General features: G+C 68.8%; 113 protein-coding genes, 1 tRNA gene and 3 pseudogenes (2 of these 117 running past the window's edge). 72 read left to right on the plus strand and 45 right to left on the minus strand.

Going from position 1 to position 112,670, the window contains the following annotated elements; translation table 11 throughout:
- From U0R18_RS00555 to U0R18_RS00570, 4 genes are all read right to left on the minus strand, one after another.
- Positions 1-229 carry the beginning of a phosphoribosyltransferase gene (locus U0R18_RS00555; protein WP_526367329.1) on the minus strand. It extends 410 nt beyond the left edge of the window, so the window shows 229 of its 639 coding nt (coding positions 1-229); the start codon lies at positions 227-229; the stop codon falls past the left edge of the window.
- A gap of 47 nt (positions 230-276) precedes the next feature.
- Entirely contained in the window at positions 277-978 is a 702-nt protein-coding gene (locus tag U0R18_RS00560) for a type 1 glutamine amidotransferase (RefSeq protein WP_526364892.1), read from the minus strand.
- 23 nt (positions 979-1,001) lie between these two features.
- Positions 1,002-2,207 (minus strand): cytochrome P450, encoded by a 1,206-nt coding sequence (locus U0R18_RS00565; protein WP_526364894.1) that lies wholly within the window; start codon positions 2,205-2,207, stop codon positions 1,002-1,004.
- A gap of 67 nt (positions 2,208-2,274) precedes the next feature.
- The gene (locus tag U0R18_RS00570; protein ID WP_526367331.1) at positions 2,275-2,619 is read right to left on the minus strand and encodes a hypothetical protein; all 345 of its coding nucleotides are present in this window, start codon (positions 2,617-2,619) and stop codon (positions 2,275-2,277) included.
- A gap of 15 nt (positions 2,620-2,634) precedes the next feature.
- On the opposite strand from U0R18_RS00570, the pseudogene U0R18_RS00575 reads away from it, so the two are divergent.
- A pseudogene (locus tag U0R18_RS00575) lies at positions 2,635-2,935 on the plus strand (putative universal stress family protein).
- 8 nt (positions 2,936-2,943) lie between these two features.
- Here the strand turns inward: U0R18_RS00575 and U0R18_RS00580 are convergent.
- From U0R18_RS00580 to U0R18_RS00590, 3 genes are all read right to left on the minus strand, one after another.
- Positions 2,944-3,237, minus strand: coding sequence for a CDGP domain-containing protein (locus tag U0R18_RS00580; RefSeq protein WP_526364896.1), 294 nt, complete (start codon positions 3,235-3,237; stop codon positions 2,944-2,946).
- Between the two features lie 108 nt (positions 3,238-3,345).
- On the minus strand, positions 3,346-4,494 hold the full coding sequence (locus U0R18_RS00585) for a hypothetical protein (protein WP_526364898.1): 1,149 nt from the start codon (positions 4,492-4,494) through the stop codon (positions 3,346-3,348).
- Entirely contained in the window at positions 4,487-5,413 is a 927-nt protein-coding gene (locus tag U0R18_RS00590) for a metal-dependent hydrolase (RefSeq protein WP_526364900.1), read from the minus strand. Before U0R18_RS00590 ends, U0R18_RS00585 begins: the two co-directional genes overlap by 8 nt.
- Before the next feature lie 104 nt (positions 5,414-5,517).
- On the opposite strand from U0R18_RS00590, the gene U0R18_RS00595 reads away from it, so the two are divergent.
- Positions 5,518-6,123 carry a TetR/AcrR family transcriptional regulator gene (locus U0R18_RS00595; protein ID WP_526364902.1) on the plus strand — a complete coding sequence of 202 codons (606 nt, stop codon included), beginning with the start codon at positions 5,518-5,520 and terminating at the stop codon, positions 6,121-6,123.
- 35 nt (positions 6,124-6,158) lie between these two features.
- Positions 6,159-6,311 (plus strand): 3-keto-5-aminohexanoate cleavage protein, encoded by a 153-nt coding sequence (locus U0R18_RS00600; RefSeq protein ID WP_526364904.1) that lies wholly within the window; start codon positions 6,159-6,161, stop codon positions 6,309-6,311.
- On the opposite strand, the gene U0R18_RS00605 is transcribed toward U0R18_RS00600, so the two are convergent.
- A complete protein-coding gene (locus U0R18_RS00605; RefSeq protein WP_526364906.1) occupies positions 6,308-6,556 on the minus strand; it encodes a helix-turn-helix domain-containing protein in 249 nt (82 codons plus the stop codon). The two genes, U0R18_RS00600 and U0R18_RS00605, sit on opposite strands and share 4 nt — an antisense overlap.
- A 416-nt stretch (positions 6,557-6,972) precedes the next feature.
- Here U0R18_RS00605 and U0R18_RS00610 point away from each other — a divergent pair, with 416 nt between their 5' ends.
- Together U0R18_RS00610 and U0R18_RS00615 are read left to right on the plus strand one after the other, a co-directional pair.
- Positions 6,973-7,662, plus strand: a complete 690-nt coding sequence (locus U0R18_RS00610; protein ID WP_526364908.1) for an excisionase family DNA-binding protein — start codon at positions 6,973-6,975, stop codon at positions 7,660-7,662.
- 41 nt (positions 7,663-7,703) lie between these two features.
- Positions 7,704-8,273 carry a hypothetical protein gene (locus U0R18_RS00615; RefSeq protein ID WP_526364910.1) on the plus strand — a complete coding sequence of 190 codons (570 nt, stop codon included), beginning with the start codon at positions 7,704-7,706 and terminating at the stop codon, positions 8,271-8,273.
- 183 nt (positions 8,274-8,456) lie between these two features.
- On the opposite strand, the gene U0R18_RS00620 is transcribed toward U0R18_RS00615, so the two are convergent.
- Positions 8,457-8,542, minus strand: a tRNA-Leu gene (locus U0R18_RS00620).
- Between the two features lie 91 nt (positions 8,543-8,633).
- On the opposite strand from U0R18_RS00620, the gene U0R18_RS00625 reads away from it, so the two are divergent.
- Together U0R18_RS00625 and U0R18_RS00630 are read left to right on the plus strand one after the other, a co-directional pair.
- On the plus strand, positions 8,634-9,965 hold the full coding sequence (locus tag U0R18_RS00625) for a M20/M25/M40 family metallo-hydrolase (RefSeq protein ID WP_526364912.1): 1,332 nt from the start codon (positions 8,634-8,636) through the stop codon (positions 9,963-9,965).
- Positions 9,966-9,985: 20 nt separating this feature from the next.
- Entirely contained in the window at positions 9,986-10,516 is a 531-nt protein-coding gene (locus U0R18_RS00630; protein WP_526364914.1) for a YbhB/YbcL family Raf kinase inhibitor-like protein, read from the plus strand.
- Between the two features lie 99 nt (positions 10,517-10,615).
- On the opposite strand, the gene modA is transcribed toward U0R18_RS00630, so the two are convergent.
- The 5 genes from modA to U0R18_RS00655 are packed head-to-tail and all read right to left on the minus strand — an operon-like array spanning position 10,616 to position 14,174.
- Positions 10,616-11,398 (minus strand): molybdate ABC transporter substrate-binding protein, encoded by a 783-nt coding sequence (modA, locus tag U0R18_RS00635; RefSeq protein WP_526364916.1) that lies wholly within the window; start codon positions 11,396-11,398, stop codon positions 10,616-10,618.
- Complete coding sequence (locus U0R18_RS00640) at positions 11,395-11,805, minus strand: TOBE domain-containing protein (RefSeq protein ID WP_526364918.1); 411 nt, start codon at positions 11,803-11,805, stop codon at positions 11,395-11,397. Before U0R18_RS00640 ends, modA begins: the two co-directional genes overlap by 4 nt.
- 43 nt (positions 11,806-11,848) lie before the next feature.
- A complete protein-coding gene (locus U0R18_RS00645; RefSeq protein WP_526364920.1) occupies positions 11,849-12,925 on the minus strand; it encodes a quinone-dependent dihydroorotate dehydrogenase in 1,077 nt (358 codons plus the stop codon).
- Positions 12,925-13,161, minus strand: coding sequence for a DUF5703 family protein (locus U0R18_RS00650; RefSeq protein WP_526364922.1), 237 nt, complete (start codon positions 13,159-13,161; stop codon positions 12,925-12,927). Before U0R18_RS00650 ends, U0R18_RS00645 begins: the two co-directional genes overlap by 1 nt.
- Positions 13,158-14,174 carry a YncE family protein gene (locus U0R18_RS00655; protein ID WP_526364924.1) on the minus strand — a complete coding sequence of 339 codons (1,017 nt, stop codon included), beginning with the start codon at positions 14,172-14,174 and terminating at the stop codon, positions 13,158-13,160. Before U0R18_RS00655 ends, U0R18_RS00650 begins: the two co-directional genes overlap by 4 nt.
- A gap of 109 nt (positions 14,175-14,283) precedes the next feature.
- Here U0R18_RS00655 and U0R18_RS00660 point away from each other — a divergent pair, with 109 nt between their 5' ends.
- The 9 genes from U0R18_RS00660 to arcC all read left to right on the plus strand — a co-directional run bounded on the left by U0R18_RS00660 (position 14,284) and on the right by arcC (position 22,688).
- Positions 14,284-14,586, plus strand: coding sequence for a hypothetical protein (locus U0R18_RS00660; protein ID WP_526364926.1), 303 nt, complete (start codon positions 14,284-14,286; stop codon positions 14,584-14,586).
- 120 nt (positions 14,587-14,706) lie between these two features.
- Positions 14,707-15,540: an undecaprenyl-diphosphate phosphatase gene (locus U0R18_RS00665; RefSeq protein WP_526367333.1), complete on the plus strand. Its 834-nt coding sequence runs from the start codon at positions 14,707-14,709 to the stop codon at positions 15,538-15,540.
- A gap of 2 nt (positions 15,541-15,542) precedes the next feature.
- A complete protein-coding gene (locus tag U0R18_RS00670) occupies positions 15,543-16,226 on the plus strand; it encodes a histidine phosphatase family protein (RefSeq protein WP_526364928.1) in 684 nt (227 codons plus the stop codon).
- Between the two features lie 32 nt (positions 16,227-16,258).
- Positions 16,259-16,843 (plus strand): Rv2134c family protein, encoded by a 585-nt coding sequence (locus tag U0R18_RS00675; protein WP_526364930.1) that lies wholly within the window; start codon positions 16,259-16,261, stop codon positions 16,841-16,843.
- Positions 16,840-17,652 carry an Rv2133c family protein gene (locus tag U0R18_RS00680; RefSeq protein ID WP_526364932.1) on the plus strand — a complete coding sequence of 271 codons (813 nt, stop codon included), beginning with the start codon at positions 16,840-16,842 and terminating at the stop codon, positions 17,650-17,652. The genes U0R18_RS00675 and U0R18_RS00680 overlap by 4 nt, the downstream gene beginning before the upstream one ends.
- Positions 17,653-17,873: 221 nt before the next feature.
- Entirely contained in the window at positions 17,874-19,361 is a 1,488-nt protein-coding gene (gene arcD / locus U0R18_RS00685) for an arginine-ornithine antiporter (RefSeq protein WP_526364934.1), read from the plus strand.
- 51 nt (positions 19,362-19,412) lie between these two features.
- Positions 19,413-20,708: an arginine deiminase gene (locus U0R18_RS00690; protein WP_526364936.1), complete on the plus strand. Its 1,296-nt coding sequence runs from the start codon at positions 19,413-19,415 to the stop codon at positions 20,706-20,708.
- 44 nt (positions 20,709-20,752) lie between these two features.
- Positions 20,753-21,763 carry an ornithine carbamoyltransferase gene (locus U0R18_RS00695; protein WP_526364938.1) on the plus strand — a complete coding sequence of 337 codons (1,011 nt, stop codon included), beginning with the start codon at positions 20,753-20,755 and terminating at the stop codon, positions 21,761-21,763.
- Positions 21,764-21,776: 13 nt separating this feature from the next.
- Positions 21,777-22,688 (plus strand): carbamate kinase, encoded by a 912-nt coding sequence (gene arcC, locus U0R18_RS00700; protein ID WP_526364940.1) that lies wholly within the window; start codon positions 21,777-21,779, stop codon positions 22,686-22,688.
- A 96-nt stretch (positions 22,689-22,784) separates the two neighbouring features.
- Here the strand turns inward: arcC and U0R18_RS00705 are convergent, their stop codons facing one another.
- Positions 22,785-23,255 carry an META domain-containing protein gene (locus U0R18_RS00705; protein WP_526367335.1) on the minus strand — a complete coding sequence of 157 codons (471 nt, stop codon included), beginning with the start codon at positions 23,253-23,255 and terminating at the stop codon, positions 22,785-22,787.
- A 66-nt stretch (positions 23,256-23,321) separates the two neighbouring features.
- On the opposite strand from U0R18_RS00705, the gene U0R18_RS00710 reads away from it, so the two are divergent.
- From U0R18_RS00710 to U0R18_RS00720, 3 genes are all read left to right on the plus strand, one after another.
- Positions 23,322-24,137, plus strand: coding sequence for a 3'(2'),5'-bisphosphate nucleotidase CysQ (locus U0R18_RS00710; RefSeq protein WP_526364942.1), 816 nt, complete (start codon positions 23,322-23,324; stop codon positions 24,135-24,137).
- 25 nt (positions 24,138-24,162) lie between these two features.
- The gene (mshC, locus tag U0R18_RS00715; RefSeq protein WP_526364944.1) at positions 24,163-25,401 is read left to right on the plus strand and encodes a cysteine--1-D-myo-inosityl 2-amino-2-deoxy-alpha-D-glucopyranoside ligase; all 1,239 of its coding nucleotides are present in this window, start codon (positions 24,163-24,165) and stop codon (positions 25,399-25,401) included.
- Between the two features lie 101 nt (positions 25,402-25,502).
- A complete protein-coding gene (locus U0R18_RS00720; protein WP_526364946.1) occupies positions 25,503-26,501 on the plus strand; it encodes a patatin-like phospholipase family protein in 999 nt (332 codons plus the stop codon).
- Here the strand turns inward: U0R18_RS00720 and U0R18_RS00725 are convergent.
- Positions 26,498-26,695 carry a DUF8730 family Cys-rich protein gene (locus U0R18_RS00725; RefSeq protein WP_526364948.1) on the minus strand — a complete coding sequence of 66 codons (198 nt, stop codon included), beginning with the start codon at positions 26,693-26,695 and terminating at the stop codon, positions 26,498-26,500. The two genes, U0R18_RS00720 and U0R18_RS00725, sit on opposite strands and share 4 nt — an antisense overlap.
- Before the next feature lie 29 nt (positions 26,696-26,724).
- The gene (locus U0R18_RS00730) at positions 26,725-27,009 is read right to left on the minus strand and encodes a metal-sensitive transcriptional regulator (RefSeq protein WP_526364950.1); all 285 of its coding nucleotides are present in this window, start codon (positions 27,007-27,009) and stop codon (positions 26,725-26,727) included.
- A gap of 61 nt (positions 27,010-27,070) precedes the next feature.
- Between U0R18_RS00730 and U0R18_RS00735 the strand changes: the two genes are divergently transcribed.
- Both U0R18_RS00735 and U0R18_RS00740 read left to right on the plus strand, forming a co-directional pair.
- Positions 27,071-27,517 carry an MmpS family transport accessory protein gene (locus U0R18_RS00735; RefSeq protein ID WP_526364952.1) on the plus strand — a complete coding sequence of 149 codons (447 nt, stop codon included), beginning with the start codon at positions 27,071-27,073 and terminating at the stop codon, positions 27,515-27,517.
- Positions 27,514-30,474 (plus strand): MMPL/RND family transporter, encoded by a 2,961-nt coding sequence (locus U0R18_RS00740; protein WP_526364954.1) that lies wholly within the window; start codon positions 27,514-27,516, stop codon positions 30,472-30,474. Before U0R18_RS00735 ends, U0R18_RS00740 begins: the two co-directional genes overlap by 4 nt.
- Here the strand turns inward: U0R18_RS00740 and U0R18_RS00745 are convergent.
- A complete protein-coding gene (locus U0R18_RS00745; RefSeq protein ID WP_526364956.1) occupies positions 30,399-30,665 on the minus strand; it encodes a hypothetical protein in 267 nt (88 codons plus the stop codon). The genes U0R18_RS00740 and U0R18_RS00745 overlap by 76 nt on opposite strands.
- 2 nt (positions 30,666-30,667) lie before the next feature.
- Positions 30,668-31,540, minus strand: coding sequence for a PAC2 family protein (locus U0R18_RS00750; RefSeq protein WP_526364958.1), 873 nt, complete (start codon positions 31,538-31,540; stop codon positions 30,668-30,670).
- A gap of 326 nt (positions 31,541-31,866) precedes the next feature.
- On the opposite strand from U0R18_RS00750, the gene metH reads away from it, so the two are divergent.
- The 12 genes from metH (at position 31,867) to U0R18_RS00810 (ending at position 47,111) form a co-directional block, all read left to right on the plus strand.
- A complete protein-coding gene (metH, locus tag U0R18_RS00755) occupies positions 31,867-35,616 on the plus strand; it encodes a methionine synthase (RefSeq protein ID WP_526364960.1) in 3,750 nt (1,249 codons plus the stop codon).
- Between the two features lie 133 nt (positions 35,617-35,749).
- Complete coding sequence (locus tag U0R18_RS00760) at positions 35,750-36,433, plus strand: HAD family hydrolase (RefSeq protein WP_526364962.1); 684 nt, start codon at positions 35,750-35,752, stop codon at positions 36,431-36,433.
- A 313-nt stretch (positions 36,434-36,746) separates the two neighbouring features.
- Positions 36,747-37,811 (plus strand): sensor domain-containing diguanylate cyclase, encoded by a 1,065-nt coding sequence (locus U0R18_RS00765; protein ID WP_526364964.1) that lies wholly within the window; start codon positions 36,747-36,749, stop codon positions 37,809-37,811.
- Positions 37,808-39,004 (plus strand): GGDEF domain-containing protein, encoded by a 1,197-nt coding sequence (locus tag U0R18_RS00770; protein ID WP_526364966.1) that lies wholly within the window; start codon positions 37,808-37,810, stop codon positions 39,002-39,004. Before U0R18_RS00765 ends, U0R18_RS00770 begins: the two co-directional genes overlap by 4 nt.
- 76 nt (positions 39,005-39,080) lie before the next feature.
- On the plus strand, positions 39,081-40,550 hold the full coding sequence (locus U0R18_RS00775) for a sugar porter family MFS transporter (protein WP_526364968.1): 1,470 nt from the start codon (positions 39,081-39,083) through the stop codon (positions 40,548-40,550).
- Between the two features lie 10 nt (positions 40,551-40,560).
- Positions 40,561-41,256, plus strand: a complete 696-nt coding sequence (locus tag U0R18_RS00780) for a Crp/Fnr family transcriptional regulator (RefSeq protein WP_526364970.1) — start codon at positions 40,561-40,563, stop codon at positions 41,254-41,256.
- A gap of 68 nt (positions 41,257-41,324) precedes the next feature.
- The gene (gene hcp / locus U0R18_RS00785) at positions 41,325-43,004 is read left to right on the plus strand and encodes a hydroxylamine reductase (RefSeq protein WP_526364972.1); all 1,680 of its coding nucleotides are present in this window, start codon (positions 41,325-41,327) and stop codon (positions 43,002-43,004) included.
- On the plus strand, positions 43,004-44,080 hold the full coding sequence (locus U0R18_RS00790; RefSeq protein ID WP_526364974.1) for a 2Fe-2S iron-sulfur cluster-binding protein: 1,077 nt from the start codon (positions 43,004-43,006) through the stop codon (positions 44,078-44,080). Before hcp ends, U0R18_RS00790 begins: the two co-directional genes overlap by 1 nt.
- Positions 44,081-44,108: 28 nt before the next feature.
- The gene (locus tag U0R18_RS00795; RefSeq protein ID WP_526364976.1) at positions 44,109-44,390 is read left to right on the plus strand and encodes a phosphoribosyl-ATP diphosphatase; all 282 of its coding nucleotides are present in this window, start codon (positions 44,109-44,111) and stop codon (positions 44,388-44,390) included.
- 5 nt (positions 44,391-44,395) lie between these two features.
- Positions 44,396-45,241, plus strand: a complete 846-nt coding sequence (hisG, locus tag U0R18_RS00800) for an ATP phosphoribosyltransferase (protein ID WP_526364978.1) — start codon at positions 44,396-44,398, stop codon at positions 45,239-45,241.
- A 19-nt stretch (positions 45,242-45,260) separates the two neighbouring features.
- Positions 45,261-45,740, plus strand: a complete 480-nt coding sequence (locus U0R18_RS00805) for a glycine zipper 2TM domain-containing protein (protein ID WP_526364980.1) — start codon at positions 45,261-45,263, stop codon at positions 45,738-45,740.
- Positions 45,741-47,111 carry an FAD-containing oxidoreductase gene (locus tag U0R18_RS00810; RefSeq protein WP_526364982.1) on the plus strand — a complete coding sequence of 457 codons (1,371 nt, stop codon included), beginning with the start codon at positions 45,741-45,743 and terminating at the stop codon, positions 47,109-47,111.
- Positions 47,112-47,115: 4 nt separating this feature from the next.
- On the opposite strand, the gene U0R18_RS00815 is transcribed toward U0R18_RS00810, so the two are convergent.
- Both U0R18_RS00815 and U0R18_RS00820 read right to left on the minus strand, forming a co-directional pair.
- Complete coding sequence (locus U0R18_RS00815; RefSeq protein ID WP_526364984.1) at positions 47,116-47,889, minus strand: acyl-CoA thioesterase domain-containing protein; 774 nt, start codon at positions 47,887-47,889, stop codon at positions 47,116-47,118.
- Positions 47,886-48,698 carry a RecB family exonuclease gene (locus U0R18_RS00820; protein ID WP_526364986.1) on the minus strand — a complete coding sequence of 271 codons (813 nt, stop codon included), beginning with the start codon at positions 48,696-48,698 and terminating at the stop codon, positions 47,886-47,888. Before U0R18_RS00820 ends, U0R18_RS00815 begins: the two co-directional genes overlap by 4 nt.
- A 49-nt stretch (positions 48,699-48,747) precedes the next feature.
- Here U0R18_RS00820 and U0R18_RS00825 point away from each other — a divergent pair, with 49 nt between their 5' ends.
- Entirely contained in the window at positions 48,748-49,575 is an 828-nt protein-coding gene (locus tag U0R18_RS00825; RefSeq protein ID WP_526364988.1) for a class I SAM-dependent methyltransferase, read from the plus strand.
- A 92-nt stretch (positions 49,576-49,667) separates the two neighbouring features.
- Here the strand turns inward: U0R18_RS00825 and U0R18_RS00830 are convergent, their stop codons facing one another.
- The 3 genes from U0R18_RS00830 to U0R18_RS00840 are packed head-to-tail and all read right to left on the minus strand — an operon-like array spanning position 49,668 to position 51,082.
- Positions 49,668-49,961, minus strand: coding sequence for a DUF503 domain-containing protein (locus U0R18_RS00830; RefSeq protein ID WP_526364990.1), 294 nt, complete (start codon positions 49,959-49,961; stop codon positions 49,668-49,670).
- 2 nt (positions 49,962-49,963) lie between these two features.
- Positions 49,964-50,560 (minus strand): lipoprotein LppK, encoded by a 597-nt coding sequence (lppK, locus tag U0R18_RS00835; protein ID WP_526364992.1) that lies wholly within the window; start codon positions 50,558-50,560, stop codon positions 49,964-49,966.
- Positions 50,561-50,572: 12 nt separating this feature from the next.
- Positions 50,573-51,082, minus strand: coding sequence for an MTB12 family secreted protein (locus U0R18_RS00840; protein ID WP_526364994.1), 510 nt, complete (start codon positions 51,080-51,082; stop codon positions 50,573-50,575).
- Between the two features lie 146 nt (positions 51,083-51,228).
- Between U0R18_RS00840 and arc the strand changes: the two genes are divergently transcribed.
- Positions 51,229-53,061, plus strand: a complete 1,833-nt coding sequence (gene arc / locus U0R18_RS00845; RefSeq protein ID WP_526364996.1) for a proteasome ATPase — start codon at positions 51,229-51,231, stop codon at positions 53,059-53,061.
- Positions 53,062-53,068: 7 nt separating this feature from the next.
- Here arc and U0R18_RS00850 read toward each other — a convergent pair whose 3' ends face one another.
- The 4 genes from U0R18_RS00850 to U0R18_RS00865 form a co-directional block, all read right to left on the minus strand.
- Positions 53,069-53,359: a DUF732 domain-containing protein gene (locus U0R18_RS00850; RefSeq protein WP_526364998.1), complete on the minus strand. Its 291-nt coding sequence runs from the start codon at positions 53,357-53,359 to the stop codon at positions 53,069-53,071.
- 157 nt (positions 53,360-53,516) lie between these two features.
- Positions 53,517-54,671, minus strand: coding sequence for a hypothetical protein (locus U0R18_RS00855; protein ID WP_526365000.1), 1,155 nt, complete (start codon positions 54,669-54,671; stop codon positions 53,517-53,519).
- A complete protein-coding gene (locus U0R18_RS00860; protein WP_526365002.1) occupies positions 54,668-55,810 on the minus strand; it encodes a hypothetical protein in 1,143 nt (380 codons plus the stop codon). The genes U0R18_RS00855 and U0R18_RS00860 overlap by 4 nt, the downstream gene beginning before the upstream one ends.
- Positions 55,811-55,837: 27 nt before the next feature.
- Positions 55,838-57,067 carry a metal-dependent hydrolase family protein gene (locus U0R18_RS00865; RefSeq protein WP_526365004.1) on the minus strand — a complete coding sequence of 410 codons (1,230 nt, stop codon included), beginning with the start codon at positions 57,065-57,067 and terminating at the stop codon, positions 55,838-55,840.
- Positions 57,068-57,169: 102 nt separating this feature from the next.
- Between U0R18_RS00865 and U0R18_RS00870 the strand changes: the two are divergent.
- The 9 genes and pseudogenes from U0R18_RS00870 to U0R18_RS00910 all read left to right on the plus strand — a co-directional run bounded on the left by U0R18_RS00870 (position 57,170) and on the right by U0R18_RS00910 (position 66,020).
- Positions 57,170-57,735, plus strand: a pseudogene (locus U0R18_RS00870) (hypothetical protein).
- 9 nt (positions 57,736-57,744) lie between these two features.
- Positions 57,745-59,253 (plus strand): depupylase/deamidase Dop, encoded by a 1,509-nt coding sequence (dop, locus tag U0R18_RS00875; RefSeq protein WP_526365006.1) that lies wholly within the window; start codon positions 57,745-57,747, stop codon positions 59,251-59,253.
- A 91-nt stretch (positions 59,254-59,344) separates the two neighbouring features.
- Complete coding sequence (locus tag U0R18_RS00880) at positions 59,345-59,539, plus strand: ubiquitin-like protein Pup (protein WP_526365008.1); 195 nt, start codon at positions 59,345-59,347, stop codon at positions 59,537-59,539.
- Complete coding sequence (gene prcB / locus U0R18_RS00885; RefSeq protein ID WP_526365010.1) at positions 59,536-60,393, plus strand: proteasome subunit beta; 858 nt, start codon at positions 59,536-59,538, stop codon at positions 60,391-60,393. The genes U0R18_RS00880 and prcB overlap by 4 nt, the downstream gene beginning before the upstream one ends.
- Positions 60,390-61,121 (plus strand): proteasome subunit alpha, encoded by a 732-nt coding sequence (prcA, locus tag U0R18_RS00890; protein ID WP_526365012.1) that lies wholly within the window; start codon positions 60,390-60,392, stop codon positions 61,119-61,121. The genes prcB and prcA overlap by 4 nt, the downstream gene beginning before the upstream one ends.
- Positions 61,122-61,243: 122 nt before the next feature.
- On the plus strand, positions 61,244-61,957 hold the full coding sequence (locus U0R18_RS00895) for a succinate dehydrogenase cytochrome b subunit (RefSeq protein ID WP_526367337.1): 714 nt from the start codon (positions 61,244-61,246) through the stop codon (positions 61,955-61,957).
- Positions 61,954-63,870: a fumarate reductase/succinate dehydrogenase flavoprotein subunit gene (locus U0R18_RS00900; protein WP_526365014.1), complete on the plus strand. Its 1,917-nt coding sequence runs from the start codon at positions 61,954-61,956 to the stop codon at positions 63,868-63,870. Before U0R18_RS00895 ends, U0R18_RS00900 begins: the two co-directional genes overlap by 4 nt.
- Positions 63,867-64,616: a succinate dehydrogenase/fumarate reductase iron-sulfur subunit gene (locus tag U0R18_RS00905; protein ID WP_526365016.1), complete on the plus strand. Its 750-nt coding sequence runs from the start codon at positions 63,867-63,869 to the stop codon at positions 64,614-64,616. The genes U0R18_RS00900 and U0R18_RS00905 overlap by 4 nt, the downstream gene beginning before the upstream one ends.
- Positions 64,617-66,020 carry a DASS family sodium-coupled anion symporter gene (locus U0R18_RS00910; RefSeq protein WP_526365018.1) on the plus strand — a complete coding sequence of 468 codons (1,404 nt, stop codon included), beginning with the start codon at positions 64,617-64,619 and terminating at the stop codon, positions 66,018-66,020.
- Between the two features lie 70 nt (positions 66,021-66,090).
- On the opposite strand, the gene U0R18_RS00915 is transcribed toward U0R18_RS00910, so the two are convergent.
- The 3 genes from U0R18_RS00915 to U0R18_RS00925 form a co-directional block, all read right to left on the minus strand.
- Entirely contained in the window at positions 66,091-67,788 is a 1,698-nt protein-coding gene (locus U0R18_RS00915) for an alpha/beta hydrolase (protein ID WP_526365020.1), read from the minus strand.
- On the minus strand, positions 67,770-68,060 hold the full coding sequence (locus U0R18_RS00920) for a DUF7162 family protein (RefSeq protein ID WP_526365022.1): 291 nt from the start codon (positions 68,058-68,060) through the stop codon (positions 67,770-67,772). Before U0R18_RS00920 ends, U0R18_RS00915 begins: the two co-directional genes overlap by 19 nt.
- A 67-nt stretch (positions 68,061-68,127) precedes the next feature.
- The gene (locus U0R18_RS00925; protein ID WP_526365024.1) at positions 68,128-69,339 is read right to left on the minus strand and encodes an acyl-CoA dehydrogenase family protein; all 1,212 of its coding nucleotides are present in this window, start codon (positions 69,337-69,339) and stop codon (positions 68,128-68,130) included.
- Between the two features lie 164 nt (positions 69,340-69,503).
- Between U0R18_RS00925 and pafA the strand changes: the two genes are divergently transcribed.
- The 3 genes from pafA to U0R18_RS00940 are packed head-to-tail and all read left to right on the plus strand — an operon-like array spanning position 69,504 to position 72,816.
- On the plus strand, positions 69,504-70,862 hold the full coding sequence (gene pafA, locus U0R18_RS00930) for a Pup--protein ligase (protein WP_526365026.1): 1,359 nt from the start codon (positions 69,504-69,506) through the stop codon (positions 70,860-70,862).
- 17 nt (positions 70,863-70,879) lie between these two features.
- Entirely contained in the window at positions 70,880-71,857 is a 978-nt protein-coding gene (locus tag U0R18_RS00935) for a helix-turn-helix transcriptional regulator (protein ID WP_526365028.1), read from the plus strand.
- On the plus strand, positions 71,854-72,816 hold the full coding sequence (locus tag U0R18_RS00940) for a helix-turn-helix transcriptional regulator (protein WP_526365030.1): 963 nt from the start codon (positions 71,854-71,856) through the stop codon (positions 72,814-72,816). Before U0R18_RS00935 ends, U0R18_RS00940 begins: the two co-directional genes overlap by 4 nt.
- Here the strand turns inward: U0R18_RS00940 and U0R18_RS00945 are convergent.
- On the minus strand, positions 72,813-73,577 hold the full coding sequence (locus U0R18_RS00945; RefSeq protein WP_526365032.1) for an alpha/beta fold hydrolase: 765 nt from the start codon (positions 73,575-73,577) through the stop codon (positions 72,813-72,815). The genes U0R18_RS00940 and U0R18_RS00945 overlap by 4 nt on opposite strands.
- A 118-nt stretch (positions 73,578-73,695) precedes the next feature.
- On the opposite strand from U0R18_RS00945, the gene tatA reads away from it, so the two are divergent.
- From tatA to U0R18_RS00965, 4 genes are all read left to right on the plus strand, one after another.
- Positions 73,696-73,938 carry a Sec-independent protein translocase subunit TatA gene (gene tatA, locus U0R18_RS00950; RefSeq protein WP_526365034.1) on the plus strand — a complete coding sequence of 81 codons (243 nt, stop codon included), beginning with the start codon at positions 73,696-73,698 and terminating at the stop codon, positions 73,936-73,938.
- 54 nt (positions 73,939-73,992) lie between these two features.
- Positions 73,993-74,913, plus strand: a complete 921-nt coding sequence (gene tatC / locus U0R18_RS00955) for a twin-arginine translocase subunit TatC (RefSeq protein ID WP_526365036.1) — start codon at positions 73,993-73,995, stop codon at positions 74,911-74,913.
- Positions 74,914-75,012: 99 nt separating this feature from the next.
- Positions 75,013-77,742 carry a DEAD/DEAH box helicase gene (locus tag U0R18_RS00960; protein ID WP_526365038.1) on the plus strand — a complete coding sequence of 910 codons (2,730 nt, stop codon included), beginning with the start codon at positions 75,013-75,015 and terminating at the stop codon, positions 77,740-77,742.
- Positions 77,743-77,863: 121 nt separating this feature from the next.
- Complete coding sequence (locus U0R18_RS00965) at positions 77,864-78,724, plus strand: DUF4333 domain-containing protein (RefSeq protein ID WP_526365040.1); 861 nt, start codon at positions 77,864-77,866, stop codon at positions 78,722-78,724.
- 6 nt (positions 78,725-78,730) lie between these two features.
- Here the strand turns inward: U0R18_RS00965 and U0R18_RS00970 are convergent, their stop codons facing one another.
- Both U0R18_RS00970 and U0R18_RS00975 read right to left on the minus strand, forming a co-directional pair.
- The gene (locus tag U0R18_RS00970) at positions 78,731-79,681 is read right to left on the minus strand and encodes a 5'-3' exonuclease (RefSeq protein ID WP_526365042.1); all 951 of its coding nucleotides are present in this window, start codon (positions 79,679-79,681) and stop codon (positions 78,731-78,733) included.
- A 4-nt stretch (positions 79,682-79,685) separates the two neighbouring features.
- Entirely contained in the window at positions 79,686-80,117 is a 432-nt protein-coding gene (locus U0R18_RS00975; RefSeq protein ID WP_526365044.1) for a nuclear transport factor 2 family protein, read from the minus strand.
- 31 nt (positions 80,118-80,148) lie between these two features.
- On the opposite strand from U0R18_RS00975, the gene U0R18_RS00980 reads away from it, so the two are divergent.
- A complete protein-coding gene (locus U0R18_RS00980) occupies positions 80,149-81,276 on the plus strand; it encodes a M24 family metallopeptidase (RefSeq protein WP_526365046.1) in 1,128 nt (375 codons plus the stop codon).
- 79 nt (positions 81,277-81,355) lie between these two features.
- Here U0R18_RS00980 and U0R18_RS00985 read toward each other — a convergent pair whose 3' ends face one another.
- Positions 81,356-81,775, minus strand: a complete 420-nt coding sequence (locus U0R18_RS00985) for a F420-dependent biliverdin reductase (protein ID WP_526365048.1) — start codon at positions 81,773-81,775, stop codon at positions 81,356-81,358.
- A gap of 36 nt (positions 81,776-81,811) precedes the next feature.
- Between U0R18_RS00985 and dprE2 the strand changes: the two genes are divergently transcribed.
- From dprE2 to U0R18_RS01005, 4 genes are read left to right on the plus strand one after another with little or no spacing between them, the layout of a single operon-like run.
- Positions 81,812-82,570, plus strand: coding sequence for a decaprenylphospho-beta-D-erythro-pentofuranosid-2-ulose 2-reductase (gene dprE2, locus U0R18_RS00990; protein ID WP_526365050.1), 759 nt, complete (start codon positions 81,812-81,814; stop codon positions 82,568-82,570).
- Between the two features lie 17 nt (positions 82,571-82,587).
- Positions 82,588-83,763 carry a precorrin-6y C5,15-methyltransferase (decarboxylating) subunit CbiE gene (gene cbiE / locus U0R18_RS00995; RefSeq protein WP_526365052.1) on the plus strand — a complete coding sequence of 392 codons (1,176 nt, stop codon included), beginning with the start codon at positions 82,588-82,590 and terminating at the stop codon, positions 83,761-83,763.
- Positions 83,760-84,515, plus strand: coding sequence for a precorrin-4 C(11)-methyltransferase (gene cobM / locus U0R18_RS01000; RefSeq protein WP_526365054.1), 756 nt, complete (start codon positions 83,760-83,762; stop codon positions 84,513-84,515). Before cbiE ends, cobM begins: the two co-directional genes overlap by 4 nt.
- Entirely contained in the window at positions 84,512-85,249 is a 738-nt protein-coding gene (locus U0R18_RS01005) for a cobalt-precorrin-6A reductase (protein ID WP_526365056.1), read from the plus strand. Before cobM ends, U0R18_RS01005 begins: the two co-directional genes overlap by 4 nt.
- An 85-nt stretch (positions 85,250-85,334) precedes the next feature.
- Here the strand turns inward: U0R18_RS01005 and U0R18_RS01010 are convergent, their stop codons facing one another.
- Genes U0R18_RS01010 through cobG form a run of 3 tightly spaced genes read right to left on the minus strand, consistent with a single transcriptional unit; the run spans position 85,335 to position 88,600 of the window.
- Positions 85,335-86,825 (minus strand): precorrin-2 C(20)-methyltransferase, encoded by a 1,491-nt coding sequence (locus tag U0R18_RS01010; RefSeq protein ID WP_526365058.1) that lies wholly within the window; start codon positions 86,823-86,825, stop codon positions 85,335-85,337.
- Positions 86,822-87,448: a precorrin-8X methylmutase gene (locus tag U0R18_RS01015; protein WP_526365060.1), complete on the minus strand. Its 627-nt coding sequence runs from the start codon at positions 87,446-87,448 to the stop codon at positions 86,822-86,824. The genes U0R18_RS01010 and U0R18_RS01015 overlap by 4 nt, the downstream gene beginning before the upstream one ends.
- 9 nt (positions 87,449-87,457) lie before the next feature.
- Positions 87,458-88,600: a precorrin-3B synthase gene (gene cobG / locus U0R18_RS01020; protein WP_526365062.1), complete on the minus strand. Its 1,143-nt coding sequence runs from the start codon at positions 88,598-88,600 to the stop codon at positions 87,458-87,460.
- Positions 88,601-88,697: 97 nt separating this feature from the next.
- Here cobG and U0R18_RS01025 point away from each other — a divergent pair, with 97 nt between their 5' ends.
- The 8 genes from U0R18_RS01025 (at position 88,698) to U0R18_RS01060 (ending at position 97,881) form a co-directional block, all read left to right on the plus strand.
- The gene (locus U0R18_RS01025) at positions 88,698-88,832 is read left to right on the plus strand and encodes a hypothetical protein (RefSeq protein WP_526365064.1); all 135 of its coding nucleotides are present in this window, start codon (positions 88,698-88,700) and stop codon (positions 88,830-88,832) included.
- A 32-nt stretch (positions 88,833-88,864) separates the two neighbouring features.
- On the plus strand, positions 88,865-92,473 hold the full coding sequence (cobN, locus tag U0R18_RS01030) for a cobaltochelatase subunit CobN (protein WP_526365066.1): 3,609 nt from the start codon (positions 88,865-88,867) through the stop codon (positions 92,471-92,473).
- Between the two features lie 111 nt (positions 92,474-92,584).
- The gene (locus tag U0R18_RS01035; protein WP_526365068.1) at positions 92,585-92,965 is read left to right on the plus strand and encodes a PPOX class F420-dependent oxidoreductase; all 381 of its coding nucleotides are present in this window, start codon (positions 92,585-92,587) and stop codon (positions 92,963-92,965) included.
- Positions 92,962-93,342, plus strand: coding sequence for a PPOX class F420-dependent oxidoreductase (locus tag U0R18_RS01040; protein WP_526365070.1), 381 nt, complete (start codon positions 92,962-92,964; stop codon positions 93,340-93,342). The genes U0R18_RS01035 and U0R18_RS01040 overlap by 4 nt, the downstream gene beginning before the upstream one ends.
- Before the next feature lie 31 nt (positions 93,343-93,373).
- Complete coding sequence (locus U0R18_RS01045; protein ID WP_526365072.1) at positions 93,374-93,847, plus strand: FxsA family protein; 474 nt, start codon at positions 93,374-93,376, stop codon at positions 93,845-93,847.
- Between the two features lie 44 nt (positions 93,848-93,891).
- Complete coding sequence (locus tag U0R18_RS01050) at positions 93,892-95,481, plus strand: amidohydrolase (RefSeq protein ID WP_526365074.1); 1,590 nt, start codon at positions 93,892-93,894, stop codon at positions 95,479-95,481.
- The gene (lnt, locus tag U0R18_RS01055) at positions 95,474-97,129 is read left to right on the plus strand and encodes an apolipoprotein N-acyltransferase (protein ID WP_526365076.1); all 1,656 of its coding nucleotides are present in this window, start codon (positions 95,474-95,476) and stop codon (positions 97,127-97,129) included. The genes U0R18_RS01050 and lnt overlap by 8 nt, the downstream gene beginning before the upstream one ends.
- Positions 97,126-97,881: a polyprenol monophosphomannose synthase gene (locus U0R18_RS01060; protein WP_526365078.1), complete on the plus strand. Its 756-nt coding sequence runs from the start codon at positions 97,126-97,128 to the stop codon at positions 97,879-97,881. The genes lnt and U0R18_RS01060 overlap by 4 nt, the downstream gene beginning before the upstream one ends.
- Before the next feature lie 82 nt (positions 97,882-97,963).
- Here U0R18_RS01060 and U0R18_RS01065 read toward each other — a convergent pair whose 3' ends face one another.
- Complete coding sequence (locus tag U0R18_RS01065; protein ID WP_526365080.1) at positions 97,964-98,302, minus strand: RNA polymerase-binding protein RbpA; 339 nt, start codon at positions 98,300-98,302, stop codon at positions 97,964-97,966.
- A gap of 138 nt (positions 98,303-98,440) precedes the next feature.
- Between U0R18_RS01065 and U0R18_RS01070 the strand changes: the two genes are divergently transcribed.
- Together U0R18_RS01070 and U0R18_RS01075 are read left to right on the plus strand one after the other, a co-directional pair.
- Entirely contained in the window at positions 98,441-98,776 is a 336-nt protein-coding gene (locus tag U0R18_RS01070; RefSeq protein WP_526365082.1) for a hypothetical protein, read from the plus strand.
- Between the two features lie 82 nt (positions 98,777-98,858).
- On the plus strand, positions 98,859-99,956 hold the full coding sequence (locus tag U0R18_RS01075; protein ID WP_526365084.1) for an LLM class flavin-dependent oxidoreductase: 1,098 nt from the start codon (positions 98,859-98,861) through the stop codon (positions 99,954-99,956).
- Here the strand turns inward: U0R18_RS01075 and U0R18_RS01080 are convergent, their stop codons facing one another.
- Entirely contained in the window at positions 99,957-100,667 is a 711-nt protein-coding gene (locus tag U0R18_RS01080; protein WP_526365086.1) for a hypothetical protein, read from the minus strand.
- A 66-nt stretch (positions 100,668-100,733) separates the two neighbouring features.
- Here U0R18_RS01080 and U0R18_RS01085 point away from each other — a divergent pair, with 66 nt between their 5' ends.
- From U0R18_RS01085 to U0R18_RS01095, 3 genes and pseudogenes are all read left to right on the plus strand, one after another.
- Positions 100,734-102,275 carry a carboxylesterase/lipase family protein gene (locus U0R18_RS01085; RefSeq protein WP_526365088.1) on the plus strand — a complete coding sequence of 514 codons (1,542 nt, stop codon included), beginning with the start codon at positions 100,734-100,736 and terminating at the stop codon, positions 102,273-102,275.
- A 46-nt stretch (positions 102,276-102,321) separates the two neighbouring features.
- Positions 102,322-104,259, plus strand: a complete 1,938-nt coding sequence (locus U0R18_RS01090) for a primary-amine oxidase (RefSeq protein ID WP_526365090.1) — start codon at positions 102,322-102,324, stop codon at positions 104,257-104,259.
- 108 nt (positions 104,260-104,367) lie between these two features.
- A pseudogene (locus tag U0R18_RS01095) lies at positions 104,368-106,370 on the plus strand (DUF7064 domain-containing protein).
- A 22-nt stretch (positions 106,371-106,392) separates the two neighbouring features.
- Here the strand turns inward: U0R18_RS01095 and U0R18_RS01100 are convergent.
- Complete coding sequence (locus tag U0R18_RS01100; protein ID WP_526365092.1) at positions 106,393-107,283, minus strand: SCO6745 family protein; 891 nt, start codon at positions 107,281-107,283, stop codon at positions 106,393-106,395.
- Between the two features lie 56 nt (positions 107,284-107,339).
- Here U0R18_RS01100 and U0R18_RS01105 point away from each other — a divergent pair, with 56 nt between their 5' ends.
- A complete protein-coding gene (locus U0R18_RS01105) occupies positions 107,340-107,870 on the plus strand; it encodes a DUF4333 domain-containing protein (protein WP_526365094.1) in 531 nt (176 codons plus the stop codon).
- Positions 107,871-107,872: 2 nt separating this feature from the next.
- On the opposite strand, the gene U0R18_RS01110 is transcribed toward U0R18_RS01105, so the two are convergent.
- Positions 107,873-108,589 carry a FadR/GntR family transcriptional regulator gene (locus tag U0R18_RS01110; RefSeq protein WP_526365096.1) on the minus strand — a complete coding sequence of 239 codons (717 nt, stop codon included), beginning with the start codon at positions 108,587-108,589 and terminating at the stop codon, positions 107,873-107,875.
- 92 nt (positions 108,590-108,681) lie between these two features.
- Between U0R18_RS01110 and U0R18_RS01115 the strand changes: the two genes are divergently transcribed.
- The gene (locus U0R18_RS01115) at positions 108,682-109,179 is read left to right on the plus strand and encodes a gluconokinase (RefSeq protein WP_526365098.1); all 498 of its coding nucleotides are present in this window, start codon (positions 108,682-108,684) and stop codon (positions 109,177-109,179) included.
- Positions 109,179-110,585, plus strand: coding sequence for a GntP family permease (locus U0R18_RS01120; protein WP_526365100.1), 1,407 nt, complete (start codon positions 109,179-109,181; stop codon positions 110,583-110,585). The genes U0R18_RS01115 and U0R18_RS01120 overlap by 1 nt, the downstream gene beginning before the upstream one ends.
- 62 nt (positions 110,586-110,647) lie before the next feature.
- Here U0R18_RS01120 and U0R18_RS01125 read toward each other — a convergent pair whose 3' ends face one another.
- The 3 genes from U0R18_RS01125 to U0R18_RS01135 form a co-directional block, all read right to left on the minus strand.
- Positions 110,648-111,223, minus strand: a complete 576-nt coding sequence (locus U0R18_RS01125; RefSeq protein ID WP_526365102.1) for an RDD family protein — start codon at positions 111,221-111,223, stop codon at positions 110,648-110,650.
- A 70-nt stretch (positions 111,224-111,293) separates the two neighbouring features.
- Positions 111,294-112,067, minus strand: coding sequence for a DoxX family protein (locus U0R18_RS01130; protein WP_526365104.1), 774 nt, complete (start codon positions 112,065-112,067; stop codon positions 111,294-111,296).
- 120 nt (positions 112,068-112,187) lie between these two features.
- Positions 112,188-112,670: the 3' portion of a serine hydrolase gene (locus U0R18_RS01135; RefSeq protein WP_526365106.1), read on the minus strand. 309 nt of this gene lie beyond the right edge of the window; the window shows 483 of its 792 coding nt (coding positions 310-792); its start codon lies off the right edge, out of view — the gene reads right to left on this strand; its stop codon occupies positions 112,188-112,190.

The following is a 112,670-nucleotide window of genomic DNA, read 5'->3' on the forward strand; positions in this document are numbered from 1 at the left end:
CGCCCTGGGAGCGCAGCAATGCGTCATTGACCGTCATGTGCAGGTCGCTGATCGCGCCGAGGGCCAGTTCCTCGTGTCCGGGCACCCCGAGCTTGCGGACGACCGCCACATCCAGTGGCGCGCGCAGCTCGGCGGCGACCTCGGCCGCGACGGGCACTCCGCCGCGCGCCAAGCCGATGACCAACAGCCCCGGGCGACCGCGGTAGCGGTCCAGTGCAGCGGCGAGTATCCGGCCCGCGTCGGACCGGTCGCGATAGCCGTGCCGGCGGGTCCTGGCTACCGTGCGACCCTCCCGGTGGCCAGATCGCCCAGGTGCGTCAGGAACCCGGTCACGAGTGTCGTCAGCCGGGCCGCGGCGGCATCGCGTTCGGTGCCGGTGCGGGTACGCAGGGCATCGACGTCGATGCCCGATCGGGCGACGTCGCCGTCGCTGTCCTCGGCCAGCCACAACTCCAGCAGCGGGGGGTCCAGCTCGGGGTGGAACTGCAGGGCCAGCGCACTGCCGGACAGGAAGGCCTGCGACGCGTTGTCGTTGCGGGCGATCTCGACGGCATCGGCAGGCAGGGTCCAGCGATCCGAGTGCCACTGGAACCATGGGCCGGGATCGAGGAACGGCACCTGGCTGTCCACGGTGTACCAGCCGAGTTCGGGCGACGGGGACGGGCCGACGGTGCCGCCGAGCGCCTGGGCCACCAACTGCCCGCCGAAGCAGACGCCCAGCACCCCGACGCCGGCGTCCACCGCGTGGCGCACCAATGCCATCTGGGGGTCCACCCACGCGCCGTGCGCGGGATCGTGTGCGCCGAACCGGGAACCCAGTGGCACCACCACGTCATAGTCCAGCGGGTCGGGGTAGGCCGGCACCTCGGCCGGACCCGTGCAGATGTCGATGTCGAAGCCCTGGTCGGCGAAGGTCGTTCCCAACATCGCTGCGGGAGCGGTGGGGTCGTTGTAGATGAACAGAACACGCCGGGCCACGCCGGCGACTCTACTGAATGCGGTCAGGCCGCGGCGAACTCGATCGGCAGGCACACCGGCCCGGTGATCCCGGTGAGTGGCTTCCAGGGCACGCTGCCGACCAGTCGCGGCGGTGTGGGAATGCGCTGCGTGATTGTCGAAAGTGCTTCGGCCAGTTCGGTTCTGGCCAGATGCGAGCCCAGGCAGTAGTGCACCCCGCCACCGAAGGTGAGCATCGAGTGCGCGTCGGCGCGGGTGATGTCGAGACGATCGGGGTCGTCGTGCACCGCGGGATCCCGGTTGGCCGCGGCGGTGTTGGCGATCACCAGGGTGCCGGCCGCGATCGGTACACCGGCCAGTTCGACATCCTCGGCGGCGAGCCGGACGGCGCCGAACACGATCGGGTTGTGCCGCATGAGTTCCTCGACCGCGTTCGGGGCCAGCTCGGGGTGCGCCGCCAGCAGCTCCCACTGATCGGGGTGCGCGATGAGGTCCTCGACCGCCGCGGCCAGCTGATTGCGGGTGGTGTCGGTGCCGGCCATCAACAGGCCGCCGGCCAGCATCAGCAACTCGTCGTGTGCCAGCCGATCGCCATCCTCCTCGGCGCGGATCAGGTCGGAGAGCAGATCGTCGGTCAGGGTGTCGCTCCGCTCGGCGACCATGCGGTCGACGTACTGGTCGAGCTCGTCCCACGATCGCAGGATGTCTTCCTCGGTGCCGGCGATGTTCCAGCTGAACAACCGCAGGACGTCGTCCGCCCAGGCCGAGAAGCGCTGCCAGTCCTGCGGCGGTGCGCCCAGCAGGGCGCAGATGATCGGCACCGGGTACGGCCGGGCGATGTCGGCCACCACGTCGCAGGATCCGGTGCCGGCACATGCATCCAGCAGCCCGGAGATCACCTGGACGCAGGCGGCACGCATCCGGGCCGCCGACCGGGGGGTGAACGCCTTGGCGATCAGCCGGCGCAGCCGGTGGTGCTCGCCGCCCTCGAGACACAGCAGGCTGCTGGTCGCCCGGTCCCACAGCGGGCCGGACGTGATGCCCTGCGGAGCCAGGGCGAACCCGGGTGGCACGACGAACCGGTCGTCGCGCAGGAGTGCCCGGACCAGGTCGTGGCTCAGGATTTCCGGGCCGTGCGCACCCATCGCGATGGGCGACGAAGCACGCGCCTCGGCGATACGCCGGTGCGCCTCGCCCGCGTCGTCGAGGTTCTCGTAGTCGAGTGTGGGCAGAGCGGTGAGAGTAGTCATGTGTCTCATGTTTGGCTGCGATCACCGGGAGCGCGCGAGTAGTGGGCTACCCGAGTCGAATCCGGTGTCAGCCGGCGACGCGGTATCGCCGCTCCGGGCGGCCGGTACCGTACTGCAGCCGGATCTCCAGCAAGCCGGTGCCCAGGTAGTGCTCGAGGTAGCGTCGCGCGCTCACGCGTGAGATCCCAACCGTCTCGGCGCATTCGGCGGCCGACACCTCGCCGGCCGAGGCGAGCGTGTCGGAGCGCGCCGCGAATGCCTCGAGTTTCGTTCGCAGCTGGCCGAACTCGAATGGCTTGACCAGACGAAGCTCCCGGGCGGCGGTCAGCGCCTCGGTGCCGCTGCGCGCGACGGCGACCACGCGGAAGCCCGTCACATGAGTGACGACGTCCTGCGCGCGGCCCCGGACGATGCGGGTGGATCTCGGATGATCGTTGTTGGCTACAGCGCGGACCGGTTCGGTGCGGCCGCCGTCGAGCACGGTATCGCCGAGGCCAAGCTGCGGGACAGCAGCCTGCTGGTGATCAACGCCACCGAGGGGGAGTCCTACGTCGACCCCAGGTTCGCCGGATCGGGCCAGATCGTCGACCTCGAGACCCATCTCGCCGATGCTCATCGGTATCCGGAACCGCAACCCCGTCGGAAAGCTGTTGTTGGGCAGAATTTCTCAGAAACTGATCCTTGAATGCCCCAAACCCGTGCTCGCCGTCAAACCGCCCGAGGACTGAGACCGCTCTCAGCCGTCGATATGCGTCAGCGGATCGGCGAAGGTGTCGCCCGGGGGGTACTGCTGGCCGGGCCCCATCTGATTGCATTGCTTGACGGGTTCCAGGTGGGAACTGAACCCGTTGGGCACGTACTTGTACACGCCCACGCAGCGTTGCCAGGTGCCATCGGGCTGAATGGGTCCGTCGCACTTGCTGATCACCGGGCCGCCGTACTGGCAGCCGGCACTTGCGGGCGGTGCCGAGGCGATCACACCTCCCGACATCAGCATGAGCGCCAGTCCTCCGACGACGCAGAGCCTCATGATGTTCTCCCGTCACATCGCCGACCATCGACAGCCCCACGAGCAAGAACGAAGCTACCGCGTCAGCCGCGGGTTTGGGCCGGGTTGTCCCACGACGGGGGCCTCCGGTCAGCGGCTGACGATCTGGTCGGACCGCGCTGGCACCGCCGTGGTGGTGGTCGGCACGGTGAACACCGCCGCCACCGCAACGGCCGAGAGGAGCAGGCAGGCCGCGGCGTACCAGAGACTGCCCACCGGGTCCCCGTTGGCGGTGACGCCGTCGACGGCGCCGAAGTAGGCCGGCAGGGCGGCGGCCCAGAGGACCACCATCACCGCGAGGTACACCGCGCCATAGCCGGGCATCAGGCGGTTGGAGTAACCGGCGGCGGTCTCGCCGGCGCGCAACCGGCGCCACTGGGCCACCAGGACGGTCAGCGCCACCACGGCGACGATCACCAGGATCGCGGCGTAGACGATGCCCCCGACGCCCGTGCTCCCGGACACCGCGGTGGCCACGGTGGCCGGCAGCGGCAGCACGAAGGTGCCGATCGAGGCCAGCACGCCGGCCGCGACAGTGCGCCACAGCACCTGCCCGCCGGAGAAGTCGCGGTCCTTATCGACGTGCCGGCCGACCAGCAGCTGCACGAAGAACGCCAACGAGGTGGGCCACAGCGCGGCGAACACCACGACGCTGGGCAATGGGACCGAGTCGAAGAACGGCTTGTTCATCTCGTTGCCCAGAGTCCATTCCCACCAACGCAATTGCGGCCCCAGGTGGTCGAAGACCTCGTAGAAGCAGTGATGCACGAACCCGACGGCCACCGCGCCGATCGCGGTCCCGTAGCGCCGGAACACACCGAGGTTGCGGACGATCTCGAACGCGATGGTGGCCATCATCGGGTAGATCGCGACGATGTACAGCGGCAGTCGTCCCCAGAGGAACTGCACACTGAACACGTTGTGCGCGAACATGGTGTCCACGTGGGCGCCGATGCCGAACGCGGCGGGGAAGTACAGCGGCGGTTCGATGATCAGCAGGTAGGCGATCGCGCCGAACCACAGCACCAGATTGGTCGGGTCGTTGTGCCGCCGCCAGCGCGAGATCGCGTACACCAGTGCCAGGACCGCTCCGGCGATCACGGTGATCTCGAGGACGGGCAACGTCCAGTTCTCCAGTGCGAGCGGATTGCGGAACTGCACCAGCCCGCCCGCGGTGTCGCACGAGAACCCCAGGCGCTGCGCCAATCCGGCGAACGTGGGGGAGCACAGGTCAGACATTTGCGGCTGCTTTCGTGTACCAGAGGGTGCAGTCCGCACCGTCGTTGTAGCGATCGAACCATTCGCCGGCCAGTTGCGGAAGGTTCTCGTGTGCCGGGTCGTGGCCGGGGATCTGGCTGCGGACAACACCGGACAGTGCGGTCAGCATCTCCCGCTTGGGCAGGTGGCTGAAGGCGTTGCCGAACGGTCCGTCGTCGGGGGTGTTGGCGAACGGAAGTCGTTGCAGCAGAGCCTTTTTCCGGGCCTGCATGCCGAACATCGAGATGGCGTCGATCTTGCGCTCCGCGAGCGGGACGTGGGTGTTGAAGCCAGCGCACGCGGTCTGCAGCACGGCCCAGACATGCTTGAAGATCGAGGGCACCATGCGCATCCGGTACCACGGGTCGTCGACGATCGCGTCGTAGATGATCAGTGCCGAACTGCGGTGTTCGACCTCTTCGACGAAGTGCCAGAGGAAGAGCGACGCCACCCGGTCGTCGCCGGGGGCGAACAGGGTGTCGTCGTGGTCGAGCATCAGCTTGAACACCGGCGTGAAGGTGGCCTCGAGGTCGGCGGTGTAGGCCAGCCGGTACTTCAGCGGGGTGGTGGCGGTCATGTGGTCGAAGGCGCCGATGACCTCATCGAGGGTTTCCTTCAGTCCCGGGTAGCTCTTGATCAGGCCCTTGGCGTGCTGGCGGTGGGCCATCGAGTGCTGGCCCTCCTGGCGGACGAACGCGTCGGCCTCGTCGCGCACGGTGGGATCGGCGATCAACGGCATGGCCTCGGTGATCATGGCGCCGATCATCTTCTCGAAGGCAATTGCCAAGAAGGACACCGCATTTGCCATCGACGAGAACGCCGGGTTGTCCTCGTTCCACAGGAAGGGGACGGGATGGTCGGCGAACGCGAAGCGCATCTTGCGGATCTGCAGATCGGTCACGGTGGGCCACCTCGAAGTAATCATACATTGATGGGTATCGCTGTATGATTACAGGATGGCTGGCGGTCCGTCAACGAAAGGCACGCGTGTTACGGTCTGCGGCAATGGCACGCAAACGCCGTGGCTGGGGCGGTGACCCCCCGGCCGGTGACGACGAGGCCGCCGAGCGGATCGTGGCGGCGGCGGTCGAGTTGATCGCCCGAACCGGCGCCGCGATCACCATCGCCGACGTCGCCGAATCCCTCGGGATCATCCGTCAGACCGTCTACCGCTACTTCGCGACCGCCGATGACCTGATGCGCGCGGCGGGCATCGCTTCGGTGGACGGCTTCCTCGACGAACTGACCGAATGCGTTCATGGCATTCACGATCCGGCCGACGCGATGACCGAGGGCGTGCTGTTCACCCTCGACGCCGTGCAGCGGATCCCGCACCTGGCGGTGCTGTTGGCCCAGCCCAATTCCGGGGCGCACACCGGTGAGGTGGCCGGCGGACTGGCGCAGGACGTCGGAATGAAGATGATCGACCGCTTCGACGTCGATTGGGCCGCGTTCGGCTACGACGACGCGGCGTTGCGGGATCTGGTCGAGTTCACCCTGCGGACCATGTTGTCGTTCTTCGTGGCACCAAACGATCCCGCGCGCAGCCCGGCCGAACTGCGCCGGTTCATCCGGCGCTGGCTGGGCGCGGCGATCCTGTGTCAAGGCTGAGAGCGTTGACACATCGTTGCGAGAGGAAAAGGCCAATGGATCCCGTGATCATCGAATGTGCGATCAACGGTGTGACGTCGAAGGCGGCCAATCCCAATGTCCCCGTTGAGCCATCGGAGATTGCCGCTGACGCGATGGCCTGTATACAGGCCATCGCCTCGTGTGCGACGTCGGCCGAGGTTGTCTAGCCGCCGGTCGGATTCTGCTCGTCGACGAGGTCCGCCAGGACGAGTGCGACGCGTAACTCGAGGGTGCGCTTGTCCACCGATCGGTCCAACAGTTCCTCGGCCTGCCGGAGCCGGTAGCTCACGGTGTTCTCATGGATGCTGAGTCGTTTGGCGGTTCGGCCGCGGCTGCCGTGCTCATCGAGATAGGTCCGGACCGTGGCGGCGAGGCGACGGGTGGTGTCGTCGGGGGCCGCCAGTGCGCCCAACTCGCGCGCGACGAAATCCCGGGCATGGTCGAGGTTCGTGGTGGCCAGGGCGCGCAGCGAGATGTCGTTGTAGCGGGTGATGCTGCCCTCGCGGTGTGCCGCCAGCCGTGCGATGCGCTGCGCTTCGAGTGCCTCGACATGGCTCGGTCCGGTAATACGGACTTACACTGGGGGTGCTTGGAGCGTTGAGCTTCAGGAAGTGAGCCCGAGACCCGGCCGGACGACCGTGGCGCTCGGGCTTCGCGGTCATCCCCAGGACCTCAGCACTGGCGCGACGAGGTGGACTCCGTCCAGGAGCGATCAACAACTCGTGACTAGGACGATGCGCGAAGCCAGCTCGGCTGGGCTGGCCCGACGCAGCAAGCCATAGGCACAACTATATCGATCACGCTATAGTTGTGCCTATGGTTGATGTGGTGACCACCGGACAAGCCGCGCAGCTCCTCGGCGTCCACCCCTCACGGGTGCGTGCACTCGTCGCCTCCGGTGCACTGACGGCGACGCGGTCCGGCACGCGTTGGCTGATCGACGCCGACAGCCTGGACCGCCACGCCGATCTCGTGACGGCCGGGGCGACAGGACGTCCGTTCGCGTCGCACACGGCCTGGGCGGCCGCCGCGCTGTGCGACGGCATGGACGATCAGCTCAGAGCCGATGACCGCTACCGGCTACGGAACCGACTGGTGCACGCCGGCGGTGCTGGCGCCAACACGTGCGCGCAGATGCAGCGCTGGCTCTCCCGCCGCGCCACCTCGGTGCACCGCTACCGGATCGCCGACCGCGACCTAAAGGCCCTGCTGGTCACCGACGGAGTGATGGCCACCGGCATCAGCGCGGCCGACACCTATCGGCTCGGACTGGCCACCGGCGGGTCGGCCGACGCGTACGTCAGCGACGACACCCGGCGCGCGGTAGTCGATGAGTTCGTACTGATCGACTCCGAGCGCGGCAATCTCACCCTGCGCGTCACCGACGCCGACATCCACCAGGCAGCAGTAGCGCCGCGGTTGATCGCCGGCGTCGACCTGGCCGAGGGCACCGATGCCCGCACCCACGCGGTCGGCTGCGCCCTGATCGACCAGGCGCTCAGTAAATTGCGTCGGTGATGGCCACGACACCGGCGGGCGTCGGGGATAGGAACGCTGTCGTGTTGGCGGCGATCGCCGCGATCACCGGACAGACCATCGAAGCTGCGACCGAAATGTTCAGCACCATAACCGAATCCGCACCTAACTCCGGCGCGGCCAGCGCTCAGGACATCAGCGCGACGGTCGACCGGGTGTGCACCCGCATCGGGCTCGCGCCCGCACTCACCCGCGATGAGCGCGACCATCACATCCGCGCGCTGCGCGCCCTGACCTCTGCAGCAGCGGCCACGCTGACTGAGTTGAACGCCTGGAATCAGATCTTGCGCAGCGCCCCGGAAAGCGTTCCCACCCTTGACCGCGATCCGGTCGTGCTCGCACCGATGCCCGACCACCAGGAGGCGATGTGGACCACACTGCTCGACTTCGAGGAGATCGGTCCGCCGCCATGGGTGTTGGTTGGCGGCCAGATGACCGCACTGCACCTGGCTGAACACGGAATCGTCGTGCGCCTCAGCGCGTTAGCCGACATCCCACCAGGCCCAGCGCCAAGCCGGCCACGACAACTGACCGAACTCAGGACAGATCCAGGCTCACTTCAAGGCCCACAGTTTGGTCCTACGACGCCATGAGCATGACAGCCAGATCCGACAGCCGGCAGGCCTGGCGCACTCGCCCGGGCGAGTGCCGACACGGGGCAGCATGCAGTTAGTTGTGGGGGTTCATGTCGGAGTAGCTGAATTTCGGCAAACATAAAAAATCCCCTCCGATGCAGTTCGGAAGGGATTATAGGAGGTATGTGGCTAACCTAATTGTGTCCGAGGGGGGACTTGAACCCCCACGCCCGTTAATAGGGCACTAGCACCTCAAGCTAGCGCGTCTGCCATTCCGCCACTCGGACCTGTCCAGCCACCGGTGCTGGGCAGCTAAGGCTAACGGATCGGGGTCCCCGCACCCAAACCCGGTCGGCGCCCGGATGGTAGGAAAGGGACGTGACTTCCGTGGAGGCCGTCGACGAGGTCGTCGACCTGACCAGCACCCTCATCCGGTTCGATACGTCGAACACCGGAGAGCTGGAAACCACCAAGGGTGAGGCCGACTGCGCGCACTGGGTTTCCCAGCAGCTCGAAGAGGTGGGGTACCAGACCGTCTACGTGGAGTCCGGTGCGCCGGGGCGCGGCAATGTGTTCGCGACCCTGCCCGGCGCCGACAGCTCCCGCGGGAAGCTGTTGGTGCACGGCCACCTCGATGTCGTCCCCGCGGAGGCCGCCGACTGGAGCGTGCACCCGTTCTCCGGCGCGGTCGAGAACGGCTATGTGTGGGGCCGCGGGGCGATCGACATGAAGAACATGGTCGGGATGATGATCGCCGTCGCCCGCCAGTTCAAACGGGACGGTACGGTGCCGCCGCGCGACCTGGTGTTCGCGTTCGTCGCCGACGAGGAGGCCGGCGGCAAGTACGGCTGCAAGTGGCTGGTGGACAACCGGCCCGACCTGTTCGAGGGCGTCACCGAGGCCGTCGGCGAGGTCGGCGGCTTCTCCCTGACCGTGCCGCACAAAGACGGCGGCGACAAACGGCTCTATCTCATCGAGACGGCCGAGAAGGGCATGTTGTGGATGCGGCTGACGGCGCGCCGCCGGCCCGGTCACGGTTCGTTCGTGCACGACGACAACGCGGTCACCGCGGTGGCCGAGGCCGTCGCGAAGCTGGGGCGCCACCAGTTCCCGATCGTGCTGCACGACGCCGTCGCCGAGTTCCTCGGTGTGGTCGCCGAGGAGACGGGCCACAGCTTCGACGCGGATTCGCCCGATCTCGAGGGCAGCGTCGCCAAGCTCGGGTCCATCGGCCGCATCATCGGCGCCACCCTGCGCGACACCGCCAACCCGACGATGCTGCGCGCCGGCTACAAGGCCAATGTCATACCGGCCACCGCCGAGGCGGTGCTGGACTGCCGGGTGCTGCCGGGGCGGCAGGACGCGTTCGAGCGCGAGGTGGACGAGATCATCGGCCCCGACATCGTCCGCGAATGGATCACCGAATTACCCTCGTACGAAACAAGTTTCGATGGCGATCTGGTCGAGGCCATGAACGCCGCCCTGCTGGCCGTCGACCCGGACGCGCGAACCGTGCCCTACATGCTGGCGGCCGGTACCGACGCGAAGCACTTCGCGCGGCTGGGGATCCGGTGTTTCGGATTCATCCCGCTGCGACTGCCGCCTGACCTCGATTTCGCCGCCCTGTTCCACGGCATCGACGAGCGGGTGCCCGTCGATTCGCTGCTCTTCGGAACCCAGGTACTCGACCATTTCCTGAAGCACTGCTAACCCGAAAGGACAACCCGCACATGGCTTTTCCGTATGATCCGTATTCCTTCCTGCCCGAGCTGCCGAGCTTCACCCTGACCTCGAAGTCCTTCGCCGACGGGCAGCCGCTGGACAACGCTCAGGTCAGCGGCATCTTCGGCGCTGGGGGAGAGGACGTTTCGCCCCAGCTGAGCTGGTCGGGTTTCCCGGAGGAGACCCGCAGCTTCGCGGTCACCGTCTACGACCCCGATGCACCCACGGCGTCGGGCTTCTGGCACTGGGCGGTGGCCAACCTGCCCGCCACGGTCACCGATCTGCCCGCCGGCATCGGCGACGGCAGCCTGCTGCCCGGCGAGGCCCTCACGCTGGTGAACGACGCCGGGCTGCGCCGCTTCCTGGGCGCCGCACCGCCGGCCGGCCACGGCCCGCACCGCTACATCGTCGCCGTCCATGCGGTCGGCGTGGAGAAGCTGGAACTCACCGAGGACGCCTCGCCGGCGTTCCTGGGTTTCAACCTGTTCATGAATGCGATCGCCCGCGCCACCATCCACGGCACCTACGAACAGAAGTAGCCCGCCCCTCATCGCCGAGCGTCCGCTCTTGTACAGCTGCAGCGGCGTGTCGCTGTACAGACGCGGACGCTCGGGCGAAAGGGGAAAAGGGAGTGGCGCTCAGGGCTTGGCGAAGCCGGCCTTGCCCAGCACCTTCTGGCCGAATTCACCGGTCACCAGGTCGACGAACTTGTGTGCCAGCTCCGCGTTCTTGCTCTGCTTCAGTACCGCGATCGGATAGGTGTTGACGGCGCCGGCGGATTCCGGGAAGTCGACGGTGGCCACCTTGTCGCCGGCGCCGGCCGCATCGGTGACGTAGACGACACCGGCGTCGGCCTGCCCAGAGGTGACCTTGTTCAGGACGTCGGTCACCGACGTCTCCTCGCTGACCGGGGCCAGCTTTACCTTCGTGGCTTCTTCGACCTTCTGGGTGGCGCCACCGCAGGGCACCGGCGGAGCGCAGACGACGACGTTCAGGCCGGGCTGGGCCAGATCATGAAATGACTTGATGCCCTTGGGATTTCCGGGCGCGGTCACGATGGTCAGCGTGTTGGTCGCGAAGTTCACCGGATCGCCGGCGAGCAGCCCGGCGGTCGCCGCCTTGTCCATGTTGCGGGTGTCGGCCGAGGCGAACACGTCGGCCGGGGCGCCCTGGGTCAGTTGGGTGACCAGATCGGCGGACCCCGCGAAGGAGAAGTCCACCGTGGAGCCCGGGTTATCGGTCTTGAACTGCTCGCCGATCTCGGTGAACGTCGACTTCAGCGACGCCGCCGCGAACACCGTCAGGTGCCCGCCCGCTGCGGTGGAACCGGTGGTGGTCGACGCGGTCTGATCGGACGATCCGCATCCGGCGATCAATACCACCGATGCGGTGGCGGCGACGAGCACGCTCCAGTTCTTCATTGGGTTCCCTTCGGGGTTTCGACGATGACGGTGGTGGCCTTGACGACGGCGACGGCGATGCTGCCCGGTTCGAGCCCGAGTTCCCGGACCGCCTCGGTGCTCATGAGCGAGACGACGGCGAACGGGCCGCACTGCAAGTGGACTTGCGACATCACCGGATCGCTCTTGACCTCGGTCACCAGGCCGACGAACCGGTTGCGGGCCGAACTACCGATGGTCAGCGGATCCCTCGGGCCGGTGCCGCTGTGTACGTCACGGGCGAACCGCGCCAACTGCGCACCGTCGACGACCTTGCGGCCCGCGGCATCCTGCTCGGCGGTCAGCGTTCCGTCGTCGATCCAGCGACGCACCGTGTCGTCGCTGACTCCGAGCAACTCGGCGGCCTGCCGGATCCGGATCTTGGTCACCGGAAGAGAATATCCGCATCTGCGGCGGAATCCATCGGATAGGTCAGCTCTTGCGGGCTGAACCCACCGCCTCGGTCAGGGAGGTGAAGCCGCCGTCGTGCAGTCGCTGCGCGATGCCGTCGTGAATGTGCTTGGCCCACAGGCCGCCGCCGTAGATGAAGCCGGTGTAGCCCTGCAGCAGCGTCGCGCCCGACAGGATGCGCTCCCAGGCGTCGTCGGCGGTCTCGATGCCGCCCACGCTGATCAGTACCTGTCGGTCGCCCACCCGGGCATGCAGCCGGCGCAGGATCTCGAGGGACCGCCGGGCCACCGGAGGGCCGGACACGCCGCCGGATCCCAGCGCGTCGACACCGGGTGTACGCAGTCCGGCCCGCGAGATGGTGGTGTTGGTCGCCACGATGCCCGCGAGGCCCAATTCCATTGCCAGGTCGGCGATCTCGTCGACGTCGGAGTCGCTGAGATCGGGGGCGATCTTCACCAGCACCGGGGTGGAGGTTTCGGCCAGGACGCCGGCCAGGATCGGCCGCAGCGATTCGACCGCCTGAAGATCGCGCAGGCCCGGGGTGTTCGGTGAACTGACGTTGACCACGAGATAGGCGGCCAGCGGTCCGAGTAGCCGGGCGCTGGCGCGGTAGTCGTCCACCGCATCCTCGGGTGCGGTGACCTTGGTCTTGCCGATGTTCACCCCGATCGGGACACCGCCGGTGTGCCGGGTCAGCCGCAGGGCCAGTTCGCCGGCGCCGTGATTGTTGAAGCCCATCCGGTTGAGCAGCGCACGGTCCTCGGCCAGCCGGAACAACCGGGGCTGCGGGTTGCCGGGCTGCGCCTGAGCGGTGACGGTCCCGATCTCGGCGTAGCCGAAACCGAGCGCACCCCAGGTGTCGAGGCCGTGACCGTCCTTGTCGAAACCGGCGGCCAGGCCCAGCGGGCCCGGGAAGCGGACCCCGAACACCGTGGTGGCCAGCGCCGGATCGGGCGCCAGCAGGTGTTCGGCGCGCCGGCGCAGCACCGGCGGGCGGGTGGCGGCGCGCAGTCCGGCGAACACCAGCGTGTGGATGCGTTCCGGTGGCACCAGGAACAGCGCGCGGCGCAGGGCCGCGTACGGGCCGGAGTCAGTCATCACAGCTCCGGAAGGTCGCCCGCGTGCGGGTTCGGGACGCGAATCTTCTTGCGGCGCAGCAATACCCGGCGTGTTCCGTCGGTGTACAGCCGGACCCGGGTGAGTTCCCAGCCGCGGTACTCGGCTTCGATGGAGAGCCGGGTGGACGCTGTGATGCGGGTGACGTCCGGCGGCAGGCGCAACGGCACCCACTCGTATTCGTCGGACAGATCGACATCCCAGCCGCGCACCCTCACCCCGGCCCGCCTGCCTTCTGGATGATCTGGAGGCCGGCACCCGAACCCGACACCACGTACAACGCGCCCGACGTGTCGTCGTAGGCGAGGATGTTCGGCTGCTGCACGGTCGGGTATCGCACCTTCTCGACGGGGATTCCGGTCGACAGATCGTAACCAATGACGGCGTTCGACGCGGTTTGTGACACCCAGGCCAGCCGTGGCGATCCGCTGACCCCGAAGGGCGCCCCGTGGACCGGGTAGCGCTGGCGCAGCATCAGCGGATCGGTGCCGAATACCAGCAGTTCCTCGCCACGGGTGTCGGCCACCAGGACCCGGCCCGCGTCGTCGGCCGCCATGGTGGTGGCGCCCTCGCCGGCCCGCAGTGCCTGCTGGAGCTGGCCCTCGGTGCCGATGGCCGTCACCGACGTCTGGCCACGGTCGAGCACCACGGCCGTATCACCTTGTACGACAATGGAATCCACCCGGGTGAACTTCTTGTCCCGGTGCGCGACGGCGGTCGGTGACGACAGGATATAGACCGAACCGTCGGCGCTGCCGAGGACCAGGTGCCCGTTCGGGAACCGCCCGATCGCGGTGAATTCGGTCTGGCCCGCACCGTCGACGTCGACGCGCTGCGCCGTGCCGGCCACCAGGTCGACCGTGATGTACCCGCCACGCGTCGGTGCCAGCGCCCGTCCGGCGCCGTCGGCAACGAGGGTGGCGGCCGGTGCGGGCAGCGCAATCGTGCGGGCCGCCGCGCGATCACGGCCGAGAACGGTTACGACGGCGCCGGCCAGCACGGCCAGACCGCCGGGCCCGGGATCGGCCACCGCGGCCACCGGTTGCCCGCCGAGTTTGCGCACCTCGCCGGCCGGTGGTGTGTTCGGCGCCGGCGCGACGGCCGCCGAGGCGGGCCCCAGCGGTGCCGACGCGGTTTCGGTTTGTTTCGAGGCGCACCCGGTCAGCGCCAGGACCGCCGCGCATACGACGCCGGCAAGGCGGTGAACTGCGGTGATGCTCACGCGTGGCATGGCTGCACTCCGGATTCGTCGGTGGAACGCCGATTGTAGGGAATCGTCGGATGCGAAAATTCTGCGCGTCCGCCCGCGGACTCACATAACCCGAGGTATGTTTGCTTCCATGTCGCTGACAGCGGACCGCGGGGTAGCCGATTGTGAGTTCATCCTCGAAGACCTGATCGCCGGCATCCACGCCAGTGGATACGGCCAGCTCGACGGCGGCCGGAGCTTCTCCTTCCACGTCGAGCAGGACACGCTGGTCACCGAGATCTACCGACCGCGCCTGACCGGGCCCGTTCCCCATGCCGAGGACGTCGTTGCCGTGGCCCGGCGCAGCGTGCGTGACATCGACGTGAGCGACGAGCGCAGCCTGGCCGCCGCGGTTCGCGACGCGGTCGACTCCGCGGTGCCGGTGTCCCGCTGAGCTCAATTCGCTTCGGCAACCCGCTCTTTCACGGCCCTCGAAGCGAATTCTCAGGCACCCCTCGGTACGTTCTTCGGTGTGGATAGCGCTGCGGAGCTGGCAAACACCATGGTTGCCCCGATGTCCTGGCTGCAGGTGGTCGTACTGTCCCTGATCCAGGGGCTCACGGAGTTCCTGCCGGTGTCGTCGTCCGGACACCTGGCCATCGCGTCCCGGCTGTTCTTCGCCGACGACGCCGGCGCGTCGTTCACCGCCGTCTCGCAGCTGGGCACCGAACTGGCGGTGCTGGTGTACTTCGCCAGGGACATCTGGCGCATCGTGCGGGCCTGGTTCGCCGGGGTGACCGGCAAGAGTAGTCGGGACAACACCGATTACCGAATGGGCTGGCTGGTGATCATCGGCTCGGTCCCGATCATGGTGTTCGGCCTGCTGTTCAAGGACGTCATTCGCACCGGGGTCCGCAACCTGTGGGTGGTGGCCACCGCGCTCGTGGTGTTCTCCCTGGTCATCGCCGCGGCCGAGTATTTCGGCCGGCAGACCCGGCACGCCGAGAACCTGACCTGGCGCGACGGTCTGACCGTCGGCCTGGCCCAGTGCCTGGCCCTGGTGCCGGGGGTGTCGCGGTCGGGCGCGACCATCAGCGCGGGCCTGTTCCTGGGGATGGATCGCGAGCTGGCCGCCCGGTTCGGCTTCCTGCTGGCCATCCCCGCGGTGTTCGCCTCGGGCCTGTTCTCGCTGCCCGACGCGTTCGCCCCGGTCAGCGAGGGGATGAGCGCGACCGGCTGGCAGCTGCTGGTTTCCGTCGTCATCGCGTTCGTGGTCGGATTCGCCGCGATCGCGTGGTTCCTGAAGTTCCTGATCAGCCACAGCATGTACTGGTTCGTGGGATACCGCATCGCGGCGGGCCTGACCGTGCTGGTGCTGCTGGCCACCAGCGTCCTGCCGGCCATCTGACCATGACCGTCATTCTGCTGCGGCACGGGCGCTCGACGGCGAACACGGCGCACACGCTGGCCGGGCGCTCCGAGGGAGTCGACCTGGACGACAAGGGGTTGGCGCAGGCCCGCTCGGTGGTCGACCGTATCGGCGACCTGCCGGTGCGGGCACTGGTCACCTCGCCGCTGCTGCGTTGCCAGCGCACCCTCGAGCCGCTGGCCGACCGGCTGGGGCTGCAGCCCGTGCTGGAGGACCGGCTGGCCGAGGTCGACTACGGCGACTGGACCGGGCGCAAGCTCGCCGAACTGGTGTCCGAACCGCTGTGGCAGGTGGTGCAGCAGCATCCCAGCGCCGCGGTCTTCCCCGGCGGTGAGGGCCTGGCCGACGTCCAGGCCCGCGCCGTTTCAGCCGTGCGAGAACACGATCGCCGGCTGGCGGACGAGAACGGCGGCGGTGATGTGCTCTGGGTGGCGTGCACCCACGGCGACGTCATCAAGTCCGTCGTCGCCGACGCGTTGGGCACTCATCTGGACGCCTTCCAGCGGATCACCGCGGATCCCGCGTCCATGAGCGTCATCCGTTACACGCCCGTGCGGCCCTTCGTGGTCCATGTCAACCACACCGGCGACCGGCTCGCCGGAGCCCTCTCGGCGCCCCCGGCGCAGCCGTCCGGGGACGGCACCGTCGGAGGTTCAACCGGCTGAACGGCGACTCCTACCGGTATTTTGGAAAGGTCATGGCCCGCGCAATCCACGTCTTCCGCACACCCGACCGATTCGTGGCCGGGACCGTCGGGCAACCCGGAGACCGGACCTTCTACCTGCAGGCGGTGCACGACGCCCGGGTGGTTTCGGTGGTTCTGGAGAAGCAACAGGTTGCCGTGCTGGCCGAGCGCATTGGCGCGCTGCTGGTCGAGGTCAACCGCCGGTTCGGGACGCCGCTGCCGCCGGAGACCGACGACGCCGGCGATCTGAGCCCGCTGATCACCCCGGTGGACGCCGAATTCCGGGTCGGCACGATGGGGCTGGGCTGGGACTCCGAGGCGCAGACCGTGGTGGTGGAACTCCTGGCCGTCACCGAGAACGAGTTCGACGCATCGGTGGTACTCGACGACGCCGAGGAGGGCCCCGACGCGGTCCGGGTCTTCCTGACGCCGGAGTCCGCGCGGCAGTTCGCCAACCGCTCGGCGCGGGTGATCTCCGCCGGCCGCCCGCCGTGCCCGTTGTGCGACGAACCCCTGGACCCGGCCGGCCATATCTGCGTGCGCACCAACGGTTATCGCCGGGCCGCGCTCGGGTCGGACGAACCAGACGACCAATGACGCCGCCGAATGAGTCCGGCGGTTCCGTGGATCTGCTGCTCGATGGTGAGTTGACCATCCTGGGCCGGATCCGCTCGGCCAGCAACGCCACCTTCCTGTGCGAGGCCGCGACCCCCGACGCCGAGGGCGCCGCCGTCCACTGTGTCTACAAGCCGGTCGCCGGTGAGCAGCCGCTGTGGGACTTTCCCGACGGAACCCTGGCCGGCCGGGAGTACGCCACCTACCTGATCTCCGCGGCGTTGGGCTGGAACATCGTGCCGCGCACCATCATTCGCGACGGTCCCGCCGGACCGGGCATGCTCCAGCTGTGGGTCGACCAACCGGACGACGACGCCACGGATCTGGTGGACCTGTGCCCGGCCGGGCGCGTGCCGGCGGGCTATCTGGCGGTTCTGCAGGCCTACGACTACGCCGGCGACGAGGTGTCGCTGATCCACGCCGACGATCCCGCGCTGCGCCGGATGGCGGTGTTCGACGTGCTGGTGAACAACGCCGACCGCAAGGGCGGGCATGTGCTGCGCGGCCTGGACGGCGGCGTCTTCGGCGTGGATCACGGCCTGTGCCTGCATACCGAGGACAAGTTGCGCACCGTGCTGTGGGGCTGGGCCGGCAAGCCCGTCGACGACGAGACCCTGGCCGCGGTCCGGGGACTGGCCGCGGCGCTGGACGGTGAACTCGGCGCGCAACTCGCCGAACATGTCACGGTGCGGGAGGTGCGGGCCCTGTGCGGGCGGGCGCGGGAACTGCTCGGCGATCCGGTGATGCCCGGACCGGACCGCCGCCGGCCGATTCCGTGGCCGGCGTTCTGAGTTTCGATCCACCGAATCAGGTTGTGCGGCAAGGACGTTCGCGCCAGTCCCAGAACGGCCGGCGAACGGTGCGGTGATCGGCTGATGACCATTGTCACTCGCGTCGCGGCCAAAGGGTGGCAATCGGCCGAAAAGGCCGAACCGGGCCACCCGATCCCCGTTAGGCTCGAATTCGCTCGAACCACAAATGCACATCTTCACCGACAAGTCGGGGGCGACCCATGTCAGACATCGACGTCTCAACATCCGCCGAGAAGAGCAAGGGTTCATCGCCGCCGCTCCTCGGCCTGTCCGCCCTGACCGCCATCGTCGTGGGGTCGATGATCGGCAGCGGGATCTTCGCCCTGCCGTCCCAGATGGCCGGCAGCGCGGCCCCCGGTCCGCTGATGATCGGCTGGGCCATCACGGGTGTCGGCATGTTGACGCTGGCCTTCGTGTTCCAGACCCTGGCTGCGCGCAAGCCCGATGTCGACGGCGGCGTCTACGGCTACGCGAAGGCGGGCTTCGGCAACTACATCGGCTTCACCTCGGCGTTCGGCTACTGGGCCTCGGCCTGGATGGGCAACGTGGCCTACATCGTGCTGCTGTTCGGCACGCTGGACTACTTCTTCCCCGGGCATTTCACCGGCGGCACCACGCTGTGGGCCGTCGTCGGGGCCTCGATCGTGCTGTGGCTGCTGCACTTCCTGATCCTGTCGGGGGTGCAGACCGCGGCGTTCATCAACGTCGTCGTCACCATCGCCAAGGTGGTGCCGATCCTGACGTTCATCGGTATCGCGATCGTCGGCTTCAAGGCGGGCATCTTCTCCGCCGACTTCTGGGGACGCCACACCGAGATCGACGGGGCACCGCTGGGCAGCACGGTGGACCAGGTCCGCAACATGATGCTGGTCACCGTCTGGGTGTTCATCGGCATCGAGGGCGCGGCGGTGTATTCGCAGCGGGCCAGGAGCCGCACGGACGTCGGCAAGGCCACGGTCGTCGGCTTCCTCGCGGTGCTGGGCCTGCTGCTGGCGGTGAACTTCCTGTCCTACGGGCTGATGCACCAGGCCGACATCGCCGGCCTGTCCGACCCGTCGATGGCGGGCCTGATGAAACAGCAGGTGGGTGGCTGGGGCGCCGGATTCATCTCGATCGGTCTGATCATCTCGCTGGTGGGTGCGCTGCTGGCCTGGGTGTTGCTGTGCGCCGAGATCCTGCGGGTGCCCGCCCAGGAGGGCGTGATGCCGGAGGCGCTGGGCCGGGAGAACTCCAACGGCTCGCCGGCGGCCGCGCTGTGGCTCACCAACGGCTGTGTCCAGGTGGTGCTCATCCTCACCTACTTCATGACGAGTACCTACCTGGGCCTGGTACTGCTGGCGACCTCGCTGATCCTGTTGCCGTACCTGTGGTCGGCGGCCTATCAGGTGCTACTGGCCATTCGCGGGGAGACCTACGAGAACGGCGAGGGCCGCACCAAGGATCTGGTCGTGGGCGGCATCGCGCTGGTCTACGCGATCTGGCTGGTGTACGCCGGCGGTCTGGAGTATCTGCTGACCGCGGCGCTGCTGTATTTCGTCGGCACGCTGCTGTTCGTCTGGGCGCGACGGGAGAAGAACCGGCAGCTGTTCACCCCGGTGGAGCGGATCCTGTTCGGCGTCATCGCCGTGGCGGGACTGATCGGCCTCTACCTGATCATCACCGGGGCGATCGACGTTTTTGCCGCCTGACCCGATCAGATCACCGCAACACTTCGCACGACCGAGAAAGGAACAAGCCCGATGGCTAAGAAGGCCTCCCACGAAGCCAAGGCCGGACCGGACGCCTACCCCAACTCCAAGGTGGGTGTCTGGTCGGAGATCGGCAAGCTGCGCCGGGTCATGGTGTGCCAGCCCGACCTCGCGCATCAGCGACTGACGCCGGAGAACAGTGCCGAACTGCTCTTCGACGATGTCATCTGGCTGGCCCAGGCGCGCCGCGACCACTTCGATTTCGTCTCCAAGATGGAGGACCGCGGCGTCGAGGTGTACGACCTGCAGGACTGCCTGGCCGAGGTGCTGAAGGACCAGCTGTCCCGGGCCTGGGTGCTCGACCGCCGGCTGACGGATTATCTCGTCGGCCCGAACATCGGCCGGGAGATGCGGCCCTGGCTCGAGGAGATGGAAGCGGCCGAACTGGCCCGGTATCTCATCGGCGGCATCGCCTTCCACGAGATTCCCAAGGACGTGGCCGGGCCGTTCCTGTCCACCTTCGCCGAGACCGAGCCGGCGGGCTTCGTGATCGCCCCGCTGCCCAACACCCAGTTCATGCGGGACAACTCGTCGTGGATCTTCCACGGCGTGACGCTCAACCCGATGTATTGGCCGGCCCGCCAGCCCGAGACGCTGCTCACCACCGCGGTCTACAACTTCCACCCTGCGTTCAAGGACGAGACCTACAACGTCTGGCTCGGCGACCCCAACGGCGATCCGTACGACCACGGGGCCGCAACTCTCGAGGGCGGTGACGTGATGCCCATCGGAAAGGGCACCGTCGTGATCGGGATGGGGGAGCGGTCCTCCCGGCAGGCCATCGCGTTGGTGGCGCGCAACCTGTTCGCCGCCGAGGCCGCCGAGCGGGTGATCATCGCGGCGCTGCCGAAGACACGCTCGGCGATGCACCTCGACACGGTGTTCACGTTCTGCAACCACGACGTGGTGACCGCGTTCGCGCCGATCGTCGACAACATCGAGCCGATCACGCTGCGCCCGGACGCCAAGGCGCCCGGCGGGATGTCCGTCCACCATGAGACCAAGGGCCTGGTGGAAACCATCGGCAGCGCCCTCGGGGTGGACTTCAAGGTCGTGGAGACCGCGGGTGACGTCTACGGGATCCAGCGTGAGCAGTGGGACGACGCCAACAACGTCGTCGCCATGGAGCCCGGCGTGGTGATCGGATACGACCGGAACACCTTGACCAACACCGCATTACGGAAGGCCGGCGTCGAGGTCATTACCATCGACGCGAGCGAACTGGGCCGCGGCCGCGGCGGCGGCCGCTGCATGACCTGTCCGATACTGCGCGATCCGGCGTACTGAACCGAGCACACGGAACCACTGAACTCCTGAAGGAGACACCGAACATGGGATTCAATCTGCAGGGCCGCGATCTGATGAGCCTGGTGCATCACACCGAACGCGAGATCCTCTACCTGATCGACCTGTCCCGAGATCTCAAGCGACTGAAGTACTCCGGTGTTCGCACCCGCAACCTCGAGGGCCTCAATATCGCGCTGATCTTCGAGAAGACCTCGACGCGCACCCGCTGTGCCTTCGAGGTGGCCGCCTACGACGAGGGTGCCCACGTCACCTACATCGATCCGACGTCCTCGCAGATCGGCCACAAGGAGTCGATGAAGGACACCGCTCGCGTGCTGGGCCGGATGTACGACGCGATCGAGTACCGCGGGTACGGCCAGGAGGTGGTCGAGGAGCTCCGGAAATACGCCGGCGTACCGGTTTTCAACGGTCTGACCGACGAGTTCCACCCCACTCAGATGCTGGCCGACGTGCTGACCATGACCGAGCACTGCGCCAAGCCGCTGCACGAGATCGCCTACGCCTACGTCGGCGACGGCCGCAACAACATGGCCAACTCGCTGCTGCTGGTCGGCGCGAAGCTCGGCATGGACGTGCGGATCGGTGCGCCCAAGCATCTGCAGCCCGCCAAGGAGCACATCAAGCTGTGCGAGGGGTTCGCCAAGGAGTCGGGTGCCCGGATCACCGTCACCGACGATCCGGTGAAGGCGGTCAAGGGGGTGGATTTCATCCACACCGACGTCTGGGTGTCGATGGGCGAGCCGATCGAGAGCTGGGGTGAGCGGATCGGCGAACTCATGCCGTTCCAGGTCAACGCGAAACTGATGAAGGCCGCCGCCAATCCGCGGGTGCGGTTCATGCACTGTCTGCCGGCCTTCCACAATTCGGAGACCAAGGTGGGCAAGCAGATCGCCGAGCAGTACCCCGATCTGAAGAACGGGATCGAGGTCACCGACGACGTCTTCGAGAGCCCGGCCAACATCGCCTTCGACCAGGCCGAGAACCGCATGCACACCATCAAGGCGGTCCTGGTGTCCTCCCTGCGGTCCAACTGAGCCGGGCACACCGATGCGAATCGTGATCGCCCTGGGTGGCAACGCACTGCTGCAGCGCGGGCAACCGATGACCTCGGAGAACCAGCGGGCCAACATCCGGATCGCCTCGGAGGCCATGGCCAAGGTGGCCGACGGCAATCAGCTGGTGATCGCGCACGGCAACGGCCCGCAGGTCGGCCTGCTGGCACTGCAGTCGGCCGCTTACACCGAGGTGGACCCGTATCCGCTCGACGTGCTGGGCGCGCAGACCGACGCGATGATCGGCTACGTCATCGAACAGGAGCTGGGCAACCTGCTGCCCTTCGAGCAGCCGTTGGCCACCATGCTGACGATGATCGAGGTCGACCCGGATGACCCGGCGTTCCAGAACCCGACCAAACCGATCGGGCCGGTCTACGACAAGGAGACCGCCGAGCGGCTGGCCGCCGAGGGCGGGTGGTCGATCGCGCCGGACGGCGACAAGTTCCGGCGGGTGGTCGCGAGCCCGAAACCCAAGCGCATCTTCGAGATTCGGCCCATCCGGATGCTCGTCGACGCCGGGGTGATCGTGGTCTGCGCCGGCGGTGGCGGGATCCCCACGATGTATGACCAGAACCGCAAGCTGCAGGGCGTGGAGGCCGTCATCGACAAGGATCTGGCGGCCTCGCTGCTGGCGCAGGAACTCGAGGCCGACCTGCTGGTGATCGCCACCGACGTCGACGGCGTCTACCTGAACTGGGGCACACCCGATCAGCAGAAGGTGGGTGCGGTGACGCCCGAGGAACTGTCCGGACTGGATCTGCCGAAGGGCTCGATGGGGCCCAAGGTCGACGCCGCGTGCCAGTTCGCGCGGGCCACCGGCAAGGAGGCCGTGATCGGGTCGCTGGCCGATATCGACGAGATCGTGCGGGGCACGGCGGGCACCCGGGTCACGGTGGCCCGCTAGCGGCACCGCCGCCGGAATGAGCCCCGCCGGATCTGCTCCGCGCTCACTGCGACCAACTGAGAGAAGGGTCCGCAGCCAGCGCGGAACAGATCGGGGTCAACCGCGCTTCCAGGTCAGGATGCCGGCGTCGGCCTGCTGCGACAGGTGCAGTTGATCGTCCTTGATCAGGAAGGTGCGCACGTTCGACAGCGCCTTGCTCACCTGCCCGTCCAGGGACGGTTGCGGGCACATCATCATGGTGCTCGCGATGGGGCCGAACTCGAGCGTGCCCTCGGCGCCGTCGCCGCTGGGTGCGAGTTTGTAGGTGCCCTTGCCGCGGTTGCAGTCGAGCTGGAAGAACGCGTCGGTGCCGTTCTTGTCGAACGTGACGGTGAACTTGGTCGGGTCGGGGACGGACGTGGTGCCCTGCGCGTCGTCCATCGACTGCAACGAGACCAGTTGCCAGGTGGTGCCCGGCAGCGCGGGTGGCGTGCTCTTGGCTTCGGGCGAGTTGGAACCGGACGAGCACGCGACGGCGGCCGCCGCGGTGCTCGCCACCAGGAGGGCGGTCAGCGGTCGGAACGTCATCTGCACGCAGACAACCCTACCGACGCCGGGAAGCAGTCCGGTGCGCCTCGCATGGATACTGGGACGGTGAATCCGGCCCCTGAGCACGCAACGGACGCGGCGCTGGCGGCGGATCTGGCCGCCGATGCCGGAAAACTGTTGCTGGCCATCCGTGACGAGGTCGGCTTCGACTATCCGTGGGACCTCGGGGATATCGGTGACGCCCGGGCCAACGCGCTGCTGTTGCGCCGGCTGCGGGCCGAACGGCCCGATGACGCGGTGCTCTCGGAGGAGGCGCCCGACGATCGGGCCCGGCTGCAATCGGACCGGGTGTGGATCATCGACCCCGTCGACGGCACCCGGGAGTTCTCCACCCCGCGCCGGCCGGACTGGGCGGTGCACGTGGCGCTCTGGCAGCGCGTCGGCGGTCCCGACGGGACCATCACCGACGCCGCGGTCGCGCTGCCCGCTGTCGGTGAGGTGTACCGCACCGACACGGTGGCGATGGCGCCGCGCCGGGATCCGTCGGCCCCCATCCGGATCACTGCGAGCGCGAACCGGCCGCCGCGGGTGTTGTTCCGGATGGCCGACTTCCTGGACTTCGAAATGGTCCGCATCGGTTCGGCCGGCGCCAAGGCGATGGCGGTGGTGCGCGGCGAGGTGGACGCCTACCTGCACGCCGGTGGGCAGTGGGAGTGGGACTCCGCGGCACCGGCGGGAGTGGTGCTGGCCGCCGGCATGCACGCCTCGCGTCTGGACGGCTCGCCCATGCTCTACAACCGCCCCGACCCCTACCTACCGGACCTGTTGATGTGCCGGCCCGAGTTGGCCGATGTCCTGCTCGACGCGATCCGGACGGCGGGCGGTCCGGGGGGACCGCGCTACCAGCTGGACTACCCGTGACGCGCTACCCATAGAGTTGGCACCCATGGAATCGTGGTCGGCGCCGGAGATCCCGGAGTTGCCGGGACAGGGTCCGCAGTTGCGGCTCTACGACAGCGCCGATCGGCAGGTTCGTCCGGTGTCGCCGGGCGCCACGGCCACCATGTACGTCTGCGGCATCACGCCCTACGACGCGACCCATCTGGGTCATGCCGCCACCTATCTGACCTTCGATCTGGTCAACCGGGTATGGCGCGACGGCGGACATCGGGTGCACTACGTGCAGAACGTCACCGACGTCGACGACCCGCTGTTCGAGCGGGCCGACCGGGACGGGGTCGACTGGCGTGAGCTGGGCGACCGCGAGACGCAGCTGTTCCGCGACGACATGACCGCGCTGCGCGTGCTGCCCCCGCAGGACTACGTGGCCGCCACCGCCGCCATCGACGAGGTGATCGAGATGGTCGAGAAGATGCTGGCCTCCGGCGCGGCGTACGTGGTCGACGACGCGGAGTACCCGGACGTGTACTTCCGCGCCGACGCCACCCGGCAGTTCGGCTACGAGTCCGGCTACGACCGGGAGACCATGCGCGCGCTGTTCGCCGAGCGTGGCGGCGACCCGGACCGCCCCGGTAAGGCGGACCCGTTGGATGCCCTGGTGTGGCGGGCGGTGCGGCCCGGTGAGCCGAGCTGGCCCTCGCCGTTCGGGCCCGGGCGGCCGGGCTGGCACGTCGAGTGTTCGGCGATCGCGACCGACCGGCTCGGGATGGGTTTCGACATCCAGGGCGGCGGCAGCGACCTGATCTTCCCGCACCACGAGTTCTCCGCCGCCCACGCCGAATCCGTCACGGGCGAGCGACGTTTCGCGCGCCACTACGTTCACGCGGGCATGATCGGCTGGGACGGCCACAAGATGTCCAAGAGCCGCGGCAACCTGGTCCTGGTGTCCCGGTTGCGGGCCGAGGGAGTGGACCCCGGCGTGATCCGGCTCGGTTTGTTCGCCGGGCATTACCGCAGCGACCGGCACTGGAGCCCGGAGGTTCTCGACGAGGCCCAGGCGCGGCTGGCCCACTGGCGGGCCGCCACGGCGCTGCCCGCCGGTCCGGACACCGCCGATGTGATCGCGCGGGTGCGGCAGTATCTGGCCGATGATCTGGATACGCCGAAAGCCCTTGCCGCACTGGATGGTTGGGCCGAAGACGCGCTGGAATACGGCGGTCATGACGCGGCGGCGCCCGGACAGATCCGTGCCGCCGTCGACGCGTTGCTCGGCATCGCGCTCTGACCCGCGCATCCCTGCCGCGAGCGTGCGTGTTGGTCCGCGACACGCCGTCGCATAACGGACTTCTGTGCACGGTCGTGGCGGACGGCGCCTAGGTTCGAGGGATGGCATCCGTGCAACGCGCCGACCTGGTGCTGTCCGGTGGCGGCGTCAAAGGGATCGGCCTCGTCGGGGCGGTCGCGGCGCTGGCCGATGCGGGCTATGCGCCACAACGCGTCTCCGGCACCTCGGCGGGAGCGCTGGTGGGCGCGATCCTGGCCGCGGCGGCGCAGCGCGGCGTGGTCACCGCCGATCAGCTCCGCGCGCTGGCCATGCAGATCGACTATCGCGCACTGCTCGACCAGGGCCCGGTCCAGCGAATCCCGCTGCTGGGGCCCGCGGTCGGGGTGCTCACCGGTGACGGCATCTACCGCGGCGATGCCCTGCACGACTGGGTCGAGGAGCAGCTCGCCGAATACGGCGTCAGCACGTTCGCCGATCTGGCCCTGCCCGATCGCGGCCTGCCTCCCGAGCAGCGGTACCGGCTGGTGGTGACGGTCGCCGACGTCACCCTGGGGCAGCTGATCCGCCTACCGTGGGACTACCAACGCGTGTACGGGCTCGATCCCGACCGGCAGTCGGTAGCCGATGCGGTCCGGGCGTCGACAGCCATCCCGTTCTTCTATCGGCCGGCCACCCTGGTGGCCGCCGATGGGCGCAAGTCGACCCTGGTGGACGGGGGACTGCTGTCGAACTACCCGATCGATTCGCTGAACCGGCCGCGGGGCAGGCCGCGCTGGCCGACGTTCGGCGTCACCCTGCTGCCCGATCTGCCGGCCGAGAACGAGCAGCTGATCCCGGCGCTGCGGCCACTGCACCTGCTGACCGGACCGACGCTGCTCGAGCAGGTGGTCACCACGATTCTGGTGGGCCATGACCAGACGTACCTGAACCAGCCCTCGGTCAGCGCCCGCACCATCCGGGTGGACACCGCCGACATCGGCGTGCTCGATTTCAACCTGTCGGAAGCCCAGAAGACCGCCCTGTACGACAAGGGCTTTGCGGCTGCCCGAGAATTCCTGTCCCACTGGGACTTTGCCGACTATGTCGGCCGGTTCCGTTAGTTCGACGCCGTACTGGTCGCCCACCGGCGCAACCAGCCCCGCTTGGCAGGTGCCGGTTGGTTGCCCGATCCGCCGTCGTGGCGGCCGTCGCACCACTGCCCGGCCGGGACCGTGCGCCGCACCGCGGCGACGTGTTGCCCACAGCCCGCCCACGTGGTCTTGCCGCACACCTTGCACTTGACTGCTCGGCACATTCTACTTTCCTGTCCTCTCTCGAGCGGGGTCATGCGAGGCTGAGGAACAGGGCCTCGAGCTCCGCGATGGTCGGTGTCCCCCGGTCGGTACCGCCGGAATCCGGATCCTGGATGCAGGTGCGCAGGCCGGCCGCGATGATCGCAAAGCCCGCCCGGTCCAACGCTTTTGAGACGGCCGCCAGCTGGGTGACGATGTCCTGGCAGGTACGGCCCTGCTCCATCATGGCGATCACGCCACCGAGTTGGCCGTGCACCCGACGAAGTCGGTTGAGCGTGGCGGTCGACGCACTACGGCAGTCGTTCCCTTCGGTCATGCCAATACTATACCCCGTATGGTATCAATGGCTCGTAGCGAACCGAGATGGGAACCGACCAATGGCCAAGCCGTCAGTCTCCGGCGTGCTGAAGAAGTACTGGGTGGTAGTTGTGATCGTGGTGGCGCTGTTCTCGGCCGGCGTCGTGGTGGGCCGTCTGCGCACCTTCTTCGACTCCGATCAGCCGTTGGCGCCCGATTCGGGGCACGCCGACGCGATCGTGCCGTTCAACACCAAGCGGGTGACCTACGAGATCGTCGGCCCGCCGGGCACCTCCGGCCGGGTCAGTTATCTCGACGACCAGGGCAGGACGCACGAGGAGTCGTTCTCCGACCTGCCCTGGTCAGCGACGGTCAGCACCACCGACCCGGGTTTGCTGGCCAACGTGGTCGCCCAGGGTGACAGCGTGACACTGGGGTGCCGGATCCTGGTCGACGGCAAGGTGGTCGAGGAACAGCACGCCGAGGGCACCGACGCGCAGACGTTCTGTCTGGAGAAGGCGGCATGAGCAGCGAGTCGAACAGCCGCCCGGTGATCCCGCGGACCATCCGGAGCTGGGCCGTGCCCATCATCCTGGCGTGGGTCGCGCTCACGGCCGGGCTGAATCTGCTTCTGCCACAGGTGGAAATCGTCGGTGAGCACAATGCCGTATCGATGTCCCCGCAGGACGCGCCCTCGGTCATCGCCGCCAAGAGAATCGGCGCAACCTTCCGGGAGTCCACCTCCGACAGCCTGGCGATGGTGGTGCTGGTGGGCGATGACAAGCTCGGCCCCGAAGCGCACCGGTACTACGACACGCTGATCGACAGGTTCCGGCGCGACACCGAACACGTCCAGCATGTGCACGACTTCTGGGGCGACCTGATCACCGCGGCCGGTGTGCAGAGCAGCGACGGCAGAGCCGCTTACGTGCAACTCAACCTCGCCGGCGATCAGGGCAGCACCCAGGGCAACGAGTCGGTGAAGGCGATCCGCGCCACTGTCGCGGACACCCCGCCGCCGGCCGGGCTGCACGTCCATGTCACCGGTCCTGCTCCGTTGACCACCGATTCGCTGGCCGCCGGCGACGCGAGCATGGTGAAGATGACCGTCGTCACCATGGCGGTGATCACCGTCATGCTGCTGCTCGTCTACCGGTCGGTCAGCACGGTGCTGCTGATCCTTGCCATCGTCGGGATCGAGATGGGATCCGCGCGCGGCATGGTCGCCCTTCTCGGCCATTTCCGGCTGATCGATTTCTCGACCTTCTCGGTGCCCCTGTTGACCGCCCTGGCGATCGCGGCGGGTACCGACTACGCCATCTTCCTCATCGGCCGCTATCAGGAGGCCCGGCAGAAGGGCGAGGGCCCGGAGCAGGCCTACTACACCGCATTTCACGGTGTCGCGCATGTGATCCTGGGCTCGGGTCTCACGGTCGCGGGTGCCGTGCTGTGTCTGCGGCTGACCCGGCTGGCGTACTTCAAGTCGTTGGCGTTCCCGTCGGCGATCGGCCTACTGGTGGTCGTGCTGGCATCGCTGACCGCGGCGCCGGCGATCATGGCGGTGGCCACCCGACGGGGCCTGATGGATCCCGAGCGCGCCATGAAGACCAAGGGCTGGCGCCGGGTCGGCACGGTGACGGTGCGCTGGCCCAAGCCGGTGCTGGCGGCGGCCACCTCCGTCGTGCTGCTCGGCATCCTCGCCATGATCGGCTACAAGACGAGCTACAACGACCGGTACTACGTGCCCTCCGACGTGCCCGCCAACATCGGATATACGGCCGCCGAAGAGCATTTCAGCGCGGCGCGACTCAATCCCGACATCATGATGATCGAATCGGACCACGACATGCGCAACCCTACCGACATGATCGTGCTGGACCGGATTGCCAAGTCGCTGTTCAGGATTCGGGGTATCGCCGAGGTCCAGAGCATCACCAGGCCGCTGGGATCCCCGATCGCCCACAGCTCGATCCCGTACCAGATCAGCATGTCCTCGGTACCCATCACACAGAACCTGCAGTTCCTGCGCCAGCGGGTCGGCGACATCGACAAGATGTCCGGCGACCTCGACGACATGGTTGCGTCGATGACCCGGATGCAGACCTTGATGGGCCGGCTCGCCGATTCCATGCACGACACCGTCGGCTCCGCCGACGCGATGGTCGGCTCGGCACACCAGGGCGTGACGGACATGACCACCATGAAGGCCACCCTGGACCAGATGCGGGACCATATCGCCGACTTCGATGACGAGGTTCGGCCGATCCGCAACTACTTCTATTGGGAGCCAAACTGTTTCAACATCCCGGCCTGTTCCGGGGTGCGTGCGGCATTCGATGCGCTCGACGGCGTCAACACCTTCAGCGACAACATGGCGGCCCTGCAGAAGAGCATGGACGCCATGGTGGCCGGCATGGACACGACGGTCGGCGGGATGAACCAGATGGACAGCGTGGTCCCGCAGCTGGTCGCCCAGTTCCCGCCGGTCATCGCGGCCGCCACCACCATGCAACACACGATGCAGACCATCCACAGCAGCTTCGACGGGTTGATCACCCAGATGCAGCAGATGACCGACACCGCGACGGCGATGGGGGAGGCGTTCGACGCCTCCAAGAGCGACGACTACTTCTATCTGCCGCCGGAGGTGTTCGACAACCCGGACTTCCAGAAAGGCCTGAAGCTGTTCCTGTCGCCGGACGGCACGGCGGCCCGGGTCATCATCACCCACGACGTCGACCCGGCCACCGAGGCCGGCATCTCGACGGTCGACGAGGAGGTGGTCGCGGCGCACGAGGCGATCAAGGGCACCGCGCTGGCCGACGCGAAGGTGTACCTAACCGGCACAGCGGCCACCTACCGGGACATCCAGTCCGGGGCGAAGTACGACACCATGATTGCGGCGTTCGCGGCGTTGACGCTGATCTTCCTGGTCATGGTCATCATCACCCGGGCCCTGATCGCGTCGCTGGTGATCGTCGGCACCATCGTGCTGTCGCTCGGCGCCGCGTTCGGCATCTCGGTGATGGTGTGGGAACGGATCCTGGGCATCGAGCTGAACTGGATCGTGCTGGCATTCGCAGTGATCATCCTGATGGCCGTCGGCAGCGACTACAACCTGCTGCTGGTCTCACGGTTCAAGGAGGAGATCGGCGCCGGAATCAACACCGGCATCATCCGGTCCATGGGCAGCACCGGCAGCGTGGTCACCGCCGCCGGGCTGGTTTTCGCGTTCACCATGGGTTCGATGGCGTCCGGTGACCTGCTCAACGTCGGGCAGGGCGGCACCACCATCGGGATCGGGTTGTTGGTCGACACGCTGATCGTGCGATCCCTGATGACACCGTCGATCGCCGCGCTGCTGGGGCCCTGGTTCTGGTGGCCGTTGCGGGTCCGGGCCAGGCCGGCCTACCGGCCGCCGGTGTCCGAACTGCCGGACGCCGGACCGGCCCCGGGCGAGGCACTCGCACCGGCTCCGGGGTGAGCGGCCAGCACCTGGTCGAGAAACGCCTCGGCACCCCGCTTCCAGGCGATGACGAAGTCGCCGTGGCCGTCGCGGCTGATGTCGAGCAGCGGCTCCTCGAGTCCGGCGGCGGTGCGCCGGTCGATGACCGTGCGCAGCCCCACATGGGCGAACGGGCACAGGACCTCGGCGAAAACCTCCAGGGTGCGCACCGTCAGCCCCGGAAACCCGGCCCGCGCCGGCGCAGGTACCGTTCGAACTCGGCGGCCAGTGCGTCGCCGTCGATCTTGCCCAGCGCCTCGTTCACGTCCACCTCGGCGTCGCCACGCTCCTCGAGGGACTGCACGTACTCGGCGATCTCCTCGTCGTCCGACGTCATCTCCGTGACGGCTTCCTCCCACTCCTCGGCCTGCTGCGGCAGGTCACCGAGCGGCACCTCGATGTCCAGGACGTCCTCGACGCGGCGCAGCAGTGCCACCGTGGCCTTGGGGTTGGGGGGTTGCGAGACGTAGTGCGGAACCGCGGCCCAGAAGGTGACGGCCGGGATCCCGGCCGCCACGCACGCGTCCTGGAACACCCCGGCGATGCCGGTGGGGCCCTCGTAGCGGGTCTCCTCCAGGCCGAAGTACTTCGCCGAATCGGGCGAGTAGGCCGCCCCGGACACCGGGACGGGCCGGGTGTGCGGGGTGTCGGCCAGCAGCGCGCCCAGGATGACGACGGTGTCGACGTCGAGCTTCTCGGCGATGGTCAACAGCTCCGCGCAGAACGTCCGCCACCGCATGTTCGGTTCGACGCCGTGCATCAGCACGATGTCGCGGTCGCTGCCCGGCGGCCGGCAGTGTGAGATCCGCATCGACGGCCACACCAGCTCGCGGGTGACGCCGTCGATCTGGCGGATGACCGGCCGGTTCACCTGGTAGTCGTAGTAGGCCTCGTCGTCGATCTCGATGATCGTCTCGGCCTCCCACATGGCGTCCAGGTGCTCGAGCGCGTCACTGGCGGCGTCACCGGCGTCGTTCCAGCCCTCGAAGGCCGCGACGACGATGGTGTTGCGCAGTTCTGGCAGGCTGGCATCGGACGAGGACACCAATTCAGCGTAATGCCTGCGGTGCGGTGGCGAGACCGCACGCGCGCAGCAGATCCACGCGGTTCTGCCCCGTCGGCCGCCCGTTCTGACCGTCGTGGCGAAATGCGTTTGGCAGCAACCGGGCTGATCATGGAGACTCGAGTGATCTCCCAGACATTGCCGACCAGATCCGCGAGCTGGTCGTGCTGGGCGTCCGGACGTCAGGTGGCGTCGTAGACTTTTCTGGTCGAGAGGCGTTGCAACGGTTATTCGGGCGACCCGCTGTCACCTGGTATCCGCCACGCTCGGCAGAGTCAAGGACGCCTTCCGTTACGGAAGGAACGTACGTGAGCTCCCCAGAGTTGAACACATTCGTGCCGAACATCCGCCCTGACCAGACCGACGCCCTGAGGTCAGCCCTGGGCCGGCGGATCTTGGTGATCGACGGCGCCATGGGCACCGCGATCCAGCGCGACCGGCCCGACGAGGCCGGCTACCGCGGCCAGCGCTTCAAGGACTGGCCCAGCGACCTCGTCGGCAACAACGACCTACTCACCCTCACCCAACCGCACATCATCGAGGGCATCCATCGCGAGTACCTCGACGCGGGCGCCGACATCCTGGAGACCAACACGTTCAACGCGAACGCGGTCTCGCTGTCCGACTACGGCATGGAGGAACTGGCCTACGAGCTGAACTACGCCGGTGCCGCCCTGGCCCGCCAGGCCTGCGACGAATTCAGCACCCCGGACAAGCCCCGCTACGTCGCCGGCGCGCTGGGCCCGACGACGCGGACCGCGTCGATCTCGCCGGACGTCAACGACCCCGGCGCCCGCAACGTGTCCTACGACCAGCTGGTCAGCGCCTACCTGGACGCTGCCAAGGGTTTGGTCGACGGTGGCTCGGATCTCCTGATCGTCGAGACGATCTTCGACACGCTGAACGCCAAGGCCGCGGTGTTCGCCATCGAGACGCTGTTCGAGGAGCGCGGGCGCCGCTGGCCGGTGATCATCTCGGGCACCATCACCGACGCGTCCGGCCGGACGTTGTCCGGTCAGACCACCGAGGCGTTCTGGAACTCGATCCGGCACGCCAGGCCGATCGCGGTGGGCCTCAACTGCGCCCTGGGCGCCCCGGAGATGCGGCCCTACCTCGCCGAGATGTCGCGGATCGCGGACACCTTCGTCTCGTGCTACCCGAACGCCGGTCTGCCCAACGCCTTCGGCGAGTACGACGAGACACCCCAGCGGCAGGCCGGTTACGTCGCCGATTTCGCCGACGCCGGTCTGGTGAACCTGGTCGGTGGTTGCTGCGGAACGACGCCGGCGCACATCGCCGAGATCGCCAGGGTGGTCGAGGGCAAGCCGCCGCGCGCGGTGCCGGAGATCGCCGTCGCGACCCGGCTCTCGGGCCTCGAGCCGCTGAACATCACCGAGGATTCGCTGTTCGTGAACATCGGTGAGCGCACCAACATCACCGGCTCCGCCCGGTTCCGCAACCTGATCAAGGCCGAGGACTACGACACCGCCCTGTCGGTGGCCCTGCAGCAGGTCGAGGTCGGTGCGCAGGTGATCGACATCAACATGGACGAGGGCATGATCGACGGCGTCGCCGCGATGGACCGGTTCACCAAGCTCATCGCGTCCGAACCGGACATCAGCCGCGTCCCGGAGATGATCGACTCCTCCAAGTGGGAGGTCATCGAGGCCGGCCTGAAGAACGTGCAGGGCAAGCCGATCGTCAACTCGATCTCCATGAAGGAGGGCGAGGAGAAGTTCATCCGCGAGGCACGGCTGTGCCGCAAGTACGGCGCCGCCGTCGTCGTGATGGCCTTCGACGAACAGGGTCAGGCCGACAACCTGGAGCGCCGCAAGGAGATCTGCGGACGCGCCTACCGGGTCCTGACCGAGCAGGTCGGCTTCCCGGCCGAGGACATCATCTTCGACCCGAACTGCTTCGCACTGGCGACCGGTATCGAGGAGCACGCGACGTACGGGATCGACTTCATCGAGGCCTGCGCCTGGATCAAGGCGAACCTGCCCGGCGTACACATCTCCGGTGGCATCTCGAACGTGTCGTTCTCGTTCCGGGGCAACAACCCGGTCCGCGAGGCCATCCACGCGGTGTTCCTGTTCCACGCCATCAAGGCGGGCCTGGACATGGGCATCGTCAACGCCGGTGCGCTGGTGCCCTACGACTCGATCGACCCCGAGCTGCGGGACCGGATCGAGGACGTGGTGCTGAACCGGCGCCCGGATGCGGCCGAACGGCTCCTGGAGATCGCCGAGCGGTTCAACACCAAGGGCGCGGAAGAAGATCCGAAGGCTGCCGAGTGGCGCAGCCTGCCGGTGCGCGAGCGGATCACGCACGCCCTGGTCAAGGGCATCGACGCGCACGTCGACGATGACACCGAGGAACTGCGGGCCGAGATCGCGGCCGCGGGGGGCCGCCCGATCGAGGTGATCGAAGGCCCGTTGATGGACGGCATGAACGTCGTCGGCGACCTCTTCGGCGCGGGCAAGATGTTCCTGCCGCAGGTGGTGAAGTCGGCACGGGTGATGAAGAAGGCCGTCGCCTACCTGCTGCCGTTCATCGAGAAGGAGAAAGAGGAGAACGGTACGGCCGACAGCAAGGACACCAACGGCACCATCGTGATGGCCACCGTCAAGGGCGACGTCCACGACATCGGCAAGAACATCGTCGGAGTTGTCCTGCAGTGCAACAACTTCGAAGTGATCGACCTCGGTGTGATGGTGCCCGCCCAGAAGATCCTCGACGCGGCCAAGGAGCACGACGCCGACATCATCGGGCTGTCCGGCCTGATCACGCCGTCGCTGGACGAGATGTCCAACTTCGCCGTCGAGATGGAACGTGAGGGCCTGGAGATTCCGCTATTGATCGGCGGCGCGACCACCTCGCGCGCGCACACCGCGGTGAAGATTGCGCCCCGGCGCAAGGGACCGGTGGTGTGGGTCAAAGATGCCTCGCGTTCCGTCCCGGTGGCCGCCGCGCTGCTGGACGACAAGCAGCGGCCGGCGCTACTGGAGGCGACCGAGAAGGACTACGCATCGCTGCGCGAACGGCACGCGCAGAAGAACGAGCGGCCGATGCTGACGCTGGAGAAAGCCCGCGCCAATCGGACGCCGATCGACTGGGACGGCTATCCGCCGCCGGTGCCGGCGCAAGGGACGGGAATACGAGATTTCCAGGACTACGACCTGGCCGAGCTGCGCGAGTACATCGACTGGCAGCCGTTCTTCAACGCCTGGGAGATGAAGGGCCGCTTCCCCGACATCCTCAACAACCCGGCGTCGGGCGAGGCCGCCCGCAAGCTGTACGACGACGCCCAGCAGATGCTCGACACCCTGATCAAGGAGAAGTGGCTGCGCGCCAACGGGGTCATCGGATTCTTCCCCGCGAACGCCGTCGGTGACGACGTCGAGGTCTACACCGACGACACGCGCTCCGAGGTGCTGACCACCTTGCACAACCTGCGCCAGCAGGGCGAGCACCGCGACGGCATCCCGAACCGGTCGCTGGGGGATTTCATCGCCCCCCGGGAAACGGGGTTACCGGACTTCATCGGTGCCTTCGCCGTCACCGCGGGCCTGGGCAGCCAGGAGAAGATCATGGAGTTCAAGGCCGCCCTCGACGACTACAGCGCGATCCTGCTGGAGTCGGTGGCCGACCGGCTGGCGGAGGCGTTCGCCGAGCGCATGCACCAGCGGGTCCGCGAGGAGTTCTGGGGATACCAGCCCGACGAGCAGCTGGACAACGATGCCCTGATCGCGGAGCGCTACGTCGGTATCCGCCCGGCCCCCGGCTACCCGGCCTGCCCGGAGCACACCGAGAAGGCGACGCTCTGGGAGCTGATGGATGTCCGGGAGCGCACCGGTATCGAGTTGACCGAGTCGATGGCGATGTGGCCGGGTGCCGCCGTCAGCGGCTGGTACTTCTCGCACCCGCAGTCGCAGTACTTCGTGGTGGGCCGGCTGGCCCAGGACCAGGTGGCCGACTACGCAAAGCGCAAGGGCTGGACCCTGGCCGAGGCCGAACGCTGGCTCGCCCCCAACCTCGGCTACAACCCCGAGGACTGAGCCGCTTCCAGGATCTGTTCTGCGTTCACGGACACAACGTGCGAGTAGATCTCGCAGCCAGCGCGGAGCAGATCCTGGTGATCGGGGCCACAGGATTTCCTCCGGCGCCGACGGCGATGGGACAATTTCGGGCATGCGTGCGGTGCTGTGGGATATGGACGGCACCATCGTCGACTCCGAGAAGTTGTGGGACGTCGCCATCAACGAGCTCTATGCGCGCCACGACCGGGTGCTGGCCCCGGAGATCCGTGACTCGACGGTCGGCGGTTCGGCCGACGGCGTGATCCGCACGGTGTTCGAGGATCTCGGACTGGAGCCCGATCCCGGTCACATGGCCGATGTGGCGGACTGGATGCACGATCGGGTCGGCGAACTCTTCATCAGTGGGCTGCCGTGGTGTGCCGGGGCACGTGAGCTGCTCGACGCGTTGCACGCCGCCGGCGTGCCGATGGCGCTGGTGACCAACACCCGCCGGGCGCTGACCGAGAAGGCATTGAACAGCATTGGGCGGCAGTACTTTTCGGTCACGGTTTGCGGTGACGAAGTGCCGCACGGCAAGCCGGCGCCGGACGTTTATCTGCGTGCGGCCGAACTCCTCGGTTTCGCCGCCGCCGACTGTCTGGCGATCGAGGATTCCGTCACCGGCACCGCTGCCGCCGAGGCGGCCGGTTGCCCGGTTCTCGTGGTGCCCAATGAGGTCGAGGTACCCGTCGGTGCGCGCCGGGTCTTCTTCGAATCGTTGAGCGGACTGTCCCTGGCCCGATTGCGCAGCGCGCATGGGGATCTGACCGATCGGATCGGTGAGCCCGCCACCTAGGTTCGGGTGCCATTCACAGGTACTTCCTGCGCCAACACGTCTTTGCTGAACGGTTCAGGAAACTACCCCTCCCGACCCGTGCCGGATCGTCTCCACAATCGACAATCGCCTGTTAAGCAACATCGAACAGGTTTCGCGAATCTCGGCACGCAAGAAAATCGCCGCCGTAGAATTCGGCGGTATGCCGTTTGCCGAGGATGGGCTGAGCACCCTGACTCTGGCCGGCATTCCGGCGTTTCTTTGCCGACGAACCGGGGATGGTTTTCCCGTCATTGTTGCTCGCACTCCACAGTTCCTGGCGCTCATGCAGGCCGTGACGCGGTCCGTGGACGAGCGCCGATTGCTGTTGTCGCTGGCCGAGGTTTGGCCGGCGTCGCCAGCACCCGCGCCGGCGGTCACGTCCGGAACGGTCGCGCCGTTGGAGTTCGTCCTGCGGACGACGCCCGGCAGCGACGAACATCTGGTGATCGTGGGATCGCCCGACGACGACGTCACCAACAACGAGGCCTTCGTCGCCCTCGTGGAGAACCTGCCCGACATGGTGATGCGCACCGACGTCAGCACCCGCATCCTGTATGTCAATCCGAGGATGGCCGCGGTGATCGCCGAGCGATCGGATGGGGGAGTCGGGAACACCGCCGACGAACTGGGCGCGTTCGAGGACACGGTCGCCGCGCTGACCGCCACCTATGGTGAAGCGTTCGCCGAGGGCAAGGCGCTCGATGTGGAGATCGATGTCGCCGGACGGAACCGGATCCATCATCTGCTCGTGCGCGGCGTGCCCGAGCGCGGCAGTGACGGCAGCGTGCAATCGGTGATCTCCGTCATCCGGGACATCAGCGCGCTGAAACGACTCCAGCATCAGTTCGAGGTGCTGGCACGCACCGATCCGCTCACGTCGTTGATGAACCGCCGCAGCTTCTTCGAGCAGGTCGACGCCGAGTTGGCCGCCGGGCGGCGACCGCTGAGCCTGCTGCTGCTCGACGTGGACGACTTCAAGTCCATCAACGACGGGTTCGGCCACGTGGTGGGTGACGAGATCTTGAACCGGATCGGGCGGCTGCTGGAGGCCGAGACGCGCGAGGGCGACCTGATTGCGAGGCTGGGCGGCGATGAGTTCTGCGTGGCCCTCCTCGACGCGGACGTGCACGCGACGGAGTCGACCGCCGAACGCCTGCGCCGCCGGGTGGGCGATGTCGCGCGGGAAGTCGGACTGACGGGTGGGATCGCGGTGAGTGTCGGTGCGGTCACCGCTGGCGACGTCGAGATCACCGCGTACGAACTGCTCGCTCGGGTCGACGATGCGATGTACCGGCAGAAGTTCGTGGCGCGCGCACCGCTGCGAAAGGGCCGTCGACCGTCCGGGGCGCCCCGATGACCGAGGCGCAGAGCTGGCTGGACACCTTCGAGTCGGCGGGCGTTGCGGCGTTCTGGTGCCGACGTGAGTCGGACACCTTCGTAGTCGTTTCCCGGACAGGCTATTTCGGCGCGGTGGTCGGCGCACCGGATGCCGTTGCGGACGAGGCGACGTTACTGCACCGGCTGGCTGCGGCACGCCGGGCGGCCCAGCCGGGGGAGGTGCTGATGGTCCGCGAGGCGGCGGACGCATGGCATTGCGTCGCGCAGCCGATGTCCGACCCGGATCACTTCGTGGCGATCCTGCGGCTACCGAGCCCCTGTCAATTGCGCAATGAGGACTTCTTCAGGATCGTGGAGCAGATCCCCGACGTGATCGCACGATTCGATCGTTCGATGCGTTACCTGTACGTGAATCCCGCTGTCGAGCAGGCCGATCCGGAACGGCCGGTCCAGCTGCGCATCGGCCGGAGTCAGGTCGAGATCGACGAGCCGTCGGCGTTGGCCGACCTGTGGCAGTCGGCGTATCGCACCATCTTCGAGACCGGCGAGCGTCTCGAGCGGGAGTTCGAGTTCCCGGCGCCGGACGGCCCACGGCACTTCGTGCTCCGCCTGGTGCCCGAGTTCGGTGCGGACGGGCAGATCCAGACCGTGCTCAGTTCGGCCCGCGACGTCACCGAACTCAAGATGCTCCAGCGCGAGTTGGAGGTGCTCGCCCAGACCGATTCACTGACACCGCTGCTGAACCGGCGTGCCTTCACGGAACGGGCCACCGTCGAGTTGCGCAAGGTGCGCGACGGACATGGCCGGCTGAGCGTTCTGCTGCTGGACGTCGACGACTTCAAGGCCGTCAACGACACCTTCGGCCATCTGTTCGGCGACCAGGTGCTCGTCGGCATCGGTGCGGTGGTGCAGGATGAGATCGGCCCCTACGATTTCGCCGCCCGAATGGGTGGCGACGAGTTCTGCGTCGGCTTCGTCGACGCGGAGGACGCCGATGCCCGAGAACTCGCCGAGCGGATCCGGCACAGGATCGGCGACGAGGTCGCGCCCCGCGGCGTCGAGCTGACCGTGCACGTCAGCATCGGGCTGACCGCGGCCGCAGCCACCGACGTCAATCTCGACGCGGTGATGAGTCGCGTCGACCGGTTGATGTACGACGAGAAGCAGGCCAAGCGTGACCGCGTTCGTCGGGACGGCGAGCCGATCTCCTGAACCGATCTCGCCAAGCATGTTCGAAGAACGTGTCATGGTGGTATTGCTCCAACGTTGCGGCGGAAGGACGGTCACGATGTCCCACGGTCCCGTCGGCGGTGACGAGCCGTCGATCTTCGGTGACGAAGAGTTCTCCAGCGGCCGCAGCGCCGTTCGCATAGCCGGCGTTGCGGCGTTGGGCGGCCTGTTGTTCGGCTATGACAGCGCGGTCATCAACGGCGCGGTCAAGTCGATCCAGGAACACTTCGACATCAGCGACAACACCCTGGGCTGGGCCGTCGGCTCGGCGTTGCTCGGCGCCGCCGGGGGTGCACTGTTCGCCGGGCGCTTGGCCGACCGAGTGGGGCGATTGGCGGTGATGAAGATCGCCGCGGTGCTGTTCCTGATCAGTGCGATCGGCACTGGTCTGGCGCACCACATCACGCTGATCTTCGTCTTCCGGATCATCGGCGGCATCGCGGTGGGTGCCGCCTCGGTGATCGCCCCGGCCTACATCGCGGAGACCTCGCCGCCCGGTATTCGGGGACGGCTGGGCTCGCTGCAGCAGCTCGCGATCGTCAGCGGGATCTTCTTGTCCCTGGCCGTCGACGCGCTGCTGGCGCACCTGGCGGGCGGGGCGAGCGAGGAGTTGTGGCTGGGTCAGCCAGCCTGGCGGTGGATGTTCTACATGATGGCCGTACCCGCGGTGGTCTACGGTCTGCTGGCCTTCACGATTCCCGAGTCACCGCGTTACCTCGTTGCCACCCACCGCATTCCGGAAGCACGCAGGGTGCTCACCATGCTGCTGGGGCAAAAGAATCTCGAGGTGACCATCAACCGGATCCAGGAGACCATCGAACGCGAAGACCAGCCGTCCTGGCGGGATCTGCGCAAGCCGACCGGCGGTATCTACAGCATCGTGTGGATTGGCCTGGCGCTGTCGATCTTCCAGCAGTTCGTCGGCATCAACGTGATCTTCTACTACTCCAATGTGCTGTGGGAGGCCGTCGGCTACGGGGAGAGCAAGGCCTTCCTGATCACGGTGATCACTTCGGTTACCAACATCGTGACCACGCTCATCGCGATCGCCCTGATCGACAAGATCGGCCGCAAGCCACTGCTGCTGATCGGTTCGGCCGGCATGGCGGTCACCCTGGCGACCATGGCGGTGATCTTCGGCACCGCGCCGTTGGTCGACGGCAAGCCGGAGCTGCACGGCGCCACCGGGACCATCGCCCTGATTGCCGCCAACCTCTTCGTCGTCGCGTTTGGAATGTCTTGGGGCCCGGTGGTGTGGGTGCTGTTGGGCGAGATGTTCCCGAATCGCATCCGTGCGGCGGCACTCGGTCTGGCCGCTGCCGGGCAGTGGGTGGCCAACTTCCTCATCACGTGGACGTTCCCGGGACTGCGACACCATCTGGGCACCGCGTACGGCTTCTACGCCCTGTGTGCGGTCCTGTCCTTCCTGTTCGTGTGGAAGTGGGTCCGGGAGACCAAGGGAGTGTCCCTGGAGGACATGCACGCTGAGCTCATGGCCGACGAGAAGCCCGCGATCGGCAGTGGATAATGTCTGCGTGATGTCGGGAAGCCCGATCAGCCGGGAGGCCATCGCCGCGGCCCCGATGTTCGACGGGCTCGATGGCGCGCAGATCGATTTTCTGGCCGGGCAGAGCCGCACCACGTTTCTGCCCGCCGGGCAGGTGCTGTTCCGGCGCGACACCCCGTCGACGGGGTTCTACGTGGTACGCGAAGGCCTCATGCAGCTCTCGATGTCGAATTCCGAGGGTGTGGTCAAGGTGGTCGAAATCGTCGGTCCCGGAAACGCTTTCGGTCAGGCCGTGATGTTCCTGCACAAGCCGTACCCGGTCGACGCCAGCGCGCTGGCCGACACCGAGCTGGTGTTCGTGCCCACCGTCGCCGTCGACCGACTGCTCGACACCGACCCGGCGATGGCCCGCATCATGCTGGCATCGGTGTCAAAACGGTTGCAGGCCAAGGTGCAGGACATCGCGGCGCTGTCGCTACAGTCGGCCACCCAGCGCATCGTCGCCTATGTCCTCGGCGCGGCCGACGTCGGTCTGACCTCGACCAGTGTGGAGCTGCCGGTGCGCAAACAGGTGCTGGCGTCGCGCTTGGGCATGACTCCGGAAACCTTCTCGCGCGCCATGCGGGCCCTGTCCGGCGAGGGACTGCTCGAGGTCGACGGTGCGGTCGTGCAGATTCCCGACGTCGCCGCGCTGGTGGCGTACTCCGACCGCCAGCCGAGTGTGTGACCGGGCCCACACCGTCCAGTTGATCTAGGTCAATGCTGGCGCCCGCGGCCGTTCCTAGCGTGGGCGTCATGTTCTGTTACCAGTGCGAGCAAACCGACCACACCGCCAACCCCGATCGCCCGAACCTGCTGAGCTTCGGCTGCGCCAGCGTCAAGGGCAACTGCGGCAAGGACGCCACCACCGCGGCGCTGCAGGACGTGCTGGTGCACATCGATCTGGGCATCGGACAGTACGCCGCGATGGCCCGTGCACTGGGCGCCGCCGACCCCGAGTTCGCCGCGCATGCCAGCTTCGACATGTTCACCACCCTGACCAACGTCAACTTCAACGCCACCCGCTTCATGGCGATGATCGCCGAGGCGGTGGCCGTTCGCGACCGCGCCAAACTGGCCTACGAAGCCGCCGCCGAGGCCGCTGGTGTGGAGGCTGAAAAGCTCACCGGCACAGCTGTATTCGTCCCCGCGGCAACCATTTCCGAGGTGGTCGCCCAGGCCGACGGCATCGGCGTCGACGCCGACCTGGACAACGTCGGACCCGACGTGGTGGGCCTGCGCAACCTCAACCTGTACGGCCTCAAGGGCGTCTGCGCCTACGCACACCACGCGCACGCCCTGGGTTACCGCACCGAGGAGACCGATGCGGGCATCGAGTCCGCGCTGGCGTTCCTGGCCGACCCACCCACCGACCCCGAGGCGCTGCTCGTGCACGCGCTCGACCTCGGTGCGCTGAACCTGAAGGTGATGGAGATGCTCGACGGCGCCAACACCGGCAGCTTCGGCAGCCCGGTGCCCACGCCGGTCCGTGTCACGCCCGTCGTCGGCAAGGCGATCCTGGTCTCCGGCCACGATCTGCACGACCTCCACACGATCTTGAAGGCCACCGAGAACACCGGCATCAACGTCTACACCCACGGCGAGCTGCTGCCCGCCCACGGCTACCCCGGCCTGCACGTGTACAGCCACCTGGCCGGCAACTACGGCGGCGCCTGGCAGGACCAGCAGCGCGACTTCACCGCGTTCCCCGGTCCGATCGTGATGACGTCCAACTGCCTGATCGAGCCGCAGCCGGCGTACCGCAACCGGATCTTCACCATGGGACCGGTGGGCTGGCCGGGCATCCGCCACCTGAGCTCCGACCTATCGCCGGTGCTCGGGGCGGCCCGGGCGATGCCGGGATTCACCACCGAGGTGCCGTCGGAAACCGTGACCACCGGGTTCGGCCACGGCGCCGTGCTGTCGGTCGCCGACACGGTGATCGAGGCGGTCAAGTCCGGTGCGATCAAACGCTTCCTGCTGATCGGCGGCTGCGACGGCGCGGCACCGGGACGCAACTACTACACCGATGTCGCCGACCACGCGCCGGCCGACACCGTGCTGATGACGTTGGGCTGCAACAAGTATCGGTTCAACACCCACGAGTTCGGCGAGATCGGTGGAATCCCCCGACTGCTCGACGTGGGCCAGTGCAACGACAGCTACTCGGCCGTGCAGATCGCGCTGGCACTGGCGAATGCGTTCGACTGCGGCGTCAACGACCTGCCGTTGAGTCTGTTCGTGTCCTGGTTCGAGCAGAAGGCCGCCGCGGTCCTGCTGACCCTGCTGTCGCTGGGTATTCGCAATATCCGCCTCGGCCCGACGCTGCCGGCGTTCCTGACCCCGGCGCTGGTCGACATCCTGGTGGACAAGTTCGCGCTCAAGCCGATCGGCGATCCCGCCCAGGACCTGGCGGACGCGATGGCGGGCGCCTGATGACCGAGACCGCCACCAGCACCGCCGAGACCGACCTGTCGGCGCACGAGGTGGTGCTGGTCACCGACGACGGGGTGGAATCGGCCATCCGCTGCGACGAGAACACCACGGTGCTCGCCGCCGCCGAGGAGGCCGGGCTGGTCCTGAAGTCGTCGTGTCAGGCCGGCGGGTGCGGAGCGTGCTCGGCCGTGCTGTCCGGCGGACGGGTGGACATGGCCGAACACGACCCCGACGTCGTCGAGGTGGCCGAGGACGACGGCGGAATACTGTTGTGCTGCAGCTTCCCCCGCGACAACTGCCGCATCGAGCTGCCGTACGACCGGAGCAAGGTGGTGGCGGCCCGGCCGAATCGGCGCCGGGCCCGGATCACCCGGCTGGAGCGGGTTGCCGACGGTGTCGTCGCTCTCGGCCTGACGCTGCTGGCCGACGCCGACGGCTCGTCGTCCGCCGACTTCGAATCGGGTCAGTTCGTGCAGCTCACCGTTCCCGGCACCGCGGTACGGCGGTCCTACTCACCGGCCAACGTCGCCAACTGGGACGGCGAGTTGGAGTTCTACATCCGGCCGCTGCCCGGCGGAGTGATGTCGGAGTACCTGACCCGGGCCGCGGCGGTCGGCGACGAACTGACGGTCTCGACGGCCAAGGGTGACTTCGTCCTGGCCGAGAACGGGCTGCGGCCCCGTTGGTTCATCGGCGGCGGTACCGGGTTGTCGCCGCTGCTGTCGATGCTGCGCCGGATGGCCGAATGGGGAGACCCGCAGCCGACGCGGCTGTTCTTCGGTGTGACGCGGCAGTCCGAGGTGTTCGGACAGGACGAGCTGGCGGCCGTCGCCGCGACACTGCCCGGGTTCCGGGCCGACACCGTGGTGTGGCAGCCGGCACCGGACTGGACCGGCGCCACCGGCAACCCCGTCGATCTGGCGGCGGCCGAGGCCTCGACCCTCGACGAGTGGCCGGACGTCTATGTGTGCGGGCCGCCGCCGATGATCGACGCCGCCTATGCCGCACTGGCCGCTGTCGGGGTGCCGCGGGAGCAGGTCCACGCCGAACGCTTCCTGTCCGGCGCTGCCCCGTAGCCCACTGAACTCGGGCATCGTGGCCCGTGTGAAACAATCCTGTGCCGTGAAGACCTTCGAGGAACTGTTCGCCGAACTGGGGGAACGCTCACGTACACGGCCGGCGGGCAGCGCCACCGTCGCCGCCCTGGACGCCGGCGTTCACACCATCGGCAAGAAGATCCTGGAAGAGGCCGGCGAGGTCTGGATGGCCGCCGAGCACGAATCCGACGAGGCGCTGGCCGGCGAGATCAGCCAACTGCTGTACTGGACCGAGGTGCTGATGGTCGCGCGCGGCCTGACCCTCGACGACATCTACCGGAAGCTGTGATGGGCGTGTTGCGTGTTGCCGTCCCCAACAAGGGCGCTCTGAGCGAATCGGCCGCCGAGATCCTCGCGGAGGCCGGCTACCGGCGTCGCACGGACCCGAAGGACCTGACTGTCCTCGATCCGGTCAACAACGTCGAATTCTTCTTCCTGCGGCCCAAGGACATCGCCATCTACGTCGGCTCCGGACAGCTGGATTTCGGCATCACCGGTCGCGATCTGGCGTTCGAGTCCGACGCCCCGGTGTCCGAGCGGCTCGCGCTGGGGTTCGGATCGTCGACGTTCCGGTACGCCGCCCCGGCGGGCCGGGACTGGACGGTCGCCGACCTGGCCGGCAAACGGATCGCCAGCGCGTACCCGAACCTGGTCCGGAAAGACTTGGCGGCCAAGGGAATCGACGCCACGGTCATCCGGCTCGACGGTGCGGTGGAGATCTCCATCCAGCTCGGCGTGGCCGACGCGATCGCCGACGTCGTGGGCTCCGGCCGGACGTTGCGCGCCCACGGTCTGGCCGCGTTCGGTGAGTCGCTGTGCGATTCGGAGGCCGTGCTGATCGAACGTGCCGGCAACCAGCCCGACGTCGCGCGGGACCAACTGGCGGCCCGCGTTCAGGGGGTCGTGTTCGGCCAGCAGTATCTGATGCTGGACTACGACTGCCCCAAGGCCGTGCTGGAGCGGGCCACCGAGGTGACTCCGGGCCTGGAGTCACCGACCATCGCCCCGTTGGCCGACCCGGACTGGGTCGCCGTGCGCGCGCTGGTTCCGCGCCGGGACGTCAACGCCATCATGGACGAGTTGGCCATCATCGGCGCCAAGGCGATTCTCGCGTCGGACATCCGGTTCTGCCGTTTCTGAACTGCTAGCCTCCCAGGTTGTGACGCACTTCCTCGTTCTGGTGCTGGCCGGCCTGATCGGCGCGGTCGCCGGCCTGCGGGCCCTGACCGCTCCTGCCGTGGTGGCCTGGGCCGCCATGTTGCACTGGATCAACCTCGACGGCACCTGGGTGCAGTGGCTGGGCCACCCGATCACCGTCGCGATCCTCACCGTGCTGGCCCTGGGTGAGCTGATCACCGATCAACTGCCCAAGTCGCCGAGTCGCACCGTGCCGATGCAGTTCATCGCCCGCCTGATCACCGGCGGATTCGCCGGCGCCGCGCTGGGCACCGCCTGGGGGTACCGGTGGGGCGGTCTGGGTGCGGCGCTGATCGGCGCCGCCGTCGGCACCATCGTCGGCTACGAACTGCGCCGCCGGCTCTCCGACCATCACGGGATCGACCTTCCGGTCGCCATCACCGAGGACGTCGTCGCCGTCGTCGGCGGGCTGGCCGTCGTCGCCCTGACCGCCGCGCTGTAGATGAGCGAGCGCTTCGACGCGATCATCGTCGGGGCGGGACAGGCCGGCCCACCGCTGGCCGGCAGGCTGACCGACGCGGGGATGACCGTCGCCGTCATCGAACGCAAACTGGTCGGCGGCACCTGTGTCAACTACGGCTGCATCCCCACCAAGACCCTGGTCGCCAGCGCGCATGCCGCGCATGTGGCCCGCCGCGGCGCCGACTTCGGGGTGCAGACCGGGCCGGTGACCGTTGACATGGCGAAGGTCAGGGCGCGCAAGGACACCATAGTGCACGACGACCGCCACGGCGTCGAGGACTGGATCACCGGCATGCCCGGCGCCACCCTGCTGCGCGGGCACGCCCGGTTCGTCGGTCCCAAGACCCTGTCGGTCGACGGCCGGCTCCTGGCGGCCGACCACATCTTCCTCAACGTCGGCGGCCGGGCCGTCGTCCCGGACATCCCCGGCCTGGCCGACGTCGACTACCTCACCAACGTGGGCATCCTCGAACTCGACACCGTCCCAGAACATCTCGTCATCGTCGGCGGCAGTTACATCGCGCTGGAATTCGCCCAGATGTACCGCCGATTCGGCGCTCGGGTCACCGTCGTCGAGAAGGGCGCGCGGTTGACCTCCCGGGAGGACGAGGACGTCTCGGCGGCGATCAAGGACATTCTGGAGGCCGAGGGCATCACGGTGATTCTCGATGCGACGGCCATGCGGATCACCAAACGCGACAACGGTTTTGCGTTACAGCCCCGCGACGGCGCCGAGCCGGTTATCGGCACGCGGCTGTTGGTGGCCACCGGCCGGCGGCCCAACACCGACGACCTCGGGCTGGAGGCCGCCGGGGTGCAGGTCGATCATCGCGGCCACATCATCGTCGACGACCAGTTGCGCACCACCGCCGAGGGCGTCTGGGCAATGGGGGACTGCAACGGCAAGGGCGCGTTCACGCACACGTCCTACAACGACTTCGAGATCGTGGCGGCCAACCTGCTCGACGACGATCCCCGCCGGGTGTCCGACCGCATCACCACCTACGCGCTCTACATCGACCCGCCGCTGGGCCGGGCGGGCATGACCGAGGACGAGGTCCGCCGGTCGGGCCGAAAAGCGTTGGTGGGCAAGCGGCCGATGACCCGCGTCGGCCGCGCCGTGGAGAAGGGCGAGACGCAGGGCTTCATGAAGGTGGTGGTGGACGCCGAAACGAGGGAGATCCTCGGTGCGGCCATCCTCGGCGTCGGCGGCGACGAGGTGATCCACTGCATCCTGGACGTCATGACCGCCAAGCTGCCCTACACGGCGATCTCCCGCACCATGCACATCCACCCCACGGTCAGCGAGCTGGTGCCGACGATGCTGCAGGAACTGCGGCCGCTGGAGTGACCGGTCAGCCGACCGGCTGCACCAGCAGCGTCTGCGCCGACGTCCCGATGAACCCGTCGCGGTCGAACACCTCGGCGGTGGTGACCCCGAGGCCGTCCGGGCCGATCGAGGCGCGGGCGCGCACCGCGAAATCCTGCCCGGTGGGCAACCGATGGAGGTGCAACACCGTGTCGGTGTTCATGAACGCGAACGTCGACGGATCCAGCACGGCGCCAACGCCGTTGGCCGAGTCGACCACCATGGTCAGGCGCTGCAGCGCCGTCGTCGGCTCGTCGTCGATCAGGCCCGCCCGCGGGGTCATCCACACCACCCGTGCCCCGGCGTCGTCGGGCTGGTTGCGAAAGTCGACGGACTCCAGATAGCCCGGGGCGTCCCACCAGAACGCCGGAGCGGGCGTCGGCGGAACCTCCACCAGCGGCGGATACCGGTCGGTGGCGACCGCGGCCGTGTCGGACGGCGCGAGCGCCCACGCGGTCACCCGGGCCACCGGCCGGGTGTCGCCGACCGCGGCGAGCTCCGAGGTCAACAGCGCGATCCGCTTACCCGGGCGCGGCACCCGGGTCTGCACGTGCAGCGGCGCCACCGGGATGGCGCCCAGGATGTCCAGGGTCAGGCGGCCGATCCGCAGCCCGGAGCCGGCGAGCTCGTCCTCGATGGCACGGGTCAACAGGGCCAACGGGGGAGAGCCGTGCTGGATCTCCGGGGTCCAGTTGCTGCGGGTGAAGTCCGTCGACGCGTACTCGTACTTCCCGAGCCGGCGGTAGTAGCAGTCCGTCATGACGCCAGCTGCTCGGGCCATCCCGGGTACACCGGCGGGGTCCCGCCGAACGCCGGGCACAGCGCCTGGTGCGAGCACCAGTTGCACATCCGCGACGGCGTAGCACGGAAATCGCCTGTGGCACCGGCCTTTTGGATGGCCTGCCAGATGGCCTGCAGGATCCGCTCGAACCGGGTCAGCTCGTCGAGCTCGGGGCTGTAATCCAGCAGCGCCCCGTCGGCCAGATAGATCAGCCGCAGCCGCGCCGGCATCACCCCGCGGGAGCGCAACAGCGCCACGGCGTAGAACTTCATCTGGAACAACGCCTTGGCCTCGGCGAGGCCGCGGGTCTCCGGTGGGGCCTTGCCGGTCTTGTAGTCGACCACCCGCAGTGCGCCGGAGGGGGCGACGTCGATGCGGTCGACGAATCCGCGCAGCGGCGTTCCATCGGCCAACTCGACCTCGACGCGCTGTTCACACGACTGCGGGTCGAACCGGGTGGGGTCTTCGAGCCGGTAGTAGCCGGTCAGCAGCGCCTGCGCCTCGGTCAGCAGCTTGTCCCGGTGTTCGGGGGTGAACGCGGCGACCAGTTCCGGCTCCTCGCCGACCACCACATCCCAGGCCGGCCCCACCAGGGACACGGCGGTCTGCGGGTCGCGCAACGGCGCCGGCAGCGCATAGAGCTGCTCGAGTGCGGCGTGCACCACCGAACCGCGCAGCTGTGCGGCCGACGGAGGTTCGGGCAACCGATCGATGGCGCGCAGCCGGTACAGCAGCGGGCACTGTTTGAAGTCGGCGGCCCGCGACGGCGAAAGGGCGGGACGGCTCATGGGTCGAGGGTATGCAGCGGGTCCGACAGGACATGGCAGGCTGAACGCCGTGTCGTCAACCGGACCGTTCGCCGTGGGAGACCGCGTGCAACTCACTGACGCCAAGGGCAGGCACTACACGATGGTGCTCGAGCCGGGCGGCGAGTTCCACACCCACCGCGGCGCTGTCGCCGCCGACAACGTCATCGGCCTTCCCGAGGGCAGTGTCGTCACGTCCACCAACGGCGACCCGTTCCTGGTGCTGCGACCGTTGCTGATCGACTACGTGCTGTCGATGCCGCGCGGCGCCCAGGTGATCTACCCCAAGGACGCCGCACAGATCGTGCACGACGGCGACATCTTCCCCGGCGCCCGCGTCCTCGAGGCCGGCGCGGGATCCGGTGCGCTGACCTGCTCGCTGCTGCGCGCCGTCGGCCCGACCGGCCGCGTCATCTCCTACGAACTGCGCGACGACCACGCCGTGCACGCCCGGCGCAACGTCGACACTTTTTTCGGGGGCCGGCCCGACAACTGGGATCTGGTGATCGCCGATCTGGCCGACTATGCGGGCGAGCAGGTGGACCGCATCGTCCTGGACATGCTCGCGCCGTGGGACGTGCTCGCCGCGGTGCAGCGGGCACTCATCCCCGGCGGTGTTCTCATCGTCTACGTCGCCACCGTCACCCAGCTGTCCAAGGTGGTCGAGGCCCTGCGTGAGCAGCAGTGCTGGACCGAGCCGCGGTCCTGGGAGACGCTGCAGCGCGGCTGGGACGTCGTCGGGCTGTCCGTGCGTCCGCAGCACAACATGCGCGGACACACGGCCTTCCTGGTGTCGGCGCGCCGGCTGGCGGAGGGCACCGTTGCCCCAACTCCGTTGCGGCGCAAGAAGCATCTGTAGATCAAACTGAGAGTGATCGACTCAGCGGCCAGTGCAAAATCCACTCGCACATCGTCGCAGCCACGGCTGAGTCGACGCTGAGGCCGGACGGGTCAGTCTTCGCTGTTGGCCAGTCCGCGGCGCGCGGAGAGCAGTTCGATCTCGGGCCGGGCCGCGACCAGCCGTTCGGCCGCGTCGAGAACCTCGACCACGTGCGCGCGGTCCCCGCCGGCCACCGCCAACCCGATCCCGGCGCGGCGGTGCAGATCCTGCGAGCCGGTCTCGGCGGCCGACACGGCGAAGCGCCGCTGCAACTCGGCCACGATGGGCCGCACCACCGAGCGCTTCTCCTTCAGCGAGTGCACATCGCCGAGCAGCAGGTCGAACTCCAACCAGCCGATCCACATGGTCAGCGCGGGGGCGTGGGCGGTGGGGGCGGTATGGGTGCGGGGGGCGGAGGCGGTGGCGGAGGTGGTTCGGGTGGCACCGGCGGAGTGCCGGGGCTGTCGCCGAACACCAGCAGCATGTCGGCCGTTCTGCGCGACAACTGCCACCCGGGGGCCGCCGGCGTGAACTCCATGGGGAAGGTGAACCCGCCCACCTTGGGATCCGGCCCGGCGGCGCTCACGGTGGCAATCACGTTCCCCGGTGTCTGATCGGACCAGGACAGCCCGGTGGCCGTGAAGATCAACGGGATCATGTGGTTGTCCTGCAACGCCTTCGTGAAGTTCTCCAGCGAGGTGGCGTCGGCGGCGCTGGCATCCTGCACCAGGGGGAGCTTCTCGGCCCCGGGCACCGCCGGGTCGGCCAGCCGGCCCAGGAGGTCGGTCAGGGTCACCGGATCGGGCAGCGGCGCCCCGGGTGTGCTCGGCGCCGCGGACGCCAAGGTCGAGGGAGGCGGCGTGACCGATTCCGAGATGACGCCGCCCTGCTGGCCACACCCCGACAGCCAGAACGCCGCCACAATCGTGGCGGCGCTCAGGGTCGAGACGTTGGGCCGGGGCAAGGCAGACCCGGGCTAGGCGGAGAACAGTTGCAGCACCTGCGTGGCCGAGGCGCGGGAGAGCTTCCAGCCGCCCTGGTCGACGAAGGTGATGCTCTGCGTCTGCGCGGGCGTCGCGGGACCGGAAGCGGTGACGCTCGCGGTGGCAGCACCCGGGCCCACCGGCGTGATGCCCGACACGTTGAACGTCAGCGGCAGCTGGCCCTTGGCGGCGGCACTACGCATCAGCGAATCGGCGGCGCGACCCTCGATGATGCCGATGCCACCCTCGACCAGGTAGGACTTCGAAGCAAACGGCACCCCCGGGTTGGCCAGGCCGTTCAGGACGCCATAGAGCTGGTCCGGCGTGGGCAGATCGGCGGCCGGGTCCAGCGGCATCGGGACGCCGAAGACCACGGGCTGCACCTGCACAGAACGCGTCGCGACGGCGTCCGAAGCTGAGGTCAGCCCCGCGGTCACGGCGCCGGCGACGGCGGCCACGCCGGCCACGGTCGCAATACCTCTTGCTAGGGAGTTCAGGGTCACGGCTGTCCTTTCGATCGACCCGACATGTTCTCAAGATTATCAGCGGCGCCCGTGTGTCGGATTTCTAGAGCGCACACGATTGTTGAATCGCCGGTAGCGTTGACGTTGTTACTGCACCAACTTCCGGTGTGGGAGAGGAGCGCAGCATGAGTGGGTCAGAGCGTTCTGACGGATTCGAAACATCCCGCCAACCTGAGATGTCCAGCGAAGACGCCGCTGAACTCGAGCAGTTGCGCCGCGAAGCGGCGGCCCTGCGCGTGCAGCTCCAGGAGGTCGGCTCGGCGCCCGGTGGAGCCCGCAGCGCCCGTGATGTTCATCAGCTCGAAGCCCGCATCGACTCGCTCGCCGCGCGAAACGCCAAGCTGATGGAAACTCTTAAAGAAGCGCGCCAGCAACTGCTCGCGCTGCGCGAGGAGGTCGACCGGCTGGGGCAGCCGCCCAGCGGCTACGGTGTGCTGCTCGGGGTCGCCGACGACGACACCGTCGACGTCTTCACCTCCGGCCGCAAGATGCGGCTCACCTGCTCGCCCAACATCGACACCAAGACCCTCAAGAAGGGCCAGACGGTCCGGCTCAACGAGGCGTTGACCGTGGTGGAGGCCGGCAACTTCGAGTCCGTCGGCGAGATCAGCACGCTGCGCGAGGTCCTGGCCGACGGCCACCGGGCACTGGTGGTCGGGCACGCCGACGAGGAGCGCATCGTCTGGCTCGCCGAGCCGCTGATCTCCGCCGAGGACCTGCCGGCCGAGGTTCTCGAGGCGCTGTCGGAGGACGAGCGGCCGCGCAAGCTGCGCCCCGGTGATTCGCTGCTGGTCGACACCAAGGCCGGTTACGCCTTCGAGCGCATCCCCAAGGCCGAGGTCGAGGATCTGGTGCTGGAGGAAGTGCCCGATGTCAGCTACCACGACATCGGCGGGCTGACCCGGCAGATCGAGCAGATCCGCGACGCCGTGGAGCTGCCGTTCCTGCACAAGGACCTGTACAAGGAATATGCGCTGCGCCCACCCAAGGGTGTGCTGCTCTACGGGCCGCCCGGCTGCGGCAAGACGCTGATCGCCAAGGCCGTGGCCAACTCGCTGGCCAAGAAGATGGCGGAACTGCGCGGCGAGGAGTCCCGCGAGGCCAAGAGCTACTTCCTCAACATCAAGGGCCCCGAGCTGCTCAACAAGTTCGTCGGCGAGACCGAGCGGCACATCCGGCTGATCTTCCAGCGGGCCCGCGAGAAGGCCTCCGAGGGCACCCCGGTGATCGTGTTCTTCGACGAGATGGACTCGATCTTCCGCACCCGCGGCACCGGCGTGAGCTCGGATGTGGAGACCACGGTCGTGCCGCAGCTGCTCAGCGAGATCGACGGTGTCGAGGGCCTGGAGAACGTCATCGTCATCGGCGCCTCCAACCGCGAGGACATGATCGACCCGGCGATCCTGCGGCCCGGCCGCCTGGACGTCAAGATCAAGATCGAGCGGCCCGACGCCGAGTCCGCGCAGGACATCTTCAGCAAGTACCTCACCGAGGAACTGCCGATCCATGTCGACGACCTGGCCGAGTTCTCCGGGGACCGGGGACTGACGGTCAAGGCGATGATCGAGAAGGTCGTCGACCGGATGTACGCCGAGATCGACGACAACCGGTTCCTGGAGGTCACCTACGCCAATGGTGACAAGGAAGTCATGTACTTCAAGGACTTCAACTCCGGCGCGATGATCCAGAACGTGGTCGACCGTGCGAAGAAGAACGCGATCAAGGCGGTGCTCGAGACCGGTCAACCCGGCCTGCGGATCCAGCACCTGCTGGACTCGATCGTCGATGAGTTCGCGGAGAACGAGGACCTGCCCAACACCACCAATCCCGATGACTGGGCCCGGATCTCGGGCAAGAAGGGCGAGCGGATCGTCTACATCCGCACGCTGGTCACCGGCAAGAGCTCGTCGGCCAGCCGGGCCATCGACACGGAGTCGAACCTGGGGCAGTACCTGTAGCGGTGGCTCAGCCGCACAGGTAGATCGAGGCGGATTCGTAGATGAACTTCGCCTCGTCGGCGCCGATGCTCTCGCCGGTGTTCTTGTAGATGGCTTCGACGGTGGTGTCCTGCGGCACCCCGTGCTGGATGTCCGTGCAGATCTGGTAGCCCAGGGTCAGCGCTTCCTGACTGGGGCCGGTGAAATCGTGATTGGCCAGGTCGGTCAGGTAGCCGTCCTCGTCGGCGCTCGCCGGGGCGGCGAACCCGATGCCGAGGGCGAACACCGCGGCGGCCGCGGCGGGAAGGATCTTCTTCATGTGCGGATTCCTTTGTGCGGATGTATTCGCGAATGCGACTTCGAGTGCGCCACTACCAGCGTTTTTACCGGAAGTTCACGGCGTTTTCGCAGTGTAGGACCGAGTAGCTGGACTCGTTGCCAAATCCGGTAATTTTCGGCCCGGCGACGGGCGGTGATCAGCGGTTATCCGCCGGCGATTCCAATGTCAGATAGGCATCCCGGCCGGCCAGGCTGACCGCGACGTCGGCGATCAGCGGCTCGAAGAACCGCTGGCGATACAGCGGATCGACGCTGGTGCTCACCGTGAAGTACAGGCCCGAGAGCACCGCGACGAACAGCGATGTGTGCACCATGGTCTGCGGCACCGGGATATGAATGCCGAACCATGTTCCGGCACAAGGAGGTTCGCCGACCGCGCAGGACTGCTCACTGGACCACAGCACCGTCACGTCGTCGGGAACCGCGATGATGCCCAGCGCCATGAAGAAGGCGAACAGCCCGGTGGTGAACAGCACCACCTGGATCGCCTGGGCGAGGACCATCACGGCGACGACGTTGATCTGTTCACCCAGTGACAGGGCCGTTTTCGGGCAGTCCGTGGCAGCCTGCGGCGCGAGCGGCGTGCCGGCCAGCAAGGTGGCCGGATCGGACTGGGCGGAGCGGTCGTCGCGCAGGGCGCGCACTTCGTCGCGGATGGTGGTGATGACGAACACCAGCGCCACCAGGGCGAGGAATCCGATTGTCTGCCATAGCCGTTGACGCGACATCCGGGCGGCCAGCTGCCAGAGCTCGCCGGTGAAGTACACCACCACGGTCAGCATCAGCAGCGGCAGGGCCCGGCTCATCAACGTGCCTAGGGCGCCGAGCTGGATCCAGGCGAACCGGAAGGCCCACAACAGGATCGAGCCGACACCCAGGTACGTGAACCAGACCGCGAGCAGGGTCACGGCGACGAATGCCGGCGCCTCCGCAACGGTGGCCGCCGACCAGCCCGAGGCGATCACCGGCAGCAGCACCACGAAGATCGCCATCACCAGCAGTGCCGTCGACCGCCGACTGGCCACCAGGCCGCGCTCGTGCAGGAGGTGCAGGGCGAACGGTGCCGCGACCAACACTGCCGCCACCACCGCCAGCCGGGCGATGTAGCCGTAATCGGGATGCGCCCCGGTCCAGTTCGCCGCCAGCATCGTCAGCGCCGTCAGCGCGCCCAGGCCCGCCACCATCGGCGCCGAACGTTCGATCAGCGCCCGGGAGCGCACTCGTCGGGTCAGCACCAGCGGCAGTCCGCGGTGCAGGAACCAGTCGTTGACGGTGCGATCGTCGGCCGTCACGCGGCCACGGCCATGCGATAGCGGTCGCGCGCGACCAGTGTCAGTCGGAGGTCCTCGAGCAGCGGCTCCACGAAGCGTTCGCGATACTCCTTGTCGCTCACCGCTTTTGCGGCCAGGTACATGAAGGTCAGAGCGGTCAGGAATAGGGAGATCTGGATCAGCGCGTTCGGGATGGGCAGTGTCATGCCGAGGAACTGCCCGTCCGAGGGGGAGCCGTGCGTCCAGGCGTCCAACAGTTCGGGACTGATCAGGATCAGGCCGAACACCAGGAAGATCGCTCCGGTCACGACAGCCACGGTCAACACCTGCACCAACTGCGAAAGGGCCAGCACGAAAGCGACATTGGCGCGTTCGGCCGTCGACAGTGTGAGCGGCTGCGGTTGGCGCGGCAGATGTTCGAACGGTGTGCCGGCCAATTCATCGGCGTCGCCGGTGGAGTGATCGCGCTCCTGGTTCGCGACGGACCGGACCCGGGTGAAGGTGTTCGACATCAGGAACGCCACGGCGATCAGGTACAGCAGGCCGAGCGCGAACCACAGTCGGGCCCGGCCCACGGTGGCCGCCATCACCCAGGCCGGCGAATTGAAGAACACCAGCATGGTCAGCAGCAGCACGGGCAGCGCGCGAACCAGCAGATCGCCGATCGACGCCAGATTGGCGAACGTCATCCGGGCCGCCCAGCCCAGGACCGAACCGACACCCGTTGCGGTGCAGAGGAGTATCACGGCGATCACCACGGCGTCGAACACCAGGTCCACGAAGATCAGGGCACTCGGACCCCCGAGCACCCCGCCGATCACCGCGACGACGAGCGAGCCAATGGCGATCGCGGTGCGGCGGCGGGCGTCGTCGATCCGGGACACCGCCCAGCCCAGCGCGACCGCGACCGGCAGTACCAACGTGACCATGGCCAACACGAACCATTCGGTCCTCGTCGGCGAGCCGTCGATGGCGATGGTGTGCTTGCCGGTGACGCCGACGACCACGATCGAGAACGCCATGGACACGGCGAAGGCCGCCAGCGCGGGGGCCGACCGCGGTAACACCCCGCGCACCAGGACACCCGGGCGCAGCACGGCGGGCAGTCCGTTCGCGAGGAACCACCGCTCGGCGTCGCGGCGGTGGTCGGTGCTGGCCACGCCGACTAGTTCACCACGCAGCGCGCATCAAATGGTGAAGCCACCCCGATTGCCCACGGCAACACCGTCCTTGACCACCATCAGGATGTTCTCGGGAGTGCCGAGGCCGTCGACGTCGGACAGCGGGTTGCCGCGCACCACCACCGCGTCGGCGAGCTTGCCGACCTCGACGGTCCCCAGCCGGTCGTCGACACCGCACAACTCGGCCGACGTCCGGGTGGCCGCCACGATCGACTGCATCGGGGTCAGGCCGCCGAACTTCGTCAGCAGGCCCAGCTCCTTGAGGTTGGTGCCGTGGTCGGGCGACAGTCCCGCGTCGGTGCCCACCGCGATCCGCACCCCGGCGGCCGCCGAGGCGGCGATCGAATCGTGGGCCACGGCATGCCATTTGGCGCTCTTGGCGGCGGCCTCGGGGGTAGCGGTCACCGGGGCCATCGTCTCGAGCAGGGTCGGCACCAGGAAGGTCCCCTGGGACACCATCTGATGTCGCAGGTCGTCGTCGAGGGCGTAACCGTGCTCGATGCTGTGCACCTGGGCTTCGACCGCGGCCCGGATCCCCGCATAGCCGATGGCATGCGCGGCCACCGGCCGGCCACCGTAATTGCGGCCCTCCTCGACGATCGCGGCAATCATCTTGCGGCGCATACCGAGCCAGGTCGGATCGTCGTTGGGGGAGGAGACCCCGCCACTGGACGCGACCTTCAACACGTCCACCCCGTTGCGCAGTAGCTGACGGGCCCGGGTCCGGGCGGCGTCGACCGTGTCGACCAGGTACGCGCCGATGAAAGGGCCCAGGTCGATTCCCGACGGCAGGTGGAAATCAGCGTGACCGCCGGTCTGGCTCAACATGTTCTGGGCCACCAGCAGCCGCGGGCCCTCGATCAGCCCGTCGGCGACCGCTTTTCGCACGCCGACGTCGATGCCCATCATGTCCCGAGCGGTGGTCACCCCGTTCTGCAGCGTGACCCGCAGCCGGTCGATCAACTGGAAGTAGCCGTAGGACGGCGGATCGAGGGCGATCTGGATGGGGCTGCCCTTGGTGCCCGGCAGGGCGAAATGCACGTGGCAGTCGAAGAACCCCGGACACACGGTGTTGCCGCCGAGGTCCACTCGCACGGCCTCCGGCGGGACGGTCAACCCGGCTGCCGGGCCCACGGCCGCGAATTTGCCGTCGGTGATCACCACGCCGGCATCGGCGAGCGGGGCGGCGCCGGTGCCGTCGATCAGGATGGCGTTGTGCAGGAACAAGCTGCTCATAACGCCGACCACTTCACCACTCGAAGCGTTCCCGCGCAATCGGATCGACAGTGAAATCGGTTGGCGCCATGCCGGGACGCGGACTGTTAGCCTCTGCTGTCGATGACCCTGCGACTGCAGTGCTGGCTGTTCGCGATCGGTGCGGCGTTGTTCGCCACGGGCACCGCCCCCGGCTTCGCCTCGGTTTTCGGAGCGGCGCCACCAACGTGGTGTGCTTCGTCGGGTCCTGGTTCTTCACCAGCGCCGCCCTCATCCAGCTGCGCCTGTCCGTGGACGGGATGGACCGGCTGGCCGCGCGCGTGCAGTTCATCGGCACGGTGTTGTTCAACGTCAGCACGGCCACGGCGGTCTGGGCGCACCGGGTTCCGGCCGAACGCCGGTTCATGTGGACGCCCGACGCACTGGGATCGGTGTTGTTCTTGCTCAGCAGCGCCATCTCCGTCGCGGCGCTGCTGATCTGGGCGCGTGGAACGGCGACACTGCTGCGCGACTGGTGTCCGGCGTGGATCAACATGGCGGGCTCCGTCGCGTTCGGTGTGTCCGCGGTGGGGGCGTTCGTCCGCAGGACCGGGGTGACCGCGGACGAATGGCTGGCCAACGTCGGCACGTTCGTCGGCGCGCTGTGCTTCATGCTGGCTGCGCTGATGGCGCTGCCCCGGGGTGACTAGGCTGACGGGATGCAACGGATCATCGGCACCGAGGTGGAGTACGGCATCTCCTCGCCGTCCGACCCCACCGCGAACCCGATCCTGACCTCCACGCAGGCCGTGCTGGCCTATGCCGCGGCCGCCGGCATCCAGCGCGCCAAGCGCACCCGCTGGGACTACGAGGTCGAGTCGCCCCTGCGTGATGCCCGTGGATTCGACCTGAGCCGGTCGTCGGGCCCCCCGCCCATCGTCGACGCCGATGAGGTCGGCGCTGCCAACATGATCCTGACCAACGGCGCGCGCCTCTACGTCGACCACGCCCACCCCGAGTACTCGGCCCCCGAGGTCACCGACCCGCTGGACGCGGTCATCTGGGACAAGGCCGGCGAACGGGTGATGGAAGCCGCGGCGCGGCACGTGGCCTCGGTGCCGGGGGCGGCCAAGCTGCAGCTGTACAAGAACAACGTCGACGGCAAGGGCGCCTCGTACGGGTCCCACGAGAACTACCTGATGAGCCGCCAGACCCCGTTCTCGGCGGTCATCTCGGGGCTGACGCCGTTCATGGTGTCGCGTCAGGTGGTCACGGGTTCCGGCCGGGTGGGGATCGGGCCCTCCGGCGACGATCCGGGATTCCAGCTGTCCCAGCGGGCCGACTACATCGAGGTCGAGGTCGGCCTGGAGACCACGCTCAAGCGCGGCATCATCAACACCCGCGACGAGCCGCACGCCGACGCCGACAAGTACCGCCGGCTGCACGTCATCATCGGGGACGCCAACCTCGCCGAGACGTCGACCTACCTCAAGGTGGGCACCACGTCGCTGGTGCTCGACCTCATCGAGGACGGACCCCAGCTCGGACTGGACCTCTCCGATCTGGCGCTGGCCCGTCCCGTGCACGCCGTCCACGTCATCAGCCGTGACCCCAGCCTGCGGGCCACGGTCGCACTGGCCGATGGTCGGGAGCTGACCGCCCTTGCGCTGCAACGGATCTACCTCGACCGGGTGGCCAAGCTGCTCGACAGCCGCGATCCCGACCCGCGGGCCAACGACGTCGTCGAGACCTGGGCGCGGATCCTCGATCTGCTCGAGCGGGACCCGATGGAATGCGCCGAGCTGCTGGACTGGCCGGCCAAGCTGCGCCTGCTCGAGGGCTTCCGGCAGCGCGAGAACCTGAGCTGGAACGCCCCGCGGCTGCATCTCGTCGATCTGCAGTACTCCGATGTGCGCCTGGACAAGGGGCTGTACAACCGGCTGGTGGCCCGGGGTTCGATGAAGCGGCTGACCACCGAGCAACAGGTCATCGACGCCGTCGAGAACCCGCCGACCGACACCCGGGCCTACTTCCGCGGTGAGTGCCTGCGGCGGTTCGGCGCCGATATCGCGGCGGCAAGCTGGGATTCGGTGATCTTCGATCTGGGTGGCGATTCACTGGTCCGCATTCCCACTCTCGAGCCGCTGCGCGGCAGCAAAGCCCACGTCGGGGCCCTGCTGGACTCCGTCGACAGCGCCGTGGAGCTGGTGGACCAGCTCACCAATTAGTTCCGGCCGGGGTTCGGCTGACTCGGTGATACCCGGCAATCCGACCCCCTGCCGGTAGGGTGGAAGAACTTCAGTCATACAGGAGGCGGCGATGGCTCAGGAGCAGACCAAGCGCGGTGGTGGCGGCGGCGATGACGACGACGTCACATCCAGCACCGCCGCGGGTCAGGAGCGTCGCGAGAAGCTCACCGAGGACACCGACGACCTGCTGGACGAGATCGACGATGTGCTCGAGGAGAACGCCGAGGACTTCGTGCGGGCATACGTCCAAAAGGGCGGCCAGTGACCTGGCCCCAGACCGACCGTTCTTCGTTCTCCGATCACCTGCGCCGTAACGCACCGCACCTCCTGCCGGCCGGTTCTGGTGGCCCGGGCGTCCCGGCGCCGGGTGATCAATTGCCGCACGGAACCACGATCGTCGCGCTGAAATACCCCGGTGGAGTGCTGATCGCGGGGGACCGGCGAGCCACCCAGGGCAACATGATCGCCAGCCGTGACGTGCAGAAGGTGTACATCACCGACGACTACACGGCCACCGGTATCGCGGGTACCGCGGCCATCGCCGTCGAGTTCGCCCGGCTCTACGCCGTCGAACTCGAGCATTACGAGAAGCTCGAGGGCGTGCCGCTGAGCTTCAAGGGCAAGGTCAACCGACTGGCCACCATGGTGCGCGGTAACCTGGCCGCGGCCCTGCAGGGTTTCATCGCGTTGCCGTTGCTGGTGGGTTACGACCTCGACGATCCCGATCCCATCGGCGCGGGCCGGATCGTGTCGTTCGACGCGGCCGGTGGGACGCACATCGAGGTCGAGGGCTTCCAGTCGGTGGGCTCGGGCTCGCTGTTCGCGAAGTCCTCGATGAAGAAGCTGTATGCCCGGGTCACCGATGTCGATTCGGCACTGCGGGTGGCCATCGAGGCGCTCTACGACGCGGCCGACGACGATTCGGCCACCGGCGGACCGGACCTGGTGCGCGGCATCTACCCGACGGCGGTCACCATCGGCGCCGAGGGCGCCGAGGACGTCCCCGAGGACAAGATCGCTCAGCTGGCCCGCGAGGTGATCGAAAGCCGTTCGCGCAATGACACTTTCGGGCCCGACGACACCGCGGCCGTCAACGCCGCGCCGCGGGGTGACTCATGAGCTTCCCGTACTTCATCTCGCCCGAACAGGCGATGCGCGAACGCAGCGAGCTGGCGCGCAAGGGCATCGCCCGCGGACGCAGCGTCGTGGTGCTGGCCTACGCCGGTGGCGTGCTGTTCGTGGCGGAGAACCCGTCGCGCTCCCTGCAGAAGGTCAGCGAACTCTACGACCGCGTCGGCTTCGCCGCCGTCGGCCGGTTCAACGAGTTCGACAATCTTCGCCGCGGCGGCATCCAGTTCGCCGACACCCGGGGGTACGCCTACGACCGGCGCGACGTCACCGGCCGGCAGCTGGCCAACGTCTACGCCAACACCCTGGGCACCATCTTCACCGAGCAGGCCAAGCCCTATGAGGTCGAGCTCTGCGTCGCCGAGGTCGCACACTACGGCGAGTCCAAGGCGCCCGAGCTGTACCGGATCACCTACGACGGTTCCATCGCCGACGAGCCGCACTTCGTGGTCATGGGCGGCACCACCGAACCGATCGCGGCGGCGCTGAAGGATTCGTACTCGGAGAACGCCGAGCTCGGCGATGCGGTCCGCATTGCGGTCTCGGCGCTGCAGGCCGGCGGTTCCAACGGCGAGCAGCGAATCCTGGGCCCGTCGACGCTCGAAGTGGCGATCCTGGACGCCAACCGGCCGCGCCGGGCCTTCCGGCGGATCACCGGGGCGGCGTTGGAAGCTCTTCTGCCCCAACAGGATCAGGCTGCTGAACCCGCATCGGAGTGAACTGCGGCTGAATTCCCTGCGGACATCTACGACACGGAGTAGTTTCTAGGGCGCAACCCGAGGGGGTGAGCCCAGTGACGTCCACCGTCGATGCAGCCGACGCCGCAGACGCCGGACACGAGGTGCCCCGCCGGCCGGCCAACCCCCACGGCCGCTGGCAGCTGCGCCGGCAACCGTCGTCGGTGACCCTCAAACTCGTCATGGCGCTCACCGGCATCGTGTTCGCGTTGTTCGTCACGGTGCACATGGTCGGCAACCTGAAGGTCTACACCGGCGCCGAGCACTTCGACGCCTATGCGCACTGGCTGCGCACCCTGCTCGAGCCCTTGCTGCCCTACGAGGGTGCGCTGTGGATCTTCCGCGTCGTGTTGTCGGTCTGCCTCATCGGACATGTGGGCGCGGCGGTGGTGTTGACGGCACGGGCACACCGGGCGCGCGGTCGGTTCCGACGAAAGGGCATGCGGCGCTTCAGCTCGTTCACCGCGCGCACCATGCTCGTCTCGGGTCTGGTGTTGTTGCTGTTCATCGTCTTTCACATCCTGGACCTCACCGTGGGCGCGCGGCCCGCCGGCAGCGCGGAGTTCGTCCCCGGCCATGCCTACGCCAACCTGGTCGCCAGTTTCTCCCGGCCGGCGGTGGCGATCTTCTACCTGCTGGCGATGGCGGTGCTCGGTGCGCACCTGGGGCACGGCCTGTGGACGGCCGTGCAGGATCTGGGGGTCACCGGGCGGCGCATCCGACAGGTGTGCGCGGCCTTCGGCGGCATGCTGGCGATGGCCGTCATGGTGGGCAACATGACGATCCCTCTCGCGGTGTGGACGGGGCTGGTCAAATGAGTGAGCTGCGCAGCGGTGTCCCCGCGGGCGACCCGGCCAGCGCCTGGGAACGCCGCCTGCTGGACTACCGACTGGTCAGCCCGCTGAACCGGCGAAAGTTCACGGTGCTCGTCGTCGGCACCGGGCTGGCGGGGGCGGGTTGCGCCGCCGCCCTCGGTGAACTCGGCTATCGCGTCGAATGTTTCACCTTCCACGACGCGCCGCGCCGGGCGCACAGCGTCGCCGCGCAGGGCGGCATCAACGCCGCCCGCGGGCGCAAGGTCGACAACGACAGCGTCGCCAGGTTCGTCAAGGACACCGTCAAGGGTGGCGATTTCCGGGGCCGGGAGGCCGACTGCTACCGGCTGGCGGCCGAATCGTCGCGGGTGATCGACCACATGAACGCCATCGGCGCCCCGTTCGCCCGCGAATACGGCGGCAGCCTGGCCACCCGCTCGTTCGGTGGGGTGCAGGTGTCGCGGACCTACTACACCCGCGGCCAGACCGGACAGCAGTTGCAGGTCGCGGCCAGTCAGGCACTGCTGCGCCAAGTCCGGGCCGGGTCGGTGAACCTGCACACCCGCAGCGAGATGCTCGACGTCATCGTCGCCGACGGCCGCGCCGTGGGAGTGGTGACGCGGGATCTGGTCACCGGCGAGGTCGGCGCCACCACCGGGCACGCGGTGGTGCTCGCCACGGGCGGCTACGGCAACGTGTTCTTCCGGTCCACGCTGGCGCGCAACTCGAACGCCTCCGCGACGTGGCGGGCCCATCTGCGCGGTGCCCTGTTCGCGTCGCCCGCATTCATCCAGTTCCATCCCACGGCGCTGCCGGTGAACTCCGAGTGGCAGTCCAAGACGATCCTGATGAGCGAATCACTGCGCAACGACGGCCGGATCTGGGTGCCGGTGCGGCCCGGGGATGACCGCAACCCCAACGACATACCCGAGTCCGAGCGGGACTACTACCTCGAGCGGATGTATCCGGCGTTCGGGAACCTGTCGCCGCGGGACGTCTCGTCGCGCGCTGCGCGTGCCCAGATCGAATCCGGCCACGGCGTCGGACCGCTGAAGAACAGTGTGTACCTGGACTTCCGTGATGCACTGGCCCGCCTCGGCCGGGCCGTCATCAAAGAGCGGTACGGCAACCTGTTCGAGATGTATACCGACGCGACGGGGGAGGATCCCTACCGCGTGCCGATGCGGATCGCGCCGGGCGCGCACTTCTCGATGGGCGGACTCTGGAGCGACTTCGATCAGATGACCTCCATCCCAGGGCTTTTCGTTGCCGGTGAGGCGGGATGGGGCTATCACGGGGCCAACCGGCTGGGGGCCAACTCGTTGTTGTCGGCGTGCGTGGACGGTTGGTTCACACTGCCGCTCTCGGTGCCGAACTACCTGGCCGGGCTGCTGGGCACCCAACCGCCGGGTCCGGATGATCCGTCGGTGACGGCCACCCTCGGCGACGTCCGGGCGCGGGTGGACAAGTTGCTGTCGATCGGCGGAACCCAAGGGCCCGACCGGTTCCACCGCCGGCTCGGCGACATCCTGTACCGCGGTTGCGGGGTGTCCCGCTCGGCGCAGGGCCTGACCGCGGCGATTGCCGAGATCGATTCCCTGACCGACGACTTCTGGTCGGACCTCCGGGTCGCCGGAACCGGATCGCAGTTCAACCAGGAGCTCGAAAAGGCCGGGCGGGTGGCCGATTTCCTGGGTCTGGCGCGACTGATGTGTGTCGACGCCCTGGACCGCGACGAGTCCTGCGGCGCCCATTTTCGCGTCGAACACCAGACCGCCGACGGGGAGGCGCTGCGCGACGACGAGCGCTGGTGCTTCGTCTCGGCGTGGGAACACGGTGCCGACGGAACACCGGTGCGGCACGAGGAGCCGTTGTCCTTCACCGCCGTCCCACTGGCTACCAGGAACTACAAATGAAGCTCACCCTGGAGATCTGGCGGCAGGCCGACGGCGCGTCCCCGGGTCGCTACGAGCACCACGTGATCGACGACGCCACCCCGGAGATGTCGCTGCTGGAACTGCTCGACCGGCTCAACGACTCCCTCGTCGCGCAGGGCCGGGATCCCGTCGCGTTCGACTCGGACTGCCGCGAGGGCGTGTGCGGATCGTGCGGGATCACGGTGGACGGCCGCCCGCACGGGCCGGTGCCCAACACTCCGTCGTGCCGTCAGCACGTCCGGTCCTTCAGCGACGGCGCACATATCCGGCTGGAGCCGTTCCGGTCGGCGGCGTATCCGGTGGTGCGTGACCTGGTGGTGGACCGCTCCGCGCTGGACCGGATCATCGCCGCGGGCGGGCACATCGCCGTCGATGCCGGGACGGCGGCCGATGCCGACGCCGAGCCGCTGCCCAAGGACGACGCCGAGTACGCGCTGGACTTCGCGGCGTGCATCGGGTGCGGTGCCTGTGTGGCAGCCTGTCCGAACGGGGCCGCGCACTTGTTCGCCGGGGCCAAACTGCTGCACCTGGGCACCGTGACCCGGGGCCGGCTGGAACGCAGCCGCCGCGCGAAAAGCATTGTGGGGCAGATGGAGCAGGACTTCGGTCCGTGCTCGAGCTACGGCGAATGCGCGGACGTGTGCCCGGAGAGCATCCCGATGACGGCGGTCGCCGCGGTCAATCGTGAAGCGTTGCGGGCCAGGCTGCGGGGGAGGGCGGACTAGATGAAATACCTGTGGCGGGGCGGGATCCCGATCCTGGTGGCGGTGATCGTCTACCTCCTGCCCGTACCCGACGGCGTCGAGCCCACCGGGATGCGAATGCTCGGCATCTTCCTGGGCACCATCCTGGCACTGATCCTGCAGCCATTGCCGACCGGTTCGGTCGCGCTGATCGGGATGGCCGTGGCGATGCTCACCAGGACCGAGACACCCGCGAAAGCACTGGCCGGATTCGCCAACTCGACCGTGTGGCTGATCGTGGCCGCATTCTTCATCGCCGAGGGGTTCCTGCTGACCGGGCTGGGCCGGCGCATCGCACTGCTGTTCGTCACCCGGCTGGGCCGCTCGACCCTGGGCCTGTCGTACGGCATGGCGCTGACCGACCTGATCCTCGCACCCGCCACACCGTCGAACACCGCCCGCTGTGGTGGCGTCGTCTATCCCGTCGTCGCGTCGCTGAACCAACTCGAGGAGTCCTATCCCGAGCCGGAGGAATCGCGCAAGCGGCTGGGCGCCTATCTGACCCTGACCGCGCTGCAGGTCAACACCGTGACCTCGGCGATGTTCCTGACCGCGATGGCGGGCAACCCGGTGGCGCAGGAGGCCGCGGGTAAGCTGGGCATCGAGATCTCCTGGGGCAGATGGGCATTGGCGGCAGTGGTGCCCGGCATTGTCAGCCTGATCGCCATCCCGTGGGTGATGTCGAAGATCTATCCGCCCACCGTCACCAAGACTCCCGAGGCGCCGCAGCTGGCGCGTGACCAACTGCGCGAGGCCGGCCCGATGTCGGCCAAGGAGTGGATCATGGTCGGCACGTTCGTACTGCTGCTCGTGCTGTGGTGTCTGGGCGACGAATTGGGGGTCGATGCCACCACGGCGGCGTTCACCGGGATCGCCATCCTGCTCGTCACCGGCGTGCTCGGATGGAAGGACCTGGCGGACAACACATCCGCATGGAGCACGCTGGTGTTCTTCGGCGTGCTGGTCGGGATGGCAGCCGAGCTCAACGCCCTCGGGGTGATCGGCTGGATCGGGGATTCGGTTGCCGGATCGGTGGATTCGCTGCACTGGCTGGCGGCCTTCGCGATCCTGACGCTGGTGTACTTCTATTCGCACTACCTGTTCGCGTCCAACACCGCGCACATCGTCGCGATGTACGCGGTCTTCGTCGGCGCCGCCATCACCACCGGGGCCCCGCCGTTGTTCGCCGCGCTGGTGTTCGGTTTCATCGGAAACCTGTTCGGCGGACTGGCGCACTACTCCTCGGGGCCCGCCGGTGTGATCTACGGCTCGGGGTATGTCAAGACGCCCGAGCTGTTCCGGATCGGATTCGCGATCAGCATCGTCAACATCGCGATCTGGACGGTGATCGGCGGCGGCTGGATGAAACTCATCGGCATCTGGTGAGCGCACGTGCCGAGTTCGACGATTTGGTGCGTTTCTGTCGGACTTTCCCGCCAATTCGTACGTTTCGGCGTCAGTGGTGGCGGCCGGTGATCACCTCCAACAACCGATGCCAGGCGTCGGAGGGTTCGTCGAGCACATCGCCGTGCGCGGGCAGCCCGGCCATCGCCGAACCGTCCGACCGCCGACCGGTGGCCAGGCGCACCACGCCGGGCATCTGATCGGGGTCGGCGCCGTGGGGGCCCAGCGGTAGCCCCTGGAACAGCTCGATCGGGTCCAGCGGGGCAGTCATCGAGTACCGCTGCACGCCCGGGTTGCGGTTGTGCCAATCCGACGGCCGGAACACGCCGACGCCCGCCCCGGCGGCTTCCACGTACACCGTGCGGTCGGCCGTGAGGCCCTCCCGCTCGGCTGTGCCCAGGATCGAACCGCCATAGGAATGCCCCAGGTAGGTCACCGCTATCGACCGTCCGGTGGCGGCCCCGACCCTGTCCACGGTGCGGTCGACGTCCTCGCTGAACGCCACCAGCCGCGGCGCCATCTGCTCCGCGTAGGCCGGGTTGGCCGCGTTCCACAGGCCGCCGGTGGGGAACGGCCCACCCAGGTAGGTGATCATCGCAACGTCACCGCCGCCGGCCGCGACGAACCGGCGCACCGTCTCGGTGTTCTTCGCGGAGTCCAGGATGGTGGTGCCGTGTCCGGGCACCAGCACCCCGACGCTCGATGCGGTGTTCAGATCGCCGGTGAGCTCCACCAGCTCGGCGCGCTGGGGATCGAACGCCAGGATCTGCCGCGGCCGGGCGGCGCCGGTCACCGGATCGGGCGCATCGGCCAGCAATCCCTGGTAGAAAGTGATGCGCCGGTTGGCTATTCGGTCGTGGTCGGCGACCGCGGCGGCCCGCCGGGTGGGGTCCGCGGCAATGGACTGCCGGGCCCGTTCCAGGCTGATGCGGTCCCAGCGCGCGCCATAGCGCTCGGCGACCACCGCCCGGATCTTGTCCTCCACCGGACGATCGACCGTGCGACGCTCCGCCAGGATCGCATCGGTGATGTTGATCCGGTTGGCCGCGACCCTGAGCTCCCACGGCACTCCATCGGTGTTGCCGACCTGCTGCGGTGCGCCGGTGATCAGCAGTCGGCGCTGCTCGGGTGTCATCGCCGAGATCTGTTCGGTGATCCGGTCCTGCGCCATCGTCGGCCAACCGGCGACGACGCCGCCGGCAGTGCTCACCCCGGCGGGCCGGGTCATGGTGGCGGTGCCTCCACCGGACCCGAACGCCGCTGACAGCTTGTGCGCCAGATCGGCGTCGGCGGTCCCGAGTTCGTCGAGTGCGGTCCCGATGACGACGGTGAGTTCGGTTGCGCGACAGGACAACAGCTCGGAGGCGGCGGGTCCGGTCAGCAGCGGCAACAGCTCGGGTCCCTGGGCCGGAGCAGTGGTGGTGCCGTCGTCGCGGACGTGAAACCCCAACCGCTCGGCCGACTCGACCACGCGCACAACCCGTTCCCGTGCCGCTCCGATCGAGTCGGCCCCGCCGCGCGCGACCACCGCCGCTCCCACCAGCGTGCGTGCCGAGCCGGTGGCCGATCTGGTGATGGCATCCCACTTCTCGGTTGCGGCCGCCAGGGTCGACCCCTGCCCGTTCGGCGCGGCGCCGACTTGATCGAGCGTCGACTGCAACCGGCCGGCGGCGGCATCCCAGGCGTCGGCGAGTTCGCGCAACGCCTCCGCGCGCCAGCCGCGGGCCTGACTCAACGTGGGGCGGACCATGTTTCGCCGATGCTGAGGGCAGCGTCCCGGTCGGCGGCCTCGAAGGCGTCGGCCGACCGGCGGGCGACCAGCGCCCAGTCCTCCAGCGCGATGATGACCACTTCGAAGTAGTCCGCCAGCTTCGCCGATCCCATTACGTCGGCGACCTGCGAGCCGGGCAGGTCGGCGCTGTTGAGTTCGGGCATGCGCAGCAGGCCGAGTGCGTCGGCGCTGCGCTGCACGCGGTCGGCGGTGGCGCGCAAGAGATTCAGATCAACGGTGGCTTTGTCCATGCCGCATGCTGACACCGGACCGCCACCGGATGCCGACCGTTATCCACAGGCCCCCCGGGGGCCGGCGCTACTTGAGCGGCAGTCCGGTGATGGTGCGGGCCATCACCAGGCGCTGGATCTCGCTGGTGCCCTCGAAGATCGTGAAGATCTTGGCGTCGCGGTGCCAGCGTTCCACCGGGAAATCCCGGGTGTAGCCGTTGCCGCCGAGGATCTGGATGGCCTCGTCGGTGACGTGGACAGCGGCCTCGCTGGCGGCCAGCTTGGCCATCGACCCCTCGGCGGCCGTGAACGGAACGTTGTTGCGCGCCATCCAGCCCGCGCGCCACACCAGCAGCCGGGCGGCGTCGATGCGGGATCTCATGTCGGCCAGCTTGAACCCGATGGCCTGGAAGTCGCCGATGCGGCGACCGAACTGCTCACGCTCCTGGGCGTACTCCAGCGCGTACTCGTAGGCCGCACGGGCCACCCCGATCGCCATGGCCCCGACACCGGGCCGGGTGCGCTCGAAGGTCTTCATGGCCGCCTGGCCGGCGGTGCGCTGCCCGGACCGGATGCGGGCCATCCGCTCTTCGAACTTCTCCCGGCCACCGACGATCATCCGGCCCGGCAGGCGGACGTCGGAGAGCACCACCTCGGCGGTGTGCGACGCCCGGATGCCGTGCTTCTTGAACTTCTGGCCCTGGCTGAACCCGGGCGTGTTCGGCGGGATGATGAAGGTGGCCTGACCCCGTGACCCAAGCTCGGGATACACCGAGGCGACGACGATGTGCACGTTGGCGATGCCGCCGTTGGTGGCCCAGGTCTTGGTGCCGTTGATGACCCATTCGTCGGTCGCCTCGTCGTAGCGGGCCCGGGTCAGGATCGCGCCGACGTCGGATCCGGCGCCCGGTTCGGACGAACAGAACGAACCCAGCAGCGGCTCCTCCGGCGTGCCGAACATCTGGGGCAGCCACTCGCCGATCTGCTCGGGGGTGCCGTTGGAGGTCAGCGAAGCGGCGGCCAGGGCGGTGCCCATGATGGACAGCCCGATGCCCGCGTCACCCCAGAACATCTCCTCGAAGACGACGAGGATGCCCAGCCCGGTCGGCTCGGCGGCCTGGGTGGCCATCATCTCCATCGAGTACAGCCCGCACTTGGCGGCCTCCTGGATGACCGGCCAGGGCGTTTCCTCGCGCTCGTCCCACTCGGCGGCAGCCGGGCGCACCACGTCGACGGCGAACTCATGCACCCAGTCCCGGACGGCGACGACGTCATCGGAGAGTTCCAGGGAGAACGTCACGGCGGGTTCCTCTCGGGTCGTGGAATGTAGGGGCCGGGAAGCGGCTGGGCCCACTGAGCAAAGAAATTTACACCGCCGTTCTTACCCTGGAGTAAGAAGTGGCGCGTTTCACGGCGGCGGCACTTGCACACCCACATCAACCCCCAGCAAGTAGTCTCGGAGTCGTGCAGCGACGAATCATGGGCATCGAGACGGAATTCGGTGTGACCTGCACCTTCCACGGTCACCGACGGTTGTCGCCGGACGAGGTGGCGCGCTATCTGTTCCGCCGGGTGGTGTCGTGGGGGCGCAGCTCCAACGTTTTCCTGCGAAACGGTGCACGCCTCTATCTCGACGTCGGAAGCCACCCGGAGTACGCCACCGCGGAGTGCGACAACCTGCTCCAGTTGGTCACCCACGACCGGGCCGGCGAGCGGGTTCTCGAGGATCTGCTGATCGATGCCGAACAGCGGTTGGCGGACGAGGGCATCGGCGGCGACATCTATCTGTTCAAGAACAACACCGACTCGGCCGGCAACTCCTACGGCTGCCACGAGAACTACCTGATCGTCCGCGCGGGGGAGTTCTCCCGCATCTCCGATGTGCTGTTGCCGTTCCTGGTCACCCGCCAGCTGATCTGCGGCGCCGGCAAGGTGCTGCAGACCCCGAAGGCCGCCACGTTCTGCCTGTCCCAGCGCGCCGAGCACATCTGGGAGGGCGTCTCGAGCGCCACCACCCGGTCCCGGCCGATCATCAACACGCGCGACGAGCCGCACGCCGACGCCGAGAAGTACCGCCGGCTGCACGTCATCGTCGGCGACTCGAACATGTGCGAGGCCACCACCATGCTCAAGGTGGGCACCGCCTCGCTGGTGCTGGAGATGATCGAGGCCGGCGTGCCGTTCCGGGACTTCTCGCTGGACAACCCGATCCGGGCCATCCGAGAGGTCAGCCACGACCTGACCGGTAAGCGCCCGGTTCGCCTGGCCGGCGGCCGGCAGGCCAGCGCGCTCGACATCCAGCGCGAGTACTACGCGCGCGCGGTGGAGTATCTGGCCAGCCGTGAACCCAACACCCAGATCGACCAGGTGGTCGATCTGTGGGGCCGCCAGCTCGACGCCGTCGAGAGCCAGGACTTCGCCAAGGTCGACACCGAGATCGACTGGGTGATCAAGCGCAAATTGTTCCAGCGCTACCAGGACCGCTACAGCATGGAGCTGTCCGACCCGAAGATCGCGCAACTCGATCTGGCCTACCACGACATCAAACGTGGCCGCGGCGTGTTCGATCTGCTGCAGCGCAAGGGGCTGGCCATGCGGATCACCACCGACGAGGAGATCGAGGCGGCGGTCGACACGCCGCCCCAGACGACCCGGGCCAAGCTGCGCGGCGAATTCATCACGGCCGCACAGGAAGCCGGCCGCGACTTCACCGTCGACTGGGTGCACCTCAAGCTCAACGATCAGGCGCAGCGCACGGTGTTGTGCAAGGACCCCTTCCGGTCGGTCGACGAACGGGTCAAGCGGCTCATCGCCTCGATGTAGGACTGGAGTCTTCTCGCGTGGCGACCTCGAAAGTCGAACGATTGATGAACCTTGTCATCGCGCTGCTCTCGACGCACGGCTACCTGCCGGCCGAGCGGATCCGGCGCAGCGTGGCCGGGTACGCCGAGAGCCCCAGCGACGAGGCGTTCTCCCGGATGTTCGAGCGTGACAAGAATGAACTGCGCGATCTGGGCATCCCGCTCGAAACCGGTCGGGTGTCGGCGCTGGACCCCACCGAGGGATACCGGATCAACCGCGAGGCCTACGCGCTGCCGGAGATCGAGCTGACCCCGGACGAAGCGGCCGCCGTCGCGGTGGCCACCCGGCTGTGGGAGTCGCCGGAGCTGATCACCGCCGCCCAGGGGGCGGTGCTGAAGTTGCGCGCGGCCGGGGTGGATGTGGACGCCGACCGCGCGATCCCGGTGCACGGTCGCGCCGGGCTACCGGGTCTGCGCGGATCGGAGGACGTGCTGGGCACCCTGCTGGCCGCGATCAACGACGGCCGGGTCGTCACGTTCGGGCACCGGCCGACCCGCACCGAGGACTACACCACCCGCACGGTGGAACCCTGGGGCGTGGTGACCCAGAACGGACGCTGGTATCTGGTCGGGCACGACCGGGACCGCGACGACACCCGCACGTTCCGGCTGTCCCGCATCGCGCCGGACGTCACCGCGATCGGCCCCGCCGGTGCCGTTGCCCGCCCCGAGGGGGTGGATCTGCGTGAACTCGTCGCCCGGGTGGTCGGCGACCCGCCGGCCGGGGTGACCGCGCGGGTTTGGGTGGCCGACGACCGTGCGACCGCGCTGCGGCGCGCCGGGGTGTCCGCGGGCCCGCACACCCTCGGCGGGCGGGCGGGCGAGATCATCGAGATCGACATGGGTTCGCGCGACCGACTGGCCCGCGAAATCACGGGATACGGCGCCGATGCCGTCGTCCTCGAGCCACAGGCGTTGCGCGACAACGTGATCGAGCGGCTGCGGGCCCAACTGTGAGCACGGGTGTCTCGACCCGGCTGGTCCGGTTGCTGAACATGGTTCCGTACTTCCAGGCCAACCAGCGGACCACCTTCGCCGAGGCGTCGGCCGACCTGGGGGTCAGTCGGCGACAGCTCGAGGCCGACCTGAACCAGCTCTGGATGTGCGGGCTCCCCGGCTACGGTCCCGGCGACCTGATCGACTTCGAATTCACCGGCGAGACGATCGAGGTCACCTTCTCGGCGGGCATGGACCGGCCGCTGCGGCTGACCTCACCGGAGGCCACCGGCCTGCTGGTCGCCCTGCGCTCCCTGGTCGACGTGCCCGGCGTCGTCGACCCCGAGGCCGCCCGCAGCGCCATCGCGAAGATCGAGGCGGCGGCCGGCACCGTCACGCCGGACGGGGTGCCGTCGGCCGAACCGGAGCAGGCGCCCGTCGAGAGTCGGGCCGCCGCGGCGGTCCGCGAAGCGGTCCTGGAGGGACGGGCGCTGACGCTGGAGTACTACTCCGCGTCACGGGACGCCCTGTCGGCCCGGACCGTCGACCCGATCCGGGTGGTGCTGATCAACGACTCCAGTTATCTGGAGGCCTGGTGCCGGGAGTCCGAAGGGGTCCGGCTGTTCCGGTTCGACCGCATCGTCGACGCCACGGTCCTCGACCAGCCGGCCATGCCGCCCGGCCCGGCGGTGGCGGCGGGGACGGACACCTCCCTGTTCGACGGCGACCCCGGTCTGCCGACGGCCACCCTGCGCATCGCGCCCCGCGCGGCCTGGATGTTCGACTACTACCCGATGCGGGTGCTCGCCGAATCACCCGACGGATCGTGCGAGGCGGCGATGACCTACGCCTCCGAGGAGTGGATGGCGCGGCTGCTGCTGGGCTTCGGCTCCGAGGTCACCGTGCTGTCGCCGCCGGAACTGGTCGACCGGATGCGGTCGGCGGCCGTCGCGGCGCTCGAGGCGTACGGCGGGGTCTAGGCCACCGCGCCGGTGACGGCCAGGATGGTCCGGGCCACCAGCTCCGGGTCGTCGATCATCGGGATGTGCCCGACACCGGGTAGCAGCACCCAGGTGGCGCCGGGTAGCCGCTCACGCGCAGTCCGCCCGTAGGTCTCCGCAGGCACCAGGCGGTCGAACTGCGACCAGGCCAGGGTGATCGGGCAGGGCAACGGATCCAGCGGCGCGACCTGTTCGTGCGGGGTGTAGTCGTCCATGAAGGTGCTGTCGTCGGCGATGTCGGCGATCTCCTGGACCCTCGCCGCGGTGAGGCGTTCACCGTGGCACGCGACATCGCGGAGACCGAGGCGGCGGCCGATGGCCGACCTGAGGGCGAGCGGCGTCGCCGGCCGCAGGATGCGTGCCAGGGTGCGCGTGCGGTTGATGTGCCCGGCGACCCGGTCGTGGGACTTGGCGTCCCACCAGAAACCCGCCGGGGACAGGGCGCACACGCTGGCTGCCCGTCCCCGTCGCGCCAGCTCGATGGACACCCAGCCGCCCAGCGAATTTCCCGCCAGGTGCGGTTTCGCCAGGCCGTGTTCGTCGAGATAGTGCTCAACGGCATCGACGAGCTCGCCGATCGTGGCCGGCCGGCGCTGGATCGCAGGTCCGCCCCGGTGCCCGGGGAGCGTCGGCGTGTGGACGTCGTGCTGCCCGGACAGCAGCGGGACGACGTCCTGCCAGATCCGACCCGAGCCGGTGACACCGTGCAGGAGGACCAGCGGCGGCTTCGGCGAGCTCACCGGGGAAGTGTGGCACCACCACCGGCGCGGGGTCCACGGGTTCGGCAGTGTCTCGGCGGGGGCTCGCAGCGGAGTAGCATCGAGGCCCACGGCACGTTCTGGTCTGGAGGTAACCGAATTGGGCGCTCTTAGTCCGTGGCACTGGGCAATTCTGGCGATCGTGATCATCCTGCTGTTCGGCGCCAAGCGTCTGCCCGATGCCGCCCGCTCGCTGGGCAAGTCGATGCGTATCTTCAAGGCCGAGGTCAAGGAACTGCAGCACGACGGAACCGAACCCCCGGTCACGCCGGCGCCGCCGGCCGCCACCCCGGTGCAGTCCGAACGGGTCGATCCCGGGCACACCGACGCGCGACCGGCCTGACCGGCTGAGCGCCATCGATTCGCCGCCGCCGCGCGGCGTTAGTCGACTCTGTTCGTGAAGACACCCGATTCGCTGAAGCGGCTCGATCCGCGCAACCGTCGCAGCAAGGTCAATCCCGACGGCACAATGTCGCTCGTCGACCACATCCGGGAACTGCGTACCCGGCTGCTGGTGGCCGTCGCGGCCATCGCCGTCACCACGATCTTCGGTTTCTACTGGTACGGCCACGGCCTGTTCGGGTTCGAGAGCCTGGGCGAATGGCTGCGCCAGCCGTACTGTTCGCTGCCGCCCTCGGCGCGCGCCGACATCAGCGCGGACGGCGGCTGCCGGTTGCTGGCCACCGCGCCGTTCGACCAGTTCATGCTGCGGCTCAAGGTGGGCCTGATGGCCGGCGTGGTGCTGGCCTGCCCCGTCTGGTTCTACGAGCTGTGGGCGTTCATCACGCCCGGCCTGTACCAGAAGGAACGCCGGTTCGCCGCCGCGTTCGTGGTCTCGGCGGCCGCGCTGTTCCTGGCCGGCGCGGTGCTGGCCTATTTCGTGCTCTCCAAGGCCCTGCACTTCCTGCTGACGGTGGGCAGCGACGTGCAGGTGACCGCCCTGTCGGGTGACCAGTACTTCGGCTTCCTGGTGAACCTGCTGCTGGTGTTCGGGGTCGGTTTCGAATTCCCGTTGCTGATCATCATGCTCAACGTCGTCGGGATCCTGCCCTACGAGAAGCTGAAGGCCTGGCGCCGCGGACTGATCTTCGGGGTGTTCGTCTTCGCGGCGTTCGCCACCCCTGGCTCCGACCCGTTTTCCATGCTGGCGCTGGGCCTGGCCCTGACGTTGCTGATGGAGGTCGCGATCCAGGTAGCGCACATCCACGACCGACGCAAGGCGAAACGGCAAGCGGCCGAGGAGGATTCCGCCATTCCCGACGACCAGCCCTCGGTGATCGCCCCGCCGACGGCGCTGTCGCACGATGACGTCACCTGACCCCGCGCCCCGCGCCCTCTGCGCCGAGCGGCCGTGTCTGTACACGACACGCCGCGCCGCTGTGTACCAACGCGGACGCTCGCTGGGAACGCGGTGGGCATGACCGAGCTCGAGCAGTTCGCCGCCGAACTCCCGTTCGCCCTCGACCCCTTCCAGCGGGACGCCTGCGACGCCCTGGAACGTGGCCACGGTGTGCTGGTGTGCGCGCCGACGGGGGCGGGCAAGACGGTGGTCGGGGAGTTCGCGGTGCACCTGGCCTTGGCGGCCGGCCGCAAATGCTTCTACACCACACCCATCAAGGCGCTGAGCAACCAGAAGCACACCGATCTGGTCCGCCGCTACGGGCCCGAACGCATCGGCCTGCTCACCGGTGACGTGTCGGTCAATGCCGACGCCCCCGTGGTCGTCATGACCACCGAGGTGCTGCGCAACATGCTATACGCGAATTCGCCTGCGCTGTATGGGCTTTCGTACGTCGTGATGGATGAGGTGCACTTCCTGGCCGACCGGATGCGCGGCGCCGTCTGGGAAGAGGTGATCCTGCACCTGCCCGACGATGTTCGGCTGGTGAGCCTGTCGGCCACCGTGAGCAACGCCGAGGAGTTCGGCGGCTGGATCCAGACCGTCCGCGGCGACACCACCGTGATCGTCGACGAGCACCGGCCCGTGCCGCTGTGGCAGCACATGCTGGTGGGCAAGCGACTCTTCGATCTGTTCGACTACCAGGCCAACAAGGGCGCCGAGCAGAAACTGGTGGTCGACCCGAACCTGGTGCGCCACATCGCGCACCGGCGCGAGGCGGACCGGATGGCCGACTGGGCGCCCCGCGACCGGGGCCGGGGCAACCGCTCGCACCGGCCCAGCATGTTCCGGCCGCCCGCGCGGCCCGACGTCATCGCCACGCTGGAACGCGAAGGCCTGCTCCCGGCAATCACTTTCATCTTCTCGCGGGCCGGCTGCGACGCCGCGGTGAAACAGTGCCTGCGATCGTCGCTGCGGCTGACCACCGATTCCGAGCGCGCCCGCATCGCCGAGGTGATCGACCGGCGGTGCGGGGACCTGCCCGACGCCGATCTGGAGGTGCTCGGCTATTACGAGTGGCGCGAGGGCCTGCTGCGCGGCCTGGCCGCCCACCACGCCGGGATGCTGCCGATCTTCCGGCACACCGTCGAGGAACTCTTTGCCGCCGGTCTGGTGAAGGCCGTATTCGCCACGGAGACACTGGCATTGGGCATCAATATGCCCGCGCGGACAGTGGTGCTGGAACGGCTGGTGAAATTCAACGGCGAGCAGCACGCATCGCTGACCCCGGGGGAGTACACCCAGCTGACCGGCCGGGCCGGGCGGCGCGGCATCGACGTCGAGGGCCATGCCGTGGTCATCTGGCAGCCCGACGTGGAGCCGGCCGAGGTGGCCGGGCTGGCGTCCACCCGTACCTTCCCGCTGCGCAGCTCGTTCGCACCGTCGTACAACATGACGATCAACCTCGTCGGGCAGATGGGTCCCGCGCAGGCCCGCGCACTGCTGGAGCAGTCGTTCGCGCAGTACCAGGCCGACCGCTCGGTGGTGGGGCTGGTGCGTGGCGCCGAGCGCGGCGAGAAATTGCTCGACGAGATCGCCGACGAACTCGGCGGCAAGGACGCGCCGATGCTCGACTATGTCCGGCTGCGCGCGAAGATCTCCGAAGCCGAACGCGCACAGGCGCGTTCGTCTCGGCTGCATCGCCGGCAGGCCGCAACCGAGGCCCTGACCGCGCTGCGCCGCGGCGACATCATCAACATCACCGGTGGAAAGCGGGGGGGCCTGGCGGTGGTGCTCGAGCCGGCCCGTGACGACGAGGATCCACGCCCGCTGGTGCTCTCCGAGCACCGCTGGGCGGGCCGCATCTCGACCGCCGACTACACCGGCGCCTCGACGACGGTGGGCACGATGTCGCTGCCGAAGCGCGTCGAGCACCGCCAGCCGCGCGTGCGCCGCGATCTGGCGTCGGCGCTGCGCTCCGCCGCGGCCGGACTGGTCATCCCCGAAGGCCGGCGCCGGCGCGGTGGGGAAGCCGACCCGGACACCAACCCGGAACTGGCCGCGCTGCGCGACGAGCTGCGCCACCATCCCGCGCACTCCCGACCGGACCGGGAGGCGATGGCGCGGGTCGGGGAGCGCTATCTGCGGGTGGAGCGCGAGAACGCCCAACTGCGCCAGAAGATCGCCGCGGCCACCAACTCACTGGCCCGTACCTTCGACCGGATCGTGGGGCTGCTCTCCGAGCGGGGCTTCTTGATCGCCGATGGTGAGGACGTGAAGGCCACCGGCGACGGCCGGTTGCTCGCCCGGATCTACAGCGAGAGCGATCTGCTGGTGGCCGAATGTCTGCGTACCGGCGCGTGGACGGACCTGGCCCCGGCCGAACTGGCCGCCGTGGTGTCGGCCGTCGTCTATGAATCCCGCGGTAGCGACGGACCCTCACCCCGGCTGCAGGGCGCACCGACGGCCGGGCTGCGGCGCGCGCTGGCGGCCACCCAGCGGCTGTCCGGCCAGTTGCGCGCCGACGAGAACCGGCACCGGATCGGCCCGTCCCGTGAACCCGACGAAGGGTTCGTCACCGCCGCGTACACCTGGGCGACCACGGGCAACCTCGCCGCGGCGCTCGAGGCCGCCGACACCGGCAGCGGGAATGTCCTGTCGGCCGGCGACTTCGTCCGCTGGTGCCGGCAGATCCTGGACCTGCTCGACCAGGTGCGGATCGCCGCGCCCGACGCCGGGGCGCGGGCCGCCGCCAAACGGGCGATCGACGACGTCCGCCGCGGCGTCGTCGCCGTGGACAGCGGGTGATCGGCTCGGCGAGTCGTCGGGGCGTCGCGCCCGTGCGCCCGTGTGGGCAACGGGTAGGGTGATGCGGGAGCAACGGCTGATACCGGCAGTGCCCGGATAATCCGGATATTGAGGAGAAACGATGACCGGACCGCAGGGATCGGACCCCACGCCGTCGCAGGAGGGGTCGGATCAGTCGGCGGAGACCGCTTCGGGGTCGACACCGGAGGCTTCGGCATCATCGGGCTGGCAGCCGCCCGCCTACTCGCCGCCGCAGGAGTACTCGGCCTACCAGCAGCCGACGGCCACCCCGGACCCGGGTTACGCCACGCAGCAGTACCAGGATCCGACCTACGGTCAGGCCGCGTCCCAGCCCCAGGGCTATCCCCAGTACGGCCAGCAGCCGTATGCGGCGCCGCAGTACGGCCAGCCCCAGTACGGGCAGCAGCCGCAGTACGGGCAACCCCAGTACACGCAGCCGCAGCAATACGGCCAGCCGCAGCAGTATGGCGCGCAGCCGCAGTACGGCCAGCAGCCCGGCCAGTACGGGCAGCCGGGTCAGCCGCAGTACGGCCAGACGTACCCGCAGTACGGTCAGCAGCCCGGGCAGTACGGGCAGCCGGGTCAGCCGCAGTACGGCCCGCTCGGCGAGGAGACCGCCTCGAAGAAGTCGGTGGCCGCACTGGGCACCATCCTGGGTGTGCTGGCCGCGTTGATCGTCGCCGCGGTCCTGATCCTCGGATTCTGGAAGCCCGGCTTCTTCGTCACCACCAAGCTCGACGTGAACAAGGCGCAGACCGGGGTCCAGCAGATCCTGTCGGACGAGGCCAACGGCTACGGCGCCAAGAACGTCAAGGACGTCAAGTGCAACAACGGCCAGAACCCGACCGTCAAGAAGGGTGATTCGTTCACCTGCGAGGTCAGCATCGACGGCACCAAGCGTCAGGTCACCGTCACGTTCCAGGACGACAAGGGCACCTACGAGGTGGGTCGGCCGAAGTAGGCCCCTTCAGTCCAGCGAGTCCAGTGCCTTCTGCAGTCGGGCGATCGACGAGCTGACCCCGTAACGGGCCGCCAGGTCGGCGACCCGGGCGGGATCGGCGGCCGCCAGCGGGAGTGCATCGGAACCGGTGGACAGGTTGACCGGAACATCCACGGCTACCCGGACCACCGTCTCGGCGGCATCCAGATAGTCGGCCGCATTCGCCAGTTTCACCCGAATGCCCTTGGCCACATCGGATTTCGGGTCGGCCGCCGCGGCCAGCACCGAGTCGAGCGAACCGTGCCGTGCGAGTAGACCCGCTGCGGTCTTCTCACCCACTCCGGCCACTCCGGGCAGCCCATCGGATGGGTCGCCGCGCAGGATCGCCAGCTCGGCGTAGGCGGAGCCGGCCCGGCCGACGGGCAGCCCGTACTTCTCGGCCACTTCGACCGGACCCCACAGTGTCGCCCTGGCCAGCCCGCGGCCCAGGTAGAGCACCCGCACGGGCACCGGCTCGTCGGTAACAACCTGCAGCAGGTCGCGGTCGCCGCTGACGACGACCACCGGGTCCGCCCGTTCCTGCGCGGCCAGCGTGCCCAGCACGTCGTCGGCCTCGAATCCCGGGGCGCCGCCGGTGGCGATGCCGAACGCGTCGAGCAGCTCCATGATCATCTCGACCTGCGGGCTCAGATCGTCGGGCACCTCCTCGATGTCCGGATCGGACCCCGCCACCTCCTGCTCGACGCGGTGCGTCTTGTAGGTCGGGATCAGGTCGACCCGCCACTGCGGCCGCCAGTCCAGATCCAGGCAGACCACCAGACGGCTGGGCCGCTGCGTGGTGATCACGGTGGCGACGGCGTCGATGAAGCCGCGGACGGCGTTGACGGGCCGGCCGTCGGGGGCGGTGATCGACGACGGCACACCGAAGAACGACCGGAACCACATGCTCGCGCCGTCGAGCAGAACCAGGGAGCCCATCCGGCTAGCCAGCCATGGTGGAGTTCGGCGCGGCCCAGTCGGTGGAGACGAACCGGTGCGTGATGAGCCACTGATCGCCGACCCGCGCGAATTCGTCCCGGTAGCGCCCGTAGTGGTCCAGGCCGATCTCGGTCACGACGGTGAAGTACGACGACACCGCCGCGCGCTCGGCTGACACGGCGGTGAACCGGATGTTGGCCAGATTGTGGCGGACGATCCGTTTGACGCCGGGCGCGACCGGGGTGGTCGCGACCCCGCCCAGGCGGGCGGCGATGGCGTCGCGGCCGCGCAGCGGTTCCTCGCCGCGGATCTCCAGTACCCCGTCCGGTGCGAAGGTCAGGGCCAGGTCGTCGATCTTCCCGGCGTCACCGGACCAGGTGTAGCGGGCCAGCGTGTCGCGGATGTGCTCCCGCGCGGCGAGTTCCCAGAGTTCCACGTCGCCGACACTAGCCAACTAGCCTGGGTCCATGAGCTCCAGCCGCTTCGACGCCACCGTGTACGCCCACCGACTGCGGGCCGCCGCGCAGGCCGCCGCCGATGCGGGACTGGCCGGGCTGATCATCACGCCCGGCTACGACCTGCGCTACCTGATCGGCTCGCGAGCGGAGACCTTCGAACGGCTCACGGCCCTCGTCGTGCCCGTCTCCGGCGAGCCGACGGTGGTGCTGCCCCGGCTCGAACTGGCCTCCCTGAAGGACTCCGCGGTGGTGGATCTCGGTCTGTCGGTGCGCGATTGGGTCGACGGCGAGGACTTCTACGAATTGGTGGTCGCCGCACTCGGCGGGGCGCCGGTGGCCACGGCCGTCACCGATGCTATGCCGGCGCTGCACCTGCTACCGCTGACCGCTCGACTGGGCGAGCTGCCGGTGCTGGCCACCGAGGTGCTGCGCACGCTGCGAATGATCAAGGACCCGGCCGAGATCGACGCGCTGCGCAAGGCCGGCGCCGCGATCGACCGGGTGCACGCGCGGGTCCCCGAGTTCCTGGTGCCCGGTCGGACCGAATCCGAGGTGGCCGCCGACATCGACAATGCCATTGTGGCCGAGGGACATTCGGCGGCGGCGTTCATCATCGTCGGATCCGGCCCGCACGGTGCCGACCCGCACCATGAGGTTTCCGACCGTGAACTGCAGGCCGGCGACATCGTCGTCGTCGACATCGGCGGTCCGTACGAACCCGGCTACAACTCCGACTCGACCCGGACCTACAGCCTGGGTGAGCCCAGTTCCGAAGTGGCCGAACAGTATTCGATCCTCCAACGCGCGCAGCAGGTGGCGGTCGACGCGGTGCGGCCCGGAGTGACGGCCGAACAGGTGGACGCCGCGGCGCGCGATGTGCTGGCCGAGGCGGGGCTGGCAGACTATTTCGTGCACCGCACCGGACACGGCATCGGGTTGTCGGTGCACGAGGAGCCCTACATCGTCGCCGGCAACGATCTGCCCCTGCAGTCGGGAATGGCGTTCAGTGTGGAGCCGGGCATCTACTTCCCGGGCAAATGGGGTGCCCGCATCGAGGACATCGTGATCGTGACCGACGACGGTGCGGAGTCACTCAACTCTCGGCCGCACGACCTGATCGTCGTCCCAGTGGACTGAGCCATCCGGCTTCGTTCGGCGAGGGTGCACCCATGTGTATCCGGAGCCACCGGAAATGCATAACGGTGCACGCTCGCGGTCAGTCCTCGGTGGCGCCGCGGTCCAACAGTTCCGACGAGCCGAGCACGCGCTCGATGTGCACCTCGATGACGACGCGGCGCGGATTCGGCCGCGGGGTCCGGTAGCGCTGCGCGTAACGCAGTTCGGCGTCGCGGATCGACTCCGGATCGGTGCTGACGCCGGCGCGGCCCTCCAGGGACAGCCAGCGCGCGCCGTCGACCTGGCTGAGCACGGCGACGCCGCCCCGCTCGGCGTTGACGGCCTTCTGCGACCCGCCGGTGGTGATCACCCGGGCGATGTGGGTCTTGGGATCGAAGGTGAAGCCCACCGCCACGACGTGCGGCGAGCCGTCGGCCCGCAGGGTGGTCAGCATTGCCAGGTGGCGTTCGGTCAGGAACGCCAGGGCGTCGTTGGTCAGGCGGGTGGTTGCAGGTGACATCGCTCCTCACGCTAGCGCAGGTGAATAATCGCAGCCGTGAAGGACACGGAGCGCGGGGCCGGGCAACTGATCGTCGTCTTCGGCGGCCGCAGCGAGATCGGCAGCGAGGTCGCGCTCCGGCTCGCCCCCGGTGCCACGGTGATCCTGACCACGCGGCACGGTCATGGCCTGGACCAGCAGGTCTCGGCACTGCGCGCCGCCGGCGCCGCCGACGTGCACGTCAAGGGCTTCGATGCCGACGACCTGCCCTCCCACGCACCGCTGCTCGACGAGATCCACACCGAGTACGGGCCGATCGGCACCGCGGTCCTGGCGTTCGGGCTGCTGGGTGATCAGGCCCGCGCCGAGGAGGACGTCGATCATGCGGTGGCCATCGTGCACACCGACTACGTCGCGCAGGTCAGCCTGCTGACCCTGCTGGCGCAGCGGATGCGCGCCGACGGGTCCGGCCGGATCGTGGTGTTCTCATCGATCGCCGGCGCCCGGGTGCGGCGGGCCAACTACGTCTACGGCTCGGCCAAGGCCGGCCTGGACGGGTTCGCCGCCGGACTCTCCGATGCGCTGCACGGGTCCGGGGTGCAGGTGCTGGTCGTCCGGCCCGGATTCGTGATCGGCCGGATGACCGAGGGCATGGAGCCCGCCCCGATGTCGAGCACGCCGCAACAGGTGGCCGATGCGACGGTCCGGGCGCTGGCCCGGGGCCGCCGCAGCGTCTGGGTGCCGTGGGGCGTCGGGGTGCTGGCGTTCGTGACGCGGTTCGTGCCGCGGGCGCTGTGGCGCAGGATGCCCCGGTGATGAACGAGGATGCCCCGGTGATTACCGTGGTCGGGATCGGCGCCGACGGGATGGCCGGACTGGGCGATGCGGCGCGGGCCGAACTTCGCGGCGCCACGGTCATCTACGGCTCCCGCCGCCAGCTCGATCTGCTCGACGACACCGTGGCCGCGCAGCGTCGGGAGTGGCCGTCGCCGCTGGCACCGGCCCTCGAGGCCCTGCGCGACAGCGCCACGAGTGCGCACGTGGTGGCCAGCGGGGACCCGATGCTGCACGGAATCGGCGCCAGCCTGATCAAGGTGCTCGGGCCCGAGCGTGTCACGGTGCTGCCGCACGTGTCCTCGGTGACGTTGGCCTGCGCGCGGATGGGCTGGGCGGTTCAGGACACCGAGGTGATCAGCCTGATGACCGAGCGGCCCCACACCGCGATCCGGCCCGGCGGCCAGGCGATCGTCCTGTGCCGCGACGGGGCGGACCCCGTGACCGTCGCTCGGCTGATCACCGAATCCGGGCGCGGCGACTCGGAACTCAGCGTGCTCGAACAGCTCGGCGGGCCCGGCGAATGCCGCCGGGACGGCACGGCCCGACAATGGACCGCCGAGGGGCCCGGTGACATCGACCCGCTGAATGTGCTGGCGGTGCGATACCTGCCCGACGAGCGCCGCGGCTCGGCCCTGCCCGACGACGCCTACGCCCACGACGGGCAGATCACCAAGCAGATGATCCGCGCGGTCACGCTGGCCGCGCTGGCGCCCCGGCCCGGGGAACTGCTGTGGGATGTGGGATCGGGTTCGGGCAGCATCGCGATCGAATGGTGCCGCAGCCAATCCGGCTGCCGTGCGGTGTCTTTCGAGCGTGACGACGTCCGGCGCGACCGGCTGATGACCAACGTGGTGGCGTTCGGCGCGCGCGTCGACGTCCGCGGCGGGGCTCCGGACGCATTCGACGGTGCGCCGGCGCCGTCGGCGATCTTCGTCGGCGGCGGCCTGACCCAGCCCGGTCTGTTCGGCGCGTGCTGGGCCGCACTGCCCGCCGGTGGCCGGCTGGTAGCCAACGCCGTCACCGCGGAATCGGAAGCCGCTGTGGTACAGCACTATTCGACGTACGGTGGTGTGCTGCGCCGGTATCAACACTACGCCGGCGAACCCGTCGGCTCTTTCACCGGGTGGCACCCGTCGATGCCCGTGACGCAGTGGTGGGTGGTCAAGCAATGACGGTGTACTTCATCGGCGCCGGACCCGGTGCCGCCGACCTGATCACGGTGCGCGGCCAGCGGCTGCTGCAACGTTGCCAGGTCTGCCTGTACGCCGGCTCGATCATGCCGGCGGATCTGCTGGCGCTGTGCCCGCCCGGGGCCCGCGTGGTCGACACCGGGCCGCTGAATCTCGAGCAGATCATCGACGAGCTCACCGCGGCGCACGCCGCCGGCCACGATGTCGCGCGACTGCACTCCGGTGATCCCTCGCTCTACAGTGCGGTCGCCGAGCAGGGCCGGCGGCTGGACGCGCTGGGCATCGATCACGAGATCGTGCCCGGGGTACCGGCATTCGCCGCCGCGGCCGCGGTCCTGGGTCGGGAACTGACCGTGCCCGGGGTGGCGCAGACCGTCACCCTGAGCCGGGTGGCGACGCTGTCGACGGCGATGCCGCCGGGGGAGGATCTGCGCACCCTGGCCGGCGTGGGTGGGACGCTGGTACTGCACCTGGCTGCCGCCCAGATCGACACCGTCGTCGCCGACCTGCTCGCCGGTGGCTACCGCGCCGAAACGCCCACCGCGGTGGTGGCTTTCGCCTCCTGGCCGAAGGAGATCGTGCTGCGCGGCACGCTCGCGGACATCGCCGATCAGATGACCCGGGCCAGGGTCACCCGCACCGCCGTCATCGTCGTGGGAGATGTGCTGGCGGCGGAAGGTTTCACCGACAGCTACCTGTACTCCTCCGACCGCCGGCGCGGGGCACGGCATTGACCAATACGCGGACCATCCTGCTGCTCGGCGGCACGGCCGAGGCCCGCGCGCTGGCGGCGCGCCTACACCCCGAGGTGGCGATCATCAGCTCGCTGGCCGGCCGGGTGCCCGACCCTGCCCTGCCGGTGGGGCAGGTGCGCGTCGGTGGATTCGGTGGCGTCGCCAGACTGCGGGAGTGGTTACGGGACAACGAGATCGATGCCGTGGTGGATGCCACGCACCCGTACGCCGCGACCATCACCGCCAATGCGACCACCGCCTGTGCCGAACTCGGCTTGCCGCACCTGGTGCTGGCCCGACCGGCCTGGGAGCCCACCGGAGTCACGCTGGTCGGCTCCAATGCCGAAGCCGTCGAAATGGTTGCCCGGCAAGGCTATTCGCGGGTGTTCCTGACCACGGGCCGGTCCGGTACCGCGGCCTTCGTCGGCAGCGACGCCTGGTTCCTGATCCGGGCGGTCACCCCGCCGGACCCGGACATGCTGCCGGCCCACCATGAACTGCTGCTGTCGCGCGGCCCGTACGAGTACGCCGGGGAGCATGCGCTGATGCGCGAGCACCGGATCGACGCGCTGGTGACCAAGAACAGCGGGGGGGCGATGACCCGGCCGAAACTCGACGCCGCCAGTGCCCTGGGGGTGGCCGTGGTCATGATCGACCGGCCGGCCCTGCCCGCCGGGGTGTACAGCGTGCCGTCGGTGGACGCGGCCGAAAAGTGGGTCAGAGGCTTTTCCTGACGCCGAGCGTGCAGCCATGTGCATTTCGGCGCCACGAATCTGCATATGGCCGCACGCTCGCGGGTCTGTCCTGGGGCCCGGGTGCTCAGTCGTGCGGGTACGTCCGGGGGGTGAAGACCGTGTCGCCGTGTCGGACGGTCTGTGAGGACCCGATGATCAGCAGGCAGCGCATGTCCACCTCGGCGGGATCCAGTTCGCCCAGCGTGACCACCCGCACCGATTCGTTCGGGCCCGCGACGTCGCGGCCGATGACCACCGGGGTGTCGGGCTTGCGGTGCTCGAGCAGGATGTCGCGCATCGCGCCCACCTGCCAGGTGCGGGTCTTGGAGGCCGGGTTGTAGATCGCCAGGACCAGATCGGCGGCGGCCGCGGCGCCGATGCGCTTGGCGATGATGTCCCACGGTTTGAGCCGGTCCGACAGCGACACGACCGCGTAGTCGTGGCCGAGCGGCGCCCCGACCCGGCTGGCGACGGCCTGGGCGGCCGTCATCGCCGGGATCACCCGGACCTCGACGTCGGGCCACTCGACGGCTTCCTCGAGCACGGCGGTGGCCATTGCGAACACGCCCGGATCCCCGGAGGACACCACGGCGACCGACCGGCCCCGGGACGCCAATTCGCATGCGAGCCGGGCCCGTTCGGGCTCGTCGGTGTTGTCGCTGGGATGCCGGCGCTGTCCGGTGTTGCTCGCCACGCGGTCCAGGTACGGTCCGTAGCCGATCAGGTCGGTGGCCGCCGCCAGCTCGCGTCGGCTCTGCGGCGTCATCCACTGCGCGTCCCCGGGGCCCAGGCCGACCACCGTGACCGATCCCGCGGTCGGGCCGGGCTGCTCGGCGCGGCGCATCCGCTCGCCCGGCACCATGGTCAGCGAGAAATACGGCACCGCGGCCGGGTCGACCTCGTCGGCGGGCAGCACCCGCTGCGCGGTGCTACTGGCGCGCTCGACGTAGAACGCGTCATCGAGCCGGCCGGCATCCGAAAGTGCTTGGCGGACAGCTGGATACGACCGGCCGAGCTTGAGGATGACGGCGGCGTCGGAGTCGGCCAGGCGGCGGGTCAGCTCGGCGGGCGGCAGGGTCCCGGGCAGGATCGTGAGCACCTCGTCGCCCTGCACCAGCGGAGTGGAGAGCGCCGCCGACGCCGCGCTGACCGAGGTCACCCCGGGCACGATGACCGCATCGAACCGCTCGGTGAGCCGCGTATGCATGTGCATGTAGCTCGAGTAGAACAGCGGGTCGCCCTCGGCCAGCAGTGCGACGTCGCGGCCGGCGTCCAGGTGCGCGGCGATCCGCTCGGCCGATTTGCGGTAGAAGTCGTCCATGGCGCCGGCGTAGCCGCCGGGATGGTCGGCGACCTCGGTGGTCACGGGGTAGACCAGATGCTCCTCGAGCTGTCCGTCCCGCAGGTACGGCGCGGCGATGGTGCGGGCGATGCTGCGGCCGTGCCGGGCGCTGTGATAGGCCACGACGTCCGCCTCGCCGATCACCCGGGCGGCCTTGACGGTCACCAGTTCGGGATCGCCGGGCCCCAGGCCGACGCCCCAGAGCGTGCCGGTGCCGGTCGGCGTGTGGCTCATTCGCGCTCGCTCGCGATCGCGTTGACGGCCGCGGCGGCCATCGCCGAGCCGCCCCGGCGGCCGGTGACCACCAGATAGGCCATGCCGCGCGGCCGCTCGACCAGCTCCTGCTTGGACTGCGCCGAGCCGACGAACCCGACCGGACCGCCGAGGACGGCGGCCGGCACGGGCGCACCGTCGTCGATCAGTTCGAGCAGCCGGAACAGTGCCGTGGGCGCGTTGCCGATGGCGACGACGGCCCCGCCGAGCGCGTCCGCCCACAACTCCACCCCGGCTGCCGAACGGGTGTTGCCGGTCCGGGCCGCGAGGGCGGGGGCGCGCGGGTCGGCCACCAGGGACACCACCTCGTTGCCGGCCGGCAGGCGCGCGGCGGTGATGCCGGCGGCCACCATCGACGAATCGCACAGCACCGGCGCACCGGCGGCCAGGGCGGCGTGCGCGCGGGTCACCACGTCGGGGGTGAACGCGACGTGCTCGGTGACGTCGACCTGACCACAGGTGTGGATCAGCCGGACCACCACGCGGGCGACATCGTCGGGGAAGCGGGACAGGTCCGCCTCGGCGCGGATTGTCGCGAACGACTGCCGATAGATCTCGGCGCCGTCGCGGATGTAGTCGAGCACCCGCCCACCCTACGAGGGAATGCGCGGAAGATATCCGTCCGGGGTGGCCACCATCACCGCACCGTCGGCCGGGCTGCCGCAGGCCCGCTCGCAACCCACATAGTGCAGGCGGCCCGCGGTCCCGGCCGCCACCGCGCGGACGGCCTCGGCGCGCACATCGGCGCCCGCGCGTTCGCACCCCGGACTGCCCACGCAGGCGCTGATCCGCAGCCAGGGCGAGTCCGCGTCGAACACCAGGCCCTGTGGCGGCAACACCTGCAGTGCGGTGTCGGCCACCGCCTCGGTCAGATCGCACACCAGCACCGAGCGCCACGGGGTGACGATCATCGGTGCGCCCGAGGTTTCCAGGACGGCGGCCAGGAACTCCGCGGTACGCGCCGGCAGCACACCGAGCGGGACCACGGCGCCGAGGGCGATCAGGCCGTCGTGCTGCTCGATCCAGCCGACGGGTGTCGGATCGGCGAGGTGCGGCAGGGCCACCGGGGCGCTCGCCGGGAAGCCCGCCAGTAAGGATGCGGCTTCCGCATCACTGAGTTCGGTCATCCGCCAACGCTTTTCGCGGATCGCCAGGAACCGCTCCGCGATGGTCACCAGGGCGGGCACCAACTCGTCGACCGGCAGCCGGACCCCGGTGTCGGCGCCGCACAGCAGCAGCGCGGCCGAATCGGGGCCCAGCATCTGCACACCGGCGTCGGCACGCAGCGCGGACACGTCGCCGCGCCCGTCGTCGAACGCGAACCAGAACCGGCCCGGCAGGCCGGCCAACATGGGCGCGGCCATGATCGCGGCGTCGAGTCGGCGCACCAACGGGCGCACATCGGCCAGACCGCCCAGGCGCCCCGACAGCGGCGAGGCCACGATGTTGCGGGCCCGTTCGTGGGTCGGCGACGGCAGCAGGCCGACCCCGGCCACCGCCTCGGCGACCAGCGCGTGATCGGCCGGCGAATCCGGCAGCCCGCGCAGCTGCACACTGCCGCGCGAGGTCAGCTCGAGCGTTCCGGAGCCAGACCGGTCGGCCAGTTCGGCCAGGGTCTGCAGCTGCGCGGCGTTCAGCGCGCCGCCGGGCAGCCGGATCCGCGCCAGCGCGCCGTCAGCGGCCCGGTGGACCTGCAGGGCGCTGGGGCAGGCGTCGTCGTCGCGGCTGCGCTCCATCCATTCACCGTACGGGCCGCGAATCGGGTACCGCACTACGCGTGTGCCGCGATCGCGCAGGTCATAGCGTTCGAGCTGTTGGGAATAGGGGAGAACGATGAACACTTCGAACAACACTGGGCTGCGCGCGGTCTTCGGCCGCAATCGGGGTAAGAAGGTCCGGCACGACGCACCGTGCCGGATGCGTTACCTCGACGATTCGCGGATGCGCCGGGAGATGGGCCACCTCTGACACAGCGGGTGGGGTCGGGTACGAATGAACACGTGCCCGAGCCCACCGTGCTGCTGCTGTCCACGTCGGATACCGACCTCATCACTGCCCGCGCCAGCGGCGCGAACTACCGGTGGGCCAACCCGTCGCGGCTGCTCGGCCACGATCTGGACGGCGAGCTGGCGGCGCTGCTCGACGGCGCCGACGTGGCGGTGGTGCGGATCCTGGGCGGCTACCGCTCCTGGCAGGACGGCATCGACGCGGTCCTGGCCAGCGGGGTGCCGACCGTGGTGGTCAGCGGGGAACAGGCCCCCGACGCCGACCTGACCGAACGTTCGACGGTGCCCGCGGGCATCGCCGTACAGGCACACGTGTACCTGGCCCAGGGCGGCACGGAGAATGTGGTGAATCTGCATGCGTTCCTGTCCGACACGGTCCTGATGACCGGTGTCGGGTTCGAGCCGCCGGTCAGTATCCCGACGTGGGGTGAACTCGACAGGCCGACCGGGGGCGCCGACGCGGCGGACTCGACCCCGACGGTGGCGGTGTTGTACTACCGCGCACAGCATCTGGCCGGCAACACCGCCTACGTCGACGCGCTGTGCGTGGCGATCGAGGCCGCGGGCGGGCGCCCGGTGCCGCTGTACTGCGCGTCGCTGCGCACCGCCGAACCCGAGCTGCTGGACCGGCTGCGGTCCGCCGATGCGATGGTGGTGACGGTGCTGGCGGCCGGGGGAGCGCGGCCGGCGTCGGCATCGGCCGGCGGTGATGACGATGCCTGGAACGTCGAACACCTTGCCGCCCTTGATGTTCCGATCCTGCAGGGCCTGTGTCTGACGTCATCACGCGCGCAGTGGGCGGATAACGACGAGGGTCTGTCGCCGCTGGATGTGGCCACCCAGGTGGCGGTGCCCGAATTCGACGGCCGGATCGTCACGGTCCCGTTCTCGTTCAAGGAGATCGACGACGAGGGCCTGATCGCCTATGTCGCGGATCCGGAACGGTGCGCGCGGGTGGCCGGCCTGGCCGTCCGTCATGCCCGGCTGCGCCATATCGCACCGGCGGACAAGAAGGTGGCGCTGGTCTTCTCGGCGTATCCCACCAAGCACGCCCGGATCGGCAACGCTGTCGGCCTGGACACCCCCGCCAGCGCGGTGGCCCTGTTGCGGGCGATGCGCGACGCCGGCTACGTCATCGGGGACATCCCCGGCGTCGACGCCGAAGATGGTGACGCCCTGGTGCACGCCCTGATCGAGCGCGGCGGCCAGGACGCCGACTGGCTCAGCCAGGATGCGTTCGAGCACAACCCGATCCGGGTGGCCGCCGCCGACTACCGGGCCTGGTTCGCCACCCTGCCCGCCGAACTGGCCGACGCCGTCGTGGCGCACTGGGGGCCGCCGCCCGGCGAGCTGTTCGTCGACCGCAGCCGCGATCCCGACGGCGAGATCGTCATCGCCGCAATACAATCCGGCAATGTGGTGCTGCTGGTGCAGCCGCCCCGCGGATTCGGCGAGAACCCGGTGGCCATCTACCACGACCCGGATCTGCCGCCGAGTCACCACTACCTGGCGGCGTACCGCTGGCTGGATCGGTCTTTCCCCAACGGTTTTGCCGCCGACGCCGTGGTGCACATCGGCAAGCATGGCAACCTGGAGTGGCTGCCCGGCAAGATGCTGGGCATGTCCGCGGACAGCGGATCCGATGCGGCCCTGGGCGATCTGCCGCTGATCTACCCGTTCCTGGTCAACGATCCCGGCGAGGGCACCCAGGCCAAGCGGCGTGCGCACGCCGTGCTGGTCGATCACCTGATCCCGCCGATGGCGCGCGCAGAGACCTACGGCGACATCGCCCGGCTGGAACAACTGCTCGACGAGCACTCGACCATCTCGGCGCTGGACCCCGGCAAGCTGCCGGCCATCCGCCAGCAGATCTGGACACTGATGCGGGCGGCCAAGATGGACCATGACCTGGGCCTGGCCGACCGGCCCGAGGAGGACGTGTTCGACGACATGCTGCTGCACGTCGACGGGTGGCTCTGCGAGATCAAGGACGTCCAGATCCGCGACGGCCTGCACATCCTGGGCCGAAATCCAACCGGGGAAACCGAATTGGACCTGGTGCTGTCGATCCTGCGGGCCCGGCAGCTCTTCGGCGGTGAACAGTCGGTGCCGGGGCTGCGGCAGGCGCTCGGCCTGGCCGAGGACGGCAGCGACGCCCGCGACTCCGTCGATGCCGCCGAGGGACGGGCCCGCGAGCTCGTCGGCGCCCTGCAGGCCGGCGGCTGGGATCCGGCCGTCGTCGACGGTCTGACCGACAACCCCGCGGTGGCCACGGTGCTGCGGTTCGCTGCCACCGAGGTGGTCCCGCGACTGGCCGGCACCTCCGCCGAGATCCACCAGGTGCTGCGCGCACTGGACGGCCGCTTCATCGCGGCGGGGCCGTCGGGTTCGCCGCTGCGCGGTCTGGTCAACGTGCTGCCCACCGGTCGCAACTTCTACTCCGTCGACCCCAAGGCCGTGCCGTCGAAGCTGGCCTGGGAAACCGGTGCGGCGATGGCGGATTCGCTGCTGGCCCGCTACCGCGACGACCACGGCCGGTGGCCCGAATCGGTCGGCCTGTCGGTGTGGGGCACCTCAGCGATGCGAACCGCCGGCGATGACATCGCCGAAGTGCTTGCGCTGCTTGGTGTCCGGCCGATCTGGGACGATGCGTCGCGGCGGGTGGTCGATCTCGAACCCATCGCGCTGGCCGAACTGGCCCGGCCGCGCATCGACGTGACCGTGCGGATCTCCGGCTTCTTCCGGGACGCCTTCCCGCACGTGGTCACCATGCTCGACGATGCGGTCCGCCTGGTGGCCGGCCTCGATGAACCGGCCGACCAGAACTACGTACGGGCCCACGCGCAGGCCGACCTCGCCGAGCATGGTGACCAGAGGCGGTCGACCACAAGGATTTTCGGCTCCAAGCCGGGCACCTACGGGGCGGGACTGCTGCAGCTCATCGATTCGCGCAACTGGCGCGACGACAACGACCTGGCCGCGGTGTACACCGCGTGGGGCGGGTTCGCGTACGGTCGTGGCCTGGACGGCGCACCGGCGACCGACGAGATGAACCGGGCGTACCGCAGGATCGCGGTGGCGGCCAAGAACACCGACACCCGCGAACATGACATCGCCGACTCCGACGATTACTTCCAGTACCACGGCGGCATGGTCGCCACGGTGCGCGCACTGACCGGCCAGGATCCGGCCGCCTACATCGGCGACAACACCCGGCCGGACGCGGTGCGGACCCGCACACTGTCCGAGGAGACCACGCGGGTGTTCCGGGCGCGGGTGGTCAACCCGCGCTGGATGACCGCGATGCGCCGGCACGGCTACAAGGGCGCCTTCGAGATGGCCGCCACCGTCGACTACCTCTTCGGCTACGACGCCACCGCGCACGTGATGGCCGACTGGATGTACGAGCAGTTGACCGAGTCCTACGTGCTGGATCCGGAGAACCGCAAGTTCATGTCGGAGTCCAACCCGTGGGCCCTGCACGGCATGGCCGAGCGGTTGCTCGAGGCCGCCGAACGCGGCATGTGGGCCGAACCGGCGCCGGACACCATCGCGGGCCTGCGCCAGGTGCTGCTCGAGACCGAAGGCGACCTCGAGGCCTGACCCAACCCCCCCGCGAACGTCCGCGTCTGTACGCGACACGCCGTGCCGACCCGTACAAAGGCGGACGCTCGCCGCGGTGCGATGTGCCACTGGACCGTTACCGTGGGCGGCATGGCCCTGACCTTCGATGACATCGCCGGCTCCGAGTACATCCTGTTGACCACCTTCACCAAGGACGGCCGGCCCAAGCCGACCGCCATCTGGGCGGCACCCGACGGTGACGGGCTGATCGTCATCACCCAGGCCAGCTCCTGGAAGGTGAAGCGGATCCGCAACACCCCGCGCGTCACCATCGCCACGTGCGATATGCGGGGCAATGTCAAGAGCGAGGCCGTCGAGGCCACCGGTGTGATCAATACCTCACGGACGAAGGACGCCTACGACGCTATAGGCCGCCGGTACGGGGTAATCGGCAAGACATTCAACTTCTTCTCGAAACTGCGCGGTGGAATGAAGAACAACGTCGCGCTCGAACTCAAGGCGGTGTCGTGACCACATTCAACGAGGTGGCCAAGTCCAAGTACCTGCTCCTGACCACGTTCACCAAGGATGGCCGGCCCAAGCCGACCCCGGTGTGGGGCGCCCCCGAGGGCGACACCCTCAGGATCATCACCGACGACGGTTCGTGGAAGACCAAGCGGATCCGCAACACGCCGCGGGTGACCATCCAGCGCTGCGGCGCGCTCGGCAAGCCGCTGGGTGAGCCCGTCGAGGCGGTGGCCCGCAACCTGCCGCACTCGGACACCCGTCCGGTGTACGACGCCGTCGTCAAGCGGTACTGGTGGCATGCCTGGTGGTTCGTTCCGCACTCGATCCTGCGCGGCGGCATCGACAAGGTGCACAGTGCCATCGAGGTCGTTCCCGCCTGACCAGGAACCCCGAGCGCCGCTGAGGCGTTGGATGGGCATGCGCATCCGCTGGTTCTTCGTGCTGTACGCCGTCGTCGAGATGGCGGTGATCGTGGCCCTGGTGGCCACGATCGGCTTCGGCTGGACCGTCATGCTGCTGGCCGCGGCGCTGCTGCTGGGGCTGTTGCTCGCGGGTTCCCAGATCAAGGGGCAGATGGCGGTCCTGCAGCGTGACCTGCGCGGCGCCCGGGATCCGGGCGTCCGGATCACCGACGGCGCCCTGGTGGCGATCGGCAGCGTGCTGATGATCGTCCCCGGCCTGGTCACCAGCCTCGCGGGACTGTTGCTGCTGCTGCCGCCCAGTCGCTCGGCACTGCGCCCACTGGCCGTCGGCCTGGCCGGGCGCTCCCTGGCGAATCGGGCGGGCTTCGTCATGCCCCGGCCGGCGTACATCGACGGCGAGGTCATCGACGTGCACGACGATCCGGCCGGCGACCTGCCTGCGCTGCGGTCCCGGCCCGACTAACGGCCTGCGGCGTCGACGTCCCCGTCACGCGCTAGGTTTCTCCGGTGACGACGGTTCTGTTCGGCGGGCGCATCCACAGCCCGACGCACCCCGATGCGACCGCGATGGCCGTCCGCGACGGCGTGGTCGCCTTTCTGGGCAGCGATGAGGTCGTCCGTGCGCAGTTCCCCGACGCGCAACCGGTGAACCTCGACGGCGCGTTCGTGGCGCCGGCGTTCGTCGACAGCCACGTCCACACCACCGCCACCGGGTTGCTGCGCACCGGCCTCGATCTGCGGTCGGCCCGGTCCAAGCGGCAATTCCTCGACCTGCTGGCCGCCCACGCGAATGCCCAGCCGGACGGCATCATCTGGGGTCACGGTTGGGACGAGACCCAGTGGGCCGACGCCACCTTGCCGACCACGGCCGAACTCGACGCCGTTATCGGTCGACGGGCGGCGTATCTGGTCCGGATCGACATGCACTCCGCGTTGGCGTCGACCGCGTTACGCGATCTGCTGGGAGGCCTGGACGGGAGCGGGCCGCTGGCGGCCGACGCCCACCACGCCGCCCGAACCGAGGCCCGGGCCCGCCTGAGTGCAGCCCAGCGCGCCGAAGCCCGCGTCGCCGCACTGGATGCGTTCGCGGCCGCCGGCGTGGTGGCGGTACACGAGTGCGGCGGGCCGGTCATCGGTGGCCGGGACGACTGGGCCGAACTGCTGAGCACCGAGCACGGCGTGGAGGTCACCGGCTACTGGGGCGAAACGGTCGGCACCGCGGAAGAAGCACGGGCCCTCGTCGCCGAGACCGGTGCTCACGGTCTGGCCGGCGACCTGTTCGCCGACGGTGCCCTGGGTTCCCACACCGCCTGGCTGCGCGAGCCGTACTCGGACCTCTCCGGCTGCTGCGGCAATCGCTACCTGGACGACGAGGCCATCGAGGCGCACCTGTCGGCGTGCACCGAGGCGCGGATACCCGCCGGCTTTCACGTCATCGGCGACGCCGCCGTCGGCGCCGTGGTCGAGGCGCTGCGGCGGGTCGTCGAGCGGCACGGCATCCCGGCGGTGGCCCGCTGCGGGCACCGGCTCGAACACGTGGAGATGGTGGACGCCGAGCAGGCGGCCGAACTCGGATCATGGGGGGTCATCGCCAGCATGCAGCCCAACTTCGACGCACTCTGGGGTGGTCGGACCGGAATGTACGCGCAACGCCTCGGCGCCGATCGGGCCGAACGGCTGAACCCGTTGGCGCTCTTGGCATCCCACGGTGTTCCGCTGGCGTTCGGGTCGGACAGCCCGGTGACCGACCTGGACCCGTGGGGCACCGTGCGGGCCGCGGTGAACCATCGGACACCGGGCAGCGCGATCTCGGCGCGGGCGGCGTTCTCGGCGGCCACCCGCGGCGCCTGGCGGGCCGCCGGAATCCGCGACGGCAGCACCGGCACCCTGGCGCCGGGTGCCGCGGCCTCGTATGCCGTCTGGGACGCCGATGATCTCGAGGTCAGCGCGCCCGTCGACGACGGTGTCCAGCGGTGGTCCACCGATCCGCGGTCCCGGGTGCCCGCGCTGCCGCGCCTGGACGACGGCGCCGCCTCACCGCGCTGCCTGCAGACGGTGCACCGCGGCGTGACCCTGTTCGGGGAACTCCATGCGTGACGCGCTGGTGCGGCGGCTGCCGCGGCTCGCCAGCGTCACCGCCGCCGTCGCCGCGGGGCTGTTGATGTCCGCCGGTTTCGCACCGCTGGCGTGGTGGTGGGCGCCGATCCCGGCGCTGGCCCTCCTGGCCGGGGTGCTGCGCCGGCCGTCGACCACGGCCGCGGGCGGCTTCGGCTACGGCCTGCTCTTCGGGCTGGCGTTCTACCTGCCGTTGCTGCCGTGGGTCAGCGGGTTCGTCGGGGTGCCGCCATGGCTGGCGCTGTGCGTGATGTGCGCACTGTTCCCCGCCCTGTTCGGGTGGCTGGCGGTGGTGGTTCGCGGGCTGCCCGGTTGGCCCGTCTGGTTCGCGCTGCTGTGGGTGGCCCAGGAATGGCTCAAGAGTTCGGTGCCATTCGGCGGATTCCCTTGGGGTATAGCAGGTTTCAGTCAGGCCAATGGTCCGTTGCTGCCAGTGGCGCAGTGGGGCGGAGCGCCACTGCTGTCGTTGGCGGTCGCGCTGCTCGCCTTCGCCCTGACCGCGTTGGTCCAGGAGTCGGTGCGCTGGTGGCGCCTCGGACCCGATCGGCACACGCATCCGCCGGCGGTGGTCGGCCCAGGCGTCGTCATCGCGGTGGTGCTGTTGAGCGCCGCGCTGGCGCATCCGCAGGTGCACCGGTCCGGTGCGGGCGCCGGCAACGACACCACGGTGACCGTCGCCGTCGTGCAGGGCAACGTGCCCCGGCTGGGGCTGGACTTCAACGCCCAGCGGCGCGCCGTACTGGACAACCATGTCGACGAGACGCTGCGCCTGGCCGATGAGGTGCATGCGGGCCGCGCCCAGCAGCCGCAGTTCGTCATCTGGCCGGAGAACTCCTCGGACATCGATCCGTTGGCCAACGCCGACGCCCGGGAACGCATCCAGACCGCCGCGCGCGCGATCGGCGCCCCGATCCTGGTCGGGGGCGTCGTCGCCACCGCCGACGCGACTCCGGAGCAGCCGAGCGCCACGAACTCGATCATCGTCTGGGATCCGCAGACGGGTCCGGGGGAGCGGCACGACAAGCAGATCGTGCAGCCGTTCGGGGAGTACCTGCCGTGGCGCGGGTTCTTCCGCAAGCTGTCCCCGTGGGCCGACCGCGCCGGGTATTTCGTTCCGGGCACCGGCACCGGGGTGGTCCATGCGGCCGGCGTGCCGATCGGGGTGACCACCTGCTGGGAGGTCATCTTCGACCGCGCGGCCCGCTCCGCGGTCCGCAATGGCGCCCAGGTGCTGGCCGTCCCCACCAACAACGCCACCTTCGACGCGACCATGAGCGAGCAGCAACTGGCGTTCGCGCGGGTCCGGGCCGTCGAGCACGATCGGTACGTCGTGGTGGCCGGAACCACCGGCATCAGCGCCGTCATCGCCCCCGACGGCCGGGAAGTGGCCCGGACGTCGTTCTTCACCTCGGTGTTCCTGGATCAGCAGATCCGGCTGAAGACCTCGCAGACCGTTGCCACCGGATGGGCGCCGCTGCTCCAATATGTGCTGATCGGAGCAGCGGTCTTCGCTGTAATCGCCGGTGTCATGCACAATGGAGGGTTCGTGCGTCCCACTCGTCGCCGTCGGCCCCGGCCGGCGGACAACGCCGATGGGAGCGACGAGGTCAACACGAGGAGCAGTACATGATGGGGCAGCACCCCAGCGATCGGGCCCTGGTCATCATCCCGACGTACAACGAGATCGAGAACCTGCCGCTGATCGTCGCGCGGGTGCACAAGGCGCGCCCCGACGTGCACATCCTGGTCGTCGACGACGGCAGCCCCGACGGCACCGGGAAGCTCGCTGACGAGCTCGCCCTGGCCGATCCCGACCGCGTGCACGTCATGCACCGCGACGCCAAGGACGGCCTCGGTGCCGCCTACCTGGCCGGATTCGCGTGGGGCCTGGGCCGGCAGTACTCGGTGCTGGTGGAGATGGACGCCGACGGCAGCCATGCGCCCGAACAGCTCTACCGCCTGCTGGATGCGGTGGACGCCGGTGCCGACGTGGCGATCGGCTCGCGGTATGTCGAGGGCGGGACGGTCCGTAACTGGCCGTGGCGGCGGCTCGCGCTGTCGAAGACGGCCAACACGTATTCACGCGTGCTGCTGGGCGTCGACATCCACGACATCACCGCGGGCTACCGGGCCTACCGTCGCGAGGTGCTGGAGAAGATCGACCTGGCCGCGGTGGACTCCAAGGGCTACTGCTTCCAGATCGACCTGACCTGGCGGGCCATCAACAACGGGTTCAAGGTGGTCGAGGTGCCCATCACCTTCACCGAACGTGAACTGGGCGTGTCGAAGATGAGCGGTTCGAACATCCGCGAGGCGATGGCGAAGGTCGCGCAGTGGGGGATCGGCAGCCGGCTGGACCGGGCCCGCGGCATCGTCCGCTGATCGACGTTATTGCGATCTGTTCAGCGCTGACTGCGACGTTGTTCGAGTAACTTTCGCAGAGGCCGCTGAACAGGTCGACAAGTCAGCTTCCGCGGCGCTTGGTCTTGATGATCTCCATGCGCTCCTTGAGCAGCTCCTCGAGCTCTTCGACGGAACGGCGCTCGAGCAGCATGTCCCAGTGGGTGCGCGGCGGCTTGACCTTCTTTGGTTCGGGCAGATCACCCTCGATGAGGGTGCCCTCGAGGCCGTTGCGGCACAGCCAGGTGCCGGGAATCTCGGCGTCGTCGGCGAACGGAACCTCGAACTCCTCGCCGTTCTCGGTGCGGTAGCGCGCCAGCTGCCGCGGCGCCAGGTCGTGGTTGCGGTCGGTCTCGTAACTCACTGCTCCGAGACGACTGCCCCTCAGCACACGATCAGCCATTGTCGAACACTCCCTCTTCCCGCGCGTTCATCCGGGTTCGTCAACGCAGCGCGCGGCCGCACAGTTCCCGGACACAGATACTCCCAGGATACCGCCGATCCACGGCACCGGCCGCAACCCCCGTTAGGGTGGGCATTCGTGGCCCGTCGAACCCGTCCCGCGGCCTGCCGGTGGTGCGGCCGGGACCTCAGTGAGGTCGACGCCGGGATCGGCCGGCGCCGCCAGTACTGCCGGCAGTCCTGCCGCCAGCGGGCCTACGAGCAGCGGGCGATGGTCAAGGGCAGTTCCGTGCCGCCGGATTCGGTGGTGCTCACCCCGGCCGAGGCCGCCGAATTGTCCGATCGGGTCTATCAGGTCCGGTGCGCGGCCGAGGACGTCTCGACCGCGGTGGCCGAAGGTGCCGATGCGGACGAACTGCGCGGCCTGTGCGACGCCCTGCTGGCGGCGGTCAAGGCGGCCGACGGCTGGCGCTGACCGCGCGCGCCGGGACCGCGTATTCGCGTCACCGCGAACCAAACCGTTCCCGCGGCCCGGCGCTCTGCCTAGCGTCGGCCAGGTGTCCGCCAAGTTCTTCTGGTTCCTGCCCACCAACGGCGACAGCCGTTCCATCGTCGGCGCCTCCCACGCGTCCGCGCATCACACGATCCCGGACGGGTATCGGGCGCCCACTCGCCGCTATCTGGCCGAGATCGCCCGTGCCGCAGACCGATTGGGCTTCGAAGGAGTCCTCACGCCGACCGGGACGTGGTGTGAGGACGCGTGGCTGACCGCCTCGGCGCTGCTGGCCGAGACCGAGCGGTTGAAGTTCCTGGTCGCGTTCCGCCCGGGTCTGGTACCCCCGACGCTCGCCGCGCAGCAGACGGCCACGCTGCAGCGGTTTTCCGAGGGCCGAGTGCTGCTCAATATCGTCAGCGGCGGCGACGATCTGGAACAGCAGCGCTTCGGTGACTGGCTGTCGCACGACGAACGGTATTCGCGGACCGCGGAATTCCTCGAGATCGTCAACCGGGTCTGGCGTGAGGAGTCCGTCGACTTCAGCGGCGCGCATTACACGGTCAAGGACGCGCGGGTGTCCGAACCGCCGAACCCGTTGCCGCAGATCTACTTCGGGGGCTCGTCGGCCGCGGCCCTGCCGATCGCCGCCGAACACGTCGACGTGTATCTGACCTGGGGGGAACCGCCCGCGGACGCGGCGGCCAAGATCGCCGAGGTCCGCGCACTGGCCGAAGCCCGTGGCCGGCAGGTCCGGTTCGGGATCCGTCTGCACACCATCACCCGGGACACCTCGGAGGCCGCGTGGGCGGTGGCCGACGAATTGGTCAACCAGCTGACACCGGATCAGATCGCCAGAGCGACTGTGCTGCACAGCAGTTCGGAGTCCGAGGGGCAACGCCGGATGACCGCGCTGCACGGTGGCCGGATCGACCGCCTCGAGATCTACCCCAACCTGTGGGCCGGTGTCGGGCTGGTGCGTGGCGGTGCGGGCACCGCGCTGGTGGGCAGCCACCAGGAGGTGGCGAACCTGATCTGGGAGTACCACTCCCTGGGCTTCGACGAGTTCATCCTGTCGGGCTACCCGCATCTCGAGGAGGCCTACTGGTTCGCCGAGGGCGTGTTGCCGATCCTGCGCGCCAAGGGCGTACTGGCGGCCTGATCAACAGCTGAACTTCAGCCCCAGATCGGGCGCGTCGACCATCTTCAGGCAGCCGAGCGGTTCCACGCCGCTGTCGGCGAACTTCACCCCGGACTGGTGCGCGAAGTTCACGCAGAACAGCCCGTCGGCGTCCGAGCGGCACTGGAAGTCGCCGAACCGCAGCGACGTGCCGTAGGGGAGCTCGGCCCCCTTGCCGGCGGCGAACCGGCCCGGGTCGGCGTGCGTGGAACCCACGCTCAGGGTGGAGCCGTCGAAGTCGGCCCAGCCGCCGATCCAGTGCCCGTAGGCGTCGGACGGTTCGGTGGGTGGGTGCCGCAGGTCGACCAGGCAGGCCAGCGCACCGTCGGCCTTCTCGTCCGTCATGCACTGGGTGGTACCGGTGGGTGTGACGAACGCGACGTCGGAGCCGAGTTGTGTCGCGACGTCGTCGCGGGTCGCGGTGTGAAATGCGGTCGCGTCGGCGGGCTTACCGGCCTCCACCCACGCCATGGCCGACTCGATCGGGGTGGCTCCGGTGGGGGCGACGGTCGGGACGGGTACCGGCGACGTCTTCGTGGAGGTCGGCGGTGTCCGGGCGGTGGGCGACGGCGACGCCGTGCCGATCCGGGGGGTGATCGGTGTCAGCGTCGGCTGGCTGGTGGGGGCCGAGGAACACGCCGAGACGCCTCCGGTGAGCAGCACCGCGGCGGTGATCAGCACGGCAGTCCGCATGCCGCCACGTTAGCTGTGATGGAACCGTCCGGGCATTATTGACACCTGTTCGATACCGTCGTGGGTATGCACGAACGCATCGTCCGCGTCACCACCCGGTCCGGCGTCGTCGAGGGCTTCACCCGCGACGGCGTGAACCGCTGGCGATCCATCCCGTATGCCGAGGCCCCGGTGGGTCCGCTGCGCCTTCGGGCGCCGCAGCCGGTACGGCCGTGGTCCGGGGTCCGGCACTGCCACGCCTTCGCCGCGTGCGCCCCGCAGCAGCGGATGTACACCGCCGTCGGCCTGGGCCGCTACCAGCCGACCAGCGAGGACTGCCTGACGCTCAATATCACCGCGCCCGAGCACCCCGGTGAGCACGCCGACGGCGGACCGCTGCCGGTGATGGTCTTCATCCACGGCGGCGCCCTGATCCTGGGCAGTTCGGCCACCCGGATCTACGACGGCGCGTCCATGGCCCGCCGCGGTTCCATCCTCGTGTCGATGAACTACCGCCTGGGCGCCCTGGGCTGCCTGGACCTGTCGTCGCTGGGGACCGCGGAGCACCCGATCGACTCGAATCTGTACCTGCGCGACATCGTGCTGGCGCTGCAGTGGGTGCGCGACAACATCGCCGCCTTCGGTGGTGACCCGGACAACGTCACCGTGTTCGGCGAGAGCGCGGGCGCGGGCGCGGTGGTCAGCCTGCTCGCGGTCCCGGCCGCCAAGGGCCTGTTCCGCCAGGCCATCGCCGAGAGCCCGCCGGCCGGGATGACCCGGTCACGTGAGGTGGCGGCGATCATCGCCGAGAAGTTCGCCGCGCTGCTCGGCGCGCGCCCGGCCGACGCCGCGCACGCGTTGATGGCCGCGACCCCGGCCGAGTTGGTCAACGCGGTCGACGCGCTGGCGGCGGTACCCACCCTGAACACCTACGGCGCCTTCGCGGTCGGGCCCGCCTACGGCACCCACGACGGGGTCGAGGACGACATCCTGCCGCAGCACCCCCGGGAGGCGATGCGGTCCGGCAGCGCGCACCCGGTGCCGTTGATCATCGGCAACAACGCCGACGAGGGCCGCCTGTTCACCCGGGTCCTGCCGCTGCTGCCCACCACCGAGAATCGGATCGAGGCGCTGCTGGCCGGATCCGGCGCGGCCACCCGCGACCGCATCATCGAGGCGTACCCGGACTATCCGGCGCCCAAGGCGTGCGTGCGCATCGGCGGCGACTTCACCTTCGCCTCGTCACTCTGGGAGGTGGTCGAGGCTAGGGCAGCGGCACCCGGCCCGCACCTGCCGACGTACGTGTACCGGTACGACTACGCGCCCCGCCCGCTGCACTGGTCGGGCCTGGGCGCCACCCACGCGACCGAACTGTTCGCGGTGTTCGACGTGTTCGAGACCCGGGTGGGCGCGGCACTGACCCTGGCCGGTGACCGCAAGTCGGCGCGGCGGGTCAGCCGCAACGTGCAGACGCACTGGCGCGAGTTCGCCCGCACGGGCGCACCCGGTGCCGACTGGCCGATGTACACCGCCGACGAGCGCGCGGTGCTGGTGTTCGACCGGCGGACCCGGGTCGAGATCGATCCGCACTCGGCGCGGCGCGACGCCTGGACCGCATTCACCAACTAAGCGGATCCGTCCCCCGCGCTGGAGGTTTCAGCAGAGGATGTAGCGCATGAGCGAGCATCCACTGGATCCCCTGTCGGCGGCGGAGTTCTCGGCGGTCACCGCCATTCTGCGGCGCGACCGTGACGTGACGACCACACCGGGCTCCTGGCGGATCACTGGCATCGAAATGGCCGAACCGACAAAGGCGGAACTGGCGGCGTTCGAGGCGGGTGGCCCGCGGCCGGCGCGACGGGCCATCGCGCTGTGCCTGGACCGCGCCAACAACGCCACCTACCGCAGCGTGGTGTCGCTCAGCGGCGACCGGATCGAGTCCTTCGAGCACGTGCCGGGCGTCCAGCCGAACTTCACCGTCGACGAATTCACCGAGTGCGACGCGATGGTGCGGGCCCACCCCGACTTCCTCGCGGCGCTCGCCCGGCGCGGAATCACCGACCTGGACCTGGTTCTGGTGGACACCTGGACCTACGGCGCGGCCGTGACGCCGCCGGAGTTCCGCGACCGCCGGCTGGGCTGGTCGGACATCTGGCTGCGCAACGTGGCCGGCGGCAACGCGTACGCCAACCAGATCAGCGGGCTGCACTGTGTGATCGACCTGAACTCGATGGAACTGCTGCGCATCGAGGACACCGGCCCGTTCGCGGACGGCACGGCGACGCGCCCGTCCGTCATGGCCGAGTACCTGCCCGACCGGATGCCCGCGGCCGTCCGCGCCGCCGGGCGGCGTGAACCGTTGCAGCCGCTGGAGATCACCCAGCCGAACGGGCCGTCGTTCACCCTCGACGGCAACCTGTTGCGGTGGCAGAACTGGAGCCTGCGCGTCGGATTCAACCACCGCGAGGGGATGACGCTGCACCAGATCCGCTACCAGGACGGCGACCGGGAACGTTCGGTGGCGCACCGCATTTCGCTGGCCGAGATGATGGTGCCCTACCGCGACTCGTCGACCGATCACTACCGCCGGACCGCCTTCGACATCGGCGAGTGGGGCCTGGGCTTCATGACGACGTCGCTGACGCTGGGGTGCGACTGCCTCGGTGAGATCCGCTATCTGGACGCGACGCTGCACAACAGCAGGGGGGAGCCGTACGAGATCCCGAACGCGGTGTGCATCCACGAGGAGGACAACGCCGTGCTGTGGAAGCACGTCGATCACCACGACGGGGCCGAGACCCGGCGGATGCGCCGCCTGACGGTGTCGTTCCACGTCACCGTCGCCAACTACGAATACCTGACCTACTGGCGGTTCTATCAGGACGGCAACATCGAGTGCGAGGTGCGCGCCACCGGGATCATGGTGACCACCCCATTCGCCGAGGGGCCGACGCCGACCACCGGGACCCTGATCGACGAGCGCACCTACGCGCCGTTCCACCAGCACTTCCTGGTGGCCCGGTTGGACCTCGACGTCGACGGCACCGACAACACCGTCTTCTGTAGCGAGACCCATGCCGAACCGATCGGGCCGGACAATCCGTACGGCCTGGCGCTGGTGCAGCGCAACACGCCCCTGCGCACCGAGCGGGAAGGCATGCAGGACATGGACTTCGCCACCCAGCGCGGCTGGAAGGTGGTGAACACCAACGTCGTCAACGGCCTGGGCACCCACCCGGCCTACAAGCTGGTTCCCGGCGGGGCGTTCCCGGCGATGTTCGATCCGGCCTCGGAGGTGTTCCAGCGGGCCACGGTCATCGGGCACACGCTGTGGGTAACGCCCAACAGTCCCGAGGAACGTTGGCCCGCAGGCGAATTCGTCAACCAGTCGGCGGCCGATCACGGCCTGGCCGCGTGGACCCGGGCGAACCGCTCGATCGAGAACACCGACGTGGTGCTGTGGTACGTGTTCGGCATCCACCACATCACCCGCCCGGAGGACTGGCCGATCATGCCCGCCGACGTGGTGTCGTTCTGGCTCAAGCCGTTCGGCTTCTTCGACCGCAACCCGAGTCTGGACGTCGAACCCACGCCCCCGACGCACTGCCACTGAGGCTCGGGCCGGCGGGCCTTTTCCCGCGAGTGTGCGCGTCATCCCGCGACACACCGCACCCTCGCGGACTCTTGTGCACCCTCGCTGCGGCGCCGGCGTCATTGACAGGTGTCATACGTTGTTCTGGTGCGAATCGAGACCCCTGGGGATCTGACGGCCGAGTGGCTGACCGAAACACTGAGATCCGCGCCGGTGACGGCGTTCGAGACCGAGCGGATCGGCACCGGCCAGATGAGCGAGTGCTACCGCGTGACACTGCAGTACGACCGGGACGACTGCGCCGGTTCGGGGGCTGGTCCGGCGTCGGTCGTGCTCAAGGTCGCCGCCGCCGATCCGACCAGCCGGCAGACCGGGCTGGCGATGGGCCTCTACGAGAAGGAGGTCCGGTTCTACACCGATATCGCCCCCCGCCTGAGCGGACCGATCGCCGCCTGTCACCACACCGCGTTCGACCCGGCGACCGGCGTCTTCGACCTGTTGCTCGACGATGCGGCACCGGCGCGCCAGGGTGACGAGATTCGGGGCGCGAGCATCGAGCAGGCCCTGCTCGCGGTCACCGAACTGGGCCGCGTGCAGGGGCCGTTGCTCGGCGATCCCGACCTGGCCGCCGCGCCCTGGCTCAATCAGGGGGCACCCGTCAGCCAGGACCTCATCGCCGCCCTGTACACCGGGTTCCTCGATCGCTACGGGCCGACGATGACCGACGACCAGAAGAACGTCTGCGAACGCTGGGTCGAATCGTTCGACGCGTTCATGGCCACCGAATCCGAGGGCCGCCGCCCCACCGGGCTGGTGCACGGCGACTACCGGTTGGACAACATGCTGTTCGGGGAGCCGGGGGCCGAACGCCCGCTGACCATCGTCGACTGGCAGACGGTCACCTGGGGCCCGGCCATGACCGACCTCGCGTACTTCCTGGGTTGCGCGCTGCCCACCGAGATGCGCCGGGCGCACTTCGAGGACCTGGTGACCGCCTACCACGGCGCCTTGGGTCCGCAGTGCCCGCTGCACCCCGTCGATGTCCGCGAGGGCGTGCGGCGCGGCAGCTTCATGGGAGTGACGATGACGATCATCGCGTCGATGGTGGTCGAGCGCACCGAACGCGGCGACCGGATGTTCCTGACGATGCTCGATCGCAACTGCGCCCAGGTGCTCGACACCGACGCCCTGGCGGTGCTCGCGTGAGCGTGGCGTCCGATTCGGTTGCACACGACGAGGGTCCACACCTGCCGTCGGAGGAAGCGCTGTGGAACGAGAGCTGGTACTTCGACTTCGCTGACACCGCCGCGGGCCTGGGCGGCTGGATCCGCCTCGGGCTGTACCCGAACGAGGACCGCGCGTGGGTCAACGTCCTGCTGTGCGGGCCGGGTCTGCCGACGTTGGCCCTCAACGACTTTCACGCCGTGTTGCCGGCGGACCCGGCTCGGGTGCGCACCGACGGGATCGGCCTGGACCTGCAGGCGCAGGAGCCGGCGAGGTCCTACCGGGTGGCGGCGACCGGACGGGCCCGGGTGTACGACGACCCGGCGGCGGCCCTCGCGGGTGGGGCGAGCCGGTCGGCGGAGGTGTCGCTGGACCTCGTCTGGGACACCGCCGGTGAGCCGTATCGGTACCAGCTGGTCACCCGCTATGAAATCCCCTGCACCGTCGGCGGAACCGTCGTCATCGACGGCGTCGCCCACCCGATCGCCGCGGCCGCCGGGCAGCGGGACCACTCCTGGGGTGTCCGGGACTGGTGGGCGATGGACTGGGTGTGGTTCGCGCTGCACCTCGACGACGGAACCCATCTGCACGCCGTCGACATCCGCATTCCCGGCGCACCGCACATCGGCGTCGGCTACGTCCAGCGCGCGGGCGACGAGCTGGTCGAGCTGACGACCATCGAGGCCCGGGAAGCCTTTGGGCCCAACGGTTTACCGATCAGCACCGAGCTGGTGCTGCAACCGGGCGATCTGCGGGTGGACACCGAGGTCGTGGCGCACGCGCCGGTCCGGCTGGTGGCCGACGACGGGCGGATCGCCGAGTTCCCGCGGGCCTGGATGTCGGTGCGGACCGCCGACGGGCGCACCGGTACCGGCTGGATGGAATGGAACCGCAACCTGGCCCCCTGAAGCCCCGTGAGGCCCCGCGAGTTCAGCGCAGATGCGCGCTGTCGTCGTCGAGTTCGTCCCGGCGCAGGCCCATCGGCGTTCCGGCCGGCACGTCGCCGCCGGCCACCACCTGCCGGGTGATCGGCGTCAGGGCCGCGAACAATGCCTCCACCTCGTCGTCGTCGAGCGCCTCGAGGGCGGGTAACGCCGCCCGATCGGTCGTCGCCTCGAGGTCCGACTTCAGCTCGTGCCCGGCGTCGGTCAGGGTGCCGTCGGCGGTGAGCAGGCTGCGCGCACAGAGGCTTTCGACGCACCGGTGCCACTCGGCGTCGTCGTAGGCCCGGCTGCGCTTGATGAATTCCAGCGGAACCGCGCCGGCCGCCCAGTGCAGCACGTTGGCCTGCCGGCCGGAGATGCCGGCGGCCACCAGCGCCGCGATGTGTCCGTCACCGCGATGTTCGCGCAGGAGAGTGGTTGCGTGCCAGAGCTTTTCGACCGGATCCTCGGGCCACGGCAGTGCGGTGTTGGCGGCGAACAGGGGCCGACCGTCCACGCCCAGGCCGGCGACCGCCTTGGAGCACAGGGTCGCTGCCGTAATGACCGCCGCCCGGTCGGCGCCCACTCCCATGCGCCGCAGGGCCGCCGCCGCGCCGGCCAGCCGGGCCCGCAGTGCATCGGCCGGCGGCGCGACGGACCAGGCCGCGGGGAGATACCGGGCCACCTGGGCGGGGGAGAAGTTGTAGAACAGCGCGGTCACCACCGCGGCGGGCACGGGGCCCAGCGGCGCCGAACGCGCCGCGAAGTAGCCGGTGCCCAGGCCGCGGTAGCCGAGGTCCTCCAGGGCGCCCAGCGCCTCCGGTGCGAAGTAGGTCACGGCGTGCACCGGTTCGAAGCGGTCGAAGAAGCGGCGGGCCAGTTCGGGCGTTCGGGTCATGCCCTGCAGTAAATCAGTGTTAGGTTCTGCGACAAGACGTCCCAGGGAGGGCATTGATGAGCAGAATCGGGGTCTGTTCGGGTCTGGCCGCGGCCGCCGTGATCGGTGCGGCGGTCTCCGGGTGCCACTTCAGTGCTTCGCTGGGCTCGGGGCCGCCCGTGGTCGCCAAGGCCGATCTGCAGAAGGACATCACCGACCGGCTGACCAAGGCGGGTCAGCCACCCAAGTCGGTGACGTGCGCGGAGGATCTGGTCGGCGAGGTCGACAAGATCACCCGGTGCGAGGTCGTGCTGTCGGACACCAACGCGATCGAACCGATCGTGAAGACGACCAAGGTCGAGGGCACCACCGTCAACTACGAGATGACTCCGGCGCTCAATCAGGATCAGCTGCAGAAGCAGGTCAGCATGCTGGTCAAGCAGAACGGCATCGCCGCCGACACCGTCACCTGTGAGGGCGGGCTCGAAGGTGTGGTGGGCAACAAGACGAAGTGCACCGTCGAGGGTGGCGGTGAGACGCTGGAGACCACCGTCGACGTGACCGAGGTCAACGGTCTGCTGATGAATTTCCAGATCAACAAGGCCTGAGCCTACTGCGGGTCCGGAAGTCCTTCTGCGACAGCGGATCCTGCCTCGTCGATGATCGCGCGCATGGCCCGCTCGGCGGCGTCCTCATTGCGCATCCGAATTGCCCGGGCGACCTCGTCGTGCAGTGCGATCGCGGCGGGATTGGGCCGCTGCGGCATCATCCCGTGATGGGTCCGTCCGGTGAGCACCTCGGCCACCACGTCGTTGAGGGCGCGGAACATCTCGTTGCCGCTGGCCTCGAGCATGGTGCGATGAAAGATCTTGTCGGCCAACAGATATGAATCGAGATCGCCGGTGCGGCCATGCACCTCCATGTCGGAGACGGCCGCCGCCATGATGCGGCACTGGTGTGGGTCGGCCCGGCGTGCGGCCAACGCCGCGGCGGCGGGTTCGAAGCCGCGCCGCAACTCCGACAGCGATGCCAGCTGCGCCTGACGATCGGCCGAGTCCAGCCGCCACCGGATCAACCGCGGATCGAAGACGTTCCACTTGGTGGCGGGTTGGACGGTGATCCCGACCCGGCGCCGGGAGGCGACCATGCCCATCGACTCGAGCACACGGACCGCCTCGCGCGCGACGCTGCGAGACACCCGGTACTGCGCGCCGAGGCCATCGAGCGTCAGGACATGACCGGCCGGCAGGCGTCCCGAAGCCACGTCCGCGCCCAACGAATCGACGACCGTTGCGTGCAACTCACCGACGATTGCCTCCCGACTCACGGATACATCTTGTCATTAGGTCGGCAGTGTGGCAATAATATGACTATTGACGCCGAAAGGTGTGATCCAGCGCATACCAGTGGGGAGAAGTGATGGCCGTCCCGATCGTCGTCATGGGCGTGTCCGGTTCGGGTAAGTCGACCGTCGGCGCCGCGCTGGCGCAACGGCTGCGGGTCCCGTTCGCCGACGCCGACGACTTTCACCCGGCCGCCAACATCGCCAAGATGTCGGCCGGGCATCCGCTCGACGACGACGACCGCTACCCGTGGCTCGAACGCATCGGCCAGTGGCTGGCCACCCATCCCGAGGGCGGGGTGATGAGCTGTTCGGCGCTCAAGCGCGCCTACCGCGACCAACTGCGCCGGCACGCCCCGCAGACGGAGTTCCTGCACCTGTACGGCACGCCGGAAGTCATCGGCCGGCGCCAGGCCAGCAGGCCGGGCCACTTCATGCCGGCGTCGCTGCTGCAGTCCCAGTTCGACACCCTCGAACCGCTGGACCCCGACGAGGGCGGACTGGTGATCGACGTCGATCAGGCCGTCGATTCCATTGTGGATGACTATGTTTCGCGCACCGGACAGGAGAACTGATGATCACGATACTGGCCGACGCGCCGAAGCTCACCGAACCCATCGCCTCCGGAACCCAGTTGATCCTGGCGTTCCTGGCCGGCATCGCGGTGATCGTCGTGCTGATCACGGTGGTCAAACTGCATCCGTTCCTCGGGCTGATCTTCGGTGCGTTGACCGTCGGGCTCGTTGCGGGTGAGGGCCTGACCACGGTCCTGAAGTCCTTCACCGACGGCTTCGGGTCCACCGCGGCCAGCGTGGGCATCCTGATCGCACTCGGCGCGATGTTCGCCAAACTCCTGGCCGACTCCGGCGGGGCCGACGAGATCGTGGACACCATCGTGGGGCACGCGTCCCCCCGGATGCTGCCGTGGGCCATGGCGCTGGTGGGATCGATCATCGGCCTGCCGATGTTCTTCGAGATCGGCCTGGTCCTGTTGATGCCCGTCATCTACCTGGTAGCCCGCCGATCGGGGCTGTCACTGGTCACGGTCGGGATCCCGGCGCTGGCCGGTCTCTCGGCGATGCACGGGTTCGTGCCGCCGCATCCGGGCCCGTTGACCGCCGTCGGACTGCTCAACGCCGACCTGGGCCTGACGCTCGGTCTCGGTGTGCTGGTGGCGATCCCGACGATCGTGGTGGCCGGACCGCTGTTCGGCAAGCTGGCCGGCCGGTGGGTGGTGGTCGGCGCACCGGACACGTTCGACGCCGACCGGCCGACCGGCGACCGAGACGACACCGACGGTGCCGGACCCCGTCGCCCGTCGTTCGGGCTGACCCTCTTCGCGGTGCTGCTGCCGGTGGTACTGATGATGGGCAAGGCCATTGTCGACATCGGTATCAAGGACGAGAGCCAGTGGTTCCGAAAGGTTTTCGACAGCCTGGGCACGCCGGTGATCGCTCTGCTGCTGGCCGTGATCGTCGGCATGTTCACGTTGGGCCGCGGCGCCGGGATGACCCGCGCGGAGATCATGACGGCGGTCGAATCGGGACTTCCCCCGGTGGCGGGCATCATCATGATCGTCGCGGCCGGCGGCGGATTCAAGCAGGTGTTGGTGGACACCGGAATCGGCACGATGCTCGCCGAATGGGCCAAGCAGGTCAACATCTCGGTGCTGTTGCTGGCCTGGCTGCTGGCGGTGCTCATCCGGCTGGCCACCGGGTCGGCGACGGTGGCCACCATCACCGCGTCGTCCCTGGTGCTGGGGCTGGTCGAGGGCCTGAGCACGCCGCAGGTGTCGCTGGTGGTGCTGGCCGTCGGCGCCGGGTCGCTGTTCTTCTCCCACGTCAACGATGCCGGGTTCTGGTTGGTCAAGGAGTACTTCGGGATGAGCGTCGGTCAGACCATCAAGACGTGGTCGCTGATGGAGACCGCACTGTCGGTGACCGGCCTGGCGGTGGTGCTGATCCTGGACATCTTCGTCTAGATCACGAAAAGCGAAGGCCCCGAGAAACTCTCGGGGCCTTCGTCGGTCGGTTGGTGCAGCAGCTAGCTCTTGACGACCTGCGTCCCGCCGGCGAGCTCGTCGTGCTTGCCCTGTTTGGTGGGGCTGCCGTTGATGGTCACCGCGATCACCACGTAGGCGATGAAGGCCAGCAGCCCGCCCACGTAGGGGATGATCGGCAGCAGCGTGAACGAATTCCGGATGGCCGACTGCTTGAAGTCCGGCCGGGGTGCCCCGCCGGCGCCCCGGACCGACAGTCCGAGGATCTTCTTGCCCAGCGAGGCGCCTTGGGAGACCTCGAGTCCAACGAAGTAGATGAACGTCAGCAGGCCCGAGAACAGTCCGGTCACCATGATGTTGGTCTGCATGTCGATGAAGAAGGCCAGCAGGAAGGACAGGATGCCGACCAGGATGCCGTCGATCACGCGGGCGGCGAACCGCACTCCCAGACCGCCGGGTTGACCGGCACCGGGCTGGGGCGGCGGGTATCCGCCGGGCTGGCCGTACTGCGGTACCGGATAGCCGGTCGGGGGGCCGTAACCCGGTGGAGGCGGCGGGTATCCGCCGGGCGGCGGCGGTGGGAAGTTGGGGTCCGGCGGTGGGTAGTCACCCGTTGTCATCGGTTCGCTCCTGATCACGGTGGATAGTGCGTGATCGAATCTACCGTCTGGGAGCGTGGTGCACCCGCGTTCAGCCGCGGCGCCAGGCCCGGACCCGTTTGCGGGCCTCGCCGGCCAGCTCGTCGCCTTGCTCGAGTGCCGAGTGCGCGAGTTCGCTGCCGCGGTCGCGGGCCGCCTCGAGCAACGGAACCGTCCGCTCGGCGGCGTGCGCGCCGCGCTCGCGGGCGGCCTCGAACAACGGCTCGGCGCGTTCGGCCGCCACCGCGGCCAACTCCTTGCCACGTTCAGCGCCGACGGTGAGGCCTTCCTGCAGGCGCGCGCCGACCCGCTCGGCCAGGTGGTCGGCATCGGCGCCACCGAGTCCGGCGGGTAGCGCGGAGCTGACGCTGTCGGTCAACCGCGCCGCGGCCTGCCGGCCGCGCCAACCCAGTGACGGTTTGCCGGCGGTGTCGGCGGAGGCGATGATCAGGCCGCCCAACAGACTGATGTCGGTGAGCAACTCACGCCGCTTGGCGGCCTTGCGTTCGGGATCCGCTTCGTTCCAGAACATCCGGGCACCCAGATTCGCCGGGATGACCGTCGCGGCCAGGGCGGCCGAGGCGACGCGTGGGACGCGGCCCGTGGCGAGCAGCGCACCACCGATGATCTGAACGGCAGCAGTCACTTTCGCGAACGTCTCGGCATTCTCCGGAACGCTCGAGCCGACCGGGTCGGGCAGCTTCTGCAATCCCTCGAGGGCGGGGCGGGCCGCGTCGGCGGCGGGTTTGGGGCTGCGGAGGGCATCGATGCCCTGGCCGACGAAGGCGACGGCCAGCATGGGACGGGCGACTCTGCGTAGCAACATGTCCGGGCGAGTTCCCGTCCGGGTGCGCTCACAAACCTCTACATCCGCGAGCGTGCACCGTTGTGCGCTTCGGGGGCCATCGGATGCATATGGCTGCACCCTCGGCGCTGGCTGTCGGATTCAGGCGGGCCGGAGCAGCAGCGCGGCCAGATGCGTGATGGTCTGCACGCCGTCGTCGTAGCCGCCCTGATCACCGAGGGCGTTCATGATCGCCAGGGTGTAGCGCTGGTTCGGGCCGGCGAAGCCGACCGAGTTGATCACCCAGCCACCCTGTTCCTGCGACCAGCCGTTCTTGTTCCCCGGCGCCATCGCCGGGCCGGCACCCCAGACCCCCCACTGCTGGTCGGCGTCCACGTTCTGCATGGCCGTCACGATGGTGGCGATGTCGGTCGGGTTCAGGCGGGTGAGCGTGTAGTTGATCAGCCCGTCGAGATCGTCGGCGGTGGCCTTCTGGAAGCCCCAGTACGGGAAGGTCTCGCTGAACCCGCGCTGGGGGACCACACCGGGCATGCCGTAGCGGGGGAAGTTACGGTTGAACGCCTGATGGTCGGGCCCGCCGTAACGGTCCCAGAGGGTGTCCGCGGCGTCGTTGTCCGACGAGTG

It is taken from the genome of Mycobacterium sp., from assembly GCF_046330795.1.
Taxonomy (GTDB): domain Bacteria; phylum Actinomycetota; class Actinomycetes; order Mycobacteriales; family Mycobacteriaceae; genus Mycobacterium.

Excerpts from the sequence above, each read along its gene's own strand:
- mshC (WP_526364944.1), top strand. The coding sequence starts at position 24,163 with ATGGAATCGTGGTCGGCGCCGGAGATCCCGGAGTTGCCGGGACAGGGT.
- U0R18_RS00725 (WP_526364948.1), bottom strand. The coding sequence starts at position 26,695 with ATGTGCCGAGCAGTCAAGTGCAAGGTGTGCGGCAAGACCACGTGGGCG.
- modA (WP_526364916.1), bottom strand. The coding sequence starts at position 11,398 with ATGAAGAACTGGAGCGTGCTCGTCGCCGCCACCGCATCGGTGGTATTG.
- U0R18_RS00735 (WP_526364952.1), top strand. The coding sequence starts at position 27,071 with ATGGCCAAGCCGTCAGTCTCCGGCGTGCTGAAGAAGTACTGGGTGGTA.
- U0R18_RS00905 (WP_526365016.1), top strand. The coding sequence starts at position 63,867 with ATGAAGCTCACCCTGGAGATCTGGCGGCAGGCCGACGGCGCGTCCCCG.
- U0R18_RS00880 (WP_526365008.1), top strand. The coding sequence starts at position 59,345 with ATGGCTCAGGAGCAGACCAAGCGCGGTGGTGGCGGCGGCGATGACGAC.
- U0R18_RS00670 (WP_526364928.1), top strand. The coding sequence starts at position 15,543 with ATGACCGTCATTCTGCTGCGGCACGGGCGCTCGACGGCGAACACGGCG.
- U0R18_RS00775 (WP_526364968.1), top strand. The coding sequence starts at position 39,081 with ATGTCCCACGGTCCCGTCGGCGGTGACGAGCCGTCGATCTTCGGTGAC.
- U0R18_RS01115 (WP_526365098.1), top strand. The coding sequence starts at position 108,682 with ATGGCCGTCCCGATCGTCGTCATGGGCGTGTCCGGTTCGGGTAAGTCG.
- U0R18_RS00915 (WP_526365020.1), bottom strand. The coding sequence starts at position 67,788 with ATGGTCCGCCCCACGTTGAGTCAGGCCCGCGGCTGGCGCGCGGAGGCG.
- U0R18_RS00595 (WP_526364902.1), top strand. The coding sequence starts at position 5,518 with ATGGCACGCAAACGCCGTGGCTGGGGCGGTGACCCCCCGGCCGGTGAC.
- cobG (WP_526365062.1), bottom strand. The coding sequence starts at position 88,600 with ATGGAGCGCAGCCGCGACGACGACGCCTGCCCCAGCGCCCTGCAGGTC.
- U0R18_RS00660 (WP_526364926.1), top strand. The coding sequence starts at position 14,284 with ATGTCGCTGACAGCGGACCGCGGGGTAGCCGATTGTGAGTTCATCCTC.
- U0R18_RS00985 (WP_526365048.1), bottom strand. The coding sequence starts at position 81,775 with ATGTCACCTGCAACCACCCGCCTGACCAACGACGCCCTGGCGTTCCTG.
- U0R18_RS01065 (WP_526365080.1), bottom strand. The coding sequence starts at position 98,302 with ATGGCTGATCGTGTGCTGAGGGGCAGTCGTCTCGGAGCAGTGAGTTAC.
- U0R18_RS01010 (WP_526365058.1), bottom strand. The coding sequence starts at position 86,825 with ATGAGCCACACGCCGACCGGCACCGGCACGCTCTGGGGCGTCGGCCTG.
- U0R18_RS00920 (WP_526365022.1), bottom strand. The coding sequence starts at position 68,060 with ATGGACAAAGCCACCGTTGATCTGAATCTCTTGCGCGCCACCGCCGAC.
- U0R18_RS00810 (WP_526364982.1), top strand. The coding sequence starts at position 45,741 with ATGAGCGAGCGCTTCGACGCGATCATCGTCGGGGCGGGACAGGCCGGC.
- U0R18_RS00960 (WP_526365038.1), top strand. The coding sequence starts at position 75,013 with ATGACCGAGCTCGAGCAGTTCGCCGCCGAACTCCCGTTCGCCCTCGAC.
- U0R18_RS01100 (WP_526365092.1), bottom strand. The coding sequence starts at position 107,283 with ATGACCCGAACGCCCGAACTGGCCCGCCGCTTCTTCGACCGCTTCGAA.
- U0R18_RS00970 (WP_526365042.1), bottom strand. The coding sequence starts at position 79,681 with ATGGGCTCCCTGGTTCTGCTCGACGGCGCGAGCATGTGGTTCCGGTCG.
- U0R18_RS00675 (WP_526364930.1), top strand. The coding sequence starts at position 16,259 with ATGGCCCGCGCAATCCACGTCTTCCGCACACCCGACCGATTCGTGGCC.
- U0R18_RS00645 (WP_526364920.1), bottom strand. The coding sequence starts at position 12,925 with ATGACTGACTCCGGCCCGTACGCGGCCCTGCGCCGCGCGCTGTTCCTG.
- hcp (WP_526364972.1), top strand. The coding sequence starts at position 41,325 with ATGTTCTGTTACCAGTGCGAGCAAACCGACCACACCGCCAACCCCGAT.
- lnt (WP_526365076.1), top strand. The coding sequence starts at position 95,474 with ATGCGTGACGCGCTGGTGCGGCGGCTGCCGCGGCTCGCCAGCGTCACC.
- U0R18_RS00910 (WP_526365018.1), top strand. The coding sequence starts at position 64,617 with ATGAAATACCTGTGGCGGGGCGGGATCCCGATCCTGGTGGCGGTGATC.
- prcA (WP_526365012.1), top strand. The coding sequence starts at position 60,390 with ATGAGCTTCCCGTACTTCATCTCGCCCGAACAGGCGATGCGCGAACGC.
- U0R18_RS01045 (WP_526365072.1), top strand. The coding sequence starts at position 93,374 with ATGGGCATGCGCATCCGCTGGTTCTTCGTGCTGTACGCCGTCGTCGAG.
- U0R18_RS01120 (WP_526365100.1), top strand. The coding sequence starts at position 109,179 with ATGATCACGATACTGGCCGACGCGCCGAAGCTCACCGAACCCATCGCC.
- U0R18_RS00585 (WP_526364898.1), bottom strand. The coding sequence starts at position 4,494 with ATGTCTGACCTGTGCTCCCCCACGTTCGCCGGATTGGCGCAGCGCCTG.
- U0R18_RS00900 (WP_526365014.1), top strand. The coding sequence starts at position 61,954 with ATGAGTGAGCTGCGCAGCGGTGTCCCCGCGGGCGACCCGGCCAGCGCC.
- U0R18_RS01025 (WP_526365064.1), top strand. The coding sequence starts at position 88,698 with ATGAACACTTCGAACAACACTGGGCTGCGCGCGGTCTTCGGCCGCAAT.
- U0R18_RS00690 (WP_526364936.1), top strand. The coding sequence starts at position 19,413 with ATGGCTAAGAAGGCCTCCCACGAAGCCAAGGCCGGACCGGACGCCTAC.
- arc (WP_526364996.1), top strand. The coding sequence starts at position 51,229 with ATGAGTGGGTCAGAGCGTTCTGACGGATTCGAAACATCCCGCCAACCT.
- U0R18_RS00665 (WP_526367333.1), top strand. The coding sequence starts at position 14,707 with ATGTCCTGGCTGCAGGTGGTCGTACTGTCCCTGATCCAGGGGCTCACG.
- U0R18_RS00740 (WP_526364954.1), top strand. The coding sequence starts at position 27,514 with ATGAGCAGCGAGTCGAACAGCCGCCCGGTGATCCCGCGGACCATCCGG.
- U0R18_RS00655 (WP_526364924.1), bottom strand. The coding sequence starts at position 14,174 with ATGCCACGCGTGAGCATCACCGCAGTTCACCGCCTTGCCGGCGTCGTA.
- U0R18_RS00790 (WP_526364974.1), top strand. The coding sequence starts at position 43,004 with ATGACCGAGACCGCCACCAGCACCGCCGAGACCGACCTGTCGGCGCAC.
- U0R18_RS01080 (WP_526365086.1), bottom strand. The coding sequence starts at position 100,667 with ATGCGGACTGCCGTGCTGATCACCGCCGCGGTGCTGCTCACCGGAGGC.
- U0R18_RS00600 (WP_526364904.1), top strand. The coding sequence starts at position 6,159 with ATGGATCCCGTGATCATCGAATGTGCGATCAACGGTGTGACGTCGAAG.
- U0R18_RS00980 (WP_526365046.1), top strand. The coding sequence starts at position 80,149 with ATGAGCTCCAGCCGCTTCGACGCCACCGTGTACGCCCACCGACTGCGG.
- U0R18_RS00695 (WP_526364938.1), top strand. The coding sequence starts at position 20,753 with ATGGGATTCAATCTGCAGGGCCGCGATCTGATGAGCCTGGTGCATCAC.
- U0R18_RS00815 (WP_526364984.1), bottom strand. The coding sequence starts at position 47,889 with ATGACGGACTGCTACTACCGCCGGCTCGGGAAGTACGAGTACGCGTCG.
- U0R18_RS00720 (WP_526364946.1), top strand. The coding sequence starts at position 25,503 with ATGGCATCCGTGCAACGCGCCGACCTGGTGCTGTCCGGTGGCGGCGTC.
- U0R18_RS00780 (WP_526364970.1), top strand. The coding sequence starts at position 40,561 with ATGTCGGGAAGCCCGATCAGCCGGGAGGCCATCGCCGCGGCCCCGATG.
- cobM (WP_526365054.1), top strand. The coding sequence starts at position 83,760 with ATGACGGTGTACTTCATCGGCGCCGGACCCGGTGCCGCCGACCTGATC.
- U0R18_RS00830 (WP_526364990.1), bottom strand. The coding sequence starts at position 49,961 with ATGTGGATCGGCTGGTTGGAGTTCGACCTGCTGCTCGGCGATGTGCAC.
- U0R18_RS00865 (WP_526365004.1), bottom strand. The coding sequence starts at position 57,067 with ATGAGCAGCTTGTTCCTGCACAACGCCATCCTGATCGACGGCACCGGC.
- U0R18_RS01125 (WP_526365102.1), bottom strand. The coding sequence starts at position 111,223 with ATGACAACGGGTGACTACCCACCGCCGGACCCCAACTTCCCACCGCCG.
- U0R18_RS00850 (WP_526364998.1), bottom strand. The coding sequence starts at position 53,359 with ATGAAGAAGATCCTTCCCGCCGCGGCCGCCGCGGTGTTCGCCCTCGGC.
- U0R18_RS00820 (WP_526364986.1), bottom strand. The coding sequence starts at position 48,698 with ATGAGCCGTCCCGCCCTTTCGCCGTCGCGGGCCGCCGACTTCAAACAG.
- arcD (WP_526364934.1), top strand. The coding sequence starts at position 17,874 with ATGTCAGACATCGACGTCTCAACATCCGCCGAGAAGAGCAAGGGTTCA.
- U0R18_RS00565 (WP_526364894.1), bottom strand. The coding sequence starts at position 2,207 with ATGACTACTCTCACCGCTCTGCCCACACTCGACTACGAGAACCTCGAC.
- U0R18_RS01090 (WP_526365090.1), top strand. The coding sequence starts at position 102,322 with ATGAGCGAGCATCCACTGGATCCCCTGTCGGCGGCGGAGTTCTCGGCG.
- U0R18_RS01085 (WP_526365088.1), top strand. The coding sequence starts at position 100,734 with ATGCACGAACGCATCGTCCGCGTCACCACCCGGTCCGGCGTCGTCGAG.
- U0R18_RS00630 (WP_526364914.1), top strand. The coding sequence starts at position 9,986 with ATGGCTTTTCCGTATGATCCGTATTCCTTCCTGCCCGAGCTGCCGAGC.
- arcC (WP_526364940.1), top strand. The coding sequence starts at position 21,777 with ATGCGAATCGTGATCGCCCTGGGTGGCAACGCACTGCTGCAGCGCGGG.
- U0R18_RS01130 (WP_526365104.1), bottom strand. The coding sequence starts at position 112,067 with ATGTTGCTACGCAGAGTCGCCCGTCCCATGCTGGCCGTCGCCTTCGTC.
- U0R18_RS01060 (WP_526365078.1), top strand. The coding sequence starts at position 97,126 with ATGATGGGGCAGCACCCCAGCGATCGGGCCCTGGTCATCATCCCGACG.
- U0R18_RS00730 (WP_526364950.1), bottom strand. The coding sequence starts at position 27,009 with ATGACCGAAGGGAACGACTGCCGTAGTGCGTCGACCGCCACGCTCAAC.
- U0R18_RS01035 (WP_526365068.1), top strand. The coding sequence starts at position 92,585 with ATGGCCCTGACCTTCGATGACATCGCCGGCTCCGAGTACATCCTGTTG.
- U0R18_RS00965 (WP_526365040.1), top strand. The coding sequence starts at position 77,864 with ATGACCGGACCGCAGGGATCGGACCCCACGCCGTCGCAGGAGGGGTCG.
- U0R18_RS00705 (WP_526367335.1), bottom strand. The coding sequence starts at position 23,255 with ATGACGTTCCGACCGCTGACCGCCCTCCTGGTGGCGAGCACCGCGGCG.
- U0R18_RS01105 (WP_526365094.1), top strand. The coding sequence starts at position 107,340 with ATGAGCAGAATCGGGGTCTGTTCGGGTCTGGCCGCGGCCGCCGTGATC.
- dop (WP_526365006.1), top strand. The coding sequence starts at position 57,745 with ATGCAACGGATCATCGGCACCGAGGTGGAGTACGGCATCTCCTCGCCG.
- U0R18_RS00760 (WP_526364962.1), top strand. The coding sequence starts at position 35,750 with ATGCGTGCGGTGCTGTGGGATATGGACGGCACCATCGTCGACTCCGAG.
- U0R18_RS00580 (WP_526364896.1), bottom strand. The coding sequence starts at position 3,237 with ATGAGGCTCTGCGTCGTCGGAGGACTGGCGCTCATGCTGATGTCGGGA.
- U0R18_RS00680 (WP_526364932.1), top strand. The coding sequence starts at position 16,840 with ATGACGCCGCCGAATGAGTCCGGCGGTTCCGTGGATCTGCTGCTCGAT.
- U0R18_RS00770 (WP_526364966.1), top strand. The coding sequence starts at position 37,808 with ATGACCGAGGCGCAGAGCTGGCTGGACACCTTCGAGTCGGCGGGCGTT.